This window comes from Pseudoalteromonas sp. SG43-3 (assembly GCF_014164385.1).
Classification (GTDB): domain Bacteria; phylum Pseudomonadota; class Gammaproteobacteria; order Enterobacterales; family Alteromonadaceae; genus Pseudoalteromonas; species Pseudoalteromonas distincta.
The window spans coordinates 1-115,343 of the sequence record NZ_JACJFC010000004.1 but is presented as its reverse complement, the minus strand read 5'-3'; the positions used below and the strand labels follow the sequence as shown (position 1 = coordinate 115,343).

Genomic DNA, 115,343 nt, shown 5'->3' with positions numbered 1-115,343 from the left:
ATACCAACACAGTTTGCTCGTCGCTAATACGCGCGTAACTATACACTCCTTGTTGAGGCGTAAAGTGCACAAGTTTTCCTTTATCAAGTGCTGGGCTGCTTTTTCTAAAATTAAGCAAGGTACTGATGGTGTTATGCATCACTTTTTGCTGTTTTGTTAGCCCCTCGCCCGTAAAGGCGTTCCGAGTTTGGCCTTTAAATCCACCAGGGAAGTCTATTCTAATATCGCCATGGTCTTTACTTGGGGTGTTATCTAATAGCACTTCCGTACCGTAGTACATTTGGGCTATACCACGCGTGGTTAAAAACAAGGTCATCGCCATTTTTGTTTTAGCAACGTCTTGGCCAAGTTCAGTATAAACACGGCTCATATCGTGGTTATCTGCAAATACCATAATGTTATCTGTATCTGGGTATAAAAAGTCATTAGCTAACGACTCATAGACTTTAACCCAGCCCGTGTTCCAGCTTTCTTCTTCATTTAGCGCTTGAATTACCGACTCTTGCAACGAAAAGTCCATCACGCTTGGTAAGCTTGATGTATAACCATCTTGGTTATGCTTGCCACGTTGCCAGTAAGAGGCAATAGCAGGGTTTGACGTCCACTCTTCTCCAACAATATTAAAGTTTGGGTACTCCTGCATTATGGCTTTTGTCCAATCACTCAAAAATGCTTTATCTGAGTAAGAGTAGGTATCAACACGAATACCACTTAAATCGGCGTATTCTATCCACCAAATAGCATTTTGAATTAAGTATTCACTTAACAGTGGCTGGCGCTGATTTAAATCGGGCATGGTTTCTACAAACCAACCATCGTTAAACTGGCGCTTGTCGTATTCACTCGCGTGTGGGTCTTGTATAGTTTGGCGCGCATGGCTTGTGGCGTTTTTACCTTTTTTAAACTCGCCATTAAAGTTAATCCAATCTTTAGTTGGCTTATCTTTAACCCAAGTATGCTCAGAGCCAAAATGGTTAAGAACCATATCCATTACCAGGCCTATGCCCTGCTCTTTTGCTTTTACCGAGAGCGTTTTATATAACTGGTTTGAGCCCATACGTGGGTCAACATTATAAAAATCTGTAATTGCATAACCATGATAAGAATAATCTGGCATGTTGTTTTCAAGCACTGGGGTAAGCCAAAGCTGTGTAACGCCTAAATTGTTTAAATACGGTAATGCGTTTATAACACCTTGAATATCACCACCGTGGCGCCCGCCCTTAGTACTAGGATCAGCGGCTTCTAACATGCTAGGAACGCTATCGTTTTGTTTATCACCATTAGCAAAGCGATCTGGGTTAATTAAATAAAGCGTATCAGCTGATGTAAACCCTTGGCGGTTTGCGCTGTTTTTATTACGTTCAAGTAGTGAAAACTCAAAATTTTGACTCGCTTCGCTGCTGTTAAACACAAGCGTTCCTGCTTTAGCGGTATCAGTAATAGTAATATTTAAAAATACATAATTTGGGTTATCTGTACGGGTTACTTTATTTAACTTAACACCATTGTATTTAGCTAATTTAATTTGCTCGTTTGCAATATTTTGCTCATGCACCATGATGTTTATGGTATTTTTGTTCATGCCAACCCACCAATTAGCAGGCTCAACGTTAAGTGCGTAGCTAATGGTTGGTAAAGTACAGGCACTTACAAGTAAAAGTGTGTTTAAAAATCGCATCATCAGGCCTTTTTAATTTTTGCTAAAAAATCTTTATGAGTGGGTAATTGATCTACTGTTGAGGTAATAAGCGTTTTTAATGTAGAAAATAAATCGTTTAGTTGTTCACTGCTTAATGAGTCAACAATACTGTTGTAATCATCGGGGATGAGGCCTTGGCCAATAAATACCTGTTGCCAAGCAACTTCGGCAAATAGTTCATCGTTTTCGCGCACTACTTTGCCAGTTTCCTTAAATAATTTGAGCTTGTGGGCCAATGAGTGAGGAATGTCCATTTGCTTGCATTGTCGCCAAAAAGCAGAATCTTCTCGCTCCGTCAGTTTGTAATGCAAAATAATAAAATCGCGTATGTGCTCTATTTCTATCACGCTTTGCTTATTAAATTCAGTAACTAAAGTTTCGTTTATGCCATTGTGTGGAAACAGCTTTATTAAACGGGTTACTGCACTTTGTATTAAGTGGATACTAGTTGACTCTAACGGCTCTAAAAAGCCACTAGCAAGACCAACCGACACCACGTTTTTATGCCACTGCTTTAAGCGCCGTCCTGTTTTAAATTTTATAACACGTGGCGCCGTAATGGGCTCAGCGGGTAAATTATTTAATAATAACTGCGTTGCTGCATCGTCAGATAAATAACGGCTACGGTACACCAAGCCATTACCTATTCGGCTTTGCAGCGGTATTTGCCACTGCCAGCCTGCGCTGTGTGCAATTGAACGCGTATAAGGTTTTAGCTCGCTAGTACCTTGAGATTGCACTGCAACGGCGCTGTCGCATGGTAAGTAATGAGACCAATCTACAAAACCTGTATTAAGGGTTTGCTCTATGAGTAAGGCGCGCTGCCCTGTAGCGTCTATAAAAAGGTCGCCATTTATCTGCTGTGTGTTATCAAGGGTTAATGATTTTATATTCCCTGATAGAGGGCATTGTTCAACCTGCTCTATTTTGGCATCAATATGCTCAACACCGCGTGATGTTGCGAGCTTTTTTAAAAACTCAGCATATAGCGTTGCGTCAAAGTGGTACGCATAACTTACGCCAGGTAATTGCGTGTTAGGTATAGTATTTAATGGTGCAAATTTATGCTGTTTAGCTGCTTGGTAATTTAATGAAAAATCCCATAAGCTTTCTTCTGTACCGCTAATGTGCCCTTTTACCCAAAAATTGTAAAAATCGCAAAAGGGGAAGTCTTTTCCAAATGAGCCAAAAGCATGCATGTAGCTATGAGAGGTGGTTTTCCAATTTTCGAACTCAATTCCTAATTTTATAGATGCATTTGTAGCGTTTATAAAATCTTGCTCGTTTATACCCAGTGCGTGATTAAGCTGAATAATAGGCGGAATTGTTGCTTCACCCACGCCTATAGTGCCAATAGTACTTGACTCAATAAGGGTTATTTTAATTACTTTACCTAACACTTTATTAAGCAAGGCGGCTGTTATCCACCCTGCCGTGCCCCCGCCTGCGATTACGACGTGTTTTATTGGTTTCATATTATTGTCCACGTTTACAGTTTAAAGCTTTGTTAAGTTTGATAAAGTAGCTATAAAAAAGCCCTTGTAAAACAAATTACAAGGGCTCCTACACACAACCTTTATTATAGCTGGTAGCTAAAGCCTAACAAGTAAGTGCGACCGTAATCTTGGTAGTCGCGAACTTGTAGCGCGTTATCGCCAGAAAGCGATGTGAACGGCTCTTCTGTTAAGTTTTGAACTTGGAACTGAATTGATAAACCTTCAAGGCTCTCAACCCCTGCTTCAGAGAAGTCATAACCTGCCTGAATATCCCAAATTGTTTCGCCGATAATATTCACTTGCTCTGTATTAAAGCCTAATCCGTAAACATCACCTTTGAAGTCACTACGCTTACGCATGCTGGTTCGTAATTGCATGCCATTCATCTCGTAGTAAACCGTTAAGCTTTGAATTTTATCTGATAGACCCGGTAGTTCGTACTCATTGCCATTTCCATCTTCAATATCAGATTCAATACCTGTATGGCTTGCAATTAAGCCAAAGCCTTCAAGAGACGGGTGGAAAATTTTAAATGGTAACGCTAGAGATAGCTCGTAACCGTATAGGTCACCGCCGCCGCCATTTACTTTACCACTGCCAGTACCTTCTGACGTAGCTGGGACTTCACCTGTTGATGGGTCCGCAACACCCGACATATCAATCGCGTAAGTACCGTCAAAAATCCACTGAGTTAAGTCTTTATAGAAAAAGGCAGCAGAGAAGTAACCTTCATCACTAAAGTAGTTTTCATAAGATAAATCGTAGCCTGTTGCTTCTTTAGGTTCTAGATTAGGGTTACCACCCGATACAGACCAAAAGTTACCGTTTTCATCCGGTGTATCATTATATGATGCATTAACAGAGGCGTTCATTTCATCTATACGCGCACGTGAGATTGTTTTAGCTGCGCCAAAACGTATTGTTTGCTGCTCATCAATCGCAAGTGATAAATTTAAGCTTGGTAAAACGTGAGAATAATCGTGACCAATATCTGTAGGTGAAGTAATGACTAGACCAGTATTCCCATCTACACCAAAAGCATTACCTTGAGAGGATTGATCTGTATGAACATAGCGCACCCCAACATTACCAGTTAATGGAAGACCACTTACTTCTGCATTAATATTAGCTTGTGCAAATGCTGAGGTGATTTCTTCTTTTACTGTCCACGACTTAGTTGCATGAGTTGAGCTAGTTAAACTTTCGTCAAGGGTTTCATAGTAACCATCATTAACTAAACCATTTACATCGTAGGCTATCATGTCGCCTAGCCCAATAAAGTCAAGGCCAACACTGCCTAAACGGTATTGCTCAGGTACACTAAGCATTCCTGGGTTTTCAAGAGAAAAATCAGTTAAAGTCAAGAAGTAACCTTGCGAAGATTTAGACTTTTCACGCTCTTTATAACCTAAGCCAAATTCAATTGAGCTAATGTATTCGTTTTCTAGTACTTTAGACGCTGCAAGTTTTAATGTAACTAATTCATCTTCAATAGTTGGAGCATTAATAAAACCGTCTTGAGCTTGGTTTTCATACTCTGTGCCAGTTAATCCATATGCATCATTTAGTGCAGAGCTTGCACCCCACGAAAGCGGCCCACCTAATTGAATTAGATCATAATCGCTGTAATCTAAGTCATGTGAAAAAGTAGCGCCAGTATTGCCACCATTAAAAGCATAACCTAAGTTATCTGCTACACCGCGAGAATCACCACGCCCTGTACCTGAGTAGCTTTCTATACTCCAAATTTTACGGTCAACTTGCGAGTAGCTTGCGTCAAATTCTACTGACCATGAATCATCAATATCGTATTTAGTGTTAAATCCAAATGCAGTTAGTTCAGCATCACGCTCTTGGTAATCGTTACGCACAACAACACGTTGGCCTTGTGTTACAGCACTTGTTATAAATCCACTTTCTGCATCTACTATAGCACTGCTTGCATCAATACTACCTTGACCCCAAGCAAAAGGAACTTCAATGCCGCGCAAAATTTGCTCGTCTGTAAAGTCTACATACAACGCATCAAACGTCATATTTAGTTTATCTGTAGGCGCTGCCTCTAGAACAAGCATTGCTGAATCACGTTCAAGCGTTGATGAACGAACATATGGTTTAGCACCGCCTAAAATTGAATACGAGTTACCATCTTCAGCAGTGAATTCAGGGTACCCCCATGAATTCCAACGTTTTTCTTGGTTTGGCGAGCTCATGGTGTTTAGTGCAAATGCAATACCAATGGTGTCATCAGCAAACTGGTCGATGTATGAGAAAGTGCCACGGTAACCGTCGTCGTTGCCGTCAGGGTTTAATTTATCAAAGCTTGTTTGCTCATACTGTCCATTTACTTGAACAACACGTTCACCTTTACTTAGTGGGCGAACTGTTTGCATGTTAATTATGCCCGCAATACCCTCTGCATCTAAATTTGCACTTGGTGTTTTATAAACAGTTACACCGCTCATAATTTCTGATGGGTAAAGGTCAAATTCTACGCCGCGGTTATCACTAATAGATACTTGCTCGCGGCCATTAAATGTGGTGCCACTTTCGTTTTCACCAAAACCACGAATTGATACTCTACTTGCGCGACCATCTAGGCGTTGCGCTGTTAAACCTGGTAAGCGTGCAATAGACTCAGCAATAGATGAATCAGGTAGCTTACCTATATCTTCTGCTGAAATTGACTCAACGACTTGAGTAGAAAAACGCTTTGTGTTGATTGATTCTACAACACTGCCACGAAAGCCTTTTACTTCGATAACCTCAACGTCATCATTTTTTACTGTATCTTCTTGTGCTGCTACAGAGGCAAAGCTTGCTAATCCTGCAGTAGCCATTGCCAACGTTAATATACTTGGTTTGAACATAGACATGATGTTTTCCCGTTACCCATATTGTGATACTCGCTTCTTTATTTGAGTGATAGTCAAACAGGCGAGCTAATTTTGTTGTCAGGATGGATATTAACGCCAGCTTTATTTTATTAACAACTTTATGCATACGTATTCAACAGTTATAGCACGACTTCAGATTAATAAAAACCTTGCCAAACAAACATTAAACAATTGATTTTGTTGTAAATAAAATTATTGAAAATGACGCAATCAACATTACATGTAAAATCTACTGTATCAAAAACTAAAAGTTAACAGGACGCAATGTAAACAAAGTGAAACTAATTAGTATCGCTATTTAGAATGATAAATATTAGACACAATTCAAATGTTTAATTGGTCAGACCATTAAATTCAAAACATAAAATATATTTTCTCTTGTATGACAAACCGTTATGTTTAATAAAAGTCAGAAAGTAAGTGAGCACCATAATTGGTAAAAATCCAACACATAAATAAAACACCTTTAAACTAGCTATAAGTACTTATTTTTAATAATTTAATTGCGTTAATTTTAGTGCATACGTATGCAGACTTTTTACAGTGTACAAGGCTTCACGTATGCTTTTTGCAAATAACGTGATTAATCGTAATCACAAATAAAAATAGTCTAAATACTGTGTGGAATGACGGAGAAAAGCATGACCCAAAAGCAGTGGTATAAAGGTGCGGTTATTTATCAAGTTTATCCGCGTAGCTTTCAAGATAGCAACAACGATGGCATTGGTGATTTAAGAGGTATTATTAATCGTATTGATTACATTAAAAGCTTAGGCGTTGATGCTATTTGGATTTCACCTTTTTTCAAATCGCCAATGAAAGACTTTGGCTATGATATTAGCGACTATCGTGACATTGACCCGCTTTTTGGTGACCTAAATGATTTTGATGAGCTAATAAGCGAAGCCCACACTCGTAATATTAAAATAATTATTGATCAGGTGTTAAGCCATACATCAGATCAACACCAATGGTTTACTGATAGCCGTGAAAATCAAAATAACAGTAAAGCCGACTGGTATGTTTGGGCTGACGCAAAAGATGATGGAACAGCCCCAAACAACTGGCTATCTATTTTTGGTGGTGGTGCTTGGCAGTGGGAGCCTCGTCGCGGGCAATACTACCTACATAATTTTTTAACCGAACAACCGGATCTTAACTTTCATAACCCAAATGTTCGAAAAGCTGTGCTTGATAATGTTGAGTTTTGGCTTAAAAAAGGCGTTGATGGTTTTAGGCTTGATGCAATTAATTTTTGCTATCACGACGCGCAATTACGTGATAATCCGGCTAAACCAAAAGATAAGCGCCAGGGTCGTGGTTTTAGTGAAGATAATCCGTATGCATTTCAGTACCATTACTACAATAATACTCAGCCTGAAAATATTGAGTTTATGCAAGATATTCGCACATTACTTAATAAATACCCAGGTACTGTATCGCTTGGCGAAATCTCATCAGAAGATTCATTAGCTACAATGGCGCAGTACACCCAAGGTGGCGACAAACTGCACATGGGTTATAGCTTTGAGCTATTAACAAATGATTACTCAAGTGAATATATTAGAACTACGGTTCAAACTCTAGAACAACGTATGACTGAAGGCTGGCCATGCTGGGCATTTAGTAATCATGATGTAGAGCGCGTAGCGAGCCGCTGGAGCGAAAATGGCGAAGTAAACCCTCAACAATGTAAAATGCTAACCGCCCTATTAGCTTCTCTTCGCGGCAGCGTGTGTATGTATCAAGGTGAAGAGCTAGGTCTGGGTGAAGCAAGTGTGGCATTTGAAGATTTACAAGACCCATACGGCATTACATTTTGGCCTAATTTTAAAGGGCGTGATGGCTGTAGAACACCAATGCCTTGGGATCTAGCTGATTCATCTCATGCAGGTTTTAGTGAAGTAAAACCTTGGCTACCCGTTGATAATGCACATAAGAAGCAATCAGTAGCTATACAAACAGATGATAACAACTCAATTTTAAATGCCTACCGTGAGTTTATGGCATGGCGAAAAAGCCAAACAGTTTTACTTGAAGGTGATATTGAATTTATAGAAACGCCAGAGCCTGTGCTTGCTTTTTATAGAACGCTTGGAAAGCAAAGAATGCTTTGTATGTTCAATCTCAGCGCTAAGCAAACAAGTATTGATATGCCAACATCAATCGTTAAAGAATACACCGAGCTTAGCCACCACAGCGCAAAGTTAGACCAAGGCACCACAACGCTTGAGCCTTACGCATGTTTTTACGCTCAGTGTTAATGACTCAAAAGTTGCGTTTAATGTTTACCTAAGTGCGTTACACACGAAAAAGCCCAAGCTATTCACTTGGGCTTTTTTGTATTTAACGCATTCTAGTGACTTTTAGTTTCACCATTTAGACATTCAGTTAAAGCAAATAATACGGCTGATATTACAAACTTAAAATATCCTCATAGTAGAAATAAACAATGACGCTTATGCATTTCATTTTTGAACCTAAGAAATCAATTTTCCCTAAAACAATCTAAAGGTTATTAATATAAAGCGTAGAATCAGGTTTTCGTAGCTACTAAATATATTACTCCAGCTAATAATGCTGTACTTACTAAAGTTAAAAAACTGACAAGTAAATTACTCATCCTCACGATAAAAAAATTTCGTTATCTTTTATTTCAATTTCGATTAAAAATCAGTATACCAACAGAGTTGTTCTGGATTGGGCACTACTGATTTATATCTAACTTTAAACTGGATAAATCAGTCATCACACCATTTTTTTAGGAATAAACGAATGAAAAAAGCATTGCTAGCATTAATCGTAGCACCACTATTTGCAGTATCTGCGACTTACGCGGTTGCAGACGATGCGCCAACAGCTTCAGCCGAAATGATAAAAGAATACACAGAAATGTGTGTTAACTGGGCTAAAGATGATGACGTAAGCAATGAAGAGCTAAATGCCTACGTATTAAAATGCGTAAATGATGAGCTTGAATCTGAAGGCTATAAAAAAGTATCTTCTGTTAAGATTTAATTATACCAATTACATTTAATTAGTGATCAATTATAGCGCTAAGAATAAAGCTCAATAGCTAAGCGAAAAAGCATGACATATATTTGTTCTCGGCAGCTGCTCCCTGCAATGCCTACTGTCTGCATCTATGCAGTCATATATGAATAGTTTTTAACGCAGTAACTGAGTTATTTAATACGCTAAAATGACCATGTTTTTAATCAAATTGGTAACACGCTTAGGTGAATGTACTGCTAATAAAGCCGTTGCGAAAGCATTCAACTAGGCACAAAAAAACCGGAATAGACACAAGCTGTGCATTCCGGTTTTTTTATGATTTTTTAAATCTACAAAAGCTATGAATAAGCAATAACGAGCTTATTCATCTTCTTTTTTAGCTTTCGCTTTAGGCTTAGCTTTAGCTGGTGCCTTTTTTGCAGCTGCTTTCTTTTTAGGCGCTGCTTTTTTCTTCGCTTCTTCTGTCCATTTACCTGCTTCATAATGAGCAGTCCAGCCGGTAGCTTTACCGTCAACTTCAGTCATAACATACTGAGATTTATTTTTACGGCTATAGCGTACAACAGCAAGATTACCATCAGGATCTTTAGCTGGTGCATCTGCTAAATAATAAAACTTAGGCGAAATGCGGTCTCTAAAGCGTTTTAGTTCTTCAACCTTGGGTGCACGTGTTTCACGTGACTTAGGAAAAGTATTTGCGGCTAAAAATATACCCGCAGCGCCATCACGTAAAACAAAATACGCATCTGACTTCTCACACTCTAATTCAGTAATGTGAACAGGATCTTCTTTTGGTGGAGCAGCCTCACCATTTTTAAGTAACTTACGTGTGTTCTTACACTCGTCGTTATTGCAACCAAAGTACTTACCAAAGCGACCCGATTTAAGCTCCATGTCAGAACCGCACTTATCACATTCGATAATTGGTCCGTCGTAGCCTTTAATTTTAAAGGTACCTTCTTCAACTATATGCCCTTTACATGCTGGGTTATTACCACACACATGTAGTTTACGGGTTTCGTCAATTAGGTATGAGTCCATTGCAGTTTCACAAATAGGACAACGCTTCATCTGCATTAATTTTTCGGTTTCTACGTCTTCGACATCAGCAGCAACCGCTTCATCGCCCGACACTAAGTTCATTGTTGTAGTACAACGCTCTTTTGGCGGAAGGCTGTAACCAGTACACCCTAAGAATACACCGGTTGAAGCCGTACGTATGCCCATTTTGCGGCTACATGTAGGACATTCTATATCGGTTTCAACCATCTCATTAAGACGCATGCCACCATTCTCTGGCTCGTCTTTAGCGACAGTTAGCTGCGTTGAAAAATCAGCATAAAACTTATCTAAAACTTGAGTCCATACACGCTCGCCTTCAGCAATGTCATCTAAACGACCTTCCATTTTAGCTGTAAAATCAAAGTTCATTAAATCAGTGAAGTTTTCAACTAAGCGGTCAGTAACAATTTCACCCATTTTTTCAGCAAAGAAACGGCGATTTTCTACACGTACATAACCACGATCTTGAATTGTTGATATAATCGACGCATAAGTAGATGGACGACCAATACCACGCTTTTCAAGCTCTTTTACTAAACTAGCTTCACTAAAGCGAGCTGGCGGCTTAGTAAAATGCTGCTTAGGATCAAGTTCTATTAAAGTAAGTATTTCACCTTCTTTAACAGCTGGCAGTGATTGATCTTCTTCGTTCTTTTTACGCACCGCAGGTTGTACTTTTGTCCAACCATCAAAGCGAAGCACGCGGCCTTTTGCTTTGAGCTGGAAATCGTTAGCTGCAACAGTCAGTGTTGTTAAGTCGTATTCAGCAGGTACCATTTGACACGCTACAAACTGACGCCAAATTAGCTCATACAGCTTTTTAGCATCAGCATCTACGCCTTCGATATGACCAGACAACACTGTAACGCTTGAAGGACGAATTGCCTCATGCGCTTCTTGTGCATTGCCTTTAGAGCTATAGTTAATTGGATCTTTTGGTAAATATTTAGCACCAAACTCGTTCGTTACATACTCACGACACATTTCAACCGCATCTTTTGAAAGATTGGTTGAATCGGTACGCATATAAGTAATATAACCGCCTTCATACAAACGCTGAGCGAGCATCATAGTCTTTTTAACGCCATAACCTAGGCGTGTACTTGCCGCTTGTTGCATGGTTGAAGTAATTAATGGCGCACTTGGGCGACTTTTACTTGGTTTTTCTTCAACGCTAATTACTTTGTATTCTGCATTCTCAAGGCTTTTAACAGCTGCGCTAGCCTGAGCTTCATTTACAGGCTTAAATGCCTTTCCTGCTTGTTTGGTTACTTCTAAGCGTAACTCAGACTCAGTATTCTTAACATCAGCGTGAATATCCCAAAACTCTTCAGGGATAAATGCCTTAATTTCACGTTCACGCTCAACTAATAAGCGTACCGCAACAGACTGAACTCGTCCTGCAGATAGACCACGTGCAACTTTTGCCCACAACAAAGGAGAAACCATAAAGCCTACAACACGGTCTAAAAAGCGTCGTGTTTGCTGAGCGTAAACCATGTCAGTATTAAGCTCACCTGGTGTTTCGAAGGCTTGTTGTATTGCGTTTTTGGTAATCTCGTTAAAAACTACGCGCTTATACTTTTCAGGTTCACCGCCAATGATTTCTTGAAGGTGCCAAGCAATTGCTTCCCCTTCTCTATCCAAATCCGTTGCGAGGTATATTTGATCTGCATTTTCAGCCAGCTTTTGTAATTCTTGAACAACCTTCTCTTTACCTGGCAGGATTTCATAATGCGGCTCCCAACCTTGCTCAGGATCAATACCCATACGCGCGACCAGGTTAGTATAATCTCGTTGCTTTTTATACGCTGCTTTCTCTTCAGGTTCCATTTTGCGAACTTCTGCTGGCGTTTTAGTTGCCGGCACTTTAGCTTTGCTCGAACCTGAAGTAGGTAAATCACGTACATGCCCAATACTGGACTTTACGATGAAGTCATTACCTAAATATTTATTAATTGTTTTAGCCTTAGCAGGTGACTCTACAATTACTAGCGATTTGCCCATAGTTGCCTATTTCTAACCAAATATTAAAAATGTGTTTTGCCGACATAAGCGGCGCGAATATTTATAGGTATATCTACAAACACTAGTTGTTACAAGCTTTTAATACAAACTTTTCAGTATTTACTGAATAAACGAACAATTTTTGTCGTTAAATTAAACAAACAGGTGTTTTTAGATTAATTGATGTGGAATATATAGAACAGAAACAAAAATGCCAACCTAAAGGTTGGCATTTTTTATTTTAAACGATTATAAATCGTCGATTACTGAAACTGAAAATGGCGAAACTAAACCTGAAGGAGCTTCAACTGAAATGTTTAAGCTACCCGATGGACTATCGTTACCACCTGTCAAAGGTTCCCGTTTAATACCAAAAGAAACACCTACTGGAACAAAGCTCGTAGTATTAGGAAATACATAACTAGTTTCGCCAGTAATTTCACCGTTATCAGTACTAATAGATACCTCAGTACCTGCAGGCATAGGATTATTATACATATCTGCAATATACATAATCAGACTGACACTACTAGTCCCTGTTGGACTCTGGGTTAAATCTATTTCACTGACTTGACACATCTGTTGGCTTGTTGGATCAGCTTGTGAGCGACGTACTAATGGGCTCGCTGGATCACTGTTTATATGCACCTCAGATGCTGTTACGCCTGCAATAGCGGAGCAATCATCAGCATAGGTTACTAATCTAAAGAATGCCGCATCACCCGACATAACAATCTCTTGGTTTTGAAATACATTAACTAATTGACGGCTACATAGTCCTGCGGTTTCGTCTTCTTCACGACATAGTAAACCATTGTATAAACCGTTTTGGGTAGTCCAAGAGCCATTACCATCAAAATCTACGAACTCTTCAAACTCATCACCTGTTGAATTGTCACGAGAACATGGGTCTGTTCCATCACTACAATCTTTGCCGCCAAAAGTACCATCTTCATTGTTATCAATAAAAGCTTCTGGGATATCAAATAAATCATCAAAGAAGTCTTCGCTATCAAAGTAACCATTACCATTTAAGTCTGAAAAAGTCTCTTCACCAATAGCATATGCATGAACGGTTGCTCGTCCACCAAGTGGTAAATCTATTGTAAGATCATTATTTAAAATACCTAATGGGCACGGTAATCCACCATCACATTTTTGAGCAATTGTATTTTCGTACATTGAATCAGTAAAAGGACGCGGGTTGCTACTTGTCCAAGTAACGCTACATGCTCCATTCGTTGTAGTACAACTTGGCTCAATAACTCCACCTTCTGTAATAAAAGTAACGGCCGTACCATCTGGAACAGGATTATTAAAGTGATCGGCTAAACGTGCGTTAACCGCTACTGTATTACCATCAACATTTAATGCATGGGGATTGAAAATAGAACGCGATAGCGAAAAACTATTTTGATCAGCTATACCTGTACTAACAACAAGAATATCTGAAGGGGCTGTTACAACAACTGTATTACCTTCTACCTCTTCTTCACTTGATGCAATAACACGTACAGGTGTTGCAATCGAACCCGATAGTACTGATGTCTTCACTTCGCCACTGGCATTAGTAATAGCGCTGGCAGTGCCTAATGTAATGCCACCTACAGCAGTTGAAAGTTCAAAGTTAACCGTTCTTGACGCTAAATCGTTCCCGTTTGAATCGACAAGTTTGAAAGTCACTTCTGAAATTTCAGTACGGTCAGCACCACCAGTACCTTTTAATGCAATTACAGGCTCTGTAACATCTATAAACTGTAAAAAACCAATATTTGCAGGTGATACATTAATTGTAGTATTTGCAGAAACGGTATCTCCACCAGTAATAACCGTTGCTGTAATAATATCACCACCCACACAAGTTAAAGGGCGATATGTAGAACGTGCAAATCCACCAATACTAGTCACTGTTTCATCAATTGATGCCTGCCCCGAACTTACACAGCCCGATGAGAATTCAACCGTTAATGGAGTTGTATATAACTCACCATCTTTAGAAATTTCAATAGAAATTAGAGCCGTAGCCCCTGCCGCTAATAGCTCATCATCAGCAATAGAGCTCGAAATAGAAATTTCGATATCTACCGCAGCAATCTGAAACGCTTTAGTCAAGTTACTATCAAGTACAGACACGGTGATTTCACCTGCCCCTACATCTTGACCAGGAACAATATCGAGTAGTGCGATACCATTTGCATCTGTAATTGCAGTGCCTGTTGAAGGAGCAATAGATCCAATAGTAGTAGTAGCGGTTACTAAAGCTTGAGTAAGTGGTGTTGTAGAGTCTTCATTAGTCACTTCAATAAATAAAATAGCTGAAGAATCCCCTGAAATACTTGTTATCTCTTCACAGAAACTTGCATCTCTAGTTGTTTTAAAATCAGCCGGACAGTTTTGCAAAATTTTAAAATTGATATCCGCGGTGCTTTGATTAGGGTCGATAGCATCACCACGAGTATAAAACCCAACCTTTTCTGTAATAGCTTCGTACTGGGCTGTAACATTACCGGCCCCTTCAATTGTACCTGGTGCTAAATTTAGAGTAGCAATACCGTTAGTATTTGTTAGCGCTGTACCTGAGCTTGGTAAAAGACTACCTAAGGTAGAGCTAAAAGAAACCACTTCCCCGACTACTGGGTCACCATTTGAATCTAGGACTAGAGCTTGCACTAGGCCATTATCGTTAGCACTAATTTCACTTGTTTGTATTAGTGTTGTTGACGATATTAGGCTCAGATCAATTGTGAAATTATCTGCATCACCCTGGGCAGGAGAATCCCCGGCAGTTGTATATGTGAAAGCTTCAGCTGTGTAACTCGTGTTATCGCTATCAATATATTCGGCCGTTATTGAGCCTGCCCCGGCTTCTGTTCCTGCTAATAAATCAACCTTCGCAATCCCCTCCTCATTCGTCAGTGCAGTACCATTAGAAGGATTAATAGTCCCTAAGCCTGATAAATTAAATGCTACTAACTTAAAGGCACCTGGTTCACCGTTTAATAAGAGTTGCGCCTGGGCAACAGCAGGGTTTAAAAAATCTACATTACGAGTGGTCGAACCATCATTTGCTATTAAGCTAACCGTAATTTCAGCCTTTTCAACAATGATAGATTCAAAGTCAAAGGCTTCCGATGAGTACGTAACTCCATTATTTACGTAAGTTACAGATAATTCTGAAGCACCTTCAATATTTCCAGCTAAAAGCTCAATAGTAGCTATACCATTGCTATTGGTTAAAACACTTCCAGAACTAGGGTTTAAAACACCTATATTACTAGCTAACGAAAAGTTAACGCTTTGTGAGCTAACTGGAGTACCGTCATTAAGTAACGTTGCTCTTAATTCAAGTGGCACTAATGAAGTAACTCTATTAGATTGAAGATCAGTTTCACTATCATAACCTTGTATAGTGAATGTATATTCTGGCTCGCTTCCTTCTTTACCGTCAGATTGGAATGTAAAGGTCTTTCTGTATGTAACGTCATCAAGTGTATAGCTAGCTGTAACTGCTCCAGCACCTTCAACTGTTCCAGATGTCAGTTGAACTTTAGCATTACCATTACCCTGCGTTAGCGCTGATGTAGACGTCAAAGAACCAACATTCCCAGAAAGTGAAAATGTTATAACTTCCCCACTAACTACAACACCTTCATGGGTTAAAGTTGCAATTATATCTAAAGGAATATCTCCTTCGACAGTCGATGAAACTATACCGTTATTGTAACCTTGAATCGCTATAGAATAAGCTGGTTGACTCCCTTCTTTGCCATCTGATTGAAACGACAATGTAGCACTATAAGTAATACTATTTTGAGTAAAACTTGCTGTAACTTGTCCAGCTCCTTCAATTGTTCCTGATGTTAATTCTACTTTCGCTTGTCCATTAGTTTGTGTAAGTGCCGAACTTGCATTTAAAGAACCTACATTACCCGATAGAGAAAATGTTATTACCTCACCAGATACTTGACTACCGTTATTAGTAAGAGTGGCGATTAAATCGATTGGAGTATCCCCTGAAACTGAATTGGTTTCAGATCCATCCTCTTGAGAAAAGCCTTGCAATTGGATCACGTATTCATTATTTGGATTTATACCTGCATCACCAGCTGAACTAAAGGAAAAACTTTCTGCATAAGTCTCACCACTGACAGTATAAGTGGCTGTAATTATACCAGCACCTTCTATAGTGCCAGCTGTTAATATGACTGATGCTTGACCCATTTCGTTTGTTAAATCTGATGTTTTATCTAAGACACCAATATTATCTGAAAGTGCAAACGTGATACGCTCTGCTACAACAACTGAGCCTTCATCATCAAACAGTGTTGCTTGAATATTTAGAGGGTTAGCGGCCGTTACCGCTGTTGCTTCTGTACCATCAGATTGAGATAAACCTTTTAGCTCTATAGTGAAGTCGCTTTCAATATTTTGTTCTGAATCACCAGCAGAACTGAACGAAAAAGTACTCGAATATGATTCTCCGTTTATAGAATAAGTAGCTATTACTTCACCTGCTCCTTCTGTAGTGCCTGCGGTTAACTCAATTGTAGCTAGACCATCAGCTTGAGTTAATGCCGAAGATTGAGCAAGAGAGCCAATATTGTCTGCTAGAGCGAATGTTATACGCCCTCCTGAAATAACATTTTCATCTGCATCAGAAAGCCTCGCTCGTATATTTAATGGGAAATCGGCTGAAACAGCATTTGACTCACTCCCATCGACTTGAGAATAGCCTTGCACACTAATTGTGTATGCGTTTTCAACATCACTTGCTGCATCACCAGACGAGCTAAACGAAAAACTATCTGTATAGGTCGTGCCATCAATTGTATATGTGGCAGTTACTTCTCCAGCACCTTCGACAGTACCAGCCATTAGTTCAACTTCGGCTTCCCCATCTGTATTTGTTAGTGCAGATGTTTGGCTTAAAGCCCCAACGGTATCGGTTAAAGTAAACGTAATTCGCTGACTAGCAACAACATCACCGTCGTTATCAGTGAGTATTGCTCTTAAGTTTAAGGGAGAATCTGCCGTAACAGCGTTTGACTCCGTTTCGTCTGTTTGAGAGTATCCCTTTAATGAAACCGAATATGTAGCAGCCTCTGTAGTGGAATCACCATCACTAATAGAGCCGTCTTTTTCAAGTGACCCACCGCCACCACAGGCTGTGAGTAAAAAACTTAGCAATGAAATGCCGAGCAGTCGCATTAAAGGCATGAACCTCTCCCTAGCGTTGTTATTATAATCAAAATTAATTTTCACTTAATATTAACCTATAACTTAGTCTAAAATCTCAGTTTTTTATTACTTTTTTGCGCAAAATAATTTTAAATAAATACCAATTTTTTCTGTAGTAAATATTTCCTTGCTGGTAGTCTATGGCAAATTTATAAAATGTAGATTAGGGAATATGTCAAAAATCCGTTCAATGAGTTTAACCACTCGCATCATGATTGGTATGGCGCTTGGGGTTGCAGTAGGTTTTATATTTCAGGCTATATTAGCTGGTGAAGACGATTATCTAATACCACTTGGGTTATTCTCTTTGCCAATTAAAGCCTTTTTTGTTGATGGTATTTTCCATGTTGGTGGCCAAATATTTATTGCCAGCTTAAAAATGTTAGTTGTGCCTCTTGTTTTTGTATCGCTCGTTTGTGGTACCTGTAGCTTAAGTGACCCTAAAAAACTAGGCCGGCTAGGTGGTAAATCTATTGGTTTATATTTATTAACTACGGCTATTGCTATAACGGTGGCTATTACACTTGCCTTATTATTTAGCCCTGGTGAAGGTATAAGCTTGCCATCTAATGCAACTTATGATGCCAAAGAAGCGCCTACTCTTGCACGTGTAATTATAGATATGTTTCCTACTAACCCATTTGAAGCCATGGCCAAGGGTAATATGCTTCAAGTTATAGTGTTTGCACTATTATTTGGTGTAGCAATGGCATTAAGTGGTAAAACAGGCAAACGCGTAGCAAGTGTTTTTGAAGATTTAAACACAGTAATCTTAAAACTAGTTACGCTGTTAATGAACATTGCACCTTATGGCGTGTTCTTTTTAATGGCAAAACTATTTACAACAATTGAGCTTAACTTAATTGTTAGCCTAGCCAAATACTTTGGCGTTGTAGTGCTTGCACTGTTATTACATGCTTTCGTAAACTACACATTGCTTTTAAAAATATTAACGGGCTTAAACCCGCTTATTTTCTTAGCAAAAATGAAGCACACATGCTTATTTGCATTTAGTACCTCGAGCTCAAGCGCAACTATGCCTATTACACTTGAAACTGCTACTAAAAAACTAGGTGCTAATAACTCGGTTGCCTCATTTACTATCCCACTGGGTGCTACCATTAACATGGATGGCACTGCCATCATGCAAGGTGTGGCTACCGTATTCATTGCACAAGTGTTTAGTGTAGATTTAACAATTTCTGATTATCTAATGGTTATACTAACAGCAACACTTGCCTCTGTAGGTACAGCAGGCGTACCAGGTGTTGGTTTAATAATGCTGGCCATGGTACTTAACCAAGTTGGCTTACCTGTAGAAGGGATTGCAATTATTATCGGTGTAGATAGATTACTTGATATGACACGTACAGCAGTTAATGTAACTGGCGATTGTATGGTTACCTGTGTTGTTGCCAAGTCTGAAGGTGAACTTGATGAGAGCATCTTTAACGACCCTAATGCAGCTAAAGACTTAGAAGATTATCATCAGTCTATTGACTCATAAGCTACATTTATACAGCTATAAAAAAACCTTGATGCAATACATCAAGGTTTTTTTTCGAGTAGAAAGAATTAAACTGAATCGTAAAAAAATTCTAATCTAAGGATTTAGGGATTTAAATTTAGAGAGTAAGTTTATTCCCACTTTATTTACACCACTACTCAGGCCAAGAGCTAGCTTATCGCTTAATCCCTTTTTAATTTTGTATTTAATCTTATAAATTTGGCGCTCATGTTGCTGCTCCAGTAATGCATCATCACTTGTCTTTATAACATCTACCAAACCTTTATCAATCGCTTGAGTTGCAAACCAATGCTCGCCTGTCGCAACTAAGTTTATATCTAAGCTTGGGCGTTGAGTGCTTACAAACGTTTTAAATAAATCATGTGTTTGTTCAATTTCTTCACGAAATTTTTCACGGGCCTTATCTGTGTTTTCACCAAATAAAGTAAGCGTACGTTTAAACTCACCTGCAGTTATTTGCTCAAATTCCACATCATTTTTCTTTAATATTTTATTAAAGTTTGGTATTTGAGCTATCACACCAATAGATCCAACTATGGCAAAAGGGGCTGCTAGTATCTCATCGGCTACACACGCCATCATGTAACCACCGCTTGCTGCTACTTTATCAATTGCAACACTCAAAGGAATACCGGCATTTTTAATACGCTGTAGCTGAGATGCAGCAAGTCCATAGCCATGCACTACTCCGCCGCCACTTTCTAAACGAATAAGTACTTTGTCTTTACTTGGGTTAGCAATAGAGATAATGGCTGTTATTTCTTCTCGTAAGCTTTCTACTTCGTGAGCGTCCATACTACCTACAAAGTCAATTACATATAAACGAGGTTTAGGCTCATCTTTATCTGCTTTTTTACTTTGCGATTTAAGCTGTTTTTGGTGTGCTTTAAGCTCTTTTTTACCCAGCGTATTTTGTAGAAAACTTTCTTTAAGATCTACTAATTGCTCTGATATGTCGTCAATTTGTATTTCACCTTTTTTGGCTTTAGGCTTAACTGCAGCGCCAACTATTAGCATTAGAATAACTGCTATAGCGATAACAAAAGTAATTGTTTTAGCAAAAAACAAACCGTATTCGTATAAAAATTCCAACTGGTTTCTCCATTTATAAATTTCAGCTAATTTAGCATGCTTTAAAGCAAAAAAAAGCCACTTTTCAGTGGCTTTTAAAGGTTAATTATTTTATTGGCTATTAATCAGTCACAACCTCAGGGTTGGAAACTAATAACATTCGACCGCGAGCAGCTAAGTAAGTAGCTACTTGCAACTGCATTTCTGTATTAGCGGCAGCACTGCCTTCAACAGTTGCAGCTTGTGCATCATCTTGAGCTGGCGTTAATATAGAACCATGATGCCCTTTAGTAAATTTAACTAAGTAGCTTGTTGGTGTTTCAGTCAATGCTTGCGAAGTACTTACTGTTTCAAGACCCATCAAGTTAGCTAATGGAATTGTGCCTGAAATAGGATTATTTGCTGCCATTGGTGGTATCACTTGGTCAGGCTTGTTATCAACACCATCGCCCACAACAACATTAGTATAAACAGGAGTACCTAATGCTTTTACAGTGGCTGCGTAATTAGTTGGATCGCCGCTATCTAGCGCTGTTTGCGCCGCAAATGCAAATTGAGTAAACACTCCTTGAATATTAGTAAGCTTACTTGTTTCACCAGCTGTAGTTAACGAAGCTACATACTCGTTATAACCACAAGTTAAATATGCTTCCATATCTGGTAATACTGCACCACAGTTAGACACTGCATCAACTTGTAAATACGCGTTAAACTCATCAGCTTCTGTTGTACCTGCTTGTGAAAGTACTGAACCTTGGATAAATGGACCAAATGCAGCTGATTCTAGTAAGAAGCTAGCTATACCGCCGCCGCCGCTTGCAAGTGCTACTGTGTTTACATTAAATAATGGGTCAACGGTTGGCGCTAATGGGTTATTAGCTTGTGCAATAAATGCAGGGGCTACAATAGAGCCTAATGAATGACCAATGTAAGTTACATCTTGCGCATTAATCGTTGCATCATTAATAAAGTTTAGACCTAAACGTAAACCCAATAAATCAGCCGCTGATTGACGTAAGCTATCACGCGCAACAAGTAATGAACTTAAGTTCATGTAACTAAGTACAGAGCTCGTTGTTGCATTAAAGTCGTCTGTTCCATCATCATCAACATCTATTCCACGTTCACCATGCCTTGGATGATCAATAGCAACTGTTGCAAAGCCTTGAATAGAAAGCTGCGCCGTTAAAGCAAGCATACTTTCTTTTTGTGTTGTAATACCGTGTTGCATAATCACAACAGGCCAACCACCTTCTGGGATACTTTCAAGCTCAGGTAAACCATAAGCCGAACGATAAACATTTATATCAGCTAAAATTGGCTTTGTGATTTGTACAGGTATAGTCTCATTGCTTTGCGCTAGTGGAACTGGGTTATATTTAGTTAAATGCCGAGTAATGTCTATTTTTGGATAGTCATGTAGACGAGCATTTATTTGCTGACAAACGTCTTCATAAGGCCCTTCGTCAAACATAGTTGCATCAATATCTTCTTCTTTATCCTCATCTAGTAACTTTTGATCCGCGGCTAACTGATTTAATACTGCAACAGGGCTTGAACACATTGCTTTCCAGTATGTGTCATTCAAAGCGCTTATATCGGTACCTGTAGGTGTGCCTAGATACATTGGTAAAGTAATTTCACCTTTAATGTATTCAACAGCATCAAATGGTGCAAAAGTAGCTATGTCTGGAAAACCTAAAAAATCTTTAACCGTTTCTTCAGACTCTGTGATAGTTATTTTTGGTATAGTTGCAGGGTTTCTCAAACTACCAGCTAATAATTGCTTAATAGTTCCAAGTACTGGCCCCGCAGACTGAATAGTCATTGCGCTAGAAAAAATAATATCTTCTTTTGTTATATTTCCTGAACTTACAACTACATTTTCGTAACTGTTAACAGCGCCCTGCAAACCAAGTTGGGCTTCTGTAATTAATGGCGCTTCTTGCTTAACCAGCCCATAAGTAGAAGAAGGCTCGATAGAGCGTCCTAATGAATCTTTAAGACCAGTAGTTAGTACATTGATGTATGAGCTACCTGCCGTAAATGGTTTTAAAGGAATAATTGCAACGGCATCACCAGAAGCTTGAGTAACAAAATCAACACCAAAAGTAAGCTCACCGACCAATTTACAAGCTGTACCGGCAGCAACAACTGAACATTCTGCGTCAGTTAAACTTGCACCCATTACTACTTCAAAAATGCGAACTGTACCTGGTGTCCCAGCAGACGTTTCATCTAAGCTAACATTTGGTGGGAATGTTAAATCGATTTTATAAGGAACCTGAGAAGACCAACCGTCAAGTGCGCCTAGAGCAAGCTGAGGATCTGCATAAGCTGCTCGAGAAATAGACACATTGTTGTCATCTAATTCTCCAGGAATATTAAGTGTACCGTCTTGGGTTCCACTCATTAATAAATCATTAGGTACCGATAAGATACCTGCAGCAGGGTCAAAAGTAACCGTTGCTGTTGGAATAACGGTTGCTGTGTCGTTCTTAACATCTTCTAACGTTTCTCCGCCGCCACAACCTGCCAAGGCAGCTGTAACAGAGAGTGAAAGTAGCATTTTTTTCATATTGTTGGCTCCGCACATATTTTATTTTTATAGTGTGTTTAATCAGTGTATTAAGTTAAAACAATGTAATCAGGTTATTAATGAGACATTAGACCAGTTAAACTTAACGTAAAGTTTCTATTTTCGCCACCTAATTTTACAATAAATTCGATTACTTCACGTTTCGCTATGTTAAAATCAAAAAAAATAGATGAATGGGTACTTTTATGCACACATATCAAGCGGCTGAAAACGCACTTAAAGATAAAATTATTTTAATAACAGGCGCCGGTGATGGTATTGGCCGAGTAGCAGCAATTACGTATGCAAAATACGGCGCTACAGTTATCTTATTAGGAAAAACAACTAATAAACTTGAATGTGTTTACGATGAAATTGTTAATGCAGGTTACCCTAAACCTGCAATTGTGCCCATGGACTTAAAAGGCGCAACTAAACAAAACTACCGTGACCTTGCTGCAACAATTGAATATCAATTTGGCCGCCTTGATGGCTTGCTTAATAATGCAGGTATTTTAGGGTCACTTGGTCCACTTGAACATTTTTGCTCATCTACGTTCGAAAACATAATGAAAGTAAACGTGACCGCGCAAGCGATGATCACTAAAGCGCTTTTTCCTGTTCTTCGTAAGTCTGATAATGCATCGATAGTATTTACGTCATCAGGTGTAGGCCGCAAAGGCCGTGAGTTTTGGGGGCCATACGCCATCTCAAAATTTGCTGTAGAAGGCATGATGCAAACATGGGCATGTGAAGTAGGCAAAACGAATATTCGTATAAACTGTATTAATCCAGGCGCTACTCGCACTTCTATGCGCGCTGCTGCATACCCAGGAGAAGATAGAGACGCGCTTGCTACACCAGAAGATTTAATGCCAACCTACTTATACTTGATGAGCGATGATTCTAGTAAAGTGAATGGCGAATCGTTAGATGCTCAAGTAAAAAAGTAATTTAGAGTTTAAAAAATTTATACAACACACATTAAAAAAGCCGCAATTAGCGGCTTTTTTGTGTGCAATAAATAACTAATTTATTATTTACGTTTGGTAGGCTTAACACGTTGATTGTGTTTTTTAACTGCTTTGCGGATCTGGTTGATTTTAGCGCGTTTATCTTTGCGTTTTTCAGGCATAACAGAAAGCTTAGTTTGTGTCTCGCGCCCTAATTTAACGGTTTTGCGTAAGTAGTTTACTGTTTCTAAATCATACTCCATCCAACCACCTTGTGGCACGCGCTTATCAAGCTCTAGTTTACCGTAACGAATACGAATAAGACGAGATACTTCCGCATCTTGAGACTGCCATAAACGACGTACTTCACGGTTACGTCCTTCATTTAACGTTACGTTAAACCAGCGGTTAACGCCTTCGCCACCCATAGGGGTTACAGTCGTGAATTTGGCTGGACCATCTTCAAGCTCAACACCACGTAGTAAGTTTTTAACCGTTTCATTGGTTACTTCACCAAATACACGCGCAGAGTATTCACGCTCTACTTCATAGCTTGGGTGCATCAAGCGGTTAGCTAATTCACCATCATTAGTAAAGAGCATCAAACCCGAAGTATTAACGTCTAATCGGCCAACCGCAATCCAACGCTCACCATCAATACGAGGAAGTCGGTCAAATACTGTACGACGCCCTTCTGGATCTTTACGTGTGCTTAACTCACCTTCGGGTTTGTTATACATAATCACACGACAGATTCTATCTGCTTTTTCTTCAATCTTTACAGTGTGCCCGTCAACACGAATCAAATCGGTTTCTTCAACACGGTCTCCTAACTTTGCCACTTTACCGTTTACACTAACGCGGTTTGCATCAATGTATTTTTCCATTTCACGGCGTGAGCCTACGCCTGCACGGGCTAAGACTTTTTGTAACTTTTCACCTTGTATAATACTCATTCGGATGGTTCTCTCACAGAAGGATCGCTCAATAACTGGTTAATTTTACTTTGCTGCTCTGTTGGCAGCGCAGGTAAGTTTTCAAGTCCAGTTAACGAAAAATAATCTAAAAATTGTTTAGTAGTTGCATATAAAGCCGGCTTACCCGGAACCTCTTTATGCCCTACCACTTTAACCCACTCTCTTTCGAGTAGGGTTTTAATAATATTCGAACCCGTAGTAACACCCCTTACTTGCTCAATTTCACCGCGCGTAATGGGCTGCCTATATGCAATAAGTGATAATGTTTCCAGTAAAGCACGTGAGTATTTTGGTGCGCGTTCTTGCCACAAGTTATTTAACCAAGGGCTTAAACTACTACATGCCTGAAAACGATACCCACTACCAACTTCAACTAAGCGAATACCACGAGTTTGAAAATGTTCTTGTATTGTATCTATTGCGTCGTTTATTCGCGCCATAGAAATAGCTAAATCTATTAATACAGTATCTTTAAGGTGGCGTTTACTCACAGGCTTATCTGCAACAAAAATAGCTGCTTCAATGATCTCAACTAGTTGTTCATCACTAATTCGCCGACCCGCCATACACACTCTTAACAAATAAAAATACACAGCCATCTATTATGACAGAACAACACCAAACTAGGAAAATATATCTACTAAATAACTAGATTTTAAATACAAAAAAGCCAGTGATTATCACTGGCTTCTAATTTACTCTTTAAAACAACAAATATTAGCTGTGTTTAATGGCTTCTAATGCATCATCTTCAGCTACTGCGTTACCGTATTTTTTAATGTAACCCATAAACTCGCTTTTACTGATGCGCTTATCTTGGTTTTTATCCATGTAACCAAAGTGATTTGAAATATCATCATCGTTACCTTCAACTACCGAAATATAGCCATTACTGTCGTTATCTAAGCTTGAAAAGCTGCTTTCAATTTTATCGAATTTAGCGATTTCAGCTTTAAATGCCGACTCACTTACTTCAGAATCAGTGGCTACTTTACCATTGTTTAACTTCATGTAAGTGTTGAATTCTTTGCGGCTAATTTCGTTATCCATATTGGTATCAATATTTGAAAAATGGCCCCAAATGCTATCGTCATCAGCTTCAACTTTTGAGATGTAGCCATCGCTGTCATTATCTAAACTTGCAAAGTCACTGTCTATTCTTTCAAGACCTTGATTAGATGAACAAGCCGCTAGGCTTAATGATGCTAAAATAGTGGCTGCTAATGTTAACTTTTTCATAAGACGTATCCTTCGTAATTAATTAAATGTCACTTTAACTAATACAAATCCAATGCCAATAATAGTTAACTTATAAGAATCAACAACTTAATCTTGACTTGTGCATTTGTTGAACAGTTTCAATAAGTTAAGCTTGCAAGCTTTGCAAACAACCTTGTAATTTTTGCAAAAAAATACCCGGTAAAAAACCAGGTATCTCAATTTTAGTTATATAGTTCAGCTAATAATTAGATTGCTGCGTTTTGGTAGCGTTTAACAAACTCAGTAACGTTTTGACCATTACATTTTAATGAGTTTAAGTTACCAATTTTTTGGCGAACAGGTGCTAAACCTTGTTTTAAAGCCGTCATACATAATTGAGTTTCTTGTTGAGCATCTTTTGCAAATACTTCTACTTTCTCAACTGATGCGTTGCTTAATGCCGTTTTTTTAGCAATATCGCGAATATCTTCACCATTACATAAAATGCTTTTAGAAAAACGAGATAAGTAAACACCGTGCTGAGCAGCTTCTTTACGAGCAACACTAAAGCCTTCGTTTGCGCTTAGTACACATAACTTAGACTCAATTTTATTATCTTGACTGAAGTAAGTATTGCTTTGTGCTGAAGCAGTTGCAGATGCTAATAAAGCAGTAGCTAAAAGTAGTTGTGTTTTCATGAGAGATCCTATTTGAACGAGCTAAACAAGTGAATTTCGCGCATTATATATTCAATAAAGTTAAGTTCAATTGAATTTTTTATTTATTTAAAAAATTAATACTGCATTTACAATGTTTAAACTTTACTCACCAATTGATCAACATTTGTGCAGCTATTTTCTCATTTCAGTCATGTTATGTACGCGTATTTACTGATACAATTTAATTCATTAAATAGATCCAATTTTAAGGTAAATTTTATGAAAGTGATTTCTTTCAATATCAATGGTCTGCGTGCTCGTCTTCACCAATTGCAAGCAATTATCGACAAACATCAACCAGACGTTATTGGCTTGCAAGAGATTAAAGTTCATGACGAAGCATTCCCACTAGAAGATGTACAAAAAATGGGATATCACGTCTACTTTCATGGCCAAAAAGCCCATTATGGCGTAGCTATGTTATGCAAAAAAGAGCCTAAATCGGTCTTAAAAGGCTTTGCTACCGATACAGAGGAGTCGCAAAAACGCATGATAAGCGTCACTGTTGAACAAGATAACGGTCGCGACCTTACCGTCATGAATGGCTATTTCCCACAAGGTGAAAATATTAATCACGAAACTAAATTTCCTTATAAACGACAATTTTATAAAGATTTGATGACACACCTTGAAACCAACCACACCCCTGATCAAGACGTCATTGTTATGGGCGATATCAACATATCACCCACCGATTTAGATATTGGTATTGGCGAAGTTAATGCAAAGCGTTGGTTAAAAACGGGTAAATGTTCTTTCCAACCGGTAGAGCGTGAATGGCTTGCAACATTACTTAATTGGGGCTTTAAAGACACCTTTAGAGAACAAAACCCAGAAACAGACGATCAATATTCGTGGTTTGACTATCGCTCTAAAGGGTTTGTAGATAACCGAGGGCTTCGAATAGATGTAGTACTTGCAACTAATGAGCTTGCAGCACGCTGTATAGATACTGGTATTGACTACGAACTGCGCGGTATTGAAAAACCCTCAGATCATGCCCCTATATGGTCAACATTTAAGTAATTACTATGCTCAGCATAACAATACAAGGGCTACTTTGGGCCCTTGTAATTATTATTGCCCTACTAAGCTTTGATAAAAAAACATATAAAACATTGCTTAATACGCCAGCCCGTCAAACTGGAGTTCTTGCATGTGCGTTAGTGTTTGCAGTGCTTTGGCGAATAAAGGCTGGCATTTTAACTGGCCTTGATTTACACATCCTAGGTGTTACGGCTGCTACATTAATTTTAGGCTGGCGATTGACTATTTTAAGTAGCTTACTTGCCACAGCGCTACTCGCTGCCTTTGGTCAAATTGAACTTGAGCTGTTACCAGTACAACTGTTTATTGGTGCGTTTATTCCTATTTTATTGAGCTATCTTGGCTTTATAATTAGTTACCAGTATTTACCTCGTCATTTTTTTGTTTATATATTTGTTTGTGCGTTTATAACCGCAGGATTTATAGCCTGTATAAAAATAGGCCTAGGTGCTTTATTTTACTTAGCTATAGGGCAATACAATTGGCAAGAACTTGCAGATAACTACGTTTATTTAAGTGCCATAATTTGGTTTCCTGAAGCAATGCTCAACGGCATGGCTATAACAATTATGATCACCTATCGCCCGCATTGGGTAAAAACTTTTACGATAAGGACTACCTAGACTCATGAGTCTACAATATCAATGCCCGCTATGTAACCTCGCACTTTTGAAAGCTGATTCAACACTTCGTTGTGCTAATAACCACAGCTTTGATTTTGCCAAAGAAGGGTATGTTAATTTACTGCCTGTGCAACAAAAAAATTCAAAACAACCAGGCGACTCCCTTGAAATGGTACAAGCTAGACGCGCATTTTTAGAGCGTGGATACTACCGCTTTTTACAACAAAATCTTAGCGATTTAGTCGGTCGAATAAGTGCGAATACGGTTATAGATTTAGGATGCGGTGAAGGGTTTTATACCCAAGCAATAGCAAGTAAAACAGACGCAGTTGTATACGGTGTCGATATTTCAAAATCTGCCGTGAAATATGCGGCAAAGCGCTACCCTAATTGCTATTTTAGTGTTGCATCAATTAGCCAAGCGCCTTTTAAAAGTCAATTTGCTGATGTACTTATTAGCGTATTTGCACCTTTGTTTGAGGAAGAACTTGAACGTCTAGCTAATAAAAACGCAACATTAGTGGTAGCAAGCCCAGGCCCTTATCATTTAAAAGAGCTAAAATCGTATATATATTCAGAAGTAAACGAACATACTGAAATAGCCACGCCAAAAGGGTTTCAAAAATCAGAACAGGCTCTTTTAACAGAGCATGTAGCGCTTAGCTTTACTGATATTAAAAACTTAATAATGATGACGCCATTTGCATGGAAATTTAGACCCGAGCACTGGACAGCACTCGAACAAAAAGGTGAACACAATGTCACCTTATCATTTTATATTACTCAGTTTACCAAAATAGATGATGGTATAACCCGCTAAAACTGCTCTTTAGTAAATGCTCTATCCATTTTTTCAAACATATCTTTAAGTAAGTTAGCAAGCTCCATATAACGGGGCTTGTTCTCACTTAACTGCGTTTGATATCCATTAGCCGCCATTTTAGTGTACAGCTCGTTGTACCATTTTTGCATCGCAGGATCTAAAGGCGTTTGCGCTCGTTTACCTAACCAAAATAAACCTTGTAAAGGTAACGATATAAAAAATAATGCACTCGCAATAGCTTGCGGTAAAAAATCAGAACCTAAGTAATTAAGCTGAAAAAACAACGTTAGCATAGCCAAGATTGGCATTACTGTTATGGCAAGCTCAGTCGCTCTAATCACTCTAAACTCTAAAAACAAAGGCGCAAGCTCTTTACGCATTGGCCATTTTTTACCATACAAACGGCCTGTTTGTAGTTGTGACATCACACTTTTTTGCATCATGACTCCTCACAGATACTGCTTTTAAATACAATAGAAAACGAGCTATACCAAAGTGTAACACAAAATGAGGGAGTTACACTTTCTCAGTAAAAGAGCTTAAATTTCCCCTTTAATGGCGAACAATCCTAACTTAAACATCATAAATAAGGTAAAATATTTAACATTGAGTTAACCACTTTGCAGTTGAACATTTAATTGTTTTAGCTTTATTTAATACCGTAAGTGTAACTATCACGTATTAACGTTCACTTACTAAATTTGTTTATGGAAATTGAATCTATGCCAACAACCTCCTCTGAATCCCAACATGTTTTAGTTTTAAACTGTGGTAGCTCTAGTTTAAAGTTTGCCATTATTGATGCAAACGACGGTCACGAAATTATATCAGGCCTTGCTGAACGCTTGGGCGCCAAAGCCCCCTCCATTAAATACAAATTTAATGGAACTAAGACGGTTATCGACTTAGCGGCTAATCAAGCACATGCTGAGGCTATAAATACGCTTGTAAGCTTAATAAAGGATCATAACCTTGATGAGCACCTTATTGCTGTTGGGCACCGTGTTGTTCATGGCGGAGAGCATTTCACAAAGTCAGTCTTAATTGATGAAGACGTAATTAACGGTATTACTAAAGCGTCTTCTTTAGCGCCGCTACATGGTCATGCGAACTTGTTAGGTATTTCATCTGCACAAGCTTCATTTATAGGTTTACCCCAAGTAGCAGTATTTGACACAGCATTTCATCAAACTATGGATGAAGTTGCCTACCTTTACGCCCTACCCTATAAGCTTTATACAGGCTACGGTGTAAGACGCTATGGTATGCACGGCACAAGTCATTACTATGTAGCAGAACAAACTGCTAAATTATTAAATCAGCCTATAGAGAAGAGTAATTTCATTAGTGCTCATTTAGGTAATGGCTGCTCTGTTACTGCAATAAAAAATGGTAAAAGTGTTGATACCAGTATGGGTTTAACGCCATTGGCTGGTATTGTTATGGGTACTCGCAGTGGAGATATTGACCCCGGTTTATTTAATTTTTTAACTACACAGCTTAGTTACAACGCTCAGCAAATAGATAATTTATTAAACCAAGAAAGCGGCCTACTAGGTATTAGCGAACTCTCTAACGATTGTCGAACGATTGAAGAAGCCGCTGTTGCCGGACATAAACAAGCACGTTTAGCGCTGGATATTTTTTGCTACCGACTAGCCAAACAAATTGCAGCCTACATGGTACCATTACAACGTTTAGATGCACTTATATTTACTGGCGGCATTGGCGAAAACTCCGATATCATACGTGAAAATGTCATTAATCAATTAGCTTTTTTAGGGTTCAGTTGTGACCAGAAGAGCAATCTTGATGCACGTTTTGGTAATCAAGGTATTATTAGTTCAGCCAATACTTCATCCAAAGTGGTAGTAATGCCGACCAACGAAGAGTGGGTTATTGCACTTGATGCCGCTAACATCGTAAAGGATCTTTAATATGGCACGTCGTATTATGTTAATTCCTGTGTCTACCGGTGTGGGTTTAACGTCGGTATCCGTTGGTTTAGTTCGCGCTCTTGAGCAAAAAACAGTTAAAGTTAACTTTTTTAAACCCATCGCTCAGCCTCGTTCAGGCGAAACAGGTCCTGAAAAATCAACACAAATAGTCACTCAAGGTTCACCTATTAACCCACCCACCCCTTTTGCTCTTGATTATGCTGAGCAAATGATTGGCGACGGTAAAGGTGATGATCTACTAGAGGAAATTGTTGAACGCTTTGAAAGTAAAATAAACGACGATGAAGTAGCTATTATTGAAGGTATGGTGCCTACTCGTCGCCAACCTTATGCTGGGCGTGTAAACCGCGAAATTGCGCAAACACTCGGCGCTGAAATTGTATTTGTACTTACCCCTGGTAATTACACCATTACTCAAATAGAAGACCGCCTAGAAATTGCAGCAGGTAATTACGGTGGAATCGATCATCCTCGTGTACTGGGCTGTATTTTTAATAAAGTAAATGCGCCACTTGATGAAGAAGGCCGTGCACGCGCCGATTTAGTCGACGCTTACAAACCCGAAGAGCTTGAAAACGAGTTAAATCGTTTAGCGTCTTTACCTATTTTTAAAAAAAATCCGTTTATGTTGCTTGGCGCAATCCCGTGGGATTTTGACTTAGTAGCGCCACGCGTAAAAGACTTAAGCGCGTATTTAAAAGCAACAATAATTAACGAAGGCGATATGCTTCATCGTCGCCTGCGTCGTATCACTTTTTGCGCTCGTACGGTTTCTAATATTTTAAATTATTTTACGCCAGGTGCTTTATTAGTAACACCGGGCGATCGCTCTGACATACTTGTTGCTGCGTGTTTATCTGCTATGAACGGCACTAAACTTGGCGCTATATTACTCACCGGTGGCTTTGAGCCAGAGCCACGTATTATGGCTTTGTGTGAACAAGCTATGCAAACCGGTTTACCAATACTCGCAACCGATGCTGACACATGGCGCACATCACTATTACTGCATAACTTTAATATGGAAGTACCAAATGATGATGACCAACGCATTGAAAAAGTAAAAGATCACAACGCAGAACATATCAATTCAAGCTGGCTCGATACTCTAGCTCAAAGTGTAGGCAAAACGCGTAAGTTATCACCACCTGCATTTCGTTATTTATTAACCGATAAAGCACGTAAAGCAGATAAAACCGTAGTATTACCAGAAGGGAATGAACCTCGTACAATTAAAGCGGCTGCTATTTGTGGTCAACGTGGCATTGCTAAAACTATATTGCTTGGCGATCGCGAAGAAATAATGCGTATTGCACAGCAGCAAGGTATTGAGCTAAACGAACATGTAAGTATCATCGAGCCAAAAAGTATTATAAATGATTATATTGCGCCTATGGTCGAAATTCGTAAAAGCAAAGGCCTAACTGCTGTAGTAGCACAAGAGCAACTACAAGATAACGTCGTACTTGGCACAATGATGCTTGAGCAAGGTAAAGTAGATGGTTTAGTATCGGGCGCGGTTAATACCACTGCCAATACAATTCGCCCGCCCCTGCAGTTAATTAAAACAGCGCCAGGATCATCGCTGGTATCTTCCGTATTTTTTATGCTGCTACCTGACCAAGTGTTAGTTTACGGTGACTGTGCTATAAACCCCGACCCTAATGCTGAACAACTTGCTGATATAGCGATTCAATCTGCCGACTCTGCAGCTGCATTTGGCATAGAGCCACGTGTAGCAATGATAAGCTATAGCACGGGTACGTCAGGTACGGGTGCCGATGTTGAAAAAGTACGTGAAGCCACAAAAATAGCAAAACAAAAACGTCCTGATTTAATTATCGACGGCCCACTACAATACGATGCCGCTATAATGGAAAATGTAGCACTTAAAAAAGCACCTAACAGCCCTGTAGCTGGTAAAGCGACTGTATTTATATTCCCAGATTTAAATACAGGTAATACAACATATAAAGCAGTACAACGCAGTGCCGACTTAATAAGTATCGGCCCTATGCTTCAAGGTATGCGCAAACCCGTAAACGACTTGAGCCGTGGTGCATTAGTCGATGATATTGTGTATACAATCGCCTTAACTGCAATTCAGGCAGCCCAAGCAGAAGCGCTAATAGCACATTAAACACAACGTGTGCTTTTTATAGCCTAGCTATTATTTATTTAATAATTAACTAGTTAGGCTATTTATACCCTGCAACCCCCATACTTATCCACAGAAATTGTGGGTAAGTTTTTAATCTCTATTAAAACCCGCTTCCAAATGCTCATTTTAGTCACGCTTACACCTTTAACTTGAAGGCAATAATCTATACTATAAAGCTATCAATAATGCTGTATCGCAGGCGTTTAATGTCAAAACAAACATTACAATTACACAGCACGGTTTTATCTATTCACAGTTTAGATGTTGACGCCGATATACCTGCGGCGCTACTCAAGCTTCCTTTATTTTTTATATCTAAAACCCAGGATGAACTATCTATTGTTTGCCCTAGTAGCTTTGAAATAGAGAGTTTAGATACCGAATCTGATTGGCAAGCACTTGAGGTGGTTGGCCCACTTGGTTTTTCGCTGACCGGAATAATGGCTAATATATCGGGTGTATTAGCACGCGCTAAAATTTCTATTTTTTCAATCTCAACCTACGATACCGATTATATTTTAGTAAAAAAGCAAACGGCCTCACTAGCACTTAACGCCTTAAAAAAAGATGGTTACAACGTGGTGGCCCAATAGCATATGAAAGCACAAACAATTGAATATCTAGCACTCAATAAAACTCCCCGCAGTGCCATCCTTATTACAAGCCCATTTACAGGTAAAGTAATACCGCTTCAAGAACACCCCGAACCTATTTTTAGGTTTGGTATTCTCGGTCCTGGTATTACTGTAAAGCTCAGTAGCCACAAAATTTTAGCGCCGTTTGATGGCACGTTATTACAAGTAAAAAACGCAGGTACTGAGTTTATTTTACAGGCTAAAAATGGTTTAAAAGTTTTAATCAACTTAACTATTACCGGTTCGCAATCAATTACACATACTCATATTGCACAATTAAATGGTAGTGAAATAAGTAAAGGCCAGCGCCTCGCTTATTTTGATTTACGCGAACTAGAAACGCCTATGCTGGCCAGTTTAATCTTACTTAACGGCCATAATCTCGGCACATTTCATTACTCACATTCGCATGTAAATGCGGATGTAGATACCTTATTAACTATTATTAAGAAGAACTAAATTTATGATCATTCTATACGGTATTAGCAATTGCGACACGATAAAAAAAGCAAAAAAATACTTAGCCGACAACAACATCGAATTTACGTTTCATGATTACCGCAAAGATGGCGTAGATGAGCAAATGGTAAGTGATTTTGCAGATAAACTCGATTGGGAACAGCTTGTTAATAAACGTGGCACAACTTATCGCGCACTAACTGATGAGCAAAAACAGAGTTTGACTAAAGAAAGTGCTATCCCATTGTTAGTTGAACAACCTGCCATGATCAAACGCCCAGTACTTATTAACAATGGCAGTTACCACTTAGGTTTTAAAGCAGCCCAATACGATGAGATATTTAAATCATGAAAGATGATGTAATTGCACTCGCTCAAGCACTAATACAACGTGAGTCAGTAACGCCCGAGGATGCTGGCTGCCAACAGATGATGAACGATCGCCTTGCTGCGGTTGGTTTTAATATTGAGTCATTATTTTTTACCGACACATTAAATACATGGGCTCGAAAAGGCACACAATCACCGCACTTTTGTTTTGCAGGCCACACTGATGTTGTGCCAACAGGCCCTGAAAAAAATTGGCAACACCCGCCGTTTTCAGGATTAATAAAAGACGGTTTATTACATGGGCGCGGCGCTGCCGATATGAAAGGCTCGTTAGCTGCAATGCTTGTTGCAACCGAGCGGTTTGTTACTAAACATCCAGATCATAAAGGCTCAATTTCTTTTTTAATAACCTCTGACGAAGAAGGCCCGTTTATAAACGGGACTACCCGTGTAATTGATACGCTAGAGGCGCGCGGTGAAAAAATTGATATGTGCCTAGTAGGCGAGCCTTCATCACGAGATGTATTAGGTGATGTTGTTAAAAATGGCCGCAGAGGTTCACTTACCGCTTTTTTAACCGTTAAGGGTGTACAAGGGCATGTCGCCTATCCACATTTAGCACAAAACCCAATTCACCTAGCAACCCCTGCCCTTACTGAGCTTAGCCAAACGGTGTGGGATAACGGAAATGAATACTTCCCTGCTACCAGCTTTCAAATTTCAAATATTAATGGCGGCACAGGTGCAGGCAACGTGATCCCGGGTGAGCTAGAAGTACAGTTTAACTTTAGATTTAGCACGCAAGTAACACATGAGCAATTACAACAACGTGTAAATGACATACTACAAAAGCATAACTTAAATTATGAATTAAGCTGGATAGTAAATGGCTTACCTTTTATTACCGAGCACGGCCCACTTGTTGATGCCACAGTAAAAGCGATTAAATCAGTAACCGGTTTAACCACAAACCTAGAAACTACCGGCGGCACATCAGATGGTCGCTTTATTGCACAAACAGGTGCTAAAGTAATTGAACTTGGCCCACGTAACGAAACTATTCATAAAGTAGATGAATGCGTAAGTACCGATGATTTAATAGCCCTTACCGACATTTACGAGCAAATACTAGAGCAACTTTTAGCATAATGGATGTAACTAAACCAACATCGATAATGTGTATCACAGGGCAAAGTGATACACATTTAACTGACATACAAAATCATCGCTTGCACAGCGCTATTATTAGCGACTTTTTAGCGCTGCAAAGTGCAGCTCAAAAAGCGGGATTTGATCTTACTATTGCCTCAAGTTTTCGCGACTTTGAACGCCAGTCAATTATTTGGAATAATAAGTTTTTAGGTATTCGACCTGTTTATAATAAACAGCAAAAGGTTGTAAATTTAACTAAATTAAATGATGTAGATAAATGCATAGCAATAATGCTCTACTCTGCACTACCTGGCGCAAGCAGACACCATTTAGGGACTGACTTAGATGTGTTTGATAAAGCTGCGGTCAGTGATGATTATAAGCTACAGCTAACACCTGATGAATACCTGCAAGGTGGGCCGTTTGCACCTTTAAGTAATTGGCTTGATACTAACTTAGTTAAATTTGGTTTTTATCGCCCTTACCAGCATGATTTAGGTGGCGTAGCACCTGAGCTTTGGCATATAAGCCATATTAAGCAATCACAATTATTAGTGAATAAACTTAGCGAGCAAGTACTTTTTGAATGCATAAAAAACAGTGAACTACAGGGTAAGCAGGCAATACTTGATAACTTACCTGCTATTTATAAACGCTTTGTAACAAACGTGAGTCCACCATAAAAGAAGGTTAACTTAAATAATATTAAGCCTTCTTTTTATTTAAAATAAATACCAGCACAGCGCCTAATATTAAGGAGCTTGCAACTATAAACTCCATTGTTACCTGCTCTGATAAAAACAAGACCCCGGCAATGGCTGCAAGTACCGGCACACAAAGCTGCACAACAGCCGCCTGGGTGCTTTTAAGCAGCGGCATTGCCACATACCAAACACTATAACCAACTCCAGACGCTATTGCCCCCGAGGCACACGCAAGTAATACCCCTTCAATACTCATATTTTTTAAATAACTCATACCTACAAGTAATAAAACAGGGATAGCAACCAAGCTTCTTATAAAGTTAAACCCAGTAGTACGCAGTGGCGATACGCACACTTTACCGCGAATACTGTAAATACCCCATGCCACACCACTGAGTGCCATAAGTGATGCACCTAATAATGAAGGCACCGCTGCAGATGGCAGCATTAAATATACAAAACCAGATAACGCCACTATAAATGCACACCACTGGAGTACGCTTAATTGCTCTTTTTGATAAATACCCCAGCCAATCATAGTAAGTTGCACAGCAGAAAATAAAATTAGTGCACCGGTACCGGTATCTAGCTCTACGTAGGCAATCGAAAAACAAAGCGCGTAAACAAGCAGGCTAATACTGCTTCGCCAGCTTCCTCTGTCACTTAAAATAGCGGGATTGAATGTGCCTTTACGTTTTAAATTATGGGTATAAATAGCCATTATAATGCCCAAACATGCAGCCCCGCTAAGTAAGCGAATAACAGTAAAGTTCCAAGCATCTATATAACCTTCTGCTAAGGCCATTCTGCAAAAAAGAGAATTTGCGGCAAACGCAATTAAAGCAATTAATGTGTATATGGTGGCTTTCAAAAAAATTCCTTCGCAACGAAAAATAACTATATTGTTTTAACTCACTCGCTAATTAACCAACCACGTTCAAGCCATTGATTAATTTTAGTAATTAAAAACCCAGCGATTTTCTCGCCTGGGAGTTCATTTAAACAGGATTGACATAACTGTGCAAAGGGTGTGTTTTGTTTTAATAAACTCAGTAAGCGGTATTCTTGTGCATCAACGCTTAAATATTGTGTACGCCTTTGAGCATCACGTGCTACAACCCAAAAGCGAGGTTCTGAGACTCTTGGCTCTGGCGGTGTTTGCTTTTGTTTTATTGCCTGCCAACTTTCAACCGCCAACGTATTAAACACAACTAACTGAACACTTGGATGTAATTTTAATAGTACAGTTGGCCATTGCTGAGGTTCAATACTTTCAAGCTCTGATACATTAAGTAATGTTTTATCGCTTGCATCAAAAGTACTTAGTAATAGTCGTTCAAATTTTGCTATATCTGCAAGTATGGGGTAATCACTAAAAGGAGTATTAGCGGCTAAATAATCTGGTAGCTTCTCTGCAAAAATTCGTAGTGACGTATGAGTTGAAGGATATAAAGCTAAATAACCATCAACCATCATCTCAAATAAATCATCACCTAAGTAAATGCCCAACTGTTCGTGATCTTGCTCAATCACGGCTCTTAAGCGAATTTTATAAGCGCTTTGATAAATAGAGAGTCGCTGTTGTGTATTTAACTGCCCTTGCTGCGCAATTTGCTCGCTAATATCCGAACTTTCTCCTTGCAGTAAATCCATAAACTGTTGTTGCAGCTTTGCTAAACCACTCATGACCTTATATCCCAAAACGGTTTCACTAGCGCTTTGGCATGCTCAAGCTCAGTAATTAAATCATCAAGGCAGCCAATATTATCATCGCGTTCAATCATGGTACTTACCGGATTTAATGTTTTTGCATACTGAGCATATAAGTCCCATACCGCATCGGGAACATCTTCATCGTGCGTATCTATAATATGCGTACCAAAGTCTTGATGTCCTGCTAAGTGAATTTGTGCAATAGCTGTACTCGGAATAGCTGATAAATAATCCATTGCATTAAAGTCGTGATTGCGCGCACTTACATAAACATTATTTACATCCATTAAAAACTTACAGCCTGTTTGCTTATGTAATTGCGCTAAGAATTCCCACTCACTCATTTGTGAATCGTTATAGGTTAAATAGCTCGATACATTTTCAAAAATCATTTCGCGCCCTAGGTAGTCCTGAACTTGCGAAATTTTATTTGCTAAATGATCAAGCGCCTCTGAGGTGTAAGGCATTGGTAGTAAATCGTGACTATTAATACCGCCCACTTGGGTAAAACATAAATGATCAGACACCCAATGCGGCTCAACCCTCGCAATTGTGTTTTTTAACTGATTTAAGTAGTCCTTATCAATAGGGTCAATACTACCAATCGACATTGATACCCCATGCATAACAATCGGATAATCTGCTCTTATTTTATTTAAATAATGCCAAGGTTTTCCACCGGCTACAAAATAGTTTTCTGAAATAATTTCAAACCAATCTACAGCTGGTTTATCTGCAATAATTTGCTCAAAATGCGGGGCTCTTAGTCCTAACCCAAAACCTAAAAAATGATTTATCATAAACTTCCTTAATAAGCCTGAATAATAAACACATCGTTCAGGCTTATTTTATGCGTTCGATAAATTGGTATTAGCTACCTACAGAACCACCAATATCACCACATGCTTTTGCAGGCATTGATACAAAACCGGTGCCTTTACATGATGCATGTCCAGCACAAGCATTATTAGCAGTCTTACAATCGTTATGACCGCCACACACATTTACATCGTTACAATGTACTAAATCTGCTTTAGCTACACTGCCAACCCATTTATCTTTTACTGTACCGCCAACGTCAGCACATGATTTTGCAGGCATTGCTACAAAACCAGTCCCTTTACATGACGCTTGACCTGCACATGCATTCTCAGCTGTTTTACAATCGTTATGGCCACCACATACATTCGCATCATAACAATGAACTAAATCAGTTGTTGCGCCATTATTAGCAACTGCACTTGATGTTGCCGTTTCTGCCTCTGTTGCATTACAACCAACTAAACCTGCTACCATTACAGCCATTGCTGCACCTGTAAACTTTTTCATTTTTTAATTCCTCTGAGTGATATAACTCTTAGCAAGACCGCTAAAGCGAAAGTACTATTTCAGTGGAGTTGATAATAAACCAAAAAAAATTCACACTTTGTTCACTAATGTCACTTTATATTTCTTTATTAGCAGGCAGTTTTACTCTACGATTTTTTACAATATTTCACACATTTAGCTAAAAATAGTATGTTAATGTATACAGGTAAATTAAGAGGAGTGCTCAGTGCGCCGCAGTATAATTTTAAGCTTTTGTTTTATTTTAAGTGGGTGTAGCACAATGGGTTTTAATGACCTATTTAATGACTATGCCACGCAAATGACACCAATAAGAAATGCGATCGAGAAAAACAACATCGAAGAAGCGCAATCCCTTATTGCTAATAATAGCACCCTGCACAGCAGCTACTTACTCAACCAACTTGAACAAGCTCGTTTAAACGACTTAGCAAATACACCAGATGATGCACAAAGTAAATTTGAGAACGTGTATACGCAAATGCAAAAAAAGCGTGAAGCCGCCAAAATACAAGTTAGTGCGGGCCTTGAACAAAGTAACGCTTTATTTACCAACGACTCAGCAATAACTTATGTGCCACCCGCTTACGAAATGAGCATGCTTCATAGTTATAAAGCACTTAACTACGTGTATAAAAATGATGTTGAAGGCGCATTGGTCGAAATTCGCCGAGCTAATAAAGTACAAGTTGATGCGCTTAGCGAGAATGAAGCAGAAGTAGACTCAACCGTTAAAGAAGCTCAGCAACACTACCCAAGCATGAGCAATGTAACCAGAAACATAAAAAATGGCTTTCAAAATGCCTACACATTTTACTTATCTGCTTTACTTTACCAAAGTGCTAAACAATACGACGACGCCTATATCGATTATAAAAAAGCATTGGCTATACAACCTAACAATATTTATTTACAGCAAGATGTAATGCGCCTTGCTAAAAAACAAGGGTTTGACCAAGATCTAAATGAATTTAAAAAACGCTTTGGCGATACGCCCACTATTTCTTCATCACAAGGCGAAGTAATTGTTTTATTTGAACAAGGATTAGTACCAAAACAAGATGAATTTAAACTGCGCTTGCCAATTTATTCATCACGTGGCGATGCACGCTTTTACAGCTTGGCGATGCCGGTATATAAAGATAATGCCTATGTGCGCCGCCTTAACAATATAAATATAGATGCACAAAGCTTGGCGCTTAGCCCACTGGTACACATTGAAGCACTTGCAGCTAAAACTCTAGAAGATCAAATACCTGCAAAAGTCGCTCGCCAAGTACTTAGATTAGTAGCTAAAGAGAAAGTGCGGGCAGAACTTGCTCGCAGTGCCGGTGATGTAGGTAACATACTTGCTAATATTTATAATTTGGCGTCTGAGCAAGCTGATACACGCAGCTGGCTTACACTTCCAAATCAAATAAGTGTCGCAAGGCAAAGCCTAAATACAGGTGAGCATTCTGTGCATATAGGCACACAACCACCTATAAATTTTACCATTAGTAAGCAAGGGTTAACGTTAATTTACTTAACCTCTATTAATAACTACTTTAATTACCACGTAGTTCAATTTTAGGAGCCATCATGAAATACATAGCGCCATTATTAGCAGCCTTAATGCTCAGTGCATGTTCCAGCCAACCGGTTACATCGGGTATTTCTGTTGAACAAAATAAAAACCAGTTTAATGAGCAATTACGTGTAGATAACCCAGAGCTTGGTAAAAAGCTGGCCATTACTGATGTGAAAACACGTCAAACCAACCAGTTAACCGATGTAGTAGTGACACTTTCGAGCCAGTATAAAAAATCACAATATTTGCAGTATCAGTTTAGTTGGTTTGATAAAGACGGCTTTGTTATTAAAGGCAACCACTCACCTTGGCAAGCACTCACCTTATTTGGTTTTGCAAAAACACAATTACCGGGCTTAGCACCGAGCTCTGATGCGGTTACCTTTTCTTTAGCAGTTAGAGAAGTGTCTACCGAATCACAAGAATTTAAAGATTAAAGGAAACAACCATGATCATCAGTAACAAATTTAAAACAGTATCAACTTACACTTTAGTTGGCTTGAGCGCTTTAGTATTAAGTGGCTGTGCTAATAAAGCCGTAGTAAGTTATGGCGATGCACAAGCAGTAGAGACAACCGATATTAATTTTGGCTCTACCGATTTACAAAAAGTAGCGAGCCAAATGACCGATTCATTACTCAGCTCACCCGTTGTTGGCACAATGACCGCTAATAAACGCCCTGTAGTATTTGTTGAGCGTATTAAAAACAAAACTAGTGAGCACATTGATACTGAATCAATCACCGATTCAATCTCAACGCAAATGCTACGCAGTGGTAAGTTCCGTTTTGTAGATATGACGCGTGTTGAGTCAGTACGTGAGCAATTAACGTTTCAAAACGAAGATGCCCTTGTTAACCCTGCAACAGCCGTTGCATTTGGTAAACAAATTGGCGCGCAATATATGTTATACGGAAATTTATCGAGCATAGTTAAATCAAACGCTGATAAATCAGATGTTTATTACAAATTTACAATGCGCTTAATGGATATGGAAAGCGGCCTTGTAGAATGGGCTGACGAAACTGAAATTCGTAAAACTAAAGAAAAATCGACATTTGGTTGGTAGTTACTAAGCCTTTACGGGCTAATAAGCCCATAAAGGCTACCAATAGGAGATTATTATGAAAGCTATAATATTAATAATGTGTGCCCTACTTAGTGTGAGCGCGCCAACTTTTGCTCAATACGAGCGCAATAAAGCAGTCCCTGTGCAGCAAGTTTTATTTGGTGACGTAAAATCGGTACGCAATATTACCGAACAAGAAATCATTCAAGACAAAAACAACGGCTGGAAAACCTTCGGCGGTGCATTACTCGGTGGTGTTGTAGGCAACCAGTTTGGTGGCGGTAGCGGCCGCACAGTAGCAACAATATTAGGCTCGGTAATTGGCGGCAGTGTTGCACACAATAGGCAGCAGCAAAGTCATTATCAGCAAAATCATTTTGTAGAGTTATTAATACAAGTTGAAAACGGCGACCAGTTTATGGTTGTTCAAGATCAAGACCAATCAATGCGCTTTAGCAAAGGCGATAATGTAAGATTAGTGTACTTGAACGACAACACGGTGCGTGTAGATAAAGCGTACTAGCCAATATATTCATGACTAAAGTAAAAAAACGAGCCAAATTTGGCTCGTTTTTTTACTTTTTAAATAACTATACTTGGCGATAGTCTTTAAAAAAACGCTTCATTTTTAACATCGCATCCGATAAATCATCTTTGCTTGGTAAAAATACCAATCTAAAATGATCCGGCTCGGGCCAATTAAACGCCCTGCCATGTACAAGTAATATTTTTTCGGCTTTTAGCAAATCGTACATCATCTTTTCATCATCTTTAACGTTAAAAAGTGCTGTATCTACTTTGGCAAACGCATAAAGCGCGCCTTTAGGTTTTTTACAACTAATGCCTTCAATAGCGTTTAACCCGCGCCATGCTATATCGCGCTGCTCGTATAAGCGCCCGCCTGGGTTAATTAAATTATCAATTGATTGCACGCCGCCCAACGCTTGTTGAATTGCATATTGCGCAGGTACATTGGCGCACAAACGCATAGATGAAAGTATTTCAAGACCTTTGCGTAAATCATCCATTACCGAGGTACGACCGCTTAGAACCATCCACCCCATTCTTAGCCCCGCTGCACGGTAGGTTTTTGCTAAACCATTAAAAGTAATGATTGGTACATCATCACACAGTGAGCCGATTGAAGTATGCGTTATACCATCGTATAAAATCTTTTCGTAAATCTCATCGCTCAATAACAGCAGTTTATGTTCACGCGCTATATCAATTAATTGCATTAGCAAATCGTCACTGTAAACCGCACCTGTCGGATTATTAGGATTAATTAATACCAAAGCTTTAGTTTTAGACGTTATTTTGCTTTTTATATCTGCAATATCCGGAAACCAATCTTGCTCTTCATCACATAAATAATGCACCGGATTACCACCCGATAATGTGACAGAAGCAGTCCAAAGTGGATAATCTGGAGCTGGAATAAGCACTTCATCGCCATTATTTAATAGCGCTTGGGTGATCATCTGAATAAGTTCGCTTACGCCATTACCAATATAGATACTATCTACATCTAAATTATGTAATCCACGTTGTTGGTAGTGCTGATAAATAGCCACGCGGGCTGAATAGAGGCCTTTAGAGTCACAGTAACCTTGGGCTGAATATAAGTTGCGGATAATATCGCGGTGCATATCTTCTGGCATATCAAAACCAAAAGCAGCTGGATTACCTATATTCAATTTTAATACTTTTTGACCTTCGTCTTCCATTTTTTTAGCTTGTGCTAAAACCGGCCCACGAATGTCATAACATACACCTTCTAATTTGTGACTCTTTTTAATATCAGACATTTTTACCTCTTTAGGGCGTATTGACTTTATGGATTAAATTTGTTCAACCTAGGGGCGATTTAATCGCGGCGCGAGATTTGTAACCTAGTGGGCTAAGTAAAAATTGAGTAACAAAGAGAAAATAGCCCCTAGGAAGAACCCTCTGGGCAATGCGTGTTTGGATTTTATGTGTTGTTATCGCCTATTTATGTGGAAAACCACACTGCATAGGCTCTGCCTAACCTAAAAACCAGACACTCGTTGCAAATTCAATCCCGAAAGATCAACACGCCCTAGTGAGTCTTTAGACTAACCTAGTAAAGGCGTAAAATGCCAGTCAATTTAGGTGCTTAATACTGAAATAAATTCACGTTTCAGCGTCAATAATTAACGAGATGCTAACCATTCATTTAGCTTAGCTTGAGAGCCTGTTACTTGAGCCATTAAGCTATTAGATGCGTCGATAGCTTCAGCTAAGTTATCTAGGTTTAAATTTTGTTCAATAACACGCGATACTTCAGCAAGGCTTGAAGCTCCAAACTGCGCCGCATTCGATTTTAAGCTATGGGAGTGGCGAATAGCTGCTTCTTTATCTTTACCAATGGTTGCTAACACTTCTGAGCCCAAACGTTCAAACTCTGAGCAGCAAAAATCAAGTGTATCAGCAAACTGCTCACCCAATAACGATTCCATACTCTCTAATGCTGATGTATCAATATTTATTTCTGTCATATTTTAAGCCCTTAAAACAATCCATGTAAGTTACAGTTTAATAGTACTACTTTATATTGATGCGTAAAAAAAACCAACTTAATTGCCTTATAAATGTATAATTGCGAGGATCATACTGGCAACAAAAAGTTTATTAAATGGCACGCACACTTTGTAATCATTGTAACTTTTCAATAAACACCTGTATTTGCAACGCAATTACAAATATAAACAACAAAGTTACGGTTATTATTCTACAGCACCCGAGTGAAGAAAAAATAGCAAAAAATACCGCTAAACTACTCAATTTATGCCTAACTGATTGCCAAATAATCAAAGGCGAAAATAATGATGACTTTTCCATACTAAAAACACTGCCAGTAAGCTCAACTGTTTTACTCTACCCTAACGAACACGCTGTAAATTTAGACGATAACACTGAGCAGCCAAATGTAAAAAACATCACCCATTTAATCGTGGTTGATGGTACATGGAAAAAAGTCTACAAAATTTTGCAGCTCACCACATTACTAAATCAATTTAAAACGGTCAGTTTTAAACAGCTACCTAAAAATCGTTATGCTATTCGTAAAGCTCCTCGGGCCGACAGCCTATCCACACTTGAAGCTGTAGCGCATAGTTTGTTTTTAATAGAGCAGCTAAATCCCGCACCACTTTATAATGCGCTAAATGAATTAATACAAAAACAAACCCAACACATGCCTGAGCACGTAAAAGCACGTTACTTAGATTAAATTCGTTACTATATGAAACTTGCAATGCGTAACTACCCTAACAGACTAAAACGTGGCTTTACTCGCCAAGGACCCGACTATCGCTTTGACGACCAAGTCGACTTTAGCGATATAAGAGATACCTTCGGCTTTAGGTCAATGGTCGTTGGTAAATGGGTAACTAAAGAAGAGCACTACATTAGCGCCAATTTAATTTACGATGCACTGGCCGACCTTGCGCAAATACTGCATTTACCACCTAAAGCAATTGGCCTGCGCGGGAAGCTTAACTTTGCATTTGGCCATGGTGGTCAAAAAGGCGTGCAAGCGCATTATAATGCAGCCTCTCAAACACTTGCTCTTGCAAAAAATGCAGGCGGTGGTGCACTTGCTCATGAATGGTTTCATGCGTTTGACCATCATATAAGCGAGCACTTATTTGCAACAAAACCACAATTTGGCTTTGCCTCAAAATTGTGGCTTTCAAACACGCCTAATTTATCGCATCCACTTAATAATGCTTTGAACAGTTTTTATAAACATGTATTTCTAGATGAAGATGGTATTGATGCAAATAACTTTGTACAAACGTGTATAGAACACGATAAAGCCCACAATATGAATTATATGAGCATGCCAGAAGAGCTTGCAGCACGGTGTTTTGAAGCCTGTATTGAAGGCCACACATATATAAAAAATAGTTTTTTGGTGGGAGGCTTAAAAAGTAGTAATTTAATATACCCAAATAGTGAGCATATCAATAAAGCAAATGAAGCGCTTAACCACTATTTTGAACTACTGGGTTATGCGCTTCATAGAATGGACGAGTAATGCCTATATTTGGTGATTATTTATCGTCACTAATACGACTTGCTACTGCGCTGCTTTGATCTTTATATTTTGCATCTTTACGAATATTATATGGGTTTTCACACGGGCCCGATAACATTTCAAAGCTCATAGCACCAATTTTCATCAGCGGGCGTAGTGCCAGTGGTAATTTACCTGAGTTGTAAAACTCTAAAACGATATTGCCGCTCCAGCCTGGGTCTATTCGATGCGCGGTTACATGCACCATTAACCCCAAACGCGCAAGCGATGAGCGTCCATCTAACCAACCTACTATATCTGCTGGTAGAGTGACTTTTTCATGGGTAATAGCTAGTGCAAGTTCACCTGGGTGTAAAAAGAATGCTTCACCTTCATCAAGCACTATTTCTTCACTCATGATCGATTCCATGGCCTTATTTAACTGATCTTTTGGACCACTTAAATCGACGTATGCCGCGTTATGCGCATTAAACGTTCTAAATTTATTACCCAAGCGTAAATCGGCAGTCACGCCTGAAATCATCTCGCTCGTTGGTGCAGGCTCAATAACTATGCGGCCATCGCTTAAGTATTCTTTAATATGTGTGTCTGAAAGTCTCATTATTTATTAATCTTCCGTAATCACAATTTCAATTGCATTGTGATGCTGTTGATAATAAAGCGTGCTGGCTATTAACCTTGCTGCTGCGCTGTATGTTTTGCTTATTGAGGCATCGTTATCGCTTGCAATAAGTTTACCTTGCTCAGAATACTCGCGTATATCTATTGCAAGTGGAATATGGCTAAGTACAGGCACGCCGTGCTTATGCGCCAGTTTTTGTGCACCGTCTTTACCAAAAACGTGGTTAGCTTCACCACAGTGAGTGCAAATGTAGTGGCTCATATTTTCTATTAAGCCAAGCACCGGTACGTTTACTTTATTAAACATAGCAATGCCTTTTTGCGCATCGGCTAGCGCTAAATCTTGCGGTGTAGTGACAATAACAGTGCCGCTAGCGGGTACTTTTTGGCTCATTGTAAGCTGAATATCACCGGTGCCCGGTGGCATATCAACAATTAAGTAGTCAAGCTCGCCCCAATCGGTTTCGTTAAGTAACTGGCTCAGCGCGCCTGACGCCATTGGCCCGCGCCATACCGTGGCATCATCGCTTGGAACTAAAAAGCCAATTGACTGCGCTTTAATGCCATTTGCATCAAAAGGCTGTAGCTGTTTGTTATCTTTAGTGACGGGCTCTGCGCCCACTAATCCTAAAAGCATTGGGATAGATGGGCCATAAATGTCAGCATCTAAAATACCCACCTTTGCGCCTTCATTTTTAAGCGCGCCTGCCAAGTTAACAGCAGTAGTCGACTTACCTACCCCACCTTTGCCTGAGGCAATAAGTACAATATGTTTAATCGTCTTAAACTTAGCCGCCTCTCTAATGATAACCTTGGCGCTAATTGTTACAGGCACATTTAAGCTTTCACTTACGTGTTGCTCAACTAAAGGCATTTCTGATTGCCCAGCAAATGGCAGAGTTAATTTAATGTGTAGTGATTTATCGTCATTTTGAGTAATAGTATCAATGAAGCTTTCGTCAATACCGACGGCAAAAGCCGCACTACGATATGCCGCTAAGGCAGTTATAATCGGTTGTTTTTGCACCGATTTAGAAGAGAATAGTTTCGACAGTCCAAACATAGCAATTAAATAGCGTTTCTTTGATGAAAAGTGCCACGGAATTATGTAACATTCAGGGCATTAACACCAGTCAATTAATAAAAATCCATAAGCTGTGCGCACTCTAAGCAGATAGCTTGTAGATAAATTAATGATAATTGCCGTTTGTATAATAAAAACGGCGTTTTATCCTCAATTCGGAATGATTATGACGCAGCGAAAGATCCTGATTACCAGCGCATTACCTTATGCAAATGGCCCTACTCACCTAGGTCATTTATTGGAATATATTCAAACTGATATTTGGTCACGTTTTCAAAAACTACAAGGCCACGAAGCTTATTATGTTTGCGCAGACGATGCCCACGGCACGCCAATTATGCTTAATGCGCAAAAGCAAGGGATCACGCCTGAAGAAATGGTAAAACAAGTGAGCATAGAGCGCCAACGCGACTTTGCTGACTTTAATATCAAATTTGATAACTACCACAGCACCCACAGCCAAGAAAACAAAGAATTAAGCGAACTTATTTATAACCGCCTAAACGATGCCGGTCATATTAAAAAGCACACTATTTCGCAATTATTTGATCCAGAAAAAGGTATTTTCTTACCAGACCGCTTTGTAACAGGTACTTGCCCGACGTGTAAGTCTGAAAACCAAAACGGCGATAGCTGTGATTCGTGTGGTGCTACATACAGCCCTACCGAACTTATTAACCCGCGTTCTGTAATGTCAGGTGCTGAGCCTGTACTTAAAGATTCTGAGCATTACTTTTTTGACCTGCCAGCATTTGAAGGCATGCTAAAAGAGTGGTTACACTCGGGAACTATTCAACAAGAAATGGCTAACAAGCTAGACGAATGGTTTACCGATGGCTTGCAACAGTGGGATATTAGCCGTGACGCACCTTATTTTGGTTTTGAAATCCCAAATGCACCAGGCAAATATTTTTACGTTTGGTTAGATGCACCTATTGGTTACATGGCGAGTTTTAAAAACCTATGTGACGAAAAAGGCCTCGACTTTGATGCGTTTTGGGCTGAAGGTTCATACGCAGAGCTTTATCACTTTATTGGTAAAGACATTATCTACTTCCACAGCTTATTTTGGCCAGCAATGCTAGAAGGCGCTAATTTTAGAAAGCCAACTAACGTATTCGCTCATGGTTTTGTAACTGTGAATGGCGAAAAAATGTCTAAATCAAAGGGTACGTTTATTAAAGCGCGTACTTATTTAGATAACTTAAACCCAGAATACTTACGTTACTACTACGCAGCAAAATTAAGCAGCGGTATTGTTGATCTGGATTTAAACCTAGAAGACTTTGCACAGCGCGTAAATTCAGACCTAGTAGGTAAAGTAGTCAACATAGCGAGCCGTTGTGCTGGCTTTATTACTAAAAAGTTTGATGGCAAACTAAGCAGCACCATTATGCAACCAGAGCTGTTAGCTGAGTTTCAAGCGGCTGCACCGAGCATTACAACACACTACGAGAACCGCGATTACAGCCGCGCAATTCGCGAAATAATGGCGCTTGCCGACAAAGCAAACCAATTTATTGATGGCGCAGCGCCTTGGGTATTAATTAAAGACGAAACTAAGCAACAAGAAGCACACGAAGTGTGTTCTCTTGGTCTTAACTTGTTCCGCGTTTTAATTACTTACTTAAAACCCGTGCTACCAGGAATGGCAGACAACGTACAAGCGTTTTTAAATGACGACCTTGCATGGGACGGCGTTCAAAATGCACTAGTAAGCCACCCTATCAATAAATTTAAACCGTTAATGCAACGTGTTGAAATGGATAAAGTGAACAAAATGGTTGAAGAATCTAAAGAAAGCTTAGCACCAAAAGTAACAATTGACCCTAACAGCCCGCTTGCAAAAGAGCCAATTAGCGACGAGATTGAGTTCGATGATTTTGCAAAAGTAGACCTACGCGTAGCTAAAATTGCTAAAGCAGAGCACGTAGAAGGCGCAGATAAACTACTTAAGCTAACACTTGATTTAGGCGGCGAAACTCGCCAAGTGTTTGCGGGTATTAAATCAGCTTACGCACCTGAGGATATCGAAGGCAAGCTAACCGTTATGGTTGCTAACCTTAAGCCTCGTAAAATGCGCTTTGGTATGTCTGAAGGCATGGTATTAGCAGCAGGCCCTGGCGGAAAAGAAATTTATATTCTTAACCCAGATGACGGCTCAGAGCCTGGTATGCGCGTAATGTAATATTACTCATACTATAAAAACCGCTGATATGTCAGCGGTTTTTTTATGGGCAAAATTAATGTTTAGTCGTATATTAAATACCGAACAAGAACGTAGTGTTCTTACCAAGCTTGTAAAAAAATATATAAGTAAACTGCCTAAATAGGCAGTTATATTTTAACTATAAAATTAATCATCTTTTTTAATTGAGCTTTTTCAATACGCGGTCTTTTCTTGGTAGGTAATAGTTATCGTAATCAAGTGAGACTATAACGCGCTCTGCTTTTCCTAATAACTCATTACGCGGAATTAAACCTATTACACGCGAGTCAGCGCTATTGTCGCGGTTATCGCCCATTGCTAAATAATAATCATCAGGAATTGTAATTGCGTCAAAGCCCGATAAACGTGAAGGAATATTTGCCACTCTTATCGAATGCGCTAATCCGTTTAAATCTTCGATTTTATCAAGCGAGTCTATGTTGCTTTGCTGATCTGCATAATTAAGTCTTTTACCATTAATAATGAGCTCATTATTTTCAAGCGCAACGGTGTCTCCTGGCACACCAATTACACGTTTAATTAAACGGTTATCGGCAGCTTGTGAGTCAAAAACAATAATATCACCGGTTTGTGGGTCCGCTAGTTTAAGTAGTTTTATATGCGTAAATGGGACACGAATATCGTAGGCCATTTTATCGGTAAGTATTCTGTCACCTTCTTGAATTGTTGGTTTCATTGAGCCTGTTGGCACTTCGTACCAATCGGCTACAGCGCTTCTAAATACGCTCATCAGTGCAATAAATACGATAAGAGAGCGGTTATTTTTCCAAAACTTATAAACTAATTTCATGCCTATTCCCTTCAATTGAACAAGTCTTTAATTAAGTAACTGTTTATATGACTTTGCTATTTAGCTGCAGTTCAATCAATGATGTAACAAAACATGTTGACTACTAATTTTAATTGATCGATTAAATTTAGAGCGTCGTAACATTTAACGAAACCAACGGGTATTAACTTAAAGGAAAAATAAAATGTTTAAGAAAATTACTACTGCATTATTGTTTACAACTGCAAGCCTTGGATTTACTACAATGGCTTATGCTGATCATCATGGTATGAAAAAAGACGTTGTTGAAGTAGCCGTTGAAAATGGTTCGTTCACTACTCTTGTTGCTGCTGTTAAAGCCGCAGGTTTAGTTGAAACACTGCAAGGTAAAGGACCCTTTACTATTTTTGCACCAACAGATGCTGCATTTTCTAAATTACCTGAAGGCACTGTAGAAATGTTACTCAAGCCTGAAAACAAAGATAAGCTAACGGCGGTATTAACTTATCACGTAGTGTCTGGAAAAGTGATGGCAGCCGATGTAATGAAGGTAGATAGTGCGAAAACACTACAAGGCCAATCAGTTATGGTTAAAGCCGACAGCATGGGCGTAATGATAAATGACGCTAAAGTTGTAAAAGCTGATGTAAAAGCAAGCAACGGCGTAATTCATGTTATCGACACAGTACTACTTCCAAAAGAGTAGTCATAAAAGAATAAGCCAACTAAAAAAGCATAAGTAAATACTTATGCTTTTTTATTTATTTTTGTTTCATGACATAACAAATTATTGATTTAGTTTTTCTTTCGCTTCTTTTACTTTTTCAAAATCTAAACCAAGTTCGTCAGTCGCTTCTTTAATAAGATGCGGTTGAGTCATCACGACTGCCATTAGTTGCTGTAGCTTTTCTGGCGGAATACCAAGCTCTTGAACAAGCGCCATTGCCATCATTGGGTTTTGAGTAAACGCTTCAAACAATGCTTTTACTTTTTCGTCGCTTACATTGTGCTCTTTAAGTATTGCTAGTATTGGATTCATTATTAAACCTTAAGTGTTTTTTATAGGGCTTAGTATATGGGCTAAACCCTAAAATTAAAGAGTTACTCTACAAGTAAAACCACTTTTCCTGCGTTTTCATTACGCTCTAAAATAGCATGGGCTTCGTTTGCGTCGCTCCAAGGCAATGTTTTATACAAGTTAAAGTCGTACTTTTTAGTGGCAATATCGTTGTAAAAACGCGCTACAAAGTCGTCGCGTACCTGACGTTTAAACTCAATACTACGATTTCTAAGCGTTGAGGCATGAAACGAAATACGCTTTTGTAAAAGCGCCGCAAAATCAACTTCTGCAAAACGTCCATCTAAAAATGCAAGCATTACAATTTGGCAATCCATGGCTGCAATAGCGGCATTTTTATTTAAGTAACTACCCGAAACAGGATCTACAATTGCATTTGCTGTTAACTCATTTGCTTTCATATATTCTACAAAGTCAGTGGTTTTGTAGTTAATTGCATGATCGGCACCAAGCTCTTTTGCGTGTTGGCATTTGTCATCCGTACCGGCAGTAATAACTACGGTAGCACCTGCGCTTTTAGCCATTTGAATTGCTGCACCGCCCACACCACTAGCACCTGCATGAATAAGCGCTGTTTGCCCTTTTTGTAATTTACCAAGCTCAAATAACGCGCCAAATGCCGTTAAATACACTTCGCTTATTGCAGCGCCTTCAGCCATTGTTACATCATCGGGTAATTCCATAAGCTGTTTTGCATCAACTGCTACATATTCGCTATAAGCACCACCTGAGCACAACGTAAAAATACGCTTGTTTAGCCAGCTTTTATCTACATCTTTTCCAAGCTCAGTAACTGTACCCGCACATTCTAAACCTAAAATCGGGCTATCTCCCGCAGGGGCCGGGTATTTACCTTGGCGCTGCATACTGTCTGCACGGTTTACACCTATTGCTGCAACTTTAACAAGTACTTCATGGCTCTTTAAAACCGGCTTTTCGGTTTCACTAAATGCAAGATTGCCATCTTCATGAGAAATATATTTCATTGTTGCTCCAAGTTTAAAAACTGTAATAACATATAGATGGGGATGAACACAGATTCAAACAACCTCAAAAGCGCCAACTTTGTTTATAAGGATAAACATCGGGTAGATAACCATTATGTACTTGTTGCTGACAATCCTGCCAGAACGTCGCTAAAAACAAGTTACTGTGCTCATTATTAAAATAGTTAAACGCAATATCGTTGGCACTAAAAAACACCTTAAATTGGCTCGGAAATATATCGTTTTCAGCTATATCAAAATACGAGTTACTACTTAGCTCTTCGAGTGCATTTTGGGTTTGTGGAACGTCTCTAAAGTTGCAATCGGTTAGTGGGCAAATTTCGTCAAAGTCGTAAAACACCACTCGCCCCCATCGCGTTACGCCAAAGTTTTTCATTAGCATGTCGCCCGGAAATATATTAGCGCCCGCTAACTCTTTAATTGCTTTACCGTAGTCATGCATTACTCGTTCTAGGGTTTTGTTATCGCATTGGTTAATATATAAATTAAGCGGGGTCATTTTACGCTCAACATAAACGTGCTTTAAAATGAGTGCCTTGCCAGATATAACTATGCTGCTGCCAATTTGGCTTTTCATCTGCTCAAGCAGCTCGTCGCTAAAACGGCTTAAATCAAACGCTAAATATCTAAATTCGTGTGTGTCTACCAAACGCCCAACCCTATCGGCTTGTTTTACAAAGTTATACTTGTCTATCACTTGTGCTTTGGTGGCTGTTTTTGGCGCACTAAATTTGTCTTTAATTACTTTATAAACGTAATCTAGCCCTTCAATAGTAAATACCAGCATTACCATACCTGGCGTCCCTGGTGCTGTGACATACTTGAAGTTGGCTGGGCTATTTTTAGTCGTATCGACCTTATACCGATAAAACTCAGTTTTGGCGTGCTTTATAAAACCAATGGCGTTAAATAACTCAAAGCGTTGTTTGTGTGGCATTAACACACTTAAGTAATCTACATAACGAGCGGGCTTATCGGTATCAACCATAAAATAGGTGCGTGCAAAGCCAAATAATAAACTTAATTGATCGGCGCCCATCATTACAGCATCAAGCTTTAGTCCCTCATCGGTATTTAAAATAGCGATAGCAAAAGGCATATTGTCGCCATTTTTAGCAATGCAGCGCCCAATTAAATAACAGGCTTTGTTTCTAAAAAATAATGAGTTGGCGTATTCAATATAGCCATCGTTTAAATTTATAAGTTCGTACACCTGTTTGCATTGCTGCTTAGCGCCTTGCATTAACGTACTTTGTAATGTGGCTACATCAAGTTCTAAATGACTAAACGGCACTCTAAATACTTGATTAGTGATAAGCGTTTTAACGGCGTTATTAAACCCATTATGTAGCGATACCCTGCTCACTAAGCTTTCATAAGAGCGCGGCTCACTACGATACTTTGCTTTTAATACAAACAAATGCACAGTACGAATTTTTTTATCGTCCCAAATTGCGCCAAACGTTGAATTAAAAAAAGTATGCGCAATAGGTTTGTTTTCGTGATTTTGTACCATATCGCCGTAAATATTTTTAGCTAACTGCCACGTTTGCGGGCAAGTAAGCTCAGCATAAGCAATAACTCTCACGGCTTCACTCACGTTTTTCACTTCGCGCTCATACACTTGTAAACGTTCACGCATAGCACTTTGCACACTGTGGTACTGTCGTTGTTCAAAACGGCTTTGTGCACCCAGTGTAATATTTAAAAATTGCGAAAACATCGCCTCAAATCCAGCAAAAACAGATCGTGCAAGCTTACTGGCAATAACGTTTTGCAGCGTATTATTAGATTGATGTGTTAGCCTATTTTGCATAAATACAGCACTTATATTGATGCCAGTTATGGCGGTTATTTTTTATTAATTGTTTACACCTTAGCAAGCAGGCTTTAATTTAGATAATTAATAAACCATATAAATAGAATTTATTGGGCGTATTGACCTTTCGAGGTTAATTTTGCAGCCGTGTATTTGGTTTATAAGCAAGGCAAAGTACATGTAGTGTGGTGGCTCCCCATAAATGTACTTTAACGCTGCATAAAGGCCAAATACACACTGCCCATAGGGTTCTTTCTAGGGACGATTAACTCTTTGTTGCTCGATTTTTACTTAGCCCACTAGGTGGCAAACCTCGCGCCGCGATTAAATCGCCCCTAGATTGAACAAATTTCAACCCTGAAAGGCCAACACGCCCATATGAATATAAGAAATGTCGATCTTAACCTTCTCGTTTATTTAAATGTGTTAATAGATGAAAAAAGTGTGTCGAAAGCTGCAAATAAACTCGCGCTTACGCAACCGGCTATGAGTAACGCATTAAAACGTTTGCGCGATTTATTTGACGACCCGCTACTTGTGCGTGCCGCAGGCTCTATGACGCCAACGGCAAAGGCACTTGCGTTAAAGCCTGAAGTTGAGGCGCTCTTAAAAATGGCCGAAGCTATTACGCAGCCTAGTGAGCAATTTAACCCTGCAACCGCTGAAGTTACCTTTAGAATAATGGCAAATGACTACATAGAGTCGACCTTAATAGCCCCTTTTATAACTGCGCAGCTTAGTAAAAATCCCGGTATTAATTTTGATGTATTAAGTCCAAGCGACATAAACCTGCAAGACATGGAAAAAGGCACTATAGATTTAGCAATAAACCGCTTTAATGGCCTGCCACGCTCGTTTCATCAAGCCAGTGTTTGGCGCGATAATTACTGTTGTTTAACCCATCCTAAAAATACATTTTTACAACAATCAGGGTTAGACGACTACTTAAAAAAAGAGCATATTTGGGTAAATCGTGCCGGCTGGGGGCCTGAAGCCGCTGTTACTAATAAATCAGGAAAGCAAAAATTAGGCTGGGTAGATGAAGCGCTTTGGCAACTAGAACAAACCCGTAAAATACGAGTTTTCACTCGCCACTATATGGTTGCAAGCCTGCTTTGCCAATCAGAGCAACTTATTGCCACCCTACCGCGCAGGCAAGCTAAGTTATTAACCTCTCATACTGATTTGGTAATCAGCCCGGTGCCATTTCAAATAGTGCCTATTGAGGTAAAAATGATATGGAGCCCACTGCTACACCATGCGCCAGCGCACCAATGGTTAAGGCGTGAGTTATTAGCGTTTGCTAAAACGATTGCAGATAGATAAATTATTATTTTCATCACATCAAGCACCAGGTATTTTACTATCGCGCATACTGTCCAAGCTTTACTTTCATTAGAAGAATATAATGATAAACAAACTTAATAATAAGAATAACGATACTGCAAATATAATTTTTGCTGTCTTTCAAAAGTCCTATGCTATAGAGGCTAAACTGATCGGCGCGCATAACTTTCCTCCTTTAGCGCGTAATATTAGAGGTATAAAAAAATCAGAAACAACCTTTTATGGATACAGCGAAAATGAATGTTTAGCAGCCGTTATTGAAGTAGATACAAACAACGAGTGTTTAGATATTTGTAGTTTAACCGTTGATCCTAGTCATTTTAAAAAAGGTATCGCAAGTAAGCTAATAAGTTATGTTTTAGCGATGGATGATTTTTCTCATGCAATAGTGGAGACTGCGGTTGCTAATACTCCTGCAATAAATTTATATAAAAAGCATGGCTTCGTGGAATTTAAAAGATGGACCCCTTCACATGGTATTGAAAAGCTGGCTATGTCGGTCGTAATTTAAATCAGTATTTCAAAATAGGTAATTTACAAATGGATAGTGCATCAATAATTGCGTGGAGTGTTTTGTTTGGCGGCATTGGTATTGGCTACCTTACTTACGGGCGAAGAAAAAAAACCGTAGTGCCACTTTGCATTGGTTTATCGCTATTGGTATTTCCGTATTTTATGAGCAGTGTGAGCATGCTGTTGATTGTAGGCGCTATTTTAGTGGCTATTCCCTACTTTATTAAAATTTAATATTACTATTGTTACGGCTAAATAAAATACACGAGAAAATAAAAAAGCGCCGTGGTATTCAACTTTGGGAAAATACCATGGCGCTTTTGGAAATCGTCGATATAGGAGTCTACCTACAGTGTAAGATTAGCAAGCTTAGTACCAACTTCATAAAACAATTAAAATTCAATAAAAACAATTAACTAAGCATCCACCTTAACTCATCAACTAATCCCCTTGTTCCAGTTTTGTGCACGTTTTTACCGCTCTGCACCAAATTAATTAGTATAATTTAGGTATGTTTTCTATTTTTTATTTAGTTTTAAAACTTACTATTGATGAAATCAATGTCAGTTATTGAAAACAACAATTTCATTAATAATACACTTAGCGCTAGAGTGAAGTTAAGCCAACAAACTAAGAGTAATAATTATGACAACATCAAGCTTCACACAACAAGACGGGTTATTTATTGATGCTAACTTACATCAGTTTATTGAAGAGCAGTTATGCGCAAAAACTAACACCACTGAAACTTACCAAGCATTAGCTACTTTAGTTGATGAGTTTGGTTGTAAATGCCGTAAAACAAAGCACCAACCAAATGATGTATTAGAAGTGGATACATTGCTAAACGCATACCAACTTAAAAACCACCCACTTTGCCATGTTGATGCACAAACGACAGAAGCCGTTTTAGACGAATATTGCTGCCAGGTTCCTGCAATTATTGTTGTTGCGTTAATGGATACGCTTAGTGGTACGCAGTGCGATGAACCTCAAGCACATGAGATTTACCATCGTGCAGCGCAGTTAACCAACCGCCCTTGCATGCACAGAGTAAAAACTGCCTCAGCAGCTTAATAATGAATGTGTTTAAAAGTGCTCGATAACCTTCTTTGCAAAGCCAGTACAAGTTAAGGTTGTCGAGTTATGAATACTTGAGTTATCGCTCTGCTCTTGCGCTAAATCAAAGGTTACTTCACCGCTTTTAAATGTTTGCTCTAACGCATTTTCTATTAGTAATGCGGCCTCGTCCCATCCCATAAATTTAAGCATTAATACCGCACTTAAAATACTACTGCTGGGGTTTGCTTTATTTTGCCCTGCTATACGTTCAAACGTGCCGTGTGTAGGCTCAAAAAATGCGACATCGCTATTTAAATTTGCAGCAGGCATTATGCCAACACCGCCAACTTGTGCGCTCAGCATATCCGCTAAAAAGTCACCATTTTGATTAGTCGTCACCACTACATCAAATTGCTCTGGGTGCATTAAACATTGCTGCAGCATGTTGTCGGCTATAACTTCTTTAATAATTAGAGGTGCTTGATTTACTCGCTCTATTTGCAGCCAACGCCCATTTTCATGTGCAGTGGCATTAAATTCGCTTTGTGCAAGTGCATACCCCCAACGCTTAAATGCCCCATCGGTAAATTTAAGTACATTGCCTTTATGCACTAGCGTTAATGATTCACTATCGTTTTTAAGTGCATAGTTAATGGCAAAGCGCATTAGTCGCTCAGAGCCTTCTTTAGATATATTTTTAATACCAATACCGCATTCTTGTGAAAACCTTAAGCGGGTTACGCCCATTTCCTCACATAAAAAATCGAGCATTTTTTCGCTTTCTACACTCCCTGCTTGCCACTCAATACCTGAGTACACGTCTTCGCTGCTATCACGAAGCACTGTTATGTTTGTTAAAAAAGGATTTTTTAAAGGAGAAGGAAGTGCGCTAAAGCCTTTTATAGTTCGCATATTTACAAACAAATCCATTTCTTGCCTGAGTGCAACATTAAGCGATCTAAAGCCACCACCCAGTGGTGTGGTTAACGGCCCTTTTATGGCAATTTTGCAGGCACGTACCGCGTTAATTGTTTCTTGTGGAAACCAGTCACCGTCATACAGCTTTGCTGCCTGCTCGCCATTATAAACTTGCATCCAATGAATTTTCCGTGCACTTTTATAACAATGCTCAATTGCACTATCAACAACGTGGCGCATCACCGGCATAACATCCAGCCCCACGCCATCGCCATCAATAAAAGCAATGATAGGTTCTAACGGTATTTGCCAATGTCCTTGTGCATCAATAGTGATATTTTGGCCGTGCTCAGGAACTTGAATATGCTGATACGTCATGGCTAAAACCTAACTTAAAATAACGATTAATTGATTAAACCATGCTTAGCTAGAGGTGTCTGTATTTGTACTTTTATAGTTACTATCATTTTAAAAAATAAAGAATTAGGCGTGATTATTTATCCATTTAGTTGGTCTTGTATATTAAGCCTGGCGTACCAGTTATTAAATTACAGTGGAGCATTTTAATGAAATACTTTTTTGTACTGCTACTATCAATCAGCTCTTTTAACGTATTAGCCGCTGAAGTAGTCATACATAACCTTAGCTCGCTCTCAAGTAATGCTCAAAATACGGTGTCTACATGGGTTAATCAAAGTGTTGAAAAAACACAAAATACACTGGGGCCTTTAAAGCAAACCACTTTGCCTATTTATTTAAAACCGCAATACTTTGCTTTTGAGCCTGTACCTTGGGCTACAGTTAAGCGCAATAACCCCGATGGGATTGAACTACATATAGATCGCTACGCCAGTTTAAATGCATTCACTAAAGATTGGACGCTATACCATGAACTTTCGCATTTATATTTGCCGCTACTTCCCTACTCCGGTTTTTGGCTAAGCGAGGGTTTTGCCAGTTATATGCAAAACGTAATAATGCGTGACAGCGGTATAATCACCCAGCCGCAGTTTGTACAACGTTTAAATGCTGGATTTGATCGTGCCCGCCTGCAAACTAAAACTAAAACACAGCCACTCAATAAGCTCTCTGCCGATATGTGGAAACAACGCGCCCAACAACGTGTTTATTGGACGGGTGCGGCTTTTTTTGCACAGGCCGACATTGAGCTACAAAAACAAGGTTTATCTGTCGCGCGTATATTAAAACAGTATCAAACATGCTGTAGACCCGCTCGCTCCAGTGCTAAAACCTTTATAAAAGAGTTAGATAAGTTATCCGGCAGTAGCGTTTTTACAACGCTGTATGCAAAATATAATACCCGCACTGATTTTCCTGATATTAATAAAAAGCAGCTAAACACGCTTTAACGGCTGCTCTGTTTTATATAGCTACTATATTCAACCAGCCCTTGCGCATTAAAATTGGTTGAGTACTCGTTCATAAAACCATGCAAAAAATTGGTTTTATAGCACTTAACACCCGCTTTGGTGCTTAAAGCTTTAATAACTTCATCGACATTAAAGTGACTCTCACTTTCTGGGAATATGAATTCACAGGGTACATTTGCATCTAACGCTAAATAATTACGAATTTGCGACGGATAAAAGCCAATTAACTTTTTAAGGTGTGTATTGCCTGTTAATAACTGTGCCCGCCATGCTGCACTTGCCCCTGCGCTAAACGCAATACATGTGGTCGGCACTTTTAAACTCTCAAAGCATTCTAGAAGTTTGTCCGTGTATTTGTCATGGCCACACTGCTGTATAAAATTATTATAACTATCTTGTTCACTTTCAATAGCTTGAATCTTGTTATTGTATGGGTCAACAATCACTAAATTTGAACTAATTGCCTGTGATAACTTACTTAAAGCAGGGGTTAAACCATAAATATCACTTACTATTAGGTAATTCATACTTATCCTTTGGTAACTAAAAATGGGCTTTGTAAGCAGTTGATAAGATTTATTATAAATATTTTTATAATAAATAGCTTGCACACAATTTATATATAAGTTACCTTCCCTCTCTGGTTTAAAGAAACCGCCGCGGTTAACCATTTACCCTGATCCAGTAAGCCCCGCAAAACGTATATTTGAAAGCTAAGTTATTGTACGGCGAGAACCCCTTGAATAATACCGAGATGATTTTTTACTATCATCGCAAAAGTGTCATAAAGATCGTCAACACTGTAATGAAGCTAAACACAACATCGTTAATTTATTGACTGCAATTTGCTATACAAATATAGCGCAGAATAAATAACAAGAATAAAGTGAGTTTTATTATGTCTTATAAATATAACGGGTCTATGATCCAAATAGCACATCCAGTGCAATCAATTTCAGTAAACAAACATCGTGTAATCTTCAGTGATACACAAGGTTTAAAAAATGCATTATTTCAAAAAGCGAGTGATGCACGCCAGTTTGTTAAGTGGCTAAAAGCTAACTAAGCAACATATAACTTTAATTGCAATTCTATTATTGCAATTATTGATAAGATATTATGCCAGCCTTGTTGCTGGCATTTTACTTTTTAGCCCTTTATTGGTTACAATAGTTTTACAATAATAATTACTGGTAGCTGTTGTAATGCTCCGTATATTTTTAACTTTCTTACTTTTTTTCTGTCTGAGCTCAATAAGCAATGCTAGAACCATAAACTGGCTAGCGCACGATTTTGCACCCTATTATATTTTAAATGGTCAATATCAACACCAAGGCCGTGACGAAAGCATAATTTCTTTACTTGAAAAACAACTTCCTAATATTACCTTTCACCGCATGCTTATCCCCTCAGGTAAAGTAATTCAAGAGCTGTCTAATACTTCAAATAATGTTTGTGCGTTATCGCTTTATAAAAATGATTACAGAAAAGAGCATATTTATTTCACAGACGAAAGCTCAACAACAGGCCTCTCGCCTTCAATAGCAATGCATAAAAAGCTGGCCAAAGCGCTAAATATAGCGGAATCAAAAGAAGTATCACTACTCAATTTAATACAAGATAAAAAACTAACTCTTGGAGTTTCTATGAGCCGCTCTTACGGCCAAGAGATAGATACTTTAATAAACAGTACACCCAACATTGATTTAGTAATTAGACCCACACGCGATAGCCTAGCGAGCCTTACATATATGCTTAACCTAAAACGAATTGATATTTTGCTGGGTTACCCAAGCGAGCATTACTATTTAGCTAAATCAATGCACTTTGAAGAAAACTTAACGCAGCGTCCATTAACCGAATCTCCAGCGCTCAGTTATGGCTTTATTGGTTGTACTAAAAACGAGCAAGGCGCAAAAGACATCGCTATTCTTAATGAGCAGCTTAAAGTTATTAAAAAAACGCAGGCTTATAACGATTTACTTATGCGCTGGTTGCCTGAGGATTTAAGGCCTCTATTAAAATCGCGCATTAATAGCGCAAAATAAGCAAATTCAAAGTCGCTTAATTTGAGTTTCTGTTAAGCAAAAAAAACGCCACAGTAAGTGGCGTTTTTATATTCAATAACTGTATTACTTACGAACGCCTTCTATTGATAAAATAATATCAACATGAGTAGATGCAGGCCCTAAGTTGTAATCAATACCGTAGTCGGTAAGTTTAAGGCTGGTTTCGCCTTCAAAACCTACGCGGTATCCACCCCACGGATCTTTCCCTTCGCCCACTTTATCTATTTCAAAGGTAATAGTTTTAGTTACGCCATGCAGCGTAAATTCGCCGGTTACGTCAGCCTCTTCACCATCTTCATCAAATTTAATGCTGGTGCTTTTAAATGTCGCTTTTGGGTATTTATCCACATTTAAAAAATCTTTACCATGTAGGTGCTTATCGCGCTCTGCATGGTTAGAATCAAGGCTAGTGGTATCAATATTTACCATAATTTTTGATGCATCAGGATTTTTAGCATCGTAACTAAATGTGCCGTCAAAAGTATTAAAACGACCATATAACCAGCTGTAACCTAAGTGTTTAATTTTAAAGTTAACAGATGCGTGCCCGCCTTTTGTATCAATTACATAATCAGCTGCATTAACGGCTGTTGCCGATAACATCATTGCAGCCGAAACGGCTGTGCTTACTAATAATTTTTTCATTTTAATCATCCTTTAATGGTTTGATCATTCTGATTAAGGTTTTATCTTTATCGATAAAGTGATGTTTTAACGCCCCTAGTGCATGCAATACTGCAAACCCGATTAATGTGCACGCGCCATAATAATGTACTTTTCCTGCAATATCGGCTTGGTCATCAAATGCAAAATCAAGCGCTGATACGTTAAATAAGGTAAACACTTCTATTGGACGTCCGTCTGCGGTTGATATTAAATACCCTGCAACAACTATAACGGCCAAAATAATATACATAGCAATATGCGCAGTATGTGCTAATTGGTTCATGCCTTTACTTTCACCTAATGGTTTAGGTTGTGTAGATAAAGCACGCCATAAAATTCTAAATAAAAATACGGCCACAAGCGTAATACCAATACTTTTATGTAAATCGAGCGAGCCTTTATACCAGCTATCGTAATAAGTAAGCTCAACCATATATAAACCTAAACCAAACAGGCCAAAAATAGTCAACGCCATGAGCCAATGTAAAATAATGGCGACAAGTCCGTAAGATGAAGGTGTATTTTTAAACATGTGTAAAGTCCTATTATGCTATGACGTTACAATATAGTGCATAGCCGTAAATGAAAATAGCATTTACAAACACTTTACGTGCGTATACGCACAGAACTTTGATAATTAAAGTCAGTTTTTAGAAGTTGAGGATTAAACAGATAAGTTTATAAGGTTGATTGCTCGCTCAAGCTGACATAAATTAAGCTCTCTGGGCTTACTTGCAAACAGGTAACAAGTCCTTCTTTAATGAGCTCTAGCATGGCTATAAAACTAACCACAACACCACTACGCCCTTCATCAGGCGTAAAAAGCGCATTAAATACCACTGCTGAATTTGCTTTCGATAGCTGTTGTAATATTTGGCTCATTCTCTCTCGGGTTGAGAGTACTTCAGCAGTAATTTGATGATGTTCAAACGTTTTTGCTCGCGCCATAACATCACTCAACGCCAGCATTAAGTCTTTAAGTTCAATATCAGGGAGGTTATGACTTGTGTCTTCATTTATTGGCATAGCGGCATGCGCTATAAAAATATCACGCCCAACACGGGGGATATCATCGAGGTTTTCGGCGGCTTTTTTAAATAACTCATATTCTTGCAGGCGTTTAATAAGCTCAGCGCGAGGGTCTTCTTCCTCTTCAAGTTCTTCGTGAACAGGGAGTAATAAGCGCGACTTAATTTGTGCAAGTAACGCAGCCATTACTAAATATTCACCGGCAAGTTCGAGTTGAAACTCGGTCATCATTTCAACATAACTTACATACTGCTCTGTAATACTAAAAATAGAAAGATCGAGCACATCAAGCTTATGCTTTTTAATTAAATAAAGCAGTAAATCGAGCGGGCCTTCAAAGGTTTCTAATATTATTTCGAGCGCATCGGGCGGGATATATAAGTCTTCTGGTTTATCTACAACCGCTTTACCATGCAAAAAAGCCAGTGGCAGCTTCTGCTGCACTGGCTTTTCACTACTTTTTGTATCAGCAGTACTTTCGCTCACTTGTTATTACTCAAACGGGCTTGTATCACCACAGCCAACACGCAATATTTTAACTTCATCTTCCGACAAGTCGATTACTGTGGTTGCTTGCTCGGCTAAATGGCCACCGTGAATAATTAAATCAACGTGTTTATCTAATCGCTCTAATATTTCATCCGGATCAGATTCAGTAAACTGCTGCCCGGGTAAAATTAAAGAACACGACATTAATGGCTCGCCAAGTTCGGCAAGTAACGCACAAGCAATTGGGTGTTCAATTACACGCATGCCAATGGTTTTTTTCTTGTCGTTTAATAAACGCTTAGGGACTTCTTTTGTGCCTTTAAAAATAAAGGTATAAGGCCCTGGCGTATTATTTTTAATTAATCTAAATAGCTGGTTATCTACACGTGCATAAGTAGATAGCTCCGATAAATCACGGCAAACTAGCGTAAAATTATCGTTTTTTTCAATACCACGAATACGCTCTATGCGCTCTTTGGCTTGCTTATTACCAATGTTACAGCCAATGGCATAGCCCGAATCTGTTGGGTAAACAACAACACCGCCTTGTTTAATAATATCAACGGCTTGACTAATCAGTCTTGGTTGCGGGTTATCAGGATGAATATGGAATAATTGACTCATGTTAATGCCCCTTCTTGTCCTTCCCAAACTTGCCAAACACCTTGGCAGTCTTTCGGTAAGTATAAATTTTTGCCAAGCTCTAAATAGCTTGTCGGAAAATGAAAATCAGACCCTTGCGAGCAAAGTAGTTCGTACTCACGGCTGAGTTCACCTAAAAATTGACGTTCGCTTGGCGCCTGTTGAGGTTGTGCAACTTCCATTGCGTCTCCTCCTACACTTTTAAATTCTACTAATAATTTGCGTAGCCACTTGTTTGACATTTGATAGCTACTTGGGTGAGCAAGTACAGCAACACCACCAGCGGCATGTATTGCCTCTACAGCGGTTTGCATGGTGCACCAGCAACTAGGTACGTAGCCTGTTTTGCCGCGCCCTAAGTACTTTTTAAAAACACCCGGGAAATTTTTAGCTACACCGCGCTCAATAAGGGCACGTGCAAAATGTGCGCGCGTAATTTGCGCGTCTTTTGCCAGCTCTTTAGCTTGCTCGTAAATGCCATCAAAACCATTTTTTGCAAGGCGTGCGCCAATTTCTAGTGCACGCTCTTCTCGCTTTTGCTGCTGAGCCGATAATAAAGAGGTAAGGTCAATATTATTAATATCAATATTTAAACCTACAATATGAATTTCGAAGCTTTCCCATTTGGTAGACACTTCGGTACCCGTTATTAATGAAAGCGGTAAGTTTTCTGCTTCAATAAATTGCTGAGCAGGCTTAATAGCCGCCACAGTGTCATGATCGGTAATAGCAAACACATCAATATTTTTATCAACAGCGCGATGCAATAATTCTTCAACCGTCAAACGCCCGTCTGAATGTGTAGTATGGCTATGTAAATCGTATTTTATCAAAAGAAAACTGCTTAAAATTAAGGGTTACTGGTGTTTATGTAAGTATAACAACTTTTTTGACTAAATTGTTTTAAATAAACACTTGACACAAAAGCATAAGATACGTTTTACTGTAGCCACTTTCAGACACATTAAGAATTAACAAAAATGATCAATTCAAACTTAAACACTATTTGGTGGTGGCACTCGTAATTTTCGGGTGATGAATTGTCGTGTCTAGCAAAAATTCAAAACCCGCAACTATGCGGGTTTTTTTATAACTAAATTTTACGAAACGTATACGTTAAAAATATTTAATAAATTTTGAGGCAGAAAAACATGAATAACGGTCTTACTCTTACACATCGTTGGTGGTGGCGCCTGATATAGCGGGACGGTAATGATCTGTTTGTAATTTAGATATCGTTATTCAAACCCCGCATTGCAAAAGCACTGCGGGGTTTAATTTTTTGAGGGAATGAGGTTTGATTTTTAGTCATATAACTACCACACCAGGCGAAGTAACAAGCATTACGCAAGTACGCGACTATATTAGTAGCCCTCTTGCATTATACGCGGCACTTGATAAGCCTAACTCACTACTGCTTGAATCGGCTGAGATTGATTCTAAAGACAGTGTAAAAAGCTTAATTTTAGTTGATAGCGCCCTGCGCATTGTATGTAAGGGTAAAACGGTAACTGTTAGCGCACAATCTAATAACGGCAAGCAATTATTAAGCTACTTACAAGCAAATGTTAAGAGCTGTGATTCACAATTAAACGACACAACGCTTACACTTAACTACCAAGACACCAGCAGCGATATAGACGAAGCAAGTAAGCTTGTTGCCGATAACGCTTTCAGCGCTCTTCGTACCTGTATTAACAGTATTCAAAGCACTACCGAAAATCCGTTTTCGGTATTTTTAGGCGGTGTGTTTGCCTACGACATGGTGGCAAACTTTGAGCAATTAAGTGATGTACCTGATGGCGAAAACACCTGCCCAGATTACGTATTTTATTTAGCTGAAACGTTAGTTGTTATTGATCATCAAAAGCAAACAACCGAACTCATTGGTAATGTATTTAACGGCCCAGACGTACACGCTAACTGTTTTGAAGTAGGTAAAGAGCTTGAGCGGTTAAATACGCTGTGCGATAACGCAGCAGAATTTAGTGCGGATATGCAAAGTGGCGAATGTGAAGTAAGCGTTGATATAAGCGACGAAACGTATTGCGAGCAAGTTGTTAAGCTTAAAAAGAACATTGTAGATGGTGATATTTTTCAGGTAGTGCCGTCGCGTACATTTTCACTACCTTGCCCTGATTCTTTACATGCGTATAGTCAGCTTAAAAAGCAAAACCCAAGCCCTTACATGTTTTATATGCGCGATGAAGACTTTGCATTATTTGGCGCGTCTCCTGAGTCGGCCCTTAAGTACGACGTAAGTAATAAGCAAGTAGAAGTATACCCAATTGCGGGGACTCGCCCGCGTGGTAAATTTGCTAATGGGCAAATAAACCCAGACCTAGATAGCCGTATTGAGCTTGAACTAAGAAACGATCAAAAAGAGCGCGCCGAGCATTTAATGCTGGTTGATTTAGCCCGTAACGACGTAGCACGTATTAGTGTTGCAGGTACTCGTTTTGCTAAAGAGCTATTAAAAGTAGACCGCTATTCACAAGTAATGCATTTGGTGTCACGCGTTGTTGGTACACTAAAACCCGAGCTTGATGCACTGCACGCTTACCAAGCATGTATGAACATGGGCACGCTTGTTGGTGCACCAAAGGTTCGTGCTGCTGAGCTTGTTCGTCAAACAGAAGGTAAGCGCCGTGGCAGTTATGGCGGCGCAGTAGGTTACTTAACTGGTGATGGCGCAATGGATAGTTGTATTGTTATTCGCTCAGCTTTTGTTAAAAATAACAAAGCGTATGTGCAAGCCGGTGCCGGTGTGGTGTTTGACTCAGATCCTATTTCAGAAGCAAACGAAACTCGCGCTAAAGCACAAGCGGTTATCACCGCCATAAAATCTACGTATAAGGCGGTATAAAATGAGCAAAGTAAATCCTATCAAAATCTATTTTTTAGATAACTTTGACTCATTTACATACAACCTTGTTGATGAGCTGACGATGCTTGGCTGCGAACTGGTTGTTTACAGAAACAACATTAGCGCTGAGGTTATTTTTAATAAAATGCGCCAAGAGCAAGGACAAGTACTATTAGTACTTTCCCCAGGTCCTGGCACACCAAGCGATGCAGGCTGTTTAATGGAGCTTATTGAGCTCTCTAAAGGCCACTTCCCAATGCTAGGCATTTGTTTAGGCCAACAAGCGTTAACACAAAGCTATGGCGGAGTAATCGGTCACGCGGGTGAAACCGTACATGGTAAGTCTTCAATTATTAATTTAGGCGAACATCCTGTATTTGATGGTATGGGCAATACAATGCCTGTAGCACGTTACCATTCATTAATGGCAACAAAAGTGCCTGGTAATATAAAGGTTATTGCCCAGTATGAAGATATCCCTATGGCTATTTATCATCATGATGACAATGCATTGGGTTATCAATTTCATCCAGAATCAATACTGACGCCAAACGGCGCAATGCTACTTCAGCAAAGTGTCGCTTACTTAACACGTGCCAAATAATAGAGGACATTATGAGTACACAACCAGAACAACCCATAAATGTTCAACACGCTATTGAACAACTAATTACAGGGCAATCATTAAGCTATGCAGACGCCAAAGCACTGTTTGATGAAATAATGCAAGGTAACATGAGCGAGATTGAGCTAACCGCCCTACTAATAAGCCTTAAAATTAAAGGCGAAGTAAGCGATGAAATAGCAGGTGCTGCAGCCTCAATGCGCGAAAACGCTGTTGCTTTTACTACCAGCAGTACACAACTTGCTGATAGCTGTGGCACTGGCGGCGATGGTTCAAACACAATAAATATAAGCACAACAGCAGCCATAGTTGCCGCTGCTGCCGGCATTAACATGGTAAAACATGGTAATCGCAGTGTATCGAGTAATTCAGGCTCTGCCGACTTACTAAAAGCGCTGGGCATTAATATAGATATGAGCCCAGAGCAGGCAGCAAAATGCCTTGAGCAAACCAATTTTACCTTTTTGTTTGCACCGCACTATCACAGTGGCGTACGCCATGCGATGGGCGTGCGTACAGCGCTTAAAACACGCACTATTTTTAATATTTTAGGCCCGCTTGCTAACCCAGCAGCACCTGATGTGCAATTGTTAGGTGTGTACAACGAAGCGTTATGTATGCCAATGGCACAAACACTTAAAACCCTTGGCACAAAGCGCGCTATGATTGTTCACGGCTCGGGCACTGACGAAATAGCTCTACACGGTCCAACAACGGTAGTTGAGCTGAATAATGGCGAGCTTACACAGTACACACTAAACCCAAGCGACTTTGACCTTGCAAACTATTCACTTGAACAACTCGCTGGTGAAGGCCCACAATACAACGCAAATGCTAGCCTTGCCATCTTACAAGGCAAAGGCAAAGGCACAGATGCACATAATGCTGCCATTGTGGTTAACGTAGCTGCCCTTTTATACCTAACAGGTAAAGCAGAAACGTTAAAAGAAGGGGCAAAGCAAGTACAAACATTATTAAGTTCAGGGCAAGCCATGAACACACTAAATGCAATTATTGAGGTAAGTAATGGCTAATGTATTAGACAAAATTGTTGCTGATAAAAAATTAGAACTAATTGAGCGTAAAGCCGCACGCCCGCTTGAAAGCTTTAAACACCTTGCAGTGCCTACAAGCCGTAGTTTTTACAAAGCATTAGCCGCCCCAGGCACACAGTTTATTTTAGAGTGTAAAAAAGCATCGCCTTCAAAAGGGCTAATTAGAGAGCCATTTGATTTAACCGAAATCACATCGGTTTATAAAAAATACGCTACCTGCATGAGCGTGTTAACTGATGCTAAATATTTTCAAGGCAGTTTTGACTATCTTGAATTTGTGCGCAGCCAAGTAGAACAACCGCTTATCTGTAAAGACTTTTTTATAGATGAGTACCAAGTGTATATGGCGCGTATTTATGGCGGTGACGCTATATTACTGATGCTTTCAGTACTCGATGACGAAAGCTATAAAGCACTGCACGCAGTTGCCGATTCTCTGAACATGTCGGTATTAACCGAAGTAAGTAATGAAGAAGAAGTACACCGTGCACTTGCGCTTGATGCACAAATTATTGGTATTAATAACCGTGATTTACGCGATTTAAGCACCGATTTAGCCACTACCGAAAAGCTACGCAAACTTATTCCGGCTGATAAAGTGGTTATTTCGGAATCGGGTATTTACACCCATCAAGACGTAAAACGTTTAGCTCCATTATGCGATGGTTTTTTAATTGGCAGCTCACTTATGGGCGAGCGTGATTTAGAGCAAGCATGTCGCCGTGTTATTTTAGGTGACAATAAAGTATGTGGTTTAACACGTACCAAAGATGCACAAGCGGCATATCAAAACGGTGCTATTTACGGGGGTTTAATTTTTCATCCTAAATCGCCACGCTATGTTGATTTAGATTGCGCAAAAGAGCTTAGCCAAAGTGCCCCGCTTAATTTTGTGGGTGTGTTTGTAGATGCCCCAATTGATCAAGTTGCTCAATACGCAAGTGTGCTAAAATTGGCGGCAGTTCAATTACATGGTCAAGAAAGTGACGATTACATCGCTCAGTTGCGTACACAGTTACCTACCGGCTGCGAGATTTGGAAAGCCCAAGCAATAAAAGATGCATTGCCAACGCCTGTAAATGGCGTTGACCGACACCTTTACGATACACACAGCGATACACAAGCTGGCGGTACTGGTAAAGCATTTGATTGGTCGGTGCTTCATGATGCAACCACTCCGTTTATGCTCGCTGGAGGCTTAAATCCAGACAATATTAAAGATGCGCTTTTTAAAGGTGCCTTAGGCCTTGATTTAAACTCAGGCGTTGAAGAATCTGCGGGTAAAAAGTGCCCTAACAAATTACATAATGCTTTTACAAGCATCAGAAATTATTGAGGTTAAAATGCAAAATCCAGCTTATTTTGGCGAGTTTGGCGGTATGTTTGTACCCGAGTTACTTGTCCCTGCGCTTAAGCAGTTAGAAAACGAATTTAACAAAGCACAAAAAGATCCTGAGTTTCAGGCTGAGCTAAGTAAATTATTAAACGAGTATGCGGGTCGTCCTACCCCACTTACTTTAACGCGCAATTTAGTTAAAAACCCAAAAGTAAAACTGTATCTAAAGCGTGAAGACTTATTACACGGCGGCGCACATAAAACCAACCAAGTACTTGGCCAAGCGTTACTTACTAAGCGCATGGGTAAAAAACAAGTAATTGCTGAAACAGGTGCCGGTCAACACGGTGTTGCAACCGCGCTTGCATGTGCATTACTGGGTTTAAAATGTCGAATTTATATGGGCGCAAAAGACGTTGAACGTCAGCAACCAAACGTATTTAGAATGAAGTTAATGGGCGCAGAGGTTATTCCGGTAACAGCGGGTTCTGGCACATTAAAAGATGCAGTAAATGAAGCCCTGCGTGACTGGTCAGCTAATTATCAAGACGCGCACTACCTACTAGGCACAGCTGCGGGTCCTCACCCATTCCCAACAATTGTACGTGAGTATCAAAAAGTTATTGGTGAAGAAGCTAAACAACAAGTACTTAAAGCCGAAGGTCGTTTACCTGACGCTGTAATTGCCTGTGTTGGTGGTGGTTCAAACGCAATTGGTATGTTCACCGACTTTATTGACGAGCCAGGCGTTAAATTAATTGGTGTTGAGCCTGCTGGGAAAGGGCTTGATACAAATGAGCACGGTGCAACAATTTGTAAAGGCACTAAAGGTATATTACACGGTACTTACACGTACATTATGCAAAACGACGATGGCCAAATTGAAGAGTCTTACTCTGTATCAGCGGGTCTTGATTACCCTGCGGTTGGTCCTCAGCACGCATTTTTACACGAAACCGGTCGAGCGCAATACGTGGGTATCACTGATACAGAAGCGCTTGATGCGTTTCAATCACTTGCTAAAAACGAAGGGATCATTCCGGCGCTTGAATCAAGTCATGCGCTTGCTTATGCACTTAAGTATGCAGAAGAGCAAACCGAGGAAAGCGTTTTAGTTATTAATTTAAGTGGTCGTGGCGATAAAGATTTAGCACACGTTCACAATGTACTATCTGAAAGAGGTCAGCTATGAGCCAAGTAAAAACGGATCGTTACGGCAAAATGTTTGCAGCGCTTAACGAGAAAAAACAAGGTGCGTTTGTACCATTTGTAACAATTGGCGACCCAGGTAAAGAGCAAAGTGTTGCGATTATTAAAAGCCTAATTGACGGCGGCGCTGATGCACTTGAGCTTGGTATTCCGTTTTCTGACCCGATTGCGGATGGCCCTGTAATTCAAAAAGCAAATATTCGCGCACTTGATGTGCACATTAACACGCAAGATTGCTTTGATGTTATTAAAGAGATACGCGAGTATAACGCCGATATTCCAATTGGATTATTGCTTTACTCAAACCTTGTTTTTAAGCGCGGCATAGAAGCATTTTATAAAGATGCAAAAGCGGTAGGTGTAGACTCTATTTTAGTGGCTGACGTGCCTCTGCATGAATCTAAAATATTTAGAAAGTCGGCAATGGATAACGGTGTAGACCCAATTTTTATTGCAACTCCTAATGCGGATGACGACACACTTCGCCAATGCGCCTCTTACGGTCGTGGTTATACGTATTTACTATCGCGCGCTGGTGTTACCGGTACCGATACTAAAGCACAAATGCCAGCGGGTAATATTGTTACTAAATTAAAAGAATACCATGCAGCTCCTGCTCTTTTAGGATTTGGTATTTCAACGCCAGATGATGTAAAAGCGGCTCTTAATGCAGGCGCAGCAGGTGCTATTTCAGGCTCTGCTGTAGTTAAAATTATTGAAGCTAACCTTAACGATTTAGACGCAATGACAACGCAGTTAAAAGCATTTGTTAGTGAAATGAAAGCCGCAACCGCATTATAAAAAGTGTAAATTTACGCATTAAAAAAGGGCAATTAAATGCCCTTTTTTGTTTTTTAAAAGCAAATTAGTGAGCTTGGTGTTTACCCTCTAAAATCTCTTCAATAAATTTAGCATTAAATGCTTCTAAATCAGCTGGGCTTCGGCTTGTTACCAAACCTTGGTCTACACATACTTCTTGATCAACCCAATTAGCACCTGCATTAATTAAATCGCTTTTAATACTAGGAAAAGAAGTAATGGTACGGTCGCGCAATTTATTAATTTCTGCTAATAACCACGGTGCGTGGCAAATAGCAGCAACGGGTTTGTTTTTTTCTGCGCCAAAAAAGCCATCAATAAATGCTTTAGCATCTTTATCTTGGCGTAAACTGTCTGGATTAAATAAACCACCAGGAAGCATAAGCGCGTCGTAATCAGCAGGATCCGCGTTTGTAACTAGTTTATCTACTGTTACTTTATCGCCCCACTTGTCTTCATCCCAGCCAGTAATTGGGCCTTCTTTAATTGATACTATTTCGATGTTTGCACCAGCATCAAGTAATGCGCTGCGTGGAGATAAAAGCTCACTTTGCTCAAACCCATCAGTGGCTAAAATTGCGATTTTTTTGCCTTGTAAACGTGTGCTTGTTTGTAATGTACTCATTGAGATCTCCTTATTTTCTTAAAAGGTATATTTAAAATACACAATCAAAAAAGCACGATGCGTGCCGACAACAAGCAATTGAAAATAAAGGAGTTAATTTAAGTAGGATTTATAATGCCATGTAAATCATTTAGAAGGGATGAAAAAACTACATAGATCAGACATAGCTTTGCTACTTGGTGATTTAAATACAGAAGCTTCGCTTCTCGCGTGAGCAAGCCCAACGCCTACAACTAACGCTCGCCATTATGTTTATTTTGTAGACGCACAACTTGTTGGCGTGATGGGTAAAGCCCATAATTTTATGTTTAATAACTCCACGCAAAGCTCAATCAACGACCAAGCTAAGTAATGCTATTTAAAGCAGATCTTTTAACGCCTTAGCAGGTTTAAAAACCGCTTTATTTGCGCCTTCTATTTCAATTGCAGCCCCTGTTTGTGGGTTACGCCCAGTACGCGCTGGGTAATAACTTAGTGCAAAGGTACCAAAGCCATTAATTTGAACTTGATCGCCCTCAGAAAGCGATTTAGTAATGACTTTTTGCAAGCTTGAAAGTGCCGCTTGAGAATCTTTTTTTGTTAATTCACTTTTGTGTGCAATGGCAGCAACGAGTTCTGCTTTATTCATTTTAGGCTCCTAAATACACGCCAAATCAGTGTTGGTTAAGCGTGGGAATATGATGATATGAAAAATACCAAACCAAATTGGTAATAAAGCCACGCAGGCTAAGGGTTACAGGGCAACAAGTCAACCTTGTAGTTGCTAAGCTTTATGTGGTAAAAAGCCTTTGACTCTTTTTTGTATAATTTAGGTAGTATATGCACGCATTAATTGAATACATTCCACTCATACTGTTTTTTGCAGTGTTTAAACTCGTCGATATTTATTGGGCAACCGGTTTATTAATGGCCACTACGCTTATTCAAGTTGCTTATAGCTACTTTAAACATGGCAATGTACCTACTCGTCATTGGATATTTTTTGGCATTGCTGCCGTGTTTGGTACGCTAACGCTGGTACTTCATGATGAGCAATACATTAAATGGAAAGCAACACTGATATATGCAGGTTTAAGTTTAACGTTACTTGTTAGCCGTTATGTACTTAATAAAAATCTCGTTAAAAAAGCGCTTAGCTCAATCCTCGAAAACGCTAATGATACAAAACAAGCCATTGTTGTCCCAGAACCATTATGGGATAAGCTTAACTTAATGTGGGTTGTTATAACTGCTGGTATAGCGGCACTAAACATTTATATTGCATACAATTTTTCGCTCGATTTTTGGGTTAACTTTAAAGTGTTTGGTTTAATGGGTATTACTTTTGTAAGCATTTTTGCCACCATTATTGCCTTGTACAAATACCTCCCTGATGAAGAGGAAACAGCAAAGTAAGCCCCCTCGTCATAAAAGTGTCGTCTTAGCTTGTTAGCTTATTAAAAAAAGCAAGTTGAGACGACCTTGAACGCTAACCAATACCGCTGGTTTGAATTTACCCTCATTTTTATATTGCTGCCCTTGTTGGGTTTTGGATTACGCGAGCATTTAGCTAATTGGCTTATCCCTGCGCTTATTATACTTATGAGTGTGTGTTGTATGTTGCTACTAGGCGATCCCCATTTTAAACGGTTTAGACTCACAAGCCTTGGGCAATTTTCTGCTGTTAAAAGGCGTGTGTTTAGCTTCTTTTTTTTAGGTGCGCTGTTTTCGGGTATGTTTTACGGGATTATTCATCAAGGAAACTGGTTTACCCTTCCCCGTAACTCATTTAATGATTGGCTTTTACTATTGGTGCTGTATCCAATACTGTCGGTTATTCCTCAAGAATTAATATTCAGAACGTATTTTTTTCATCGTTATAAACGCATCATGCCAAAAAAAGCAGTGCGTATTGTAGTCAGTGCGAGTGTATTTGCGCTGGCGCATATTGTGTATGCAAATTGGATTGCAGTAGCCTTAGCCTTTTTGGGCGGTTTACTGTTTGCGTATACCTACGCACAAAGCCGCTCAACGGTCGTGTGTGTTATTGAACACAGCTTATGGGGGCTATGGATGTTTACACTCGGGATTGGCAGCTACCTCGATTCAGGCGCATTTAACTAATATAACAAACATTAAAAAATCCGATACTAGAAAACTAATATCGGATTTCGAATAGTTATAAAAACACTTCACTCATCGCAAAAAACGCTGAGCTGTAAGGCATATGCTGAGTTTTTAAATATTTAATCTAATGGTTAAAATAACGACTCAAACTCACCATTTGGAAATAAAACACCAGGAATACCACGCACTGCAGTAACATCAGCTAGTTTAGTATCTCCAAAATATAAACCGCCACTGTAATTACGGCCCTTTTGCTTTACATCTAACCAACGTCCATTTTCGCCTTTCGCTATTAGATTAATGTTGCCACTAACATCACGAATACGTAAATCTAACGCACGATTTTTTATGCTAACAAATATATCTGTAGAGGTAAGTTCTGATAAGTTTTCAACATCGCCCACGTAAGCAAACTTAAAATCGCTTGCACCACTTAAAGGAAAATCTAATTCAAAAGTAAATGCTAAATCGTCATTATCTTCACCAACAAAAGGCGAAGCCTCTACTGCTGTGATATGAAATGCAGTGTTTTGAATGTCGCTTACGTAATCACCATTAAAATCAAAAGTAGATAACGTGGTTGACTCCTCACCTAGTGAATTAACAAAACGATTTAAGTTTACTGATAAATCACCTTCGAGTTTACCCGCGGCTTTATTGATAATTACGTTGGTGGTTACCTGTGTAATACCCGTATCGACTTCTGGGTTTAATTCACTTTGAGCATCTATGCCATCAAACTCAATCAGCAACTCACTTACATCCACACTTAATACCGTAGTACCATTTGTGACCGTTGCGCTCATTACACCTTCGATTTTATTACCTAATACACCACTTACTCTGAAAGTTGGAATTGATAAATCAATGGTTATAGGTAACTCATCATATGTGCCAGTAATAGCCCAAGTATAAGGTGATTGGTTGTAATCAATATCTAAATCACGAAGCTTATATTGCCCTGATGGTGTAGAGCCATCAGCTAGTGGTGAATAATTTGTGATAACTTCGTTTAAAGCATTACTAAGTGCATCAAGGGTTCTTTGTGTATCTTCATCAAACGCACCTTCAAGCTCAGTAAATTTTGCGTCTAATTCATCTGAATAGCTTTTTTCTTGAAGTCTTGCAACACCAATTATATTTCGCGTATCAACAAGTAACTCTCTTGAGTCTAAGCTTTGCACTTCTGCTGAGCGAGCCTGCCAATTTGCAAATGTAGTTACACTTGCAATCGTTTGCTTAACTTGACCAGCTACATTTTTCAGCAAAGCATTACCTTGGTCGCTAAATAAGTTGTCTGTAACATACTGCGCTGCTAAGTCGCTGTAATCTTGCCATGCTTGCTGGTCAGTCTCCAAGTTAGTAAATGCATTAAAAGCACTTTCAACACTAAACGAACTATTAGCAACACCAGCTAAAATTGCCGCGTAGGTGAAGGCATTTGTCACCATTTCTGCTTCAACACTTGCATTTAAATTACTGTGCGTTAAATGATAAAAAGGCGTGGCTGATAAACTCGCCTGTGTAGCACTAAAGCCTTCTTCTGTAATTGCTTTACTCAATGGCGATAAATAAACCTTATTTACACCCGGTGCACTAAATGCATCCGCTTTGTAATTAAGGGTAACGGTTGTCAATTCTTGGTAGTCGATTAACCGGTTTGCGTTTAAGTCATTTACATCACCACGCACAGTTCTGCCACACCCTGTAAATCTCGGACAAGGTAGAGCTGTATCGCTAGGTATAAACTCAAAACTATTAAAAGTAAGTGGAGTTACATTTACACTCGCAGTATTGATATTTTCGACTTCAATAGATTCTTGCACCACCCCATCGCTATCTAAAACATTAAGCGTGCCCTGTGGTGATTGCCAATTAGATACATAAAAACTCACAGAAGAAGATGTAGCAATTTCACTCACTGCAACAGATTCTGAACTGTCACTGTCTGATGAAGAACCACAACCTGCCAATGCAATAGCGACCCCTAAAGGTATAATTTGTTTTAACATCTTCATTCCTTAAAACTTAATGTTCACGTACCAATTCACATTCGCATAATAGGCTTTATCTAAATCTAGGCTATCAGTTTGTAAATTAAGACCAAAATATTCGTTTTCTATACCAACTAAAAATGCTTCGCTTTTTGTTTCGTAGCCTGCTTGTACTCGCCAATGATCCCAAAAGTGAATACGGCCTTTTAATTGGCTAAACGTGTCTTTATCGTAACGTTTTAAAGTTAACTGAGTCGAAAATCGGTCGTTTATTCTGTAATCGGCAAATGCTTGTAGTCGCATTTCCATTTCGAAATCATGAGATACCGTATTTCCAAATGCAGATGTTTTTAATGAAACTGTTGGCTGAGTAATAATATCGCCGTTATCATCTTCGCTAAATGGAATTTCAGTCGTTTGACCCTTTACAGAGCCGCTGTCTTCGTACTGTGTTTTATAGAGCAAATCTTTTACGCTAAAACCAACTTTAAGCTCATCATTTACTTGCCAATCGGCAAAAATATCTAGGCTATAGCCTAGCCCTTCAGGCTTTTGTGAAGGTGTAAATTCTTTAAATAAAATATCTTTTGAAAAGTTGTAATCGACAGTTACAGCACCTTCAACTTCATCACTAAAAATCTCACCATTTACAGTGGCATCTTGATAGTGTGAGCTGGCAAAAACAGAAAGCTTAGGTGTTATTGTTAATGCATTTTTATCTAAAAATTTAAAATCATAAGATACGAATACACCATTAGACGTTGCTTGTTTAGCATCGAGGTAATAGGTATAAAATCTATCTTCAAACTCTAAATCATTCTTTTCGGTATGAGTATATTTAGCTGTATCAGGATCAAAGTTAAGAACATAGTCATAACGACTTTGTAAACCCACTTTAAAATTACCGTAGCCAACACCCACTTCAAAAATATTATAGGTAAATGCACTGTCACCCGATTTTAATGGTGCATCAAAATCATCTACAAAGGCTTGTACTGGTTGTGCTTCAGTATAAATTTCTGCGTCAAAATGAGTAAATATTTGAAATTGGTTATCTGCGGAAGCAAGAGGAGAAATAAAAGCTGTTGAAAATCCTAACAAGAGAATTTTTTTTTTCATAATTTAATCGCTTTCTATAAAAAAAGGGAAAAGCGCTGCTTTCCCCTTTTATAGTTTAAATATTACTTAGATGAATCAATTAAATCAACATCAGTGTAAGGCACTACATCACCATCTATGTAAGTGATAGATACACCGTTAGTAACTTTAGAAGCAGTACCAAATGACATCATTTCGCCATTGTACATAGCTTTAACATCACCAGTGTAACCTGTAGATTCCATACCAGTTAGAGATAATGTGTAACCCATTGCTGCGTCACCTTTAACCATAACTTCTAATGTACTTTCATCTTCATCACCACTACTGTCAACCATACCCATTACTTTAAAGTCTAAGTCGCCAGACATACCTTCAAGTGTAATACTTGAAGAATCTGATTCTTCAGTTGCAGTAAGGTTTAGCATACCAGTGAAACCAGAATCACCGTCCATAATTTCAACATGGTTCCAAGCTTCAGTGTTAACGATTTCAGCGTCATCAACTGTGTTTTTATCAACTGCACCATCAAATGTGAATATTAAACATGAATCAATTTGAGTAGGATCAATAATTGTACCGTCAGCAAACAGTTCACACTCTTCTAGAGCTGCAGTACGACTTTCACCCGTAACAAGTGAAACAGTTTCGTCATTTTCACCCATTAATGTAGCGCCCCAAGCAACTACTAATTGCTCGCCTTGGTAAGAAGCTGAAGCACTGATCATTTCACCGGTGGTTTCGTTCTCTAATTCTAAAACTAACGCATCTAAGTCATAGTTATATGACCAATCAGGTTGACGAGTAGAAGTACCTTCACCTGAGTTACCCATTTCAGCTAATTCATCAATTACGTCAGCAAGAACATCTGCTGCATCGATAACCGCTTGACCGCCAGTGTTAGTAAGGACAGTCATAGTCGATAATGACTCTGATGTAGCTTTAACAGAAGTTAGTACTTCAAGTTTAGCAACCGCCGATTCAGCAACAAGTTGTAGGTTATAAGCTGTTACAAATTGGTCGCTAGCTAGTTCACCTTGAGCTACAGCAGCTGTTTGCATAGCTGTAAGCGCATCAATCATTGCTTGTGCGCCTTCGCCTTCAAGGTCTAGGTAAGCATTAGCAGCAACAAGTGCTTGCTCAATAGCAATTTCAAGTGCATCAACAGCAGCAGCAAAATCAGACGCAGCAGTAACAGCAGTCATAGCAAGCTCAAGAGCTTCAGTTGCGTTTGCGGCTGTATCTACCATTGCACCTTCTGCGTTAGCAAGTGCGCTTGTAGAAGCTGCTTCAGCTGTGTCTGCTGCTGATTTTTTCTCATCAGCGACGTCTGCAGTGTCTTCAGCAACTAGTTTTGCTGCAGCAAGAGCAATATCAAACGTTTCAATCGCTGCTTCTGCTTCCGCTACTAGTGCAGCTAATGCAGCGTCGTATGCAACGGTGTCAGTTACAGCAACACCTGCGTCTGTTTGTAAAGACGTTGCAGAATCAAGAATCTGTTGGTAATCAGAGCTTTGAGTAACTAACGCTTTTGCAGCAGTTACATAACCTTGTGATTTAACAAAAATAGAACCCGCTTTAGCTGTTAAACCAGCAGTAGCAGCTTCATTTTTCAGTAATGTTACAGCGCTTACAAATGCAGCTGCGTTATCAGCTGTAAGAGCATCGCCACCCATTGCTTGAACATCAGCAAGTGAACTTTGAGCTGTTTCAATATCCATTTCTAATGCAGTAAGTGCAGTCTGTGAAGCTGTAACTTCTACTGTTAAAGCAGCTGCTAGAGCTGTATAAAAATCATCTCCAACTGTACACTCTGCACCAGTACAACCAATTACTTCTAGTGCTTTTTTAACTTTTACTGCAGCGGCTGCAAGGCCGGCATCAGTTGCTGCACCATTTTTAACAGCTTTGTCTTTAGCTGCTTTTGCTTTTTTAGCAATACCTACTGAATTAGCGGCAAACGCATCAATTTGTGCTTGTGTTGCATTAGGGTTGTTAATAGAGAATGCCGCTTTTAAAGCGTTTTCAATTGCAGTTTCATCACCCGTTGCTACAGCAACAAAAATGTTTGCAGTATTTGTAATTGCTGTTTGTAACATTGTAGCTATTGCAGCAATGCCAGCGTCAGTATTACCTTTAAACTGGCCTGATTTAATACCAGCTTTAATGCTGCTCATTACATCACCAATTGAAGGTAAACCTTGAATTGAAGATGAAAGCTGTGCAATTGCTAAAATACCGTCAGTAAGTTCTTCTTCGCCATCAACATTGCTTAAATCTACAGCGCCGCCGTTAGATAAATCGCCAATAATAGCAGAAAGTAAAAGTGCTGCGTCTTGACCCATTACTTGTACAACAGTGTTTAAGCTAGCTGTAGCAATAGCGTCTTCATCTACACTTGAACCTGAGTCAAGAAGAAGACCCGCCACTAACGATGTTAAAAAAGTAACATTAGCTTTATAAGAACCTATAACATTATCGTCGCCAGCTGCACCGCTCGCTCCAGATGTATCTGCTTCAACAGCTGGAATAAACTTAACAACAGAAAGCTCTAGGTCAGTTTTGTACCATTCGCCAAACTCAATATCAGTATCGCCATCATTTTCGTCGTCAACTTCTGGCGCTTCATCGTAAGTGCCACAACCTACGTAAGCATCACAACGTAAAAAGCTATCATCGCCTTCTTCAGACGTTTTAACAGTAATGTAAACAGGTCCAGTAAAATCATCATCTAGGTAGATGCTGTAACGACCGTTTTCATCAGTTAGCACTTCAGGGTTAGCGGCAATTTTACTTGCTTCTACCGCTGCATCTGCAGCATCTTGTGATAGTGCTTCTTCAGAAAAAGACTCAGCCTCTGCTGAAGCAGCTGAGCGAAATGCAACAGGAACGCTTTGACCAGATGCATCTAAAGTCATTACAGTTACTACTGCACTTTTCATTGAACCTTTAACTGCTTTACCTGTTACTTCAATGTTAAATTGTGCATCGCCCGTTGCAGTGAAAGATTCTACAGGTGTAACAGGAATATTTCTGTCGTTATCAGAACCACATGCTGTTAAGCCTAATGTAAGTGCAACTGAAGCTGCAATAGGTGTAAATTTGATCGTACGCTTTACCATTTATTTCTCCTTGATAGCCTGGAATGAGTATCAGAAATTAGTTTAGTTGATAGTGATTTATGTAAGCTTTTATATTCAAAAAGCATCAAAAAAGTACACAATCATAACTTTTGTTACTAGAACATTAAAAATACCATTAAGCTATATAGTTATGCTACATATTTATACGTTTTATAGAAGTATTTATCTTTATTCTATGAGCTACTTCTTTATCAGCATCTCTATTATTCAATAACCTATAGACACTCATAAAGAACCAGCACATATTGATACAATATATTCACTTTATTAAATGAATATTACATATAATCTAGTTTGTTAATTATATTCTTCAAGTAAATGCGGTGGATGAGAGCGAAAAAAGACGATAATTCGAAAAATTAATGAAAAAGGATTATTTCTAACGAGTGTGAGTAGGTTTTACTTTAGCTAAGCAAACGTTTATAAAATTTGTTTGCTTAACTAAAATAAATGTTTAGTTGCGTTTAACTTCACCAGTGATTAGTAAGGGACTCTTACAACCCCTTCCATTAATACACGTGCACTTCGGCTCATACTTGCTTTGGTAACTAGCCAGTTGCCAGCATTATTTTTAGCCTCAGCACCTACTTTTAGCGTGCCCGACGGGTGACCAAAGTTAACTTCACTCAATGCACCGCCACCAGCGGCTATATTTACGAGTGTGCCTTCAATTGCTGCGGCAGTGCCAATAGCTACAGCGGCTGTGCCCATCATGGCATGATGCAGTTTACCCATCGACATTGCGCGCACGAGTAAGTTAATGTTGGCAGCCTCAATAAATTTACCGCTAGATGCAGTGTAATCTAAAGGCGCTGCAACAAACGCAACCTTTGGTGTATGTTGGCGAGCTTGCGCTTCATTAATATCAGTGATTAAGCCCATTTTAACGGCGCCATAAGCGCGAATGGTTTCAAGCTTTTTAAGCGCTGCAACATCGTTATTTATATCGTCTTGCAGCTCTGTGCCGGTATAACCAATATCAGCGGCGTTAATAAATACAGTAGGAATACCTGCATTTATCATCGTAGCTTTTAAAGTACCAACACCTGGTACTTCTAAGTCATCAACTACGTTACCTGTTGGGAATAACGCGCCATCGCCATCAGCCGGGTCTATAAATTCAAGTTTTACTTCAGCTGCAGCAAATGTAACGCCATCGAGCTCAAAGTCGCCGGTTTCCTGTACTTCGCCATTGGTCATAGGGACATGCACTAATATGCTTTTATTAATATTAGCCTGCCACACACGCACAATAGCAACACCGTTATTAGGTACTCTGCTTTTATCAACCAAACCATTACTAATAGCAAAAGCCCCCACTGCTGACGTTAAGTTGCCGCAGTTACCGCTCCAATCTACAAAAGGTTTATCTATCGCCACTTGACCAAACAAGTAATCAACATCGTGATCAGCTTGCTCACTTTTACTTAGGATTACGGTTTTACTAGTGCTTGATGTAGCGCCGCCCATTCCATCCGTTTGTTTGGCATACGGATCGGGGCTGCCAATAACACGCAGTAATAAATTGTCGCGCGCCTCGCCTGCTACTTGAGCAGGCTTTGGCAAATCAGTTAAATTAAAAAATACACCTTTACTGGTGCCGCCACGCATATAGGTTGCAGGCACTTTAATTTGCGGTTTAAACATAGTGTTTGCCCTTATGCAGATTGCGTTGCTTCTAAAAAGTCTTGAGCAAAGCGTTGTAACACACCACCAGCCGCGTAAATAGAAAGCTCTTCTTGGGTATCGATACGGCACTTCATAGGCACAGTAAGCACTTCACCGTCTTTACGGGTAATACTTAAATTAACGGTAGCACCTGGTTTTAAATCGCCCGTTACATCGTACGTTTCACTGCCATCCAGCTTTAGGGTTTTACGCGTTGTGCCTGCTTTAAACTCAAGCGGTAAAACCCCCATACCAATTAAGTTAGTACGGTGAATACGCTCAAAGCCCTCAGCTGCGATTACTTCAACGCCTGCAAGCCTTACGCCTTTTGCAGCCCAATCGCGCGACGAACCTTGACCGTAATCGGCACCGGCTACGATAATAAGCGGCTGTTTACGCTCCATGTAGGCTTCGATTGCTTCCCACATACGGGTATTAGTGCCTTGTGGCTCTAGGCGAGCGTAAGAACCTTGTTTAACGTCGCCGTTTTCGTCCAGTACCATTTCATTAAGTAGTTTTGGGTTTGCAAATGTTGCGCGCTGCGCTGTTAAATGATCGCCCCGGTGCGTTGCATACGAGTTGTAGTCTTCCTCTGGCACGTTCATTTTGGTCAGGTATTCGCCAGCAGCACTACTTGCCATAATTGCGTTTGATGGCGATAAATGATCCGTTGTAATGTTATCGCCAAGTACTGCAAGCGCGCGCATACCGGTCATAGTGCGCTCACCCGCAAGTGCACCTTCCCAATAAGGAGGGCGACGAATGTAGGTGCTTTCTGGGCGCCAATCGTAAAGTGGGTCGTTATCTTCACCGTAATCTACGGTTAAATTAAACATCGGCTCGTATACTTTTCTAAATTGCTCAGGCTTAACACTTTGCTTAATAACCGCATCAATCTCTTCATCTGATGGCCATAAATCTTTAAGCGTAATATCGTTGCCTTGTTGATCTTGCCCTAGTATCCCTTTTTCAATATCAAAGCGAATAGTACCTGCAATAGCGTACGCAACAACTAAAGGAGGTGACGCTAAAAATGCTTGCTTAGCATAAGGATGAATGCGCCCATCAAAGTTACGATTGCCAGAAAGTACAGCCGTTGCGTATAAATCACGTTCAATTACTTCTTTTTGAATCTCAGGGTCAAGCGCCCCGCTCATACCGTTACACGTTGTACAAGCAAAACCAACAATGCCAAAGCCAAGTTGCTCAAGCTCTGTTAGTAGGTTTGCATCTTCAAGGTATGATTGCACTGCTTTTGAGCCTGGTGCTAATGAAGTTTTAACCCAAGGTTTGCGCATTAAACCCTTAGCATTTGCGTTACGGGCAAGGAGTGCTGCAGCAATTACATTGCGTGGATTACTGGTATTGGTACAACTAGTAATAGCGGCAATAATACATGCGCCGTCTGGCATTAAGCCTTCTTCATTTTCAACAACGCCCGAAATACCTTCTTTAGCTAAATCGCTTGTCGATACACGGCGGTGCGGATTAGATGGACCTGCAATATTGCGTCCCACGCTTGATAAATCAAACTTAAGTACACGTTCGTATTTTGCGGTTTTTAAGCTATCGCTCCAAAGGCCTGCTGTTTTTGCGTAGTTTTCTACAAGGGCAATTTGTTCTTCTTCACGCCCTGTTAAACGCAAATAATCTATTGTTTTATCATCGATATAAAACATGGCGGCAGTTGCGCCAAATTCAGGCGTCATGTTTGAAATGGTTGCTCTGTCGCCAAGTGTAAGCGCGTCGGCACCTTCACCGTAAAACTCTAAATAAGTAGATACAACACGTTGTTCGCGTAAAAATTCAGTAATGGCCAACACAATATCGGTAGCGGTAATACCGGGTTGGCGCTTACCTGTTAGCTCAACACCAACAATATCAGGCAAGCGAATATATGAAGCACGGCCAAGCATAACGCTTTCAGCTTCAAGCCCGCCTACACCCACAGCAATAACACCTAGCGCATCAACATGTGGCGTGTGGCTGTCGGTGCCAACTAAAGTATCTGGGAATGCAATGCCATCTCGGTTTTGAATAACCGGCGACATTTTTTCAAGGTTAATTTGATGCATAATGCCGTTACCCGGTGGAATAACGTCAATATTTTTAAACGCAGTTTTTGTCCAGTTTATAAAGTGAAAACGGTCATCATTTCGTCTATCTTCAATGGCGCGGTTTTTTTCAAATGCATCAGGATCAAAACCGGCATGCTCTACCGCTAACGAATGATCCACTATTAACTGCGTGGGTACCACAGGGTTCACTTTTGCCGGATCGCCGCCTTTGGCTGCAATTGCATCACGCAAACCTGCTAAATCAACAAGCGCTGTTTGCCCTAAAATATCGTGGCAGACCACGCGCGCCGGATACCACGGAAAATCCAAGTCTTGCTTTCGCTCAATTAGCTGGTTAAGTGCATCGGTTAACATAGCAGGGTCGCATCGGCGTACTAGGTTTTCGGCAAATACACGCGATGTATAAGGTAGAGTGGCGTATGCACCTGGCTTAATTGCATCTACGGCTTCTTGCGTATCGTAATAGTCGATATTTGAGCCAGGTAAAGGTTTACGGTATTGGGTGTTATTAATTATGGTCATGGTAAGAATTCGCTAATTTGGTGACGGTGTTTGCTCACAGCTAGCGTGTTTAATAAAAAGTTTGAGAAAAACTACTCGCTAATGGCTATGTGCAATAAAAAAGTGAGCACATGCGTGCTCACCCATTTTTTTAACGTGACTCTATTGGTGTGTAACTACGTGCATCAGGGCCTGTGTAATCGGCACTTGGGCGAATAATACGGTTGTTAGCGCGCTGCTCTTTTACATGTGCAGTCCAACCAGTAACGCGGCTCATTACAAATATTGGCGTAAATAATTTAGTCGGAATATCCATAAAGTGATAAGCAGATGCATGGAAAAAATCGGCATTACAAAACAGTTTTTTCTCGCGCCACATAATCTCTTCACAACGAACAGACACAGGGTAAAGCACTGTATCGCCTACCTCTGCCGCTAGTTTTTCAGACCATTTTTTAATAATTACATTACGTGGATCAGATTCGCGATAAATCGCATGACCAAAACCCATTATTTTGTCTTTACGTTCAAGCATGCCCATAATTTCTTTCTCAGCATGTTCAGCGCTTGTAAAACCTTGAATCATATCCATTGCCGCTTCGTTAGCACCACCATGTAATGGACCACGCAGCGTACCAATCGCACCAGTTACGCAAGAATGAATATCAGAAAGCGTTGATGCACACACACGCCCTGTAAAAGTAGAGGCGTTAAACTCGTGCTCTGCGTACAAAATTAGTGATACATTCATTACCTGTGCAAACAATTCACTAGGTGCTTTGTCGTGTAATAAATTTAAAAAATGTGCGCCAACTGAGTCGTCATCAGTTTGTGTTTCAATGCGTACGCCATCGTGTGTAAAGCGGTACCAGTAACAAATAATACTTGGGAACACAGCAACCATACGGTCGATTGCATCATTAGCTTGGCTAAAATCAAGTTCCATTTCAAGGTTACCCAACATTGAGCAACCCGTGCGCATTACATCCATTGGGTGCGCGTCTTTAGGAATATTTTCAAGCACGGTTTTAAGCGCATCAGGTAAGCCGCGTAAACTTTTTAGTTTTGCTTTATATTCTGCCAATTCGCTTGTGGTTGGTAACTCACCACGTGAAAGTAAAAAAGACACTTCTTCAAACTGCGCTTTTTCGGCAAGTTCGCTAATATCGTAACCACAATACGTTAAGCCAGAACCACTTTGTCCGACAGTACACAATGCTGTTTGACCAGCCACTTGTCCGCGTAAACCCGCGCCGCCTAATGCTTTATCAACCATGATCTTCTCCTATCTTAAATTTGTGTGATTTTATTTTTTAATAATTATTATTTGTCAGATTTTGATGAAAAAAGGGTGTCGAGTGTGTTCTCGTACGTGTGGTAATCTAAAAAGTCGTAAAGCTCAGAACGCGTTTGCATATTTTCAATTTGGCTTTGTTGCGAGCCTTCATTTAAAATTGCTGAATACACGTTTAGCGCTGCTTTATTCATGGCTCTAAATGCACTGAGTGGGTAAAGCACCATTTCAACGCCTACATCGCTTAGCTGCTCTTTTGTGTAAATAGGTGTTTGGCCAAACTCAGTAATGTTTGCCAAAATTGGAACGTTAATCGCTTTTGCAAATGCTTGGTAATCAGCAAGGTCGTGTACGGCTTCTGCAAAAATAGCGTCAGCACCGGCTTCAACACAGGCAGCTGCACGGTCTATCGCGGCGTTTAAACCTTCTTTTTGAAATGCATCGGTACGAGCCATAATATAAAAATCGCTATCGGTTTTTGCATCAACCGCCGCTTTAATGCGGTCAACCATTTCACCTTGGCTTACAATTTCTTTATTAGGGCGATGACCACAGCGCTTTTGCGCTACTTGGTCTTCTATATGAAAACCCGCCGCACCCGCTTTAGTCATTTCTTTTACTGTGCGTGCAATGTTAAACGCCCCACCCCAACCGGTATCAGCATCAACAAGTAGTGGTAAATCGCTAGCACCTGTAATACGGCGAATATCTTCAAGCACGTTATCAAGGCTCGTCATACCCAAATCAGGCATACCAAACGAGGCGTTTGCAACACCGGCACCTGAGAGGTAAATAGCTTGGTGACCCATTTTTTCAGCCATCATCGCTGTGTAGGCGTTAATAGTACCTACCACTTGTAACGGGCGGTTATTGGCAATAGCGTGTTTAAATTTTAATCCTGCTGACATTACTTTCTCCTCACTTTGAACGGTTGCTACGTGGAGTAACTTATAGTTTTAATCTGTAATTATGACTGTTTAACTGCTTAGCTTTTAGCTTTTAACAGCTTCTTTTTTTGCGACTAATATCAATCTGTATGGGTATGAGGTCTATTTAACGATAAGAAAATCGTTCTGTAACTAGGCAATAATTTTTATGTTTAGTGGTTCTAAATAAAAAATTTTTAACGACGTTACGGAGCGATTTAATCCGTTAAATTGTTCGAATACTCATATTGATTGGTATACATCAAATTTGGTTTGAATATTTGCTTGCGATGCGCTTATATGGCGCTTCATAAGCATTTCGGCCAGCTCGCCATCGTGGTTTTCAATGGCGTTAATAATCGCTAAATGCTCATCAAACGCTTTTGATACACGCGGCCCCACCATGCCCATTTGTACACGATACATGCGTATTAATTGATAAAGCTCATTACACAATAAATGAATTAAATGCGCGTTTTTACTGCCTTGAATAATACGGTAATGAAAATCTAAATCGCCGGCTTCTTGATAATAAGATTCGCCCTCTTTAACACGCTGTGTTTGTAGGTGCTGATTAAGTAATTGCTTTAAGCCTTTTACTTCTTCGGGTTCCATATTGTCGGCAGCAAGCCTACATGCTAAGCCTTCAAGTGAGCTGCGAACTTGATAAACTTCAATCAAACGCTCAGCGGTAAGGGCAACTACTCGGCAACCTACGTTAGCTTTACGCTCAACAAGGTAGCAACTTTCTAGGCGATTTAACGCCTCTCTAAGCGTTGCACGGCTTACACCATAACGTTTTGCAAGTTCAGGCTCTGATATTTTACTGCCTTGAACTATACTGCCTTCAACAATCTCACGGCGCATATCTACAAATACTTGATCTGATGCGGTAGTTATAGGCGCTTCGTTTAAAAATGTGTGTGTCATAAGTTATTTTTTAGATTGTCGACAATTAATGTGGCTACTATGGGCTTATTAAAAAATCATGTCAACCCTTAAACCTATCAAAACGGCTAAAAAACACACTCATTGTCGACACTATTAATCTAAAGTCGTATAAAACACGTTTTAAAATAGGCCAAACCAATAAAGTGTCGACATAGCAATAAATTGGATGTTACGTTTTTAAGCACTGAAAATGCATTATATAAATGCTATCATCGCGCTTTATTTTTATAGTATGAGCTAACGCGTGAACGCCAACACTTTTATTCCTGAGCACTTTATTGACGACGTAAAAACCTATTTACCAGCGCATCTAAACTTAGATGACTTTTTAAATGCGTGTCGCAGGCCCCTCAGAAAATCTATCCGCGTTAATACATTAAAAATTAGCATTGAAGAATTTGTAGAACGTGCCACTGAAAAAAATTGGCTGCTAACCCCAATCCCTTGGTGCAGTGAAGGCTTTTGGTTAGAACGCCCAAGCAATGAAGAACAAAACCTAGCCCTAGGTAATACCGACTTACACCTAAGCGGTGCTATGTACGTACAAGAGGCAAGCTCAATGCTGCCCCCTATGGCATTAAAGCAAAGTATTGAACTCGCAGACTCTCAAAATAATTTCGTGCTTGATATGGCATCAGCACCGGGCTCTAAAACATCGCAGCTTGCAGCACTTATGAATAACCAAGGCGTGCTTGTTGCAAACGAGCTTTCGTCATCGCGCCTAAAAGTACTAAGCGCTACATTAAAACGCATGGGAGTAGGAAACTGTGCGCTCTCGCATTTTGACGGTGTTATATTTGGTAACTACATGTTTGAATGCTTTGATAGCATATTGCTAGACGCGCCATGCTCTGGCGAAGGCACAGTACGTAAAGACGCCGACGCACTTAAAAATTGGTCCATAGAATCAAACATACAAATAGCCCAAGTACAAAAAGACTTAATTAAAAGCGCATTTTACGCATTAAAGCCAGGTGGCACGTTAGTATATTCAACCTGTACACTTACTCCGCTCGAAAACCAGCAAGTATGCGATTATTTACTCAGTGAATTTGGCGACTATATAGAGCCACAATCCCTAAGTGATTTATTTGAAGGTGCAAGCGAAGCCACAACTAATGAGGGCTATTTACATGTATGGCCGCAAACCTTCGATAGCGAAGGCTTTTTTATTGCTAAATTTAAAAAGCACACAAGCAGCAATAACCCAAATCAAACAGTTAAAAAAGGTGCATTCCCATTTAACGAGTTTGATAAAAAACAAAGCGTCGCGTTTATGCAATCGCTTAAAAAACACTTTGGGATAACTACCCTGCCAGGTAATTTAATGCAGCGTGATAAAGAACTATGGTTGTTCCCTGAAGGGTTTGAAGCCGTGCAAAATAAAATTAAGTACGCACGCTTAGGTATTCAAATTGGCATTATTCATAAAAATGGCGTTAGGCTAACGCACGAATTTGCTACTGTATTTGGCAATGAGTGTAAAACTAATATTTACGCATTAAATAACGAGCAAGCAAATGATTATTTTCAAGGTAAAGATATACGCTTAACTGAAGTAACTCAAACAATAGGTGAAGTAGTATTAACGCTGTGTGGTTGCCCTATTGGGCTGGGCAAATGGCAAAAAAATAAGATTAAAAACTCATTACCACGAGATCTAGTGCAAAATACGCAGTTAATAAGCTGGGGTTAAACTAAAGTACAAATTACGCATAATTAATCTAATCCTTTGTTATCAAATGTAACCAGATGGCAAAATTAGTTATGCTTTATTGAGTAACTTTACTACACTTTAAAGTACTTTCTTCTTCTCCCTAATGAACCTAGAAAGTGTTTTAGTTAACGCTAGGCTCAATTTAGAGTCACTTTATAGCCCAGAGGCTTTTAACCTCTGGGCATTTTTATTTGCAGGTTTGTTTGTAAATATAACGTTCTTTAAGTTTTTTGTATGCAGCGCCAAATTGTAGCGACATACACAAGGTAGGTAGTTGATTTAATTGTTTAGCAATAGTGTAAATACGGTTAAATCGATAACCATATTGGGCAGCCATGCTTAAAGAGTTTACGTACAGTGCTTTATACTCTGGAGGTAGGTGCTGCCAATTTGCTAACGAGATTTCTATAATCCCCAAATGCACCTCAAGTTTGTATGGGCCTACTTTTTTAGCCTGATCAATATACTTTAAAACTTGTTTACTTGGCCCTTCTTGGTAACTAGTAACTTTAGCGAGCTCAATCCAGGTTTCAGCCCATGAGCTTCTAATCTGGGTAGAATGAAGTAAAAGCGATTGTATCTCTTTATATTCAGTATTGAGCTTACTTTGCTCAGTTTGATCGGTGTTAGCTAAAGCTAAAAGCTTAATATACGCTAAAAAATGTAAATAATGGGCGTGTTCGGGTTCAAGCTCTATGGCTAACTTAATAGCATTTTGGGCTTTATTGAGCTCATGATTATAAACCTCAGGTACATCAAGGGGTGAGGTGTTACTGAGCTCTTGTACTGTATTTAGTGAGCTAAAATACCAGGCATTAGCGCGCATACTTTGTAAACTAAAATAACAAATAGTGAGTGTCACTATTGCCAAAAGAGCAAGTTGTAACCGTTTAATAACCAGCTTTTCAATCATTAAACAATACCTCAGTTAAACACTTAGGGTTTGTTACAAACAGTGCATGTGATTTAGTTTCACCAAGCATATCGGTTACACGTTTTTTTGCCTTACTTAAAATAGGTGGCCTGCGCTTGACCGAATGAGCGTCAGATGCAATATAACTGACTAAATCGGCTTTAAGCATATGCTCACTAATATACTGAGCTTTCTCTCCCCAAAGGCCTTCAATACTAGACGCTGTTAACTGAAACTCACATCCTAACTGTGTTAGTTTTTCGATGTAAAATAAGTTTGATTGAATATCACGATTTCGCTCTGGATGCGGAATAACCACTTTAATATTTTGTTTAGCAAGCCAGGTAATAAATTTATCGTACCCTTGAGGCACATGTGAATGAGGTAGTTCTAACAATAAATAATTAAAGCCATTTTTTTTGCCAATAAACGGAAGTTTATTAGTTAAAATAAGCGGCATTAACTCAACATCAAGGCGAGCTTCAGCAGCTACTGCAATATTTATATTAATATTTTGAGCTAGGCAAGCTGCTTTTAATTGGGTTAAATCGTTAATAAGTTGAGGAGCCGAATTATTATACCGGCCTAAATGAATATGTGGGGTTGCAACAATATGTGTTATACCGTCGCTTTGCGCCATTTTTAAAAGCGCTAAAGACTCGTTTAAATCTTTAGCGCCATCATCAATACCTGGCAAAATATGTGAATGTATATCAATCACAATTTATAGGCCATTTAAGTATTTTCTGGTTCAGGTTTTTTAGAATAATCGTGGTAGTCATAATAACCATAGCTATGCTCGTCGTTAGACTTACTCATATCCACCTGATTTAGCACCACACCCGCTACGTGCGCCTTTACCTCAAATAACCGCTCAAGGCCTGCCTTAATTGGTTTTATACGGGTAACATCTGATTTAACAACATATATAACCGAATCAGCACTTTGAGCAATTACTAATGCATCACTCACCGCTTGTGTTGGTGGTGTATCAATAATTATATGATCGTACTGAGTTTTAAGGTGTTCAATCAACTGTGTAAACTTAATGTTTGATAATAACTCAAGTGGGTTACTTGGTATTTGCCCGCTTGGCATTATTACCACACCTGATTTTTCATCAATGTGAACACACTCACTAAGCTCTTCTGTACCCACTATTAAGTTTGTTAAACCAGGGTGATAAACAGGTATTTCAAATCGCTTAGCTATAGCTGGTTTACGCAAGTCGCCATCAATTAGCAATACTTTACCCATTTGAGCTAACGATATAGCTAAATTAGAAGATGTTGTTGTTTTACCTTCACCTGGTGATGTAGAAGTAACTGCAATTATTTTATGCTGTTTATCAAGCTGAGTTAAAAGTAAGCTGGTACGAAATGTTCGTACTGACTCAGCAAAGCGCCTATACGTTTCGTCAAGATACGCATGCATAGGCAAAACGCTTTTTTTAGGTAAATTTACCTGCGGTAATAAGCCAAGCATTCGTTGAGCTAACTTGCTTTCAACATCAGGTTTGGTTTTAACGGTATCGTTAAGGGCATCAAAAATAAAACTCATAACTATTGCAAAAATAAAGCTCGCTACAAACGCAAGTACTACAATAAGCTTTTTGTTGGGTTTACTTGGATTGTTTGGCGCGTAAGCTCGGTCGGTAAAGCGTGCGGCAGCCGAGGTAAAATCGCTTGTTACTTCAGTTTCTTTAGAGCGTGATAAAAACGTATTAAATATATTGCGGTTAGTTTCTACTTCACGTTTTAGCTGGTTATATTGAGTTTCTTTGCGGGTAATATCTTGGTAGCGCGCTCTAATATTATTTAAATCATTTTCAAGAGCCCCAACGGTTCTTGTAACCCTATTAAGCTCTTTTTCGATACCCGTAATTAGGCCTTTAATTTGTTTATTAAGGTTATTTTTAACGGTAATAAGCTCAGCACTGGCCGATATAATTTTAGGGTGTTTAGGGCCGTAAACTTCACTTAGCTCGCTTAACTTGCGCTCAACGGTAACTACGTCACGTTTTACGTTTTGAATAACATTATGTGATGTTATTTCAGGCATACTTCCTAATAACTCAAGGTTGTTGTTACCGTATTCAGTTATAACGCGGTTAATGCTCTCAAGCTTATTTTTTTCGTTGCGCGCTTCAATTAACTGAGCCGATATTTGCTCAAGTTCTTGTGTTGCAAGCCCTGCTATACCTTCAATATCAATAAGGTGCTGATCTTCTCTAAAGTCTTGTAAGCGCTCTTCTGAGTTATCGAGCTGAATACGAAGTTGCGATAACCTCGAGTTTAACCAACTAGAAGCCTGTTGAGTTATTCCCATTTTCGCGCGCATTTGGCTTTCTATGTATATATCACCAACAGCATTAGCAACTAAAGCGGCTAACGCGGGATCGCTCGACTCATAGCTTATATTTACTAATTGGGTATTTCTGATTGGTTCAATACCTAGCTTAGATTTATAAATACTCAATAAAAAAAGCATTTTTTGCTCTGCTTTTTCTTCTGCAGATAAATATCTTTCTTCATTTTTATTTAAAAAAGGCAGTAAACCTTTTACATAGCCTTTAACTTCCCCCATTAAACTAGGTTTAGGAATAAAATCGCCATGTTCTTCTAAATTAAGCTTGGTAATTACTTCTCGGCCAATACTGTCAGATTTAAGTATTTCGAATTGTGTTAAGTAATACTCTTTTTTTGTGGTATCAAGGCCATAAATTTCTTCAAAACTAACGGCTTTAGATTGCTCTGATTCAATGAGTAACGTAGCCGATGCCGTATATTGAGGCACAAGCGTTAAAGCAAACATAATTGTTAATAAAGTAATAACTACCGAAAAGCCAATAATACGCCACTTAGCGCGTTGTATAACCTTTAGATAAACAGTGAAATCAATAACATCTTCGTTATCAATTGAATTATTTTCGAACTTATTCATTATTTACTGCCTTTAAAACTGCTTAAAACAAGCGTTGTTCTATTTTTATTGTATCGCCTGCTGCAATTTGGCTATTAAGAGTGCCTTTTTGTTGCTGCTGCTTAGTTTGCTCTTTAAAAATATAAATTTTGTCAGTTGAAGCACGCTCAGTTAAGCCACCCGCTAATGCAACGGCTTGGTTAACTGTCATAGCTGGCTGATAAGGGTAAGCACCAGGAGATTTAACCTCCCCATGAATATAAAAGGGTCTGTACTCAACAACCTGCACATATACACTTGGGGTTTTTAGATAATCAGGCTGCAGGCCATTAGCAATTGACTTTTCAACCTCAAAGGTAGTTAACCCAGCAAGTTTAAGTGCCCCTAAAAATGGGTAATTAACCTCACCACTATTACCTAGTAGCGCAGTTACCTCTAAATCGGGTTCACCAAATACTTTTATTTCTACTTTATCGCCCGGTCCCAACACATAGTCTTGCGCCGTTTGTGCAAAGCACACTGTGCTAAATAAAAAGCACAATGCACTAAAAAAAAGTTTACAGTTCATTAATTAGCCTTTAAAGCAAACGTAAAATTAACACCCACAATTACGCGGTCAAACTCAATTAATGGCTGGTTTGAGTTTTTATCAATAAAATCAACATAAGTCGAAATTAAACCAAAGTTATTAGCTTGGTAATTTAAGCCAAGTCGAGCGCTTTTTGTTTCATCTTTACGGCCAATATCACCAGTGTATTGCTCATCTACATAGTTCACACTCGCTACAGAGGCTAAATAGTCACTCCAATCGTGCTTCCATTTAACACCGTAAGTACTTTCTTTAATGTAATCACCTTCAAGCAGTGGATCGGTTGCGGCCCGACTGGTTGTAAAATCAAACGTAGAGTAAGTTAAAGGTTGCCAAGTAACGCCAGCCTCCCAGCTTAAGCCACTAAAGCTCTCACGTTGGTTATCGTCAAAGTCTTTGTTTTGATAACCCAGTTTAAATGTGCCAGAGGTAAGTGACGTTGCTTCCCACTCCATACCAAAAAGTACTTTAATATCGTCAGAGTTACGTGAAACACCACTAGACTCTAAAACGTCGTAGCGGTAGTCATCGCGGGTTACTTCTACAAACATGCGTGTTGCAGCTTGTGTGTTGTAATAACCAGTTGCACCAATTAACGTTTTATCGTAATCACGGAATTGTGATGAAGCTCTAAAATTTTGATATTTTTTACTGTAAAAGCCAGACACAAACTCTAATTGGGCTTTAGATGTTTGCGAACCAAATTTATAAGTACCAGTAATATCTTGTTGTTGGTATTTTATTAGCTCATCAACAATATCGCCCAAGCCTTGCGTTAAACCAGTACCTCGTGGCTCGTACAACCAATCAGCAGTGCCGTTAATATCAAAAATGTGTCGGCTGGTAAGCTCTTTATGTACACCCGCACCCAAATTAACTTGAGTAAAGTTATCAACAGAGTCTTTATTATATAAAGAGGTACTAGTGCCAACGTTTAGTTTGTAGCTATCGGGGCCATCGTCTATTACCGCTGCAACACCTGGCGAAATAGTCCAAATTACGCGCGACTCTTCGTCGGTTGGCGTATTAAAAACGTTATCGTTAACACTTAATCCCGTTTGCAAAACTGGGGTAATTTCGGCACCATCTTTGGTCATAAAGCTGCCTGGCGTAAATTCGGCCAATGCAGGAGCTGACAACGTTGCCGACAATAAAACTACAGCACAAGGTATAACTGATTTTTTAGTATGCATTTGCATTTTTAAATCCCTTAAAAATTGTCATAAAAATTATTTTAACATCTAACCATAAAGACCAATGCTTTATGTAATGTAAATCATATTCAACGCGTTTTTCCATTTTATCAAGCGTATCGGTTTCGCCGCGCCAACCGTTAATTTGTGCCCAACCGGTTATGCCTGGTTTAGCTTTGTGCCTAAACATGTAAAATTCAACTTTTTTACGATACTCTTCGTTGTGGGCAACGGCATGTGGGCGTGGCCCTACTATCGACATATCACCTTTTAACACGTTTATAAATTGCGGTAATTCATCAAGGCTAGTACGGCGCAAAAAACCACCCAACTTTGTAATACGGGCATCGTTTTTGGTGGCTTGAGTGACCACTGCACTATTTTCGGTTACCGACATTGAACGGAACTTCCATACTTTAATTTTACGCCCATCAAGCCCATATCGGTCTTGCTTAAAAATTACAGGCCCTTTAGAAGTAAACTTAACAGCAAACGCTATAGCAATAAGCATAGGAGATATAAGCAGTAAAATAATTGACGACACTATTATGTCTTCGGTGCGCTTAATAAACTCACGAGCACCAATAAAAGGGGATTCAAAAACGCTTAGCGTGTCTACATCGCCAACGTGCTCAACACGGGCATGTATTAAGTTTGAGAGTAAAAAATCAGGTATAAAGTGCACGTCTACCGTGGTATCGCCAAGTTGCAGTAACAAATCGGCTATACGCTTATCTGCTTTCATAGGGAGTGCTATATAAAGTATGTCTATTTTGCCTTCGCGGGCAGCACATATAGCATTTTGAATAGTTCCGGATATTTCGTACGTTTTTACATTATTAAATAGTCGCTCTGGTTTACGGTCGTCAAAAAAGCCTAAAAACTTAAAACCAAGCTCATCGTTTTTTTCTATCTCGTCATACAAATAAACAGCCGACTCTGTGGCACCTACTATAGCAACGTTACGTAAGTTCATGCCTAAACTACGGCGGTTACGTTTATATAATTGCACCCCAAAGCGCCATATATACAAATAAGCAACACTAAGTAAAAACCATAAGCCTAAACCAATACGCGAAAACGACTCGGTAAACTTAAACATAAAAGATATAAAAAATAAAATACTAAAGGCAACAAATAACGAACCCCATGCACACAAAACCATGGTTTTAAATTTACCTGCACGCCATGAGCGATAAGCAGAAAATATTTCGGCGCAGTATAAAAAGCTCAGCGCAACAGTTAAAACAGCTACCATATAGTGGGCTGTTAGTTCAAAACTATAAAAGAGTGCAGAGCATTGAAAGGCTAAAAATAACGCAAATATATCGAACAAACGATAAAAATTAGCATCGGATGAGCTAGATGGCTTAAACGTCCTTGACGACTTCATACTTTTAGTCCCTAAGTAAAGTGCAGTGGATAAATACCCACATAGCTATAAATTAATAATAACGTATTACTTATCTGTATTCAATAATGGAGTTTTTAAAAGCTAAAAACAGTGTAGCAGCCAGTAATAAAATTAACTCATTATTAATAAAATAAAAACATATATAAACAAAAATAAACATTTAGCATTTGCTTACCTGTATGTTATAAAAATAAACTTTTAACGTAACTCCATATACCTAATGAAAAACCTTCAAACAGGTTAATACCTAACGCCGACTTTAATAAATAAATAAATAATAACACTATAAAAAACCCTAAAGTCACTACAGTAGCTTGTGCTATGGCAGAGGCTTTTTTTTCAGTAGCACTTAACTGCCGCCTGTTGCGCCCTGCTAATAATACAAAATAATATCTGTATTTAAAAAATCTAACAACGCCTCTGCAATCAACCTTATGAGAACCCCACTGCCTGGCGCCAATAGCTATTTTCAGGTGAGATAACTGCTCTTCAGTAAAGCTATTTTGTACGCCTTGGGGCATTCTATTTAATAAGCTTCTTATTGCTGGGTCTTCAGATAAAGTAGGCATTAACTACTCCACGTTGTTAAATATTTAAATAAATGTAACAAGCTAATCACTCGCTCTATTGGCAATAAAACCTTTAAAAATTGGTAAGTAAAAAATCACCATAGATGGCGCACCGCCAGACATAAAAAGCAGCATAAAAACAGAGTATATACAAAAAGCACAAAACATCGTTTTATCTTTTTTGTTTTTTAACCCAGTACTTTGAGTTATGTAAACCAAGTAAGGAAAAAGCAATAAAAATAACCCAACTGATCCTTGCTCAATTAAAGTATCCAAGAAAACATTGTGTGTATAAAGGGCAAGGCCTTGATTTATATAAAAATCCCCCATATACACTGGTAGCATTTTTGGCCCAACACCAAAAATAAAATGCGTGGTAAATATATCCCAACCATTTGTAACTAAAGATTGTCTGTGCAGATTGGAGATCCACAAAGCTTGCTCTTCATCTAAATAAAGCATTTCGAGATCTGAATATTCAAAAAAAGTAAATGTATTTAAAAAGGATAAATCGTAAAATAACGCTAACAACAATAAAGTTAAACTAAACAACGCTAACATCACAAATTTTAGTAATGGCTTTAAATGAATGAAAATATAAAAAAAGGCGACCATATGAAATGCTAAAATACCTTTACGCTCTAAAGAGAGTAATATCACCGGGTATAGAAATATCAATGGCTTTAAGTAGCTTTTATCGTCAAAATAATAAGCACAGCTTAAAAGTATAACTCCAGTCAATGCAAAAGAATATCTAGCGTCACCTAAAAACTTATAGCTTGTTAAATGACCATGCATTAAGTGATACAGCAAGGTAACAAAGCAAATAACTAACAACGTTTTTATAAAAATAGCCCTGAACTTTTCAGGGTTCTTAACCGCATTTGTATATACCATGACTAAAGTAAACAGAATTAGCATCCACTGTACAGTAGCAATAATAGCTTTAGTTAAACCCACCTGAGCTAATGCATTAAAAAAGCAATACACTATAAAAATGCATATATAGTTAAAACCAACGGGGTACTTAATGACTATTTTATTTTTTAATAGCAGTAATAAAAAAATAGAAATCGAGAATAAGGCTAGCACATCAGATAGCCTTATTATGACTCCACCGGTTTTGAGTCTAAAGTCAGTAAAATATAATGGTATAACCATGGCGCTAATAATAAAAAGCACGTATTCAAGATTTTTTACTTTAATACTAAACATTGTTTAACACACTTTTGTAAATTTTAGTGTGCTCAGTAGCTGTATTAATAATTGAAAAGCTCGTTGCTTTATTAAGCGCGGCTACAGACTGCTCATTATAATAATTAGTATCATTAACCAGCATGTTTATTTTATCAGCTAATGTATGTGTATCGCCCACTTCAAATAAACCTTGCTCAACAACTACATTATTCAAACCTTTAACATTAGTGGCAAATGATGGGAGCCCGGCAGCCATAGCCTCGACTACTGCAATACCAAACCCTTCCCAATGGGAAGATTGTATATAAATACGTAGTGAGTCTAAAAAAGTGGGTATATCGTTAACTTGGCCTAAAAATTTAACTTTGTTACTTACTCCTAAGCTTAAAGCATAATCTTCATACTCAGACCTTAGTTCGCCGTCGCCCGCTAAATTAAGTACAAACCGATCATCAAGCAGAGTCATTAATTTTAATAAGGTTTTAATATCTTTTTGTGGTGCAAAACGACCAACCATACCTATGTTAATAACCTTAGCGTCAGCACTTAGTGTTTTAGGTGTTTGAGAAAACCGCTCTAAATTAACGCCATTATTTATAACATAAGCTTTTGAGTTACTTGCTTTAATGCTTTCTAAAAACTTAGTTTTAACGCCCTCCGATATACAAATTATTTTTTTAAATTTTTTGTAAATGATACTTTCAAGGCTTTTTATAAAGGGTAAATCTCGGCGCCTGTAATGCGGGTTATGTTCTGTAACTATTGTTGGCGTATTTGTAAAATACGCAATATAGATTGATGGGTATAAATGGGTATGGACTAAATCCGCTGCATTTAAACGCTTTATAACACCTAAAAAACCTAAGTCGTTTTTATGGAATACCTCTACCCCTAAAGCCTTTAACTCATCAACGTATTCGTTTTTACCACGGGTTAAAATCACTTCAAACTTAAAGTCATTGTTTTGTAGCGTCATTAAGTCTATAAGTAAGCGCTGCACACCGCCTAAACGCTGTAAATCATTGGTAATGTGTACTATTTTTTGCATTTTTATAGCTTCCTTGCCCAAGTATCATCACATAAATTATCGCAGTACATGTTTATATCAATTACATCTTTAATAACCTTACAAGGTGCACCAACAACAACTTTATTACTGTCGATGCTTTTTACTGCTACAGCGCCTGCACCCAAAACAGAATTATCGCCAACGCGAATATCTCCGACCAAATTTACATTGGGCCCTACATAAACGTTATTACCAATTGTTGCAGACTTACCATTATGTATTGCACCAATAGATACAAACTGTAGCAAACTGCAGTTGTTTCCTATTGTTGCTTGAGAGTTAACAACAATATTACCGTGGGGGATGTACAAACCGTAGCCTATAGCTACATTATAATTTAGCTGTATATTAACTTTTTTCCCCAAGCCTGCTTTAAATAATCTAAATATAAACGATAATAAAAAATTATTTGATTTAGACATCCTTAGATAGACTTGAAATCTAAAATAACTGTTGCTTAGTAAGGATTTAATAAATGTTTTTTTGTTTGTTTTTTTAGTATATCTGTATAAGTCAGACTTAACTAAAATTTTTATTTGCGATAAATTCATTAAAGAAACCTTCCCACATAACAAATAGAACTAGAAGCTATAAATTTAAGCTTTGCTACCAGCGAATTATTGTATTTGTTAAAAGTATCTTTAAAAGCTCTGTTTATATGTTTGCAGTTTTTAAAAAACAATTTTCGATCTAGGCGGTCTTTAATCGTATATCCCTTTAAACTTACTAGCAGAGAGTATCTTGCAACTTGAGCAACAACCTCTTCTTTATTATCAAAGCTATGTAATGTTGCTTTAACTGCGTTCGTCATATTAAGCAATAAATTAGAGTACGATGATGTTCTTTTACTTGTGGTAGAACCTGATCTTTTTCGATAATAAACAAGAGTATTAGAGAGCATCAATATTGATTCAGCCATAGAAAATGCATAAATGTTGTAATAAATATCTTCATAAATTACATCCTCAGGAAATTTAAGACCTTTGAGCATTTCTTTTTTATATAACCGTGTCCAAACAAAAAAGCCGGTATCAAATAACGCTGTATTCGTGGATTCACTCTCAATAACTGTATTGCTAACACTCAACGGTAAAACAGAGTTAAACTCTTCAAAAGCGAACTCAATTATATCCTTTGTTCCAACTGTTACATAAGATGAGAGTACATCCCAATAATTGGAGGCAATTGCATCGTCAGAATCTATAAAACCAATGTACTCACCTTTTGCAATGAGTAATGCGGCATTGCGAGCAGCAGCTTGGCCTTTATTAATCGGTTGCTTAATTATTGTTGAATTAAAATTTATATCTGATTTATGCTCTAAAATAAAGCTTTCGCACAGGCTTATTGAATTTTCAGGGCAGCAATCGTCAACAAAAATAATCTCAACTTGATCGCTATTAACACCTTGCAGTAAGCTTTGCATTAAATCAGGTATAAATTCAGCTACTTTATAAACAGGGCATATAAGTGATAATTTAATAGGCATATTAATTGGTTACACCACTTTTTATTACGCCATATTCTTTTGCGTAGCTTTCCAGCATTACAGGTAGCGAGTATTTTTGTTTATATAGCGTGTAAGCAGCATCACCATGTGACACTGTTTTAGCCTTATTATTAATGTATTCACTCATAGCAATAGCCATTGTAGATGCATCACGAATAGGGATTAAATAGCCCGATTCGCCTTTAATTATTAGCTCAGAACAGCCTCCAACATCAGATGCAATTACTGCTTTTTTACATGCCATAGCTTCAATAATACTTCGGGGTAAGCCTTCCCAAAAGCTAGAGAGTATAAATACATCAGCTTGAGTTAGTTTTTCGGCAAAGTTGTCAACCACACCACAAAAGTTTATTACCCCTTCAGGAAAGTGAGCAAACAGCTGCTTTACTTTAGCTTCATACTGGCCATCACCGTATATGCTTAACGTAAATGGTTTGCCTTGACTTAATAAAGAGCCACACGCTTGAGCAAGCGTAGTGTAGTCTTTTTGATCTTCAAATCGGGCTGCAGTAATAAAGTTAACGGGTTTGTCGGTTAGCTCCCACGTATCGTTAAATTTGCCGAGCATACCGTTACGTATAACCAACAGCTTTTTGTCGGGCACGCCTATTCGCAAATATTCATTTTTATCGAACTCGCACACACCTATTATTTTTGAAGGTAAATAAGATAGTAATTTTTCAAGTCGCTCATATTTTTTAAAGCCCTTATTTTCGGGTGTATTAACAAAAGGAACACCATGCGGAACATAATAAGAGCGTTTAAAAGTAAGCATTGCAGCTATACGCCCAAGCGCACCTATTTTAGCTGTATGCCAAGAACAAACTTGTGGGTTTTCCGATATAATAAGCCATATTAATTTTAACAATGACCAAATGTCGCTCAGCGGGCTTAAATCTCTTTTTAAATTAGTTAAAGCATGCACTTTAAAACCAGCAGCTCGCAATTTAGTTATCGCATCGCCATTACCACCTAGTGCGTATACAACCTCGGCACCTTCATTTCTAAACTTTTCGCCAATTTGGCAAATATGTTTAAATGAACCAGATACAATAGTATCCGAACGCGTCATCCCTATTAAAACCTTCATCTATGAAGCTCCAAGTAATTTTTTATAAAGCTTTACGTATTCTTTTGCTATTACATCTACTGTAAAGTTAGATGTAATCAACTGCTCAGAAAAAGCTTGCACTTCACCATTATTTTTATAATGTAATGCAATGCCATCTTCTGTACTTTTAGCAATTTCAACTGCGCTAAAGCCAGTTGCAATATAACCGTTTTTATCTGTAAAAATGGCATCGCTTGCTCCACTTACAGGTGTCGACACTAATACCTTTCCCGCTAACAAAGCCTCAAGTAATGAGTTCGAAAATCCTTCAGCCTCCGAGGCATTTACAAAAATATCAAATTGCTTAATAAAGTTTACCGGGTCGTCAACCTCACCATAAAATGTTATTTTGTGTTGCAGGTTATTTATCTCAATATATTTTTTTGCTCTAGGTAGTACACTACCACTGCCTATTAAATGAAAATGCACTTGATCATGCTTCTTAGTAAGCAATGCAAACGCCTCCATTAATACATCTACTTTTTTAATTTGCTCTAACCTACCATGATAAAAAAGATTTATTACAGAATCATGTTTATCATTTAAAACTGGGCTATCAGTATCAATTAAGCTTTTATCAATGCTATTTGGTATATTAATAATATTTTTAAAACCAAACTCTTTACAGTTATGCGCGATAACACCCGATATTGCGACTACCGTAGGCTCAGTTTTTAATACAAAATCAGCCATTATTGGCCCAATAACTTTTTTAGCTTTTAATGCTTTGAAATCCATAAACTGGTTAGAGTTACCTACCTTAATTAATATTGGCTTTTTAAATAAACGTGCCAAGCAGCAACCTACAAAAGCACCAAACTTACCTTGGTGACAATGTATTACATCAAAGCTTTTACTATTAAACATACCCCAAATTAATACCCTAATTAACCAATATACTGAAAAAGGTAACCAGCGACCAAGTAAGTCAGGGGCTATTGGCGAATATAAACGCGTTACAGGAACTTCGTTCATTACCTCATTTGCTTTGCCTTTTAACTTTTGGCGTGATGTTAATATATGTACATTAACACCTTCAGTTTGTATTCCTTTAGAGACTCGCCCGCACTGTTTTTCCGCACCACCAAATACATCTGGCATGTATTGGCATGTGAGCATTAAAATTTTCATATTGCTTTATTTACATCCTTGTTATTTTTTAAAATTATTTTTCTTTTAAGAAAGTTAAAAATAGGCTTTTCAAACAGCAGATAAGCTATAACACCACCTAGAACACCTATGAGTATAAGGACTAACCAAGTGATTATCGGTGGCATAAAAGTGGGCGGAATAAGCACTTCTCGTTTCCACAGCCCCGAAATAATCATTAACGGAAACATATGAAACAAATAAATTGAATAAGACGCATCGCCACAAACTTTAAAAAGTTTTCCGTATTGAATACTTTTTAATTTTGGGTGAAATATAAATAGCATTATTATTAGCGATGCAATCGTACTACGACTCAATAATGTCGGAGCATTTAAACGCCATTCATCAATGAAAATGAACGCACTAATCAATCCACACAAAATACATAATGTAAGAAAAGTGTATAACTTTTTCCATTCTAAATTACTACTTTTATTAATTACAAAATATGCAAGCCACCCACCTAACGCGAATGACAAAGTACGAGGGTTTGTTATTACTTCAAATATCGCTATTTTAAAATCATAAAAAAAACCAAAAATTGATAGAAAAGCAAACATTAGCGTGAGACTTTTTAGTATGTTGTACGAACTTAATTTAATGAACATTAAAAATGAAATTAAAAAATAGTAGAAAACTATGTAATGCAACGTCCAACCAATCTCCAGTATTGGTTTTATATCTCCATCGATATAAATTGGATTTAGTAATATAGAGTTAAATACCTGAAATAAACTATAGCTTGCTGAGCTTCCTGGTATTAGTGACATAGCTATCAAAAAAAACAAAGCCACCCACCAAATAGGATAAATTCTTATTAACCTTTTCTTTAAAAAATCAAGTGCATCGCTTTTTTTATTCCACGTTGTATAAAAAGCAAAAAAACCTGATAAAACTAAGAACAAATCAACGCCTACAGCACCAAATACTTTTGTATAGCCTTGCTCTATCTGCCAGAAAAAATCAGTAAACCCCAAACTTTCAAAACGCTTTCTTATCAACCCATGAGAATGTGAAACAACTATAAATATTGCACCTATGGCTCTTAAAAAATCTAAACTATTTAATCTAGTATTTGTATTTTTCATTTTATTGTACTGTTAACCCCTCAGGCTTTTTATATTTAAAATTATTCCAGAAAGTTCTTTTGGAAATAAAAGTCTATATATCAATAGATAAGATATAGCACCAATCAAAACAATTAAAGACACTTTAAATGTTACATCCATATCTAATAACATAAACTTTAAAGCCAACACTATCCCCCCCCCCATAATCAAAGATGAAATAATTGAGGGTAATAATTTTTTAAATATATTTTTTACAGAAAAAGTAAACTTTTTTTGTAAAATGACCAACATACTTAATGATAATATTGTTGCTGTTACAACATTAGAATACGCCACATGGTAAATTGAATACTGAGAAAAAATACTAACAAGCGCAATAACAACTATAAACTCGACTACACGTAACCTAAACGGAATATGTGAGTTATGTGTTGAATGGCACAGCGGAGCAAAAAAGTAATTTAGTGAAGCGCTAAAACCACTTAAACACAAGATAGAAAATATAACTCCACTTTCAGACCATTTATCGCCAAAAACTAAGTACACCATTTCGTCACCGATAACAAAGCCACCAACAAATATAGGTAAAGCAAATAATGCCGTAGTTGTAAGAAATTTTGTAAAACAAGCTTCTAGTTCATTAGTATTGCTTTGTAAATTGGCGAAAGCTGAAAAAGAGACATCAACAATTGGTCTTATTGTAAATTGCACAATAACGTCGAGCAATTTACCTGCAATTTTAAAGTAACCTAATGCAACTACTCCTAGAAAAAAACCTATTATAAGTTCAACAAATCTAAATATCCCCTGCCCAACCAGTGAACTTAATAATATAGGTTGGCCTTGTTTTAATATATTTAAAATACCATTTACGGATAGACTTAATACAGGGCTCCAGCTAATTGCCTTCCACACAAGTAATAATGATAAAAAAATTGATAAAATTTTCTGGATTATTAAACTGTAAAAACCATAGTTTGCATAAGCAAGGTAAATAGCTACAGCACCGGAAAATAATGATGAGAGCAATAACCTTATAGCAAGTGCTTTAAATTTAAAATCACGTTTAAGTAACCCTTCTGGTACTGTCGATAAAGCCTGCATTACAGGTACGATTGAAAGTATTTGTAATGATATTGCAAGGCCAGGGGCTTCAAATAGCACTTCTAAATAAGTAGATGCAAAAATAAAAAATAGAGACGAAGCTATTCCAATTAATAGAGTGGCGAAGAAAATACTATTCTCTACATTTAAGTTATTTTTACTACGTACAACTACTTCAACTAATCCGTACCTAACAATTGTGTTTGTTAGCTCGACAAAAACGATGGCTAATGCTGCAGTACCAAAATCAACTGGAGATAAAATACGTGATAAGATTATGAATATAACTAACCCAGATAATTGAAATGAAGCATTACCTATAAAACTCCATAAGGAGCCACTAATAATTTTATTTTTTAATGTCATTTTTTTCTTTTATCTGTATATTTTTTTGGGTTAACAAACTTTTTAAACCAGATTTCTTTTAAATACTCTTTAATTAAGTGTAATTTAGTTACTTTAAAACCATCAGTTTCTATTAATTTATAATCAAGTAAATTTAAAGTATCTTTAGCGTAGTATTGAAAGTCTGCTATGTTTTGTTTTGTCATTTTACCCTTCCATGCACTTGCTCGGCTAGCATCAGGTGCTTTCCCGACTAAAGTATGTTGAGACTTAGTAAATTCAGGTAAAAATTCATTTTTGAAACTATTTAATTTTATTATGTTGGGATTATTTAAAAAACTTATAATTCTATTTATTTCATTTACTTCGTTATGGAGTAAGTCTTCATACTTTACTAAAAGAGTTTTATTAGGAAATAATGCTTGAGTAATAAACCCATATAAAATTTTGTTGTTCCAAGCTCTAGATGCATCTAAATAGGTATTTGAGCCCCATTCAAGTGGTATCTGTGAGTGGGCAACAGCACGCCCATCACGTACAATATGTATGAAGTAGCACTCACTAAAAATATCATTTAGCCACTTAGAATAAACTAAATTATTCGGTGAGTGATCAATCCAGAATAAAACATCATTTTTCCCACAATACAAACTAACTAGGTCTTTGTAGAATTCTTCAAACGAACGGTGTTTTTTATCTCTTAAGGGTTCGATGTTAAGACCCCAAAGTTTAAACCGCTCGTTATTTTCTAGTAAATCACAGTATATTTTTGTACAAAAGGGTTGTTCAGCTAAAACTTCATTTTTAAATAAAGACTCAGGAGTAACGACACTTTTTTCAATTTTAGAAAGCAGCGAAGCAAGCATTGTTGTACCGCTTCTATCTGCCCCACCAATAAATATACATTTCATGATTATTTACCAGAGTTATAACTCTGGTACCAATCAACAAACTGTTGCATACCATATTCAATGTTTGTATTAGGTTTAAAGCCAACCTCAGCATGCAGGCTATCTATATCTGCGAATGTTGCTGGCACGTCGCCTGCTTGCATTGGCATATAATTTTTGTCGGCTATTTTACCTGCCGCTTTTTCGATTGATTCAATAAAGGTCATAAGTGCGATAGGTTCGTTATTACCAATATTGAATACACGGTATGGTGCTTTACTTGACTCTGGCGAGGTATTGCTGTTGTTAGGATCTCTTTTTGGAACCACGTCTTGAATGCGAATAATGCCCTCTACAATGTCGTCTATGTAGGTAAAGTCGCGTTTCATTTTTCCGTTATTAAATACTTTAATTTCTCGGTTATTTAATATTGCATCGGTAAATAAGTAAGGAGCCATATCTGGGCGACCCCAAGGGCCATACACTGTAAAAAAGCGCAGCCCTGTTGTTGGCAGGTCGTATAGGTGGCTATAGCTATGCGCCATCAACTCATTTGATTTTTTAGTTGCCGCATACAGCGATACCGGATGATCTACTGCATCGTCAGTCGAAAATGGCATTTTTTCGTTCATACCATAAACAGAGCTTGATGATGCATATACTAAATGCTGTACTTTATTATGACGACACCCTTCTAAAATAGTAGCAGTGCCTACTAAGTTAGAGTCAATGTAAGCCATTGGGTTTTCTATTGAGTAACGCACGCCAGCTTGTGCTGCTAGGTGGATAACGCGGTCAAACTTTTCGTCTTTAAATAAGTTAGCCATGCCGTCTCTGTCGGCTAAATCCATTTTTACAAAACGAAATTGAGTAAGGTGTTTAATACGCTCAAGCCTTGCATGTTTTAATGCCGGATCGTAATAGTCGTTTAGGTTATCTAGCCCTATTACTTCGTGGCCATCGTTACATAAGCGTTCAGCTACAAAGTTACCGATAAACCCTGCGGCACCAGTTACAAGATATTTCATTTGTAAGAATCCTTTAAATTTACTTTATTTATTTATTTAATTTCAGGCACTGCTATTTTGGCTTTTAAATATTACCGTTAAATACAAATTAAATTTGGTTGTGATTTATAAAAATAAGTTACGAAACTAGTTTTTTAACTGCTTTGGTAAACTCTTCACCCATATGGCTTGATTGCATTGCATATTCTACGTTGGCAAGCATATAGCCCAACTTAGAACCACAATCGTGCGACAGGCCTTTTAAGTGGTATGCTTCGAGTGTTTCTAAGTGGCGTAATTGTAATAAGGCATCGGTAAGTTGTATTTCGCCACCTGCACCTGGTGGGGTGTACTCTAGTAAATCCCAAATAGTAGGCGATACAACATAACGGCCTGTAATAGCTAGGTTGCTTGGCGCTTCATCGGTATCTGGTTTTTCTACCATGTTTTTAATTGTTGCGTTTTCGCCCGCGTTAATTTTTATACCGGCTAGGTCAACCACACCATATTGGTGTACTTGCTCTTTTGGTACTGGCTCTACCATTACTTGGTTGTGGCCTGTTTTGTCGAAACGGTCGATCATTTGACTTAAATTATCTGTTTTTGGGTTTGATTTATATTTATCAATAATTACGTCTGGTAACATTACTGCAAATGGGTTGTTGCCTACTATTGGTTTGGCGGCAAGTACTGCGTGGCCAAGGCCTAAAGGCGCAGATTGACGAACCGAAATTACGGTTACGTCTTTTGGTACTATTAAGCGCACTTCTTCTAGTAGGCTACGCTTTACACGTGCTTCTAGTGTGGCTTCTAGCTCAAAGCTAGTATCAAAATGGTTTTCGATTGAGTTTTTTGAAGCGTGAGTAACAAGTATTATTTCTTTAATACCTGCTTGTACGGCTTCGTTAACTACGTATTGAATAAGTGGTTTGTCTACCAGAGGCAGCATTTCTTTTGGAATGGCTTTTGTGGCTGGTAACATACGTGTTCCAAGGCCAGCTACAGGTAATACGGCTTTTAAAACTTTCACTTTAATTCCTTTCATTATTATTTTGTAAATATATAAAGAAGAAACTAAAGTTTACTTCCATATAACGTGCTTCACATACCTTGTGTTAGGATTATTATACACGCCATACTATTTGACTCAATAAATAAAACATCCTTTTAGGTTGTTTTTTTGTTAACTTTATGTTGCACCAAACTGGTCGGGTTGAGTCATATTGGGGCAGCTCATTCTTTATGATGATCTACCTTTTTAAAAGTAATAATACTATACTGATTAATGTCGTTTATTAGGGATTACCAACTTAAGGAACATTTGTGCGCTTAGGGCTTTGCATTTTATTCATTGTGTCGTTTTTTGTATGCGCACAAGATATGCTTTTGTATTTGCGTAATAGCGATATTATTACCCGTGCTCAGCAACAGTATGGCAACGAAGGTCATAAACGAATTAAAGATTGGCTTAACTTTATTGATGGCTCGGCTGATGAAAGCGAATGGAAAAAAATTCACCTTGTTAACGATTTTTTTAATAAAAACATTAAATACAAAAGCGATGAAGATCTTTGGCAGCAAAAAGATTACTGGGCTACCCCACTTGAGAGTTTAGGTGTTGGTATGGGCGATTGCGAGGACTACGTTATTGCTAAATACTTTACCTTAATAGCGCTAGGTGTTCCTGAGGATAAAATTCGTTTAATGTATGTCCGACAGCGCACAGTAAACCAACCTCACATGGTACTTATATATATAGAAGATCCAAACAGAATTCCCTTTGTTTTAGGTAACTTTAATACTAAACTGCTGCCCGCTAATAAACGCCCCGATTTAACGCCTATTTACAGTTTTAATGGTCAAGGGCTTTGGTTAGCAAAATCGAAAGGGTTAGGCAATAAGGTAAAAAATAGCCGTGGTGTCTCGGCTTGGAATACTATGCTAGAGCGAATTGAACAAGGTGAGCTTGCTCCCATTAAAAGTAACATTAAAGGAACTACCAGTTATGTCTCGACTTTTTAAAAATGGATTGAGTCTTAAAACCCAAGTTTACGGTTTAATAATCGTTATTTCGGTTGTTTCATTTGTGGTTAGGGTAGTTACAGATGTTGAAACCACCCGCGATTACTTACAAACCCAAATGGGAAGCCATGCCCAAGACACTGCTACTAGCTTAGGACTTTCTATTTCGCCTTATTTAGAGCCAGAAAACCTAGTAATAGCAGAAACAATGGCTACTGCTATTTTTGATTCTGGTTACTATAAAGAAATTAAATTTACAAATTCACAAAGCCAAGTTGTATTTGATCTGGAAAATCCTAAGCGTGTTGAGTCTGTGCCTAATTGGTTTATTGCTTTAAGTAGTTTAAAAGCACCCACTATGCAGTCGGAACTAAATAATGGTTGGATTATGGCGGGTATACTTGAGGTTACAAGCCATACTGGACAGTCTTATGTAACGTTGTGGGAGCATACAAAACGCAGTTTTTATGGTTCTTTTTTAATACTAATTGCCTCGCTTGCAGTTGCCTTTTTAATATTACGCGAAGTATTTAAGCCTTTAAAAGCAGTTGAGCATCAAGCTCACCTTGTTACTCGTAAACGCTTTACATTAAACGAAGAAATACCTATTGCACGAGAGCTACGCACTGTAACCAAAGCTATAAATAATATGGTTATTAACTTACAAAGTACTTTTGATTCTTTAACTAAACAAACACAAGCCTTAACTGAAGAAGTTTATATTGATTCTTTAACTGGTTTAGGTAATCGAAAGTTGTTTGAAAATCACTTTAGCTCGGTTGTAGACACAATAACCACTGATGCTCCACTTACCGCAATGATGATTACTCTACCTTCACTTACAAATATAAACCAAAGTGTTAGCTATCAAGATGGTGACGCCCACGTAAAAGATGTTAGTGTTATTCTTACTAAAATTATTGGTAACCTTACTAACTCTAAAATATTTAGGTTAAACGGTAGTACTTTTATTGCGCTGATTCCTTACGATACGCAGTTTTTAAACAGAACCCGTTTAGAAATTACAGATGCTTTTAGTAAACAAAAAAATAGCTTACACGTTAATGGGTTTGCTAATTTTGCAATATTGGAAGTTAATAAAGGCTCGTCTATTGGTAGTGTATTATCTGCTTTAGATACAGGTAGTACTATTGGCGATACAATAGACACTAACAAAATAGATAAAGATACGCTATTTAGTGTTAATCAATGGCGTACACTTATTCAATCGATTATTGACTCTGGTGAGGTTAGCTTTTCGGTGCAGCCAGTTAAACGGGCTAACTCTCAAAACAAGCAGTGTTACTTTGAGGCCTTTGCCCACTTTACCCATGAAGGTGAAAAGATAAACAATGGCCATTTATTTGCTATGGCCGAAAAACTTAATTTAACTGAAGAATTAGACAAAAAAATAATTCGTAACTTTGTAAATATAAAAGAACAATACCCTGATGACGTATTTGCCTTAAACGTAAGTAAGGCATCTTTATATTCAGCTGATTTTATACAATGGTTAACGCTTTATGCGCACACGAAACCCGTTATTAAAACTAACCTCATTTTTGAATTACATGAAATTAGTTTACTTTATAATGTTCATATAGCTTCAAAGCACATAGATGCAATTAAAGATATTGGTATTAACGTGTGTATAGAGCACTTTGGAACAAGTTTAACGTCGTTTAGGTATTTACAAGGCCTTGATATTGAATATGTAAAAATTGATGGCAGTTATATTCAAGACTTGTTAGATAATTCTCAAAGCCAGTTTTTTATTCAAACCGTTAATAATATTTGTCATGGTTTTGGTATTAAAGTGTTGGCATGCTTAATTGAAAAGCCCGAAACATTAAAAATGCTTGAAAATTTAGGCTGTGATGGCGTACAAGGTAATTTAATTATGGAGCCTTCTAAAGTACTTACAGGCAAGAACCGTGATAACGTTAATAAAGAGTTTACTTTTTGCGCAGACACGCTAAAATTCTGTAATTAGATACTCACTTAAAGGGACACAAGATGAAATCAATTTTTTTAAAGAGTTTATTAATAGGTGCAATGGCTTTTACCGTTTCACCTGTTTACTCACAAGCAGATTCTGATGTTGTAGTACAATCTGACAGCCTTACTAATTTACTTAATATTTTAAATAATGCTCCGGATGATATTTCGTCTGAGGAACTACAAAATGAGTTAGTTGCTGCTATTGAGCAATTTTGCCAAAATATGGGTCCTATTGACCTCGATTCGCCTATTGCAAACGGTTCGTGTAGCGCTGAACAACTTGATATATTAATTAACGCAGTTGTTGCTTCTTTAGGTGCCGATAATGCGTTAATTTCTGACTTTTTAGCAGCCTTAGTAACTGCTGGTTCTGATAGTGATGCGGTAACTATTGCTGCAATTACTGCTGGTATAGATGCCACAGTTGCATCTGAAGCTACTGCTGCGGGTCCTACTGATGATACCCCAACTGCAGCTCCTCCTGTTGTTGTTTTACCAACAACTACTGTACCTCAAGGTACTGGTGGTACTGGTGGTGATGCTGGTATATCAGAAGTTGGTAACTAAGCACTCTTCTCAAATATAATACAAACGCAGCCTTTGGCTGCGTTTTTACTTTATGAGTTTAAATTGAACCGTTTTATATTTATTTTGCTATGTGCAATACTTTTTTTGCTGCCTATTCCTTTAGGTAGCTATCGCCCTTGGGCTATTTTGGCAATGGGGATATTAATTAGTGCTACCTTTTTCATCCATTTAGTTTTCAGCAGTATTAATAACAAGCACCATTTATACCCTCCGTTATATTCTTGGCCCTTATTTACTGTACTCGGTATAGTTGCGGGCGTATGCGCAGTACAAATATTTACCGTAAGTGTTGACCCGTTTCAAACTAAACAAATGCTTATTAAAACAAGTTTTATGATTTTATTTTGTTGGCTATTATTTATTTATTGTAATACTGAAAAGCGTATTAAAAATTTAATATATGCAATTATAAGTGCCGGCGTGTTTCAAGCTTTATATGCTACTTATTTAAATTTATCGCCTGATATTATTAGCCCACTATTTGGTTATAAGCATACCGACCGTGCTATTGGTACGTTTACTTACTCTAATTTTTTGGCTAACTTTTTAGCTTTATGCTTATGTTTGGGTATTGGTGTTTTAGTTAGCGAATTAAAACGCTCTAATAGCGATTACAAACAAACATTAAAACAAACACTTCGTGCGTGGACTGAAATACTTTTGAGCTCAAAAATAATTTTACGTATTTCGTTAATTATTATTATTGTGGCGCTTATTTTAACCCGTAGCCGTATGGGTAACTCAGCGTTTTTTATTGCATTAATGGTTGTTAGCTTACTCGCGTTTTTTATTTACAGGCAAAAACCTAAAGCGTTTAAACTACTTATAGTTAGTTTTTTTATAATCGATTTAATTATTATCGGCGCTATATTCGATGTAGAAAAAGTTAAACAGCGTATAAGCGAAACCAGTATTTCATCAGAAACCCGCGACGAAGTTGTACGTGATTCAATACCCCTTATTTTAGATAAGCCTTTGTTGGGCTCTGGTGGTGGTACATTTTATACTGCGTTTCCTGCGTATCAGTCTGAGCCGTATTCTGGTTACTACGATAATGCCCATAACGATTACGTACAGTTTGCAGTAGAGCTGGGTATACCCACTACAGCCGCACTGGGCTCACTTATACTTTATTGTTTATGGTTATGTATAGCGACTATGCTAAAGCGTAAAACAGCGTTGTTTCAGGGCGTTGCTTTTGGCTGTGCTATTGCAATTATAGATATGCTGCTGCATTCGTTGGTAGATTACTCTTTACAAGCGGGTGCAAACTCAATGTTGTTTATGACTATTTTATGCTTGGCAATATTGAGTAGTAAGTTACCTGCGTTTAAACGAAGCCGAAAAGAGCATGGTTAAATACAAAGCCAAGTAATTACCAATATAGAGTGATTGGAAGCTGCGCTTCTCACGCGAGCAAGTTCAGCGTCTACCGCCAAGGTTAAATTTACGGTTAACTTGTTAGCGTGACAAGCCAAGCCTTTAATAAGTGATTTTTTCACAAAGAGGCTAAGAGGCGCTACGCTTTTAGAGGAAGTAATAAAGCAGAAACTATACTCTGATTGGCATTCTGTTTTCTCATTTACTCCTCTTTTGTTTCTCTTTGTGAAAATAGATCTTTAATTGATTTATTGGTGAATAGATTAAATAATTTAAGCGTGGCTTTCGTAACAATCGTACCTGTTATAAGTGATTTTTTCACAAAGAGGCTAAGAGGCGCTACGCTTTTAGAGGAAGTAATAAAGCAGAAACTATATCCTGATTGGCATTCTGTTTTCTCATTTACTTCTCTTTCATTTCTCTTTGTGCAAATAGATCTTTAGCTGGTTTTTACT

100 protein-coding genes and 1 pseudogene (1 of these 101 running past the window's edge) are annotated in these 115,343 nt (G+C 38.6%); 42 read left to right on the top strand and 59 right to left on the bottom strand.

Annotated elements, in window-relative coordinates; genetic code table 11:
• The 3 genes from H5157_RS04990 to H5157_RS04980 all read right to left on the bottom strand — a co-directional run.
• Positions 1–1,684, bottom strand: the 5' portion of a protein-coding gene (locus H5157_RS04990; protein ID WP_182724292.1) for a glycoside hydrolase family 13 protein. 173 nt of this gene lie to the left of the window's left edge; the window shows 1,684 of its 1,857 coding nt (coding positions 1–1,684); its start codon is at positions 1,682–1,684; its stop codon lies beyond the left edge, outside the window.
• Positions 1,684–3,177: a tryptophan halogenase family protein gene (locus tag H5157_RS04985; protein WP_182724291.1), complete on the bottom strand. Its 1,494-nt coding sequence runs from the start codon at positions 3,175–3,177 to the stop codon at positions 1,684–1,686. The genes H5157_RS04990 and H5157_RS04985 overlap by 1 nt, the downstream gene beginning before the upstream one ends.
• A gap of 104 nt (positions 3,178–3,281) precedes the next feature.
• On the bottom strand, positions 3,282–6,074 hold the full coding sequence (locus tag H5157_RS04980) for a TonB-dependent receptor (RefSeq protein WP_182724290.1): 2,793 nt from the start codon (positions 6,072–6,074) through the stop codon (positions 3,282–3,284).
• Between the two features lie 662 nt (positions 6,075–6,736).
• On the opposite strand from H5157_RS04980, the gene H5157_RS04975 reads away from it, so the two are divergent.
• Together H5157_RS04975 and H5157_RS04970 are read left to right on the top strand one after the other, a co-directional pair.
• Complete coding sequence (locus H5157_RS04975; protein WP_182724289.1) at positions 6,737–8,359, top strand: alpha-glucosidase family protein; 1,623 nt, start codon at positions 6,737–6,739, stop codon at positions 8,357–8,359.
• A 511-nt stretch (positions 8,360–8,870) separates the two neighbouring features.
• Positions 8,871–9,113 (top strand): hypothetical protein, encoded by a 243-nt coding sequence (locus H5157_RS04970; RefSeq protein WP_002959734.1) that lies wholly within the window; start codon positions 8,871–8,873, stop codon positions 9,111–9,113.
• Positions 9,114–9,470: 357 nt separating this feature from the next.
• Here H5157_RS04970 and topA read toward each other — a convergent pair whose 3' ends face one another.
• Entirely contained in the window at positions 9,471–12,179 is a 2,709-nt protein-coding gene (topA, locus tag H5157_RS04965) for a type I DNA topoisomerase (protein WP_149602799.1), read from the bottom strand.
• Between the two features lie 249 nt (positions 12,180–12,428).
• Positions 12,429–17,396, bottom strand: a complete 4,968-nt coding sequence (locus H5157_RS20870; protein ID WP_259399347.1) for an Ig domain-containing protein — start codon at positions 17,394–17,396, stop codon at positions 12,429–12,431.
• A 193-nt stretch (positions 17,397–17,589) separates the two neighbouring features.
• On the opposite strand from H5157_RS20870, the gene H5157_RS04955 reads away from it, so the two are divergent.
• The gene (locus H5157_RS04955; protein WP_182724288.1) at positions 17,590–18,924 is read left to right on the top strand and encodes a dicarboxylate/amino acid:cation symporter; all 1,335 of its coding nucleotides are present in this window, start codon (positions 17,590–17,592) and stop codon (positions 18,922–18,924) included.
• Positions 18,925–19,020: 96 nt separating this feature from the next.
• Here the strand turns inward: H5157_RS04955 and sohB are convergent, their stop codons facing one another.
• Together sohB and H5157_RS04945 are read right to left on the bottom strand one after the other, a co-directional pair.
• Positions 19,021–20,037, bottom strand: coding sequence for a protease SohB (gene sohB / locus H5157_RS04950; RefSeq protein ID WP_182681383.1), 1,017 nt, complete (start codon positions 20,035–20,037; stop codon positions 19,021–19,023).
• A 100-nt stretch (positions 20,038–20,137) separates the two neighbouring features.
• Complete coding sequence (locus H5157_RS04945; RefSeq protein ID WP_182724287.1) at positions 20,138–22,594, bottom strand: VolA/Pla-1 family phospholipase; 2,457 nt, start codon at positions 22,592–22,594, stop codon at positions 20,138–20,140.
• A gap of 206 nt (positions 22,595–22,800) precedes the next feature.
• Here H5157_RS04945 and H5157_RS04940 point away from each other — a divergent pair, with 206 nt between their 5' ends.
• A complete protein-coding gene (locus H5157_RS04940; protein WP_002959717.1) occupies positions 22,801–23,547 on the top strand; it encodes a YciK family oxidoreductase in 747 nt (248 codons plus the stop codon).
• A gap of 83 nt (positions 23,548–23,630) precedes the next feature.
• Here the strand turns inward: H5157_RS04940 and rluB are convergent, their stop codons facing one another.
• The 4 genes from rluB to H5157_RS04920 form a co-directional block, all read right to left on the bottom strand.
• Positions 23,631–24,503 carry a 23S rRNA pseudouridine(2605) synthase RluB gene (gene rluB / locus H5157_RS04935; RefSeq protein ID WP_024595359.1) on the bottom strand — a complete coding sequence of 291 codons (873 nt, stop codon included), beginning with the start codon at positions 24,501–24,503 and terminating at the stop codon, positions 23,631–23,633.
• Positions 24,500–25,090 (bottom strand): SMC-Scp complex subunit ScpB, encoded by a 591-nt coding sequence (scpB, locus tag H5157_RS04930; RefSeq protein WP_002959713.1) that lies wholly within the window; start codon positions 25,088–25,090, stop codon positions 24,500–24,502. The genes rluB and scpB overlap by 4 nt, the downstream gene beginning before the upstream one ends.
• Before the next feature lie 151 nt (positions 25,091–25,241).
• Positions 25,242–25,763: an EF-hand domain-containing protein gene (locus H5157_RS04925; protein ID WP_002959711.1), complete on the bottom strand. Its 522-nt coding sequence runs from the start codon at positions 25,761–25,763 to the stop codon at positions 25,242–25,244.
• Between the two features lie 227 nt (positions 25,764–25,990).
• Complete coding sequence (locus H5157_RS04920; RefSeq protein ID WP_154903246.1) at positions 25,991–26,422, bottom strand: exonuclease III; 432 nt, start codon at positions 26,420–26,422, stop codon at positions 25,991–25,993.
• 240 nt (positions 26,423–26,662) lie between these two features.
• On the opposite strand from H5157_RS04920, the gene xthA reads away from it, so the two are divergent.
• The 3 genes and pseudogenes from xthA (at position 26,663) to H5157_RS04905 (ending at position 28,933) form a co-directional block, all read left to right on the top strand.
• A complete protein-coding gene (xthA, locus tag H5157_RS04915) occupies positions 26,663–27,469 on the top strand; it encodes an exodeoxyribonuclease III (RefSeq protein ID WP_182711334.1) in 807 nt (268 codons plus the stop codon).
• A gap of 5 nt (positions 27,470–27,474) precedes the next feature.
• Positions 27,475–28,121 (top strand): annotated as a pseudogene (locus H5157_RS04910) (energy-coupling factor ABC transporter permease).
• Entirely contained in the window at positions 28,118–28,933 is an 816-nt protein-coding gene (locus H5157_RS04905) for a putative RNA methyltransferase (protein ID WP_182724286.1), read from the top strand. Before H5157_RS04910 ends, H5157_RS04905 begins: the two are co-directional and overlap by 4 nt.
• Here H5157_RS04905 and yfbV read toward each other — a convergent pair.
• Positions 28,930–29,376, bottom strand: coding sequence for a terminus macrodomain insulation protein YfbV (gene yfbV, locus H5157_RS04900; protein WP_024596543.1), 447 nt, complete (start codon positions 29,374–29,376; stop codon positions 28,930–28,932). The two genes, H5157_RS04905 and yfbV, sit on opposite strands and share 4 nt — an antisense overlap.
• Before the next feature lie 282 nt (positions 29,377–29,658).
• Between yfbV and H5157_RS04895 the strand changes: the two genes are divergently transcribed.
• The 7 genes from H5157_RS04895 to H5157_RS04865 all read left to right on the top strand — a co-directional run bounded on the left by H5157_RS04895 (position 29,659) and on the right by H5157_RS04865 (position 36,314).
• Entirely contained in the window at positions 29,659–30,873 is a 1,215-nt protein-coding gene (locus tag H5157_RS04895) for an acetate kinase (RefSeq protein ID WP_182724285.1), read from the top strand.
• A gap of 1 nt (position 30,874) precedes the next feature.
• Complete coding sequence (gene pta, locus H5157_RS04890) at positions 30,875–33,034, top strand: phosphate acetyltransferase (protein WP_002959697.1); 2,160 nt, start codon at positions 30,875–30,877, stop codon at positions 33,032–33,034.
• A 227-nt stretch (positions 33,035–33,261) separates the two neighbouring features.
• Positions 33,262–33,648, top strand: a complete 387-nt coding sequence (locus tag H5157_RS04885; RefSeq protein ID WP_002959696.1) for an ACT domain-containing protein — start codon at positions 33,262–33,264, stop codon at positions 33,646–33,648.
• Between the two features lie 3 nt (positions 33,649–33,651).
• Positions 33,652–34,149, top strand: a complete 498-nt coding sequence (locus tag H5157_RS04880) for a PTS glucose transporter subunit IIA (protein WP_002959694.1) — start codon at positions 33,652–33,654, stop codon at positions 34,147–34,149.
• Between the two features lie 4 nt (positions 34,150–34,153).
• Positions 34,154–34,501, top strand: a complete 348-nt coding sequence (locus tag H5157_RS04875; protein ID WP_182724284.1) for an ArsC family reductase — start codon at positions 34,154–34,156, stop codon at positions 34,499–34,501.
• Positions 34,498–35,628 carry a succinyl-diaminopimelate desuccinylase gene (dapE, locus tag H5157_RS04870; RefSeq protein ID WP_154903259.1) on the top strand — a complete coding sequence of 377 codons (1,131 nt, stop codon included), beginning with the start codon at positions 34,498–34,500 and terminating at the stop codon, positions 35,626–35,628. The genes H5157_RS04875 and dapE overlap by 4 nt, the downstream gene beginning before the upstream one ends.
• The gene (locus H5157_RS04865) at positions 35,628–36,314 is read left to right on the top strand and encodes a M15 family metallopeptidase (RefSeq protein ID WP_182724283.1); all 687 of its coding nucleotides are present in this window, start codon (positions 35,628–35,630) and stop codon (positions 36,312–36,314) included. The genes dapE and H5157_RS04865 overlap by 1 nt, the downstream gene beginning before the upstream one ends.
• Positions 36,315–36,336: 22 nt before the next feature.
• Here the strand turns inward: H5157_RS04865 and H5157_RS04860 are convergent, their stop codons facing one another.
• From H5157_RS04860 to H5157_RS04845, 4 genes are all read right to left on the bottom strand, one after another.
• Positions 36,337–37,206 (bottom strand): DMT family transporter, encoded by an 870-nt coding sequence (locus H5157_RS04860; protein ID WP_182711338.1) that lies wholly within the window; start codon positions 37,204–37,206, stop codon positions 36,337–36,339.
• 41 nt (positions 37,207–37,247) lie between these two features.
• Complete coding sequence (locus tag H5157_RS04855) at positions 37,248–38,021, bottom strand: DNA-binding domain-containing protein (RefSeq protein ID WP_182724282.1); 774 nt, start codon at positions 38,019–38,021, stop codon at positions 37,248–37,250.
• Entirely contained in the window at positions 38,018–38,848 is an 831-nt protein-coding gene (locus H5157_RS04850; protein ID WP_182724281.1) for a DUF692 domain-containing protein, read from the bottom strand. The genes H5157_RS04855 and H5157_RS04850 overlap by 4 nt, the downstream gene beginning before the upstream one ends.
• Positions 38,849–38,918: 70 nt before the next feature.
• On the bottom strand, positions 38,919–39,377 hold the full coding sequence (locus tag H5157_RS04845; protein WP_182724280.1) for a hypothetical protein: 459 nt from the start codon (positions 39,375–39,377) through the stop codon (positions 38,919–38,921).
• Positions 39,378–39,603: 226 nt separating this feature from the next.
• Between H5157_RS04845 and H5157_RS04840 the strand changes: the two genes are divergently transcribed.
• The 4 genes from H5157_RS04840 to H5157_RS04825 are packed head-to-tail and all read left to right on the top strand — an operon-like array spanning position 39,604 to position 42,557.
• Complete coding sequence (locus H5157_RS04840) at positions 39,604–40,968, top strand: COG3014 family protein (RefSeq protein ID WP_182724279.1); 1,365 nt, start codon at positions 39,604–39,606, stop codon at positions 40,966–40,968.
• 8 nt (positions 40,969–40,976) lie between these two features.
• The gene (locus H5157_RS04835; protein WP_182724278.1) at positions 40,977–41,402 is read left to right on the top strand and encodes a YcfL family protein; all 426 of its coding nucleotides are present in this window, start codon (positions 40,977–40,979) and stop codon (positions 41,400–41,402) included.
• An 11-nt stretch (positions 41,403–41,413) separates the two neighbouring features.
• Positions 41,414–42,034 carry a penicillin-binding protein activator LpoB gene (gene lpoB / locus H5157_RS04830; protein WP_182724277.1) on the top strand — a complete coding sequence of 207 codons (621 nt, stop codon included), beginning with the start codon at positions 41,414–41,416 and terminating at the stop codon, positions 42,032–42,034.
• Between the two features lie 55 nt (positions 42,035–42,089).
• Positions 42,090–42,557 (top strand): glycine zipper 2TM domain-containing protein, encoded by a 468-nt coding sequence (locus tag H5157_RS04825; protein ID WP_002959676.1) that lies wholly within the window; start codon positions 42,090–42,092, stop codon positions 42,555–42,557.
• A gap of 67 nt (positions 42,558–42,624) precedes the next feature.
• Here H5157_RS04825 and H5157_RS04820 read toward each other — a convergent pair whose 3' ends face one another.
• Positions 42,625–43,842, bottom strand: coding sequence for a pyridoxal phosphate-dependent aminotransferase (locus H5157_RS04820; RefSeq protein ID WP_024597609.1), 1,218 nt, complete (start codon positions 43,840–43,842; stop codon positions 42,625–42,627).
• 366 nt (positions 43,843–44,208) lie between these two features.
• Positions 44,209–44,553, bottom strand: coding sequence for an Hpt domain-containing protein (locus H5157_RS04815; protein WP_002959674.1), 345 nt, complete (start codon positions 44,551–44,553; stop codon positions 44,209–44,211).
• Between the two features lie 137 nt (positions 44,554–44,690).
• Here H5157_RS04815 and H5157_RS04810 point away from each other — a divergent pair, with 137 nt between their 5' ends.
• Together H5157_RS04810 and H5157_RS04805 are read left to right on the top strand one after the other, a co-directional pair.
• Positions 44,691–45,287 (top strand): tRNA-uridine aminocarboxypropyltransferase, encoded by a 597-nt coding sequence (locus H5157_RS04810; protein WP_024597610.1) that lies wholly within the window; start codon positions 44,691–44,693, stop codon positions 45,285–45,287.
• Between the two features lie 24 nt (positions 45,288–45,311).
• On the top strand, positions 45,312–46,097 hold the full coding sequence (locus H5157_RS04805) for a CLCA_X family protein (RefSeq protein WP_182724334.1): 786 nt from the start codon (positions 45,312–45,314) through the stop codon (positions 46,095–46,097).
• Between the two features lie 16 nt (positions 46,098–46,113).
• Here the strand turns inward: H5157_RS04805 and dcd are convergent, their stop codons facing one another.
• Both dcd and apbC read right to left on the bottom strand, forming a co-directional pair.
• Entirely contained in the window at positions 46,114–46,698 is a 585-nt protein-coding gene (gene dcd, locus H5157_RS04800; protein ID WP_002959670.1) for a dCTP deaminase, read from the bottom strand.
• Between the two features lie 6 nt (positions 46,699–46,704).
• On the bottom strand, positions 46,705–47,781 hold the full coding sequence (apbC, locus tag H5157_RS04795; protein WP_182672240.1) for an iron-sulfur cluster carrier protein ApbC: 1,077 nt from the start codon (positions 47,779–47,781) through the stop codon (positions 46,705–46,707).
• Positions 47,782–47,968: 187 nt separating this feature from the next.
• On the opposite strand from apbC, the gene metG reads away from it, so the two are divergent.
• Positions 47,969–49,990 carry a methionine--tRNA ligase gene (gene metG, locus H5157_RS04790; RefSeq protein ID WP_182724276.1) on the top strand — a complete coding sequence of 674 codons (2,022 nt, stop codon included), beginning with the start codon at positions 47,969–47,971 and terminating at the stop codon, positions 49,988–49,990.
• Positions 49,991–50,171: 181 nt separating this feature from the next.
• On the opposite strand, the gene lepB is transcribed toward metG, so the two are convergent.
• Positions 50,172–50,822 (bottom strand): signal peptidase I, encoded by a 651-nt coding sequence (gene lepB, locus H5157_RS04785; RefSeq protein WP_182724275.1) that lies wholly within the window; start codon positions 50,820–50,822, stop codon positions 50,172–50,174.
• Positions 50,823–51,006: 184 nt separating this feature from the next.
• Here lepB and H5157_RS04780 point away from each other — a divergent pair, with 184 nt between their 5' ends.
• Entirely contained in the window at positions 51,007–51,507 is a 501-nt protein-coding gene (locus H5157_RS04780; RefSeq protein WP_007582534.1) for a fasciclin domain-containing protein, read from the top strand.
• 81 nt (positions 51,508–51,588) lie between these two features.
• On the opposite strand, the gene H5157_RS04775 is transcribed toward H5157_RS04780, so the two are convergent.
• From H5157_RS04775 to aceK, 3 genes are all read right to left on the bottom strand, one after another.
• Positions 51,589–51,840 (bottom strand): DUF2999 family protein, encoded by a 252-nt coding sequence (locus H5157_RS04775; RefSeq protein WP_007582532.1) that lies wholly within the window; start codon positions 51,838–51,840, stop codon positions 51,589–51,591.
• Between the two features lie 62 nt (positions 51,841–51,902).
• A complete protein-coding gene (locus H5157_RS04770) occupies positions 51,903–52,865 on the bottom strand; it encodes a zinc-binding dehydrogenase (RefSeq protein WP_024595341.1) in 963 nt (320 codons plus the stop codon).
• A gap of 64 nt (positions 52,866–52,929) precedes the next feature.
• Positions 52,930–54,702, bottom strand: a complete 1,773-nt coding sequence (aceK, locus tag H5157_RS04765; RefSeq protein ID WP_182724274.1) for a bifunctional isocitrate dehydrogenase kinase/phosphatase — start codon at positions 54,700–54,702, stop codon at positions 52,930–52,932.
• Between the two features lie 381 nt (positions 54,703–55,083).
• Between aceK and H5157_RS04760 the strand changes: the two genes are divergently transcribed.
• From H5157_RS04760 to H5157_RS04745, 4 genes are all read left to right on the top strand, one after another.
• Entirely contained in the window at positions 55,084–56,031 is a 948-nt protein-coding gene (locus tag H5157_RS04760) for a LysR family transcriptional regulator (protein ID WP_182711345.1), read from the top strand.
• Between the two features lie 82 nt (positions 56,032–56,113).
• Entirely contained in the window at positions 56,114–56,563 is a 450-nt protein-coding gene (locus H5157_RS04755; RefSeq protein WP_182720381.1) for an N-acetyltransferase, read from the top strand.
• A 29-nt stretch (positions 56,564–56,592) separates the two neighbouring features.
• A complete protein-coding gene (locus H5157_RS04750; protein WP_096792941.1) occupies positions 56,593–56,799 on the top strand; it encodes a hypothetical protein in 207 nt (68 codons plus the stop codon).
• A 411-nt stretch (positions 56,800–57,210) separates the two neighbouring features.
• The gene (locus tag H5157_RS04745; protein WP_002961558.1) at positions 57,211–57,642 is read left to right on the top strand and encodes a hypothetical protein; all 432 of its coding nucleotides are present in this window, start codon (positions 57,211–57,213) and stop codon (positions 57,640–57,642) included.
• A 12-nt stretch (positions 57,643–57,654) separates the two neighbouring features.
• Here the strand turns inward: H5157_RS04745 and icd are convergent, their stop codons facing one another.
• Positions 57,655–58,923, bottom strand: coding sequence for an NADP-dependent isocitrate dehydrogenase (icd, locus tag H5157_RS04740; RefSeq protein ID WP_182724273.1), 1,269 nt, complete (start codon positions 58,921–58,923; stop codon positions 57,655–57,657).
• Between the two features lie 188 nt (positions 58,924–59,111).
• Here icd and H5157_RS04735 point away from each other — a divergent pair, with 188 nt between their 5' ends.
• A complete protein-coding gene (locus H5157_RS04735; RefSeq protein WP_182724272.1) occupies positions 59,112–59,915 on the top strand; it encodes a hypothetical protein in 804 nt (267 codons plus the stop codon).
• On the opposite strand, the gene H5157_RS04730 is transcribed toward H5157_RS04735, so the two are convergent.
• Positions 59,912–60,463, bottom strand: a complete 552-nt coding sequence (locus H5157_RS04730) for a hypothetical protein (protein ID WP_182695149.1) — start codon at positions 60,461–60,463, stop codon at positions 59,912–59,914. The genes H5157_RS04735 and H5157_RS04730 overlap by 4 nt on opposite strands.
• Before the next feature lie 371 nt (positions 60,464–60,834).
• Here H5157_RS04730 and H5157_RS04725 point away from each other — a divergent pair, with 371 nt between their 5' ends.
• Both H5157_RS04725 and H5157_RS04720 read left to right on the top strand, forming a co-directional pair.
• Positions 60,835–61,002, top strand: a complete 168-nt coding sequence (locus H5157_RS04725) for a hypothetical protein (protein WP_002961566.1) — start codon at positions 60,835–60,837, stop codon at positions 61,000–61,002.
• 139 nt (positions 61,003–61,141) lie between these two features.
• Positions 61,142–61,984 (top strand): transporter substrate-binding domain-containing protein, encoded by an 843-nt coding sequence (locus tag H5157_RS04720; protein ID WP_182724271.1) that lies wholly within the window; start codon positions 61,142–61,144, stop codon positions 61,982–61,984.
• Positions 61,985–62,068: 84 nt separating this feature from the next.
• Here the strand turns inward: H5157_RS04720 and H5157_RS04715 are convergent, their stop codons facing one another.
• The 5 genes from H5157_RS04715 to H5157_RS04695 form a co-directional block, all read right to left on the bottom strand.
• On the bottom strand, positions 62,069–62,650 hold the full coding sequence (locus H5157_RS04715; RefSeq protein WP_182724270.1) for a YceI family protein: 582 nt from the start codon (positions 62,648–62,650) through the stop codon (positions 62,069–62,071).
• Position 62,651: 1 nt separating this feature from the next.
• The gene (locus H5157_RS04710; RefSeq protein ID WP_002961572.1) at positions 62,652–63,203 is read right to left on the bottom strand and encodes a cytochrome b; all 552 of its coding nucleotides are present in this window, start codon (positions 63,201–63,203) and stop codon (positions 62,652–62,654) included.
• Positions 63,204–63,349: 146 nt separating this feature from the next.
• Positions 63,350–64,186, bottom strand: coding sequence for a ScpA family protein (locus H5157_RS04705; protein ID WP_039489969.1), 837 nt, complete (start codon positions 64,184–64,186; stop codon positions 63,350–63,352).
• Between the two features lie 6 nt (positions 64,187–64,192).
• Positions 64,193–64,813, bottom strand: coding sequence for an L-threonylcarbamoyladenylate synthase (locus tag H5157_RS04700; RefSeq protein ID WP_002961576.1), 621 nt, complete (start codon positions 64,811–64,813; stop codon positions 64,193–64,195).
• Positions 64,810–65,664, bottom strand: a complete 855-nt coding sequence (locus H5157_RS04695) for an RNase RNM (protein WP_002961577.1) — start codon at positions 65,662–65,664, stop codon at positions 64,810–64,812. The genes H5157_RS04700 and H5157_RS04695 overlap by 4 nt, the downstream gene beginning before the upstream one ends.
• Positions 65,665–66,128: 464 nt before the next feature.
• Here H5157_RS04695 and H5157_RS04690 point away from each other — a divergent pair, with 464 nt between their 5' ends.
• From H5157_RS04690 to trpA, 6 genes are read left to right on the top strand one after another with little or no spacing between them, the layout of a single operon-like run.
• Entirely contained in the window at positions 66,129–67,697 is a 1,569-nt protein-coding gene (locus H5157_RS04690) for an anthranilate synthase component 1 (protein ID WP_182715311.1), read from the top strand.
• 1 nt (position 67,698) lies between these two features.
• A complete protein-coding gene (locus tag H5157_RS04685) occupies positions 67,699–68,301 on the top strand; it encodes an aminodeoxychorismate/anthranilate synthase component II (RefSeq protein ID WP_182715310.1) in 603 nt (200 codons plus the stop codon).
• A gap of 11 nt (positions 68,302–68,312) precedes the next feature.
• Positions 68,313–69,356 (top strand): anthranilate phosphoribosyltransferase, encoded by a 1,044-nt coding sequence (trpD, locus tag H5157_RS04680; protein ID WP_182724269.1) that lies wholly within the window; start codon positions 68,313–68,315, stop codon positions 69,354–69,356.
• Positions 69,349–70,713, top strand: a complete 1,365-nt coding sequence (gene trpCF, locus H5157_RS04675; protein WP_002961581.1) for a bifunctional indole-3-glycerol-phosphate synthase TrpC/phosphoribosylanthranilate isomerase TrpF — start codon at positions 69,349–69,351, stop codon at positions 70,711–70,713. Before trpD ends, trpCF begins: the two co-directional genes overlap by 8 nt.
• A 7-nt stretch (positions 70,714–70,720) precedes the next feature.
• The gene (gene trpB, locus H5157_RS04670; protein WP_002961582.1) at positions 70,721–71,905 is read left to right on the top strand and encodes a tryptophan synthase subunit beta; all 1,185 of its coding nucleotides are present in this window, start codon (positions 70,721–70,723) and stop codon (positions 71,903–71,905) included.
• Positions 71,902–72,723 (top strand): tryptophan synthase subunit alpha, encoded by an 822-nt coding sequence (gene trpA, locus H5157_RS04665; RefSeq protein WP_024595006.1) that lies wholly within the window; start codon positions 71,902–71,904, stop codon positions 72,721–72,723. The genes trpB and trpA overlap by 4 nt, the downstream gene beginning before the upstream one ends.
• 64 nt (positions 72,724–72,787) lie before the next feature.
• On the opposite strand, the gene H5157_RS04660 is transcribed toward trpA, so the two are convergent.
• Together H5157_RS04660 and H5157_RS04655 are read right to left on the bottom strand one after the other, a co-directional pair.
• A complete protein-coding gene (locus H5157_RS04660) occupies positions 72,788–73,366 on the bottom strand; it encodes a type 1 glutamine amidotransferase domain-containing protein (RefSeq protein ID WP_182724268.1) in 579 nt (192 codons plus the stop codon).
• A 358-nt stretch (positions 73,367–73,724) separates the two neighbouring features.
• A complete protein-coding gene (locus H5157_RS04655; RefSeq protein WP_007375441.1) occupies positions 73,725–73,994 on the bottom strand; it encodes an HU family DNA-binding protein in 270 nt (89 codons plus the stop codon).
• Between the two features lie 191 nt (positions 73,995–74,185).
• Here H5157_RS04655 and H5157_RS04650 point away from each other — a divergent pair, with 191 nt between their 5' ends.
• Together H5157_RS04650 and H5157_RS04645 are read left to right on the top strand one after the other, a co-directional pair.
• Positions 74,186–74,761 carry an inner membrane-spanning protein YciB gene (locus tag H5157_RS04650; RefSeq protein WP_033028426.1) on the top strand — a complete coding sequence of 192 codons (576 nt, stop codon included), beginning with the start codon at positions 74,186–74,188 and terminating at the stop codon, positions 74,759–74,761.
• Between the two features lie 66 nt (positions 74,762–74,827).
• Positions 74,828–75,469, top strand: a complete 642-nt coding sequence (locus tag H5157_RS04645) for a CPBP family intramembrane glutamic endopeptidase (protein WP_002961594.1) — start codon at positions 74,828–74,830, stop codon at positions 75,467–75,469.
• A gap of 134 nt (positions 75,470–75,603) precedes the next feature.
• On the opposite strand, the gene H5157_RS04640 is transcribed toward H5157_RS04645, so the two are convergent.
• From H5157_RS04640 to H5157_RS04605, 8 genes are all read right to left on the bottom strand, one after another.
• The gene (locus H5157_RS04640; protein ID WP_182724267.1) at positions 75,604–77,484 is read right to left on the bottom strand and encodes a hypothetical protein; all 1,881 of its coding nucleotides are present in this window, start codon (positions 77,482–77,484) and stop codon (positions 75,604–75,606) included.
• Between the two features lie 9 nt (positions 77,485–77,493).
• A complete protein-coding gene (locus H5157_RS04635; RefSeq protein WP_039489982.1) occupies positions 77,494–78,585 on the bottom strand; it encodes a hypothetical protein in 1,092 nt (363 codons plus the stop codon).
• 62 nt (positions 78,586–78,647) lie between these two features.
• Positions 78,648–81,686: a hypothetical protein gene (locus H5157_RS04630; protein ID WP_182724266.1), complete on the bottom strand. Its 3,039-nt coding sequence runs from the start codon at positions 81,684–81,686 to the stop codon at positions 78,648–78,650.
• A 501-nt stretch (positions 81,687–82,187) separates the two neighbouring features.
• Entirely contained in the window at positions 82,188–83,354 is a 1,167-nt protein-coding gene (gene prpF / locus H5157_RS04625) for a 2-methylaconitate cis-trans isomerase PrpF (protein WP_182724265.1), read from the bottom strand.
• An 11-nt stretch (positions 83,355–83,365) separates the two neighbouring features.
• A complete protein-coding gene (acnD, locus tag H5157_RS04620) occupies positions 83,366–85,975 on the bottom strand; it encodes a Fe/S-dependent 2-methylisocitrate dehydratase AcnD (RefSeq protein ID WP_182724264.1) in 2,610 nt (869 codons plus the stop codon).
• Positions 85,976–86,105: 130 nt separating this feature from the next.
• The gene (gene prpC / locus H5157_RS04615; RefSeq protein WP_002961600.1) at positions 86,106–87,230 is read right to left on the bottom strand and encodes a 2-methylcitrate synthase; all 1,125 of its coding nucleotides are present in this window, start codon (positions 87,228–87,230) and stop codon (positions 86,106–86,108) included.
• A 47-nt stretch (positions 87,231–87,277) separates the two neighbouring features.
• Complete coding sequence (prpB, locus tag H5157_RS04610; protein WP_002962361.1) at positions 87,278–88,156, bottom strand: methylisocitrate lyase; 879 nt, start codon at positions 88,154–88,156, stop codon at positions 87,278–87,280.
• A 261-nt stretch (positions 88,157–88,417) separates the two neighbouring features.
• The gene (locus H5157_RS04605) at positions 88,418–89,104 is read right to left on the bottom strand and encodes a GntR family transcriptional regulator (RefSeq protein WP_007582477.1); all 687 of its coding nucleotides are present in this window, start codon (positions 89,102–89,104) and stop codon (positions 88,418–88,420) included.
• A 265-nt stretch (positions 89,105–89,369) separates the two neighbouring features.
• On the opposite strand from H5157_RS04605, the gene rsmF reads away from it, so the two are divergent.
• Positions 89,370–90,821 carry a 16S rRNA (cytosine(1407)-C(5))-methyltransferase RsmF gene (gene rsmF / locus H5157_RS04600; protein WP_182724263.1) on the top strand — a complete coding sequence of 484 codons (1,452 nt, stop codon included), beginning with the start codon at positions 89,370–89,372 and terminating at the stop codon, positions 90,819–90,821.
• 208 nt (positions 90,822–91,029) lie between these two features.
• Here rsmF and H5157_RS04595 read toward each other — a convergent pair whose 3' ends face one another.
• From H5157_RS04595 to galU, 18 genes are all read right to left on the bottom strand, one after another.
• Positions 91,030–91,755, bottom strand: a complete 726-nt coding sequence (locus H5157_RS04595) for a VpsP family polysaccharide biosynthesis protein (protein WP_182724262.1) — start codon at positions 91,753–91,755, stop codon at positions 91,030–91,032.
• Positions 91,748–92,476, bottom strand: coding sequence for a tyrosine-protein phosphatase (locus tag H5157_RS04590; RefSeq protein ID WP_182724261.1), 729 nt, complete (start codon positions 92,474–92,476; stop codon positions 91,748–91,750). Before H5157_RS04590 ends, H5157_RS04595 begins: the two co-directional genes overlap by 8 nt.
• Before the next feature lie 14 nt (positions 92,477–92,490).
• Entirely contained in the window at positions 92,491–94,698 is a 2,208-nt protein-coding gene (locus H5157_RS04585; RefSeq protein ID WP_182724260.1) for a polysaccharide biosynthesis tyrosine autokinase, read from the bottom strand.
• A 22-nt stretch (positions 94,699–94,720) separates the two neighbouring features.
• Positions 94,721–95,245 carry a polysaccharide biosynthesis/export family protein gene (locus tag H5157_RS04580; protein WP_182724259.1) on the bottom strand — a complete coding sequence of 175 codons (525 nt, stop codon included), beginning with the start codon at positions 95,243–95,245 and terminating at the stop codon, positions 94,721–94,723.
• Positions 95,245–96,465 (bottom strand): outer membrane beta-barrel protein, encoded by a 1,221-nt coding sequence (locus tag H5157_RS04575; protein WP_182724258.1) that lies wholly within the window; start codon positions 96,463–96,465, stop codon positions 95,245–95,247. Before H5157_RS04575 ends, H5157_RS04580 begins: the two co-directional genes overlap by 1 nt.
• On the bottom strand, positions 96,449–97,852 hold the full coding sequence (locus tag H5157_RS04570; protein WP_182724257.1) for an undecaprenyl-phosphate glucose phosphotransferase: 1,404 nt from the start codon (positions 97,850–97,852) through the stop codon (positions 96,449–96,451). Before H5157_RS04570 ends, H5157_RS04575 begins: the two co-directional genes overlap by 17 nt.
• 203 nt (positions 97,853–98,055) lie before the next feature.
• Positions 98,056–98,442: a 3-phosphoshikimate 1-carboxyvinyltransferase gene (locus H5157_RS04565; protein WP_182724256.1), complete on the bottom strand. Its 387-nt coding sequence runs from the start codon at positions 98,440–98,442 to the stop codon at positions 98,056–98,058.
• Positions 98,443–98,484: 42 nt separating this feature from the next.
• Positions 98,485–99,657, bottom strand: coding sequence for an O-antigen ligase family protein (locus H5157_RS04560; RefSeq protein ID WP_259399346.1), 1,173 nt, complete (start codon positions 99,655–99,657; stop codon positions 98,485–98,487).
• On the bottom strand, positions 99,650–100,687 hold the full coding sequence (locus H5157_RS04555; RefSeq protein WP_182724255.1) for a glycosyltransferase: 1,038 nt from the start codon (positions 100,685–100,687) through the stop codon (positions 99,650–99,652). The genes H5157_RS04560 and H5157_RS04555 overlap by 8 nt, the downstream gene beginning before the upstream one ends.
• A 2-nt stretch (positions 100,688–100,689) precedes the next feature.
• Positions 100,690–101,259, bottom strand: coding sequence for a serine acetyltransferase (locus H5157_RS04550; protein WP_154903323.1), 570 nt, complete (start codon positions 101,257–101,259; stop codon positions 100,690–100,692).
• Positions 101,259–102,197 carry a glycosyltransferase family 2 protein gene (locus H5157_RS04545; protein ID WP_182724254.1) on the bottom strand — a complete coding sequence of 313 codons (939 nt, stop codon included), beginning with the start codon at positions 102,195–102,197 and terminating at the stop codon, positions 101,259–101,261. The genes H5157_RS04550 and H5157_RS04545 overlap by 1 nt, the downstream gene beginning before the upstream one ends.
• A gap of 1 nt (position 102,198) precedes the next feature.
• Positions 102,199–103,308, bottom strand: a complete 1,110-nt coding sequence (locus H5157_RS04540; RefSeq protein ID WP_182724253.1) for a glycosyltransferase family 4 protein — start codon at positions 103,306–103,308, stop codon at positions 102,199–102,201.
• Positions 103,309–104,460 carry a glycosyltransferase family 4 protein gene (locus H5157_RS04535; RefSeq protein WP_182724252.1) on the bottom strand — a complete coding sequence of 384 codons (1,152 nt, stop codon included), beginning with the start codon at positions 104,458–104,460 and terminating at the stop codon, positions 103,309–103,311.
• On the bottom strand, positions 104,457–105,569 hold the full coding sequence (locus H5157_RS04530; protein ID WP_182724251.1) for an acyltransferase: 1,113 nt from the start codon (positions 105,567–105,569) through the stop codon (positions 104,457–104,459). The genes H5157_RS04535 and H5157_RS04530 overlap by 4 nt, the downstream gene beginning before the upstream one ends.
• A 12-nt stretch (positions 105,570–105,581) precedes the next feature.
• A complete protein-coding gene (locus tag H5157_RS04525; RefSeq protein ID WP_182724250.1) occupies positions 105,582–107,021 on the bottom strand; it encodes an oligosaccharide flippase family protein in 1,440 nt (479 codons plus the stop codon).
• Entirely contained in the window at positions 107,018–107,911 is an 894-nt protein-coding gene (locus H5157_RS04520) for a sulfotransferase (RefSeq protein WP_182724249.1), read from the bottom strand. The genes H5157_RS04525 and H5157_RS04520 overlap by 4 nt, the downstream gene beginning before the upstream one ends.
• 2 nt (positions 107,912–107,913) lie before the next feature.
• Positions 107,914–108,918 carry an NAD-dependent epimerase gene (locus H5157_RS04515; RefSeq protein ID WP_182724248.1) on the bottom strand — a complete coding sequence of 335 codons (1,005 nt, stop codon included), beginning with the start codon at positions 108,916–108,918 and terminating at the stop codon, positions 107,914–107,916.
• Between the two features lie 118 nt (positions 108,919–109,036).
• Positions 109,037–109,927 (bottom strand): UTP--glucose-1-phosphate uridylyltransferase GalU, encoded by an 891-nt coding sequence (galU, locus tag H5157_RS04510; RefSeq protein WP_182724247.1) that lies wholly within the window; start codon positions 109,925–109,927, stop codon positions 109,037–109,039.
• A 293-nt stretch (positions 109,928–110,220) separates the two neighbouring features.
• On the opposite strand from galU, the gene H5157_RS04505 reads away from it, so the two are divergent.
• The 4 genes from H5157_RS04505 to H5157_RS04490 all read left to right on the top strand — a co-directional run bounded on the left by H5157_RS04505 (position 110,221) and on the right by H5157_RS04490 (position 114,867).
• The gene (locus tag H5157_RS04505) at positions 110,221–110,919 is read left to right on the top strand and encodes a transglutaminase-like cysteine peptidase (protein WP_182724246.1); all 699 of its coding nucleotides are present in this window, start codon (positions 110,221–110,223) and stop codon (positions 110,917–110,919) included.
• Positions 110,903–112,912 (top strand): EAL domain-containing protein, encoded by a 2,010-nt coding sequence (locus H5157_RS04500; RefSeq protein ID WP_182695117.1) that lies wholly within the window; start codon positions 110,903–110,905, stop codon positions 112,910–112,912. The genes H5157_RS04505 and H5157_RS04500 overlap by 17 nt, the downstream gene beginning before the upstream one ends.
• Positions 112,913–112,935: 23 nt before the next feature.
• On the top strand, positions 112,936–113,487 hold the full coding sequence (locus tag H5157_RS04495) for a hypothetical protein (protein WP_182724245.1): 552 nt from the start codon (positions 112,936–112,938) through the stop codon (positions 113,485–113,487).
• Between the two features lie 63 nt (positions 113,488–113,550).
• Positions 113,551–114,867, top strand: coding sequence for an O-antigen ligase (locus tag H5157_RS04490; RefSeq protein ID WP_182724244.1), 1,317 nt, complete (start codon positions 113,551–113,553; stop codon positions 114,865–114,867).
• Positions 114,868–115,343: the final 476 nt, after the last annotated feature.

Excerpts from the sequence above, each read along its gene's own strand:
- H5157_RS04985 (WP_182724291.1), bottom strand. The coding sequence starts at position 3,177 with ATGAAACCAATAAAACACGTCGTAATCGCAGGCGGGGGCACGGCAGGG.
- H5157_RS04980 (WP_182724290.1), bottom strand. The coding sequence starts at position 6,074 with ATGTCTATGTTCAAACCAAGTATATTAACGTTGGCAATGGCTACTGCA.
- H5157_RS04975 (WP_182724289.1), top strand. The coding sequence starts at position 6,737 with ATGACCCAAAAGCAGTGGTATAAAGGTGCGGTTATTTATCAAGTTTAT.
- H5157_RS04970 (WP_002959734.1), top strand. The coding sequence starts at position 8,871 with ATGAAAAAAGCATTGCTAGCATTAATCGTAGCACCACTATTTGCAGTA.
- topA (WP_149602799.1), bottom strand. The coding sequence starts at position 12,179 with ATGGGCAAATCGCTAGTAATTGTAGAGTCACCTGCTAAGGCTAAAACA.
- H5157_RS20870 (WP_259399347.1), bottom strand. The coding sequence starts at position 17,396 with ATGCCTTTAATGCGACTGCTCGGCATTTCATTGCTAAGTTTTTTACTC.
- H5157_RS04955 (WP_182724288.1), top strand. The coding sequence starts at position 17,590 with ATGTCAAAAATCCGTTCAATGAGTTTAACCACTCGCATCATGATTGGT.
- H5157_RS04945 (WP_182724287.1), bottom strand. The coding sequence starts at position 22,594 with ATGAAAAAAATGCTACTTTCACTCTCTGTTACAGCTGCCTTGGCAGGT.
- H5157_RS04940 (WP_002959717.1), top strand. The coding sequence starts at position 22,801 with ATGCACACATATCAAGCGGCTGAAAACGCACTTAAAGATAAAATTATT.
- rluB (WP_024595359.1), bottom strand. The coding sequence starts at position 24,503 with ATGAGTATTATACAAGGTGAAAAGTTACAAAAAGTCTTAGCCCGTGCA.
- scpB (WP_002959713.1), bottom strand. The coding sequence starts at position 25,090 with ATGGCGGGTCGGCGAATTAGTGATGAACAACTAGTTGAGATCATTGAA.
- H5157_RS04925 (WP_002959711.1), bottom strand. The coding sequence starts at position 25,763 with ATGAAAAAGTTAACATTAGCAGCCACTATTTTAGCATCATTAAGCCTA.
- H5157_RS04920 (WP_154903246.1), bottom strand. The coding sequence starts at position 26,422 with ATGAAAACACAACTACTTTTAGCTACTGCTTTATTAGCATCTGCAACT.
- xthA (WP_182711334.1), top strand. The coding sequence starts at position 26,663 with ATGAAAGTGATTTCTTTCAATATCAATGGTCTGCGTGCTCGTCTTCAC.
- H5157_RS04905 (WP_182724286.1), top strand. The coding sequence starts at position 28,118 with ATGAGTCTACAATATCAATGCCCGCTATGTAACCTCGCACTTTTGAAA.
- yfbV (WP_024596543.1), bottom strand. The coding sequence starts at position 29,376 with ATGCAAAAAAGTGTGATGTCACAACTACAAACAGGCCGTTTGTATGGT.
- H5157_RS04895 (WP_182724285.1), top strand. The coding sequence starts at position 29,659 with ATGCCAACAACCTCCTCTGAATCCCAACATGTTTTAGTTTTAAACTGT.
- pta (WP_002959697.1), top strand. The coding sequence starts at position 30,875 with ATGGCACGTCGTATTATGTTAATTCCTGTGTCTACCGGTGTGGGTTTA.
- H5157_RS04885 (WP_002959696.1), top strand. The coding sequence starts at position 33,262 with ATGTCAAAACAAACATTACAATTACACAGCACGGTTTTATCTATTCAC.
- H5157_RS04880 (WP_002959694.1), top strand. The coding sequence starts at position 33,652 with ATGAAAGCACAAACAATTGAATATCTAGCACTCAATAAAACTCCCCGC.
- H5157_RS04875 (WP_182724284.1), top strand. The coding sequence starts at position 34,154 with ATGATCATTCTATACGGTATTAGCAATTGCGACACGATAAAAAAAGCA.
- dapE (WP_154903259.1), top strand. The coding sequence starts at position 34,498 with ATGAAAGATGATGTAATTGCACTCGCTCAAGCACTAATACAACGTGAG.
- H5157_RS04865 (WP_182724283.1), top strand. The coding sequence starts at position 35,628 with ATGGATGTAACTAAACCAACATCGATAATGTGTATCACAGGGCAAAGT.
- H5157_RS04855 (WP_182724282.1), bottom strand. The coding sequence starts at position 38,021 with ATGAGTGGTTTAGCAAAGCTGCAACAACAGTTTATGGATTTACTGCAA.
- H5157_RS04850 (WP_182724281.1), bottom strand. The coding sequence starts at position 38,848 with ATGATAAATCATTTTTTAGGTTTTGGGTTAGGACTAAGAGCCCCGCAT.
- H5157_RS04845 (WP_182724280.1), bottom strand. The coding sequence starts at position 39,377 with ATGAAAAAGTTTACAGGTGCAGCAATGGCTGTAATGGTAGCAGGTTTA.
- H5157_RS04835 (WP_182724278.1), top strand. The coding sequence starts at position 40,977 with ATGAAATACATAGCGCCATTATTAGCAGCCTTAATGCTCAGTGCATGT.
- lpoB (WP_182724277.1), top strand. The coding sequence starts at position 41,414 with ATGATCATCAGTAACAAATTTAAAACAGTATCAACTTACACTTTAGTT.
- H5157_RS04825 (WP_002959676.1), top strand. The coding sequence starts at position 42,090 with ATGAAAGCTATAATATTAATAATGTGTGCCCTACTTAGTGTGAGCGCG.
- H5157_RS04820 (WP_024597609.1), bottom strand. The coding sequence starts at position 43,842 with ATGTCTGATATTAAAAAGAGTCACAAATTAGAAGGTGTATGTTATGAC.
- H5157_RS04815 (WP_002959674.1), bottom strand. The coding sequence starts at position 44,553 with ATGACAGAAATAAATATTGATACATCAGCATTAGAGAGTATGGAATCG.
- H5157_RS04810 (WP_024597610.1), top strand. The coding sequence starts at position 44,691 with ATGGCACGCACACTTTGTAATCATTGTAACTTTTCAATAAACACCTGT.
- H5157_RS04805 (WP_182724334.1), top strand. The coding sequence starts at position 45,312 with ATGCGTAACTACCCTAACAGACTAAAACGTGGCTTTACTCGCCAAGGA.
- dcd (WP_002959670.1), bottom strand. The coding sequence starts at position 46,698 with ATGAGACTTTCAGACACACATATTAAAGAATACTTAAGCGATGGCCGC.
- apbC (WP_182672240.1), bottom strand. The coding sequence starts at position 47,781 with ATGTTTGGACTGTCGAAACTATTCTCTTCTAAATCGGTGCAAAAACAA.
- metG (WP_182724276.1), top strand. The coding sequence starts at position 47,969 with ATGACGCAGCGAAAGATCCTGATTACCAGCGCATTACCTTATGCAAAT.
- lepB (WP_182724275.1), bottom strand. The coding sequence starts at position 50,822 with ATGAAATTAGTTTATAAGTTTTGGAAAAATAACCGCTCTCTTATCGTA.
- H5157_RS04780 (WP_007582534.1), top strand. The coding sequence starts at position 51,007 with ATGTTTAAGAAAATTACTACTGCATTATTGTTTACAACTGCAAGCCTT.
- H5157_RS04775 (WP_007582532.1), bottom strand. The coding sequence starts at position 51,840 with ATGAATCCAATACTAGCAATACTTAAAGAGCACAATGTAAGCGACGAA.
- H5157_RS04770 (WP_024595341.1), bottom strand. The coding sequence starts at position 52,865 with ATGAAATATATTTCTCATGAAGATGGCAATCTTGCATTTAGTGAAACC.
- aceK (WP_182724274.1), bottom strand. The coding sequence starts at position 54,702 with ATGCAAAATAGGCTAACACATCAATCTAATAATACGCTGCAAAACGTT.
- H5157_RS04760 (WP_182711345.1), top strand. The coding sequence starts at position 55,084 with ATGAATATAAGAAATGTCGATCTTAACCTTCTCGTTTATTTAAATGTG.
- H5157_RS04755 (WP_182720381.1), top strand. The coding sequence starts at position 56,114 with ATGATAAACAAACTTAATAATAAGAATAACGATACTGCAAATATAATT.
- H5157_RS04750 (WP_096792941.1), top strand. The coding sequence starts at position 56,593 with ATGGATAGTGCATCAATAATTGCGTGGAGTGTTTTGTTTGGCGGCATT.
- H5157_RS04745 (WP_002961558.1), top strand. The coding sequence starts at position 57,211 with ATGACAACATCAAGCTTCACACAACAAGACGGGTTATTTATTGATGCT.
- icd (WP_182724273.1), bottom strand. The coding sequence starts at position 58,923 with ATGACGTATCAGCATATTCAAGTTCCTGAGCACGGCCAAAATATCACT.
- H5157_RS04735 (WP_182724272.1), top strand. The coding sequence starts at position 59,112 with ATGAAATACTTTTTTGTACTGCTACTATCAATCAGCTCTTTTAACGTA.
- H5157_RS04730 (WP_182695149.1), bottom strand. The coding sequence starts at position 60,463 with ATGAATTACCTAATAGTAAGTGATATTTATGGTTTAACCCCTGCTTTA.
- H5157_RS04725 (WP_002961566.1), top strand. The coding sequence starts at position 60,835 with ATGTCTTATAAATATAACGGGTCTATGATCCAAATAGCACATCCAGTG.
- H5157_RS04720 (WP_182724271.1), top strand. The coding sequence starts at position 61,142 with ATGCTCCGTATATTTTTAACTTTCTTACTTTTTTTCTGTCTGAGCTCA.
- H5157_RS04715 (WP_182724270.1), bottom strand. The coding sequence starts at position 62,650 with ATGAAAAAATTATTAGTAAGCACAGCCGTTTCGGCTGCAATGATGTTA.
- H5157_RS04710 (WP_002961572.1), bottom strand. The coding sequence starts at position 63,203 with ATGTTTAAAAATACACCTTCATCTTACGGACTTGTCGCCATTATTTTA.
- H5157_RS04700 (WP_002961576.1), bottom strand. The coding sequence starts at position 64,813 with ATGAGTCAATTATTCCATATTCATCCTGATAACCCGCAACCAAGACTG.
- H5157_RS04685 (WP_182715310.1), top strand. The coding sequence starts at position 67,699 with ATGAGCAAAGTAAATCCTATCAAAATCTATTTTTTAGATAACTTTGAC.
- trpD (WP_182724269.1), top strand. The coding sequence starts at position 68,313 with ATGAGTACACAACCAGAACAACCCATAAATGTTCAACACGCTATTGAA.
- trpCF (WP_002961581.1), top strand. The coding sequence starts at position 69,349 with ATGGCTAATGTATTAGACAAAATTGTTGCTGATAAAAAATTAGAACTA.
- trpB (WP_002961582.1), top strand. The coding sequence starts at position 70,721 with ATGCAAAATCCAGCTTATTTTGGCGAGTTTGGCGGTATGTTTGTACCC.
- trpA (WP_024595006.1), top strand. The coding sequence starts at position 71,902 with ATGAGCCAAGTAAAAACGGATCGTTACGGCAAAATGTTTGCAGCGCTT.
- H5157_RS04660 (WP_182724268.1), bottom strand. The coding sequence starts at position 73,366 with ATGAGTACATTACAAACAAGCACACGTTTACAAGGCAAAAAAATCGCA.
- H5157_RS04655 (WP_007375441.1), bottom strand. The coding sequence starts at position 73,994 with ATGAATAAAGCAGAACTCGTTGCTGCCATTGCACACAAAAGTGAATTA.
- H5157_RS04650 (WP_033028426.1), top strand. The coding sequence starts at position 74,186 with ATGCACGCATTAATTGAATACATTCCACTCATACTGTTTTTTGCAGTG.
- H5157_RS04640 (WP_182724267.1), bottom strand. The coding sequence starts at position 77,484 with ATGTTAAAACAAATTATACCTTTAGGGGTCGCTATTGCATTGGCAGGT.
- H5157_RS04635 (WP_039489982.1), bottom strand. The coding sequence starts at position 78,585 with ATGAAAAAAAAAATTCTCTTGTTAGGATTTTCAACAGCTTTTATTTCT.
- H5157_RS04630 (WP_182724266.1), bottom strand. The coding sequence starts at position 81,686 with ATGGTAAAGCGTACGATCAAATTTACACCTATTGCAGCTTCAGTTGCA.
- prpF (WP_182724265.1), bottom strand. The coding sequence starts at position 83,354 with ATGTTTAAACCGCAAATTAAAGTGCCTGCAACCTATATGCGTGGCGGC.
- acnD (WP_182724264.1), bottom strand. The coding sequence starts at position 85,975 with ATGACCATAATTAATAACACCCAATACCGTAAACCTTTACCTGGCTCA.
- prpC (WP_002961600.1), bottom strand. The coding sequence starts at position 87,230 with ATGGTTGATAAAGCATTAGGCGGCGCGGGTTTACGCGGACAAGTGGCT.
- prpB (WP_002962361.1), bottom strand. The coding sequence starts at position 88,156 with ATGTCAGCAGGATTAAAATTTAAACACGCTATTGCCAATAACCGCCCG.
- H5157_RS04605 (WP_007582477.1), bottom strand. The coding sequence starts at position 89,104 with ATGACACACACATTTTTAAACGAAGCGCCTATAACTACCGCATCAGAT.
- H5157_RS04595 (WP_182724262.1), bottom strand. The coding sequence starts at position 91,755 with ATGATTGAAAAGCTGGTTATTAAACGGTTACAACTTGCTCTTTTGGCA.
- H5157_RS04585 (WP_182724260.1), bottom strand. The coding sequence starts at position 94,698 with ATGAATAAGTTCGAAAATAATTCAATTGATAACGAAGATGTTATTGAT.
- H5157_RS04580 (WP_182724259.1), bottom strand. The coding sequence starts at position 95,245 with ATGAACTGTAAACTTTTTTTTAGTGCATTGTGCTTTTTATTTAGCACA.
- H5157_RS04575 (WP_182724258.1), bottom strand. The coding sequence starts at position 96,465 with ATGCAAATGCATACTAAAAAATCAGTTATACCTTGTGCTGTAGTTTTA.
- H5157_RS04570 (WP_182724257.1), bottom strand. The coding sequence starts at position 97,852 with ATGAAGTCGTCAAGGACGTTTAAGCCATCTAGCTCATCCGATGCTAAT.
- H5157_RS04565 (WP_182724256.1), bottom strand. The coding sequence starts at position 98,442 with ATGCCTACTTTATCTGAAGACCCAGCAATAAGAAGCTTATTAAATAGA.
- H5157_RS04560 (WP_259399346.1), bottom strand. The coding sequence starts at position 99,657 with ATGTTTAGTATTAAAGTAAAAAATCTTGAATACGTGCTTTTTATTATT.
- H5157_RS04555 (WP_182724255.1), bottom strand. The coding sequence starts at position 100,687 with ATGCAAAAAATAGTACACATTACCAATGATTTACAGCGTTTAGGCGGT.
- H5157_RS04550 (WP_154903323.1), bottom strand. The coding sequence starts at position 101,259 with ATGAATTTATCGCAAATAAAAATTTTAGTTAAGTCTGACTTATACAGA.
- H5157_RS04545 (WP_182724254.1), bottom strand. The coding sequence starts at position 102,197 with ATGCCTATTAAATTATCACTTATATGCCCTGTTTATAAAGTAGCTGAA.
- H5157_RS04540 (WP_182724253.1), bottom strand. The coding sequence starts at position 103,308 with ATGAAGGTTTTAATAGGGATGACGCGTTCGGATACTATTGTATCTGGT.
- H5157_RS04535 (WP_182724252.1), bottom strand. The coding sequence starts at position 104,460 with ATGAAAATTTTAATGCTCACATGCCAATACATGCCAGATGTATTTGGT.
- H5157_RS04530 (WP_182724251.1), bottom strand. The coding sequence starts at position 105,569 with ATGAAAAATACAAATACTAGATTAAATAGTTTAGATTTTTTAAGAGCC.
- H5157_RS04525 (WP_182724250.1), bottom strand. The coding sequence starts at position 107,021 with ATGACATTAAAAAATAAAATTATTAGTGGCTCCTTATGGAGTTTTATA.
- H5157_RS04520 (WP_182724249.1), bottom strand. The coding sequence starts at position 107,911 with ATGAAATGTATATTTATTGGTGGGGCAGATAGAAGCGGTACAACAATG.
- H5157_RS04515 (WP_182724248.1), bottom strand. The coding sequence starts at position 108,918 with ATGAAATATCTTGTAACTGGTGCCGCAGGGTTTATCGGTAACTTTGTA.
- H5157_RS04500 (WP_182695117.1), top strand. The coding sequence starts at position 110,903 with ATGTCTCGACTTTTTAAAAATGGATTGAGTCTTAAAACCCAAGTTTAC.
- H5157_RS04495 (WP_182724245.1), top strand. The coding sequence starts at position 112,936 with ATGAAATCAATTTTTTTAAAGAGTTTATTAATAGGTGCAATGGCTTTT.